The 88,397-nt window shown below is 71.0% G+C and carries 89 protein-coding genes and 1 tRNA gene; 25 read left to right on the top strand and 65 right to left on the bottom strand.

Annotated features, from left to right (window positions below; genetic code table 11):
* Window positions 1-412 precede the first annotated feature (412 nt).
* From rlmN to DEJ25_RS14195, 3 genes are all read right to left on the bottom strand, one after another.
* Window positions 413-1,645 (bottom strand): 23S rRNA (adenine(2503)-C(2))-methyltransferase RlmN, encoded by a 1,233-nt coding sequence (rlmN, locus tag DEJ25_RS14205; protein ID WP_110905192.1) that lies wholly within the window; start codon window positions 1,643-1,645, stop codon window positions 413-415.
* A gap of 110 nt (window positions 1,646-1,755) precedes the next feature.
* Window positions 1,756-2,664, bottom strand: a complete 909-nt coding sequence (locus DEJ25_RS14200; RefSeq protein ID WP_111045096.1) for a C40 family peptidase — start codon at window positions 2,662-2,664, stop codon at window positions 1,756-1,758.
* Window positions 2,665-2,833: 169 nt separating this feature from the next.
* Window positions 2,834-3,550: a pyridoxamine 5'-phosphate oxidase family protein gene (locus tag DEJ25_RS14195; RefSeq protein ID WP_111045095.1), complete on the bottom strand. Its 717-nt coding sequence runs from the start codon at window positions 3,548-3,550 to the stop codon at window positions 2,834-2,836.
* 57 nt (window positions 3,551-3,607) lie between these two features.
* Here DEJ25_RS14195 and DEJ25_RS14190 point away from each other — a divergent pair, with 57 nt between their 5' ends.
* Window positions 3,608-5,101, top strand: a complete 1,494-nt coding sequence (locus DEJ25_RS14190) for a PLP-dependent aminotransferase family protein (protein WP_111045094.1) — start codon at window positions 3,608-3,610, stop codon at window positions 5,099-5,101.
* 74 nt (window positions 5,102-5,175) lie between these two features.
* Here DEJ25_RS14190 and DEJ25_RS16790 read toward each other — a convergent pair whose 3' ends face one another.
* The gene (locus DEJ25_RS16790) at window positions 5,176-5,343 is read right to left on the bottom strand and encodes a hypothetical protein (protein ID WP_181421711.1); all 168 of its coding nucleotides are present in this window, start codon (window positions 5,341-5,343) and stop codon (window positions 5,176-5,178) included.
* A gap of 390 nt (window positions 5,344-5,733) precedes the next feature.
* Between DEJ25_RS16790 and DEJ25_RS14185 the strand changes: the two genes are divergently transcribed.
* Window positions 5,734-6,198 (top strand): MarR family winged helix-turn-helix transcriptional regulator, encoded by a 465-nt coding sequence (locus DEJ25_RS14185; protein WP_111045093.1) that lies wholly within the window; start codon window positions 5,734-5,736, stop codon window positions 6,196-6,198.
* A gap of 62 nt (window positions 6,199-6,260) precedes the next feature.
* Here DEJ25_RS14185 and DEJ25_RS14180 read toward each other — a convergent pair whose 3' ends face one another.
* On the bottom strand, window positions 6,261-6,809 hold the full coding sequence (locus DEJ25_RS14180; protein WP_111045092.1) for a hypothetical protein: 549 nt from the start codon (window positions 6,807-6,809) through the stop codon (window positions 6,261-6,263).
* Window positions 6,810-6,910: 101 nt separating this feature from the next.
* Window positions 6,911-7,660 carry a hypothetical protein gene (locus DEJ25_RS14175; protein ID WP_111045091.1) on the bottom strand — a complete coding sequence of 250 codons (750 nt, stop codon included), beginning with the start codon at window positions 7,658-7,660 and terminating at the stop codon, window positions 6,911-6,913.
* A gap of 150 nt (window positions 7,661-7,810) precedes the next feature.
* Between DEJ25_RS14175 and DEJ25_RS14170 the strand changes: the two genes are divergently transcribed.
* Complete coding sequence (locus DEJ25_RS14170; RefSeq protein ID WP_111045090.1) at window positions 7,811-9,034, top strand: MFS transporter; 1,224 nt, start codon at window positions 7,811-7,813, stop codon at window positions 9,032-9,034.
* Between the two features lie 107 nt (window positions 9,035-9,141).
* On the opposite strand, the gene DEJ25_RS14165 is transcribed toward DEJ25_RS14170, so the two are convergent.
* The 7 genes from DEJ25_RS14165 to DEJ25_RS16785 form a co-directional block, all read right to left on the bottom strand.
* On the bottom strand, window positions 9,142-10,452 hold the full coding sequence (locus DEJ25_RS14165) for a family 1 glycosylhydrolase (protein WP_111045089.1): 1,311 nt from the start codon (window positions 10,450-10,452) through the stop codon (window positions 9,142-9,144).
* Window positions 10,449-11,387 carry a carbohydrate ABC transporter permease gene (locus DEJ25_RS14160; RefSeq protein WP_220033232.1) on the bottom strand — a complete coding sequence of 313 codons (939 nt, stop codon included), beginning with the start codon at window positions 11,385-11,387 and terminating at the stop codon, window positions 10,449-10,451. Before DEJ25_RS14160 ends, DEJ25_RS14165 begins: the two co-directional genes overlap by 4 nt.
* Window positions 11,377-12,336: a carbohydrate ABC transporter permease gene (locus tag DEJ25_RS14155; protein WP_220033231.1), complete on the bottom strand. Its 960-nt coding sequence runs from the start codon at window positions 12,334-12,336 to the stop codon at window positions 11,377-11,379. Before DEJ25_RS14155 ends, DEJ25_RS14160 begins: the two co-directional genes overlap by 11 nt.
* Complete coding sequence (locus tag DEJ25_RS14150; protein WP_111045087.1) at window positions 12,333-13,595, bottom strand: ABC transporter substrate-binding protein; 1,263 nt, start codon at window positions 13,593-13,595, stop codon at window positions 12,333-12,335. Before DEJ25_RS14150 ends, DEJ25_RS14155 begins: the two co-directional genes overlap by 4 nt.
* Before the next feature lie 117 nt (window positions 13,596-13,712).
* Window positions 13,713-14,759, bottom strand: a complete 1,047-nt coding sequence (locus DEJ25_RS14145; RefSeq protein ID WP_111045086.1) for a LacI family DNA-binding transcriptional regulator — start codon at window positions 14,757-14,759, stop codon at window positions 13,713-13,715.
* 194 nt (window positions 14,760-14,953) lie between these two features.
* Window positions 14,954-16,807, bottom strand: a complete 1,854-nt coding sequence (locus DEJ25_RS14140) for an arabinofuranosidase catalytic domain-containing protein (RefSeq protein ID WP_220033230.1) — start codon at window positions 16,805-16,807, stop codon at window positions 14,954-14,956.
* A 136-nt stretch (window positions 16,808-16,943) separates the two neighbouring features.
* Window positions 16,944-17,813, bottom strand: a complete 870-nt coding sequence (locus tag DEJ25_RS16785) for an SMP-30/gluconolactonase/LRE family protein (RefSeq protein ID WP_181427456.1) — start codon at window positions 17,811-17,813, stop codon at window positions 16,944-16,946.
* Between the two features lie 93 nt (window positions 17,814-17,906).
* On the opposite strand from DEJ25_RS16785, the gene DEJ25_RS16780 reads away from it, so the two are divergent.
* A complete protein-coding gene (locus tag DEJ25_RS16780; protein WP_220033229.1) occupies window positions 17,907-18,344 on the top strand; it encodes a MarR family winged helix-turn-helix transcriptional regulator in 438 nt (145 codons plus the stop codon).
* Between the two features lie 133 nt (window positions 18,345-18,477).
* A complete protein-coding gene (locus DEJ25_RS14130) occupies window positions 18,478-19,911 on the top strand; it encodes an MATE family efflux transporter (RefSeq protein ID WP_111045083.1) in 1,434 nt (477 codons plus the stop codon).
* An 80-nt stretch (window positions 19,912-19,991) separates the two neighbouring features.
* Here DEJ25_RS14130 and DEJ25_RS14125 read toward each other — a convergent pair whose 3' ends face one another.
* Together DEJ25_RS14125 and DEJ25_RS14120 are read right to left on the bottom strand one after the other, a co-directional pair.
* Window positions 19,992-20,435 (bottom strand): hypothetical protein, encoded by a 444-nt coding sequence (locus tag DEJ25_RS14125; RefSeq protein WP_111045082.1) that lies wholly within the window; start codon window positions 20,433-20,435, stop codon window positions 19,992-19,994.
* Window positions 20,432-20,626, bottom strand: coding sequence for a hypothetical protein (locus tag DEJ25_RS14120; RefSeq protein ID WP_111045081.1), 195 nt, complete (start codon window positions 20,624-20,626; stop codon window positions 20,432-20,434). Before DEJ25_RS14120 ends, DEJ25_RS14125 begins: the two co-directional genes overlap by 4 nt.
* Before the next feature lie 299 nt (window positions 20,627-20,925).
* Between DEJ25_RS14120 and DEJ25_RS14115 the strand changes: the two genes are divergently transcribed.
* Both DEJ25_RS14115 and DEJ25_RS14110 read left to right on the top strand, forming a co-directional pair.
* On the top strand, window positions 20,926-21,159 hold the full coding sequence (locus DEJ25_RS14115) for a hypothetical protein (RefSeq protein WP_111045080.1): 234 nt from the start codon (window positions 20,926-20,928) through the stop codon (window positions 21,157-21,159).
* A 39-nt stretch (window positions 21,160-21,198) separates the two neighbouring features.
* On the top strand, window positions 21,199-21,756 hold the full coding sequence (locus DEJ25_RS14110; RefSeq protein ID WP_111045079.1) for a MarR family winged helix-turn-helix transcriptional regulator: 558 nt from the start codon (window positions 21,199-21,201) through the stop codon (window positions 21,754-21,756).
* 16 nt (window positions 21,757-21,772) lie between these two features.
* On the opposite strand, the gene DEJ25_RS14105 is transcribed toward DEJ25_RS14110, so the two are convergent.
* The 4 genes from DEJ25_RS14105 to DEJ25_RS14090 form a co-directional block, all read right to left on the bottom strand.
* Entirely contained in the window at window positions 21,773-22,096 is a 324-nt protein-coding gene (locus DEJ25_RS14105) for an ATP-dependent DNA ligase (RefSeq protein WP_111045078.1), read from the bottom strand.
* A gap of 128 nt (window positions 22,097-22,224) precedes the next feature.
* A complete protein-coding gene (locus DEJ25_RS14100) occupies window positions 22,225-22,533 on the bottom strand; it encodes a hypothetical protein (protein WP_110905207.1) in 309 nt (102 codons plus the stop codon).
* A 354-nt stretch (window positions 22,534-22,887) separates the two neighbouring features.
* Window positions 22,888-23,562 (bottom strand): GAF and ANTAR domain-containing protein, encoded by a 675-nt coding sequence (locus tag DEJ25_RS14095; protein ID WP_111045077.1) that lies wholly within the window; start codon window positions 23,560-23,562, stop codon window positions 22,888-22,890.
* A gap of 317 nt (window positions 23,563-23,879) precedes the next feature.
* A complete protein-coding gene (locus tag DEJ25_RS14090; protein ID WP_258366298.1) occupies window positions 23,880-24,974 on the bottom strand; it encodes an acyl-CoA desaturase in 1,095 nt (364 codons plus the stop codon).
* A 448-nt stretch (window positions 24,975-25,422) separates the two neighbouring features.
* Between DEJ25_RS14090 and DEJ25_RS14085 the strand changes: the two genes are divergently transcribed.
* Entirely contained in the window at window positions 25,423-25,896 is a 474-nt protein-coding gene (locus tag DEJ25_RS14085) for a hypothetical protein (protein ID WP_111045076.1), read from the top strand.
* 201 nt (window positions 25,897-26,097) lie between these two features.
* Complete coding sequence (locus DEJ25_RS16775; RefSeq protein WP_181421678.1) at window positions 26,098-26,253, top strand: hypothetical protein; 156 nt, start codon at window positions 26,098-26,100, stop codon at window positions 26,251-26,253.
* Between the two features lie 282 nt (window positions 26,254-26,535).
* On the opposite strand, the gene DEJ25_RS14075 is transcribed toward DEJ25_RS16775, so the two are convergent.
* The 3 genes from DEJ25_RS14075 to DEJ25_RS14065 form a co-directional block, all read right to left on the bottom strand.
* A tRNA-Pro gene (locus tag DEJ25_RS14075) sits at window positions 26,536-26,609 on the bottom strand.
* A 139-nt stretch (window positions 26,610-26,748) separates the two neighbouring features.
* Complete coding sequence (locus tag DEJ25_RS14070) at window positions 26,749-27,351, bottom strand: hypothetical protein (RefSeq protein WP_111045075.1); 603 nt, start codon at window positions 27,349-27,351, stop codon at window positions 26,749-26,751.
* Window positions 27,348-28,184: an endonuclease/exonuclease/phosphatase family protein gene (locus tag DEJ25_RS14065; protein ID WP_110904741.1), complete on the bottom strand. Its 837-nt coding sequence runs from the start codon at window positions 28,182-28,184 to the stop codon at window positions 27,348-27,350. The genes DEJ25_RS14070 and DEJ25_RS14065 overlap by 4 nt, the downstream gene beginning before the upstream one ends.
* 70 nt (window positions 28,185-28,254) lie before the next feature.
* Here DEJ25_RS14065 and DEJ25_RS14060 point away from each other — a divergent pair, with 70 nt between their 5' ends.
* On the top strand, window positions 28,255-29,334 hold the full coding sequence (locus DEJ25_RS14060; RefSeq protein WP_146240697.1) for a hypothetical protein: 1,080 nt from the start codon (window positions 28,255-28,257) through the stop codon (window positions 29,332-29,334).
* A gap of 12 nt (window positions 29,335-29,346) precedes the next feature.
* Entirely contained in the window at window positions 29,347-31,536 is a 2,190-nt protein-coding gene (locus tag DEJ25_RS14055) for an ATP-dependent DNA helicase RecQ (protein WP_258366511.1), read from the top strand.
* 76 nt (window positions 31,537-31,612) lie between these two features.
* On the opposite strand, the gene DEJ25_RS14050 is transcribed toward DEJ25_RS14055, so the two are convergent.
* Window positions 31,613-32,488 (bottom strand): oxidoreductase, encoded by an 876-nt coding sequence (locus tag DEJ25_RS14050; protein WP_111045101.1) that lies wholly within the window; start codon window positions 32,486-32,488, stop codon window positions 31,613-31,615.
* Between the two features lie 104 nt (window positions 32,489-32,592).
* Between DEJ25_RS14050 and DEJ25_RS14045 the strand changes: the two genes are divergently transcribed.
* Complete coding sequence (locus DEJ25_RS14045) at window positions 32,593-33,471, top strand: helix-turn-helix domain-containing protein (protein ID WP_258366510.1); 879 nt, start codon at window positions 32,593-32,595, stop codon at window positions 33,469-33,471.
* On the opposite strand, the gene DEJ25_RS14040 is transcribed toward DEJ25_RS14045, so the two are convergent.
* From DEJ25_RS14040 to DEJ25_RS16895, 6 genes are all read right to left on the bottom strand, one after another.
* Window positions 33,434-33,964 (bottom strand): hypothetical protein, encoded by a 531-nt coding sequence (locus tag DEJ25_RS14040; RefSeq protein ID WP_111045073.1) that lies wholly within the window; start codon window positions 33,962-33,964, stop codon window positions 33,434-33,436. The two genes, DEJ25_RS14045 and DEJ25_RS14040, sit on opposite strands and share 38 nt — an antisense overlap.
* 121 nt (window positions 33,965-34,085) lie before the next feature.
* Window positions 34,086-34,715: a hypothetical protein gene (locus DEJ25_RS14035; protein WP_111045072.1), complete on the bottom strand. Its 630-nt coding sequence runs from the start codon at window positions 34,713-34,715 to the stop codon at window positions 34,086-34,088.
* Window positions 34,716-34,772: 57 nt separating this feature from the next.
* The gene (gene der, locus DEJ25_RS14030) at window positions 34,773-36,293 is read right to left on the bottom strand and encodes a ribosome biogenesis GTPase Der (protein WP_111045071.1); all 1,521 of its coding nucleotides are present in this window, start codon (window positions 36,291-36,293) and stop codon (window positions 34,773-34,775) included.
* A 72-nt stretch (window positions 36,294-36,365) separates the two neighbouring features.
* Window positions 36,366-37,061 carry a (d)CMP kinase gene (cmk, locus tag DEJ25_RS14025; RefSeq protein ID WP_110904788.1) on the bottom strand — a complete coding sequence of 232 codons (696 nt, stop codon included), beginning with the start codon at window positions 37,059-37,061 and terminating at the stop codon, window positions 36,366-36,368.
* Between the two features lie 164 nt (window positions 37,062-37,225).
* A complete protein-coding gene (locus DEJ25_RS14020) occupies window positions 37,226-38,365 on the bottom strand; it encodes a prephenate dehydrogenase (RefSeq protein WP_111045070.1) in 1,140 nt (379 codons plus the stop codon).
* Window positions 38,366-38,472: 107 nt separating this feature from the next.
* A complete protein-coding gene (locus DEJ25_RS16895) occupies window positions 38,473-39,225 on the bottom strand; it encodes a pseudouridine synthase (protein WP_258366512.1) in 753 nt (250 codons plus the stop codon).
* A 207-nt stretch (window positions 39,226-39,432) separates the two neighbouring features.
* On the opposite strand from DEJ25_RS16895, the gene DEJ25_RS16890 reads away from it, so the two are divergent.
* Window positions 39,433-40,998 carry a hypothetical protein gene (locus DEJ25_RS16890; RefSeq protein ID WP_220033228.1) on the top strand — a complete coding sequence of 522 codons (1,566 nt, stop codon included), beginning with the start codon at window positions 39,433-39,435 and terminating at the stop codon, window positions 40,996-40,998.
* Here DEJ25_RS16890 and scpB read toward each other — a convergent pair.
* The 9 genes from scpB to DEJ25_RS13970 form a co-directional block, all read right to left on the bottom strand.
* Window positions 40,925-41,662, bottom strand: coding sequence for an SMC-Scp complex subunit ScpB (gene scpB, locus DEJ25_RS14010; RefSeq protein ID WP_111045068.1), 738 nt, complete (start codon window positions 41,660-41,662; stop codon window positions 40,925-40,927). The genes DEJ25_RS16890 and scpB overlap by 74 nt on opposite strands.
* A complete protein-coding gene (locus DEJ25_RS14005) occupies window positions 41,652-42,545 on the bottom strand; it encodes a ScpA family protein (protein ID WP_181427457.1) in 894 nt (297 codons plus the stop codon). Before DEJ25_RS14005 ends, scpB begins: the two co-directional genes overlap by 11 nt.
* Window positions 42,529-43,407, bottom strand: a complete 879-nt coding sequence (locus DEJ25_RS14000; protein WP_110904750.1) for a ParA family protein — start codon at window positions 43,405-43,407, stop codon at window positions 42,529-42,531. Before DEJ25_RS14000 ends, DEJ25_RS14005 begins: the two co-directional genes overlap by 17 nt.
* A gap of 104 nt (window positions 43,408-43,511) precedes the next feature.
* Window positions 43,512-44,357 (bottom strand): SseB family protein, encoded by an 846-nt coding sequence (locus DEJ25_RS13995; protein WP_111045066.1) that lies wholly within the window; start codon window positions 44,355-44,357, stop codon window positions 43,512-43,514.
* 4 nt (window positions 44,358-44,361) lie between these two features.
* Window positions 44,362-45,108: a bifunctional 1-(5-phosphoribosyl)-5-((5-phosphoribosylamino)methylideneamino)imidazole-4-carboxamide isomerase/phosphoribosylanthranilate isomerase PriA gene (gene priA / locus DEJ25_RS13990; RefSeq protein ID WP_111045065.1), complete on the bottom strand. Its 747-nt coding sequence runs from the start codon at window positions 45,106-45,108 to the stop codon at window positions 44,362-44,364.
* A gap of 20 nt (window positions 45,109-45,128) precedes the next feature.
* Window positions 45,129-45,767, bottom strand: a complete 639-nt coding sequence (gene hisH / locus DEJ25_RS13985; RefSeq protein ID WP_111045064.1) for an imidazole glycerol phosphate synthase subunit HisH — start codon at window positions 45,765-45,767, stop codon at window positions 45,129-45,131.
* The gene (gene hisB / locus DEJ25_RS13980; protein WP_110904754.1) at window positions 45,764-46,366 is read right to left on the bottom strand and encodes an imidazoleglycerol-phosphate dehydratase HisB; all 603 of its coding nucleotides are present in this window, start codon (window positions 46,364-46,366) and stop codon (window positions 45,764-45,766) included. The genes hisH and hisB overlap by 4 nt, the downstream gene beginning before the upstream one ends.
* The gene (locus tag DEJ25_RS13975) at window positions 46,363-47,469 is read right to left on the bottom strand and encodes a histidinol-phosphate transaminase (RefSeq protein WP_111045063.1); all 1,107 of its coding nucleotides are present in this window, start codon (window positions 47,467-47,469) and stop codon (window positions 46,363-46,365) included. The genes hisB and DEJ25_RS13975 overlap by 4 nt, the downstream gene beginning before the upstream one ends.
* Before the next feature lie 98 nt (window positions 47,470-47,567).
* On the bottom strand, window positions 47,568-47,930 hold the full coding sequence (locus DEJ25_RS13970; RefSeq protein WP_111045100.1) for a LysM peptidoglycan-binding domain-containing protein: 363 nt from the start codon (window positions 47,928-47,930) through the stop codon (window positions 47,568-47,570).
* A 255-nt stretch (window positions 47,931-48,185) separates the two neighbouring features.
* On the opposite strand from DEJ25_RS13970, the gene lexA reads away from it, so the two are divergent.
* Window positions 48,186-48,830, top strand: coding sequence for a transcriptional repressor LexA (gene lexA, locus DEJ25_RS13965; RefSeq protein ID WP_110904756.1), 645 nt, complete (start codon window positions 48,186-48,188; stop codon window positions 48,828-48,830).
* A 151-nt stretch (window positions 48,831-48,981) separates the two neighbouring features.
* Here the strand turns inward: lexA and hflX are convergent, their stop codons facing one another.
* Window positions 48,982-50,526, bottom strand: coding sequence for a GTPase HflX (gene hflX / locus DEJ25_RS13960; RefSeq protein ID WP_110904792.1), 1,545 nt, complete (start codon window positions 50,524-50,526; stop codon window positions 48,982-48,984).
* Between the two features lie 61 nt (window positions 50,527-50,587).
* Here hflX and DEJ25_RS13955 point away from each other — a divergent pair, with 61 nt between their 5' ends.
* Window positions 50,588-51,199, top strand: coding sequence for a class I SAM-dependent methyltransferase (locus DEJ25_RS13955; RefSeq protein WP_111045062.1), 612 nt, complete (start codon window positions 50,588-50,590; stop codon window positions 51,197-51,199).
* Between the two features lie 198 nt (window positions 51,200-51,397).
* On the opposite strand, the gene dapF is transcribed toward DEJ25_RS13955, so the two are convergent.
* From dapF to DEJ25_RS13885, 14 genes are all read right to left on the bottom strand, one after another.
* Complete coding sequence (gene dapF, locus DEJ25_RS13950; RefSeq protein ID WP_111045061.1) at window positions 51,398-52,288, bottom strand: diaminopimelate epimerase; 891 nt, start codon at window positions 52,286-52,288, stop codon at window positions 51,398-51,400.
* Window positions 52,285-53,235 (bottom strand): tRNA (adenosine(37)-N6)-dimethylallyltransferase MiaA, encoded by a 951-nt coding sequence (gene miaA / locus DEJ25_RS13945; RefSeq protein ID WP_258366509.1) that lies wholly within the window; start codon window positions 53,233-53,235, stop codon window positions 52,285-52,287. Before miaA ends, dapF begins: the two co-directional genes overlap by 4 nt.
* Complete coding sequence (gene miaB / locus DEJ25_RS13940) at window positions 53,222-54,730, bottom strand: tRNA (N6-isopentenyl adenosine(37)-C2)-methylthiotransferase MiaB (protein ID WP_111045060.1); 1,509 nt, start codon at window positions 54,728-54,730, stop codon at window positions 53,222-53,224. Before miaB ends, miaA begins: the two co-directional genes overlap by 14 nt.
* Before the next feature lie 145 nt (window positions 54,731-54,875).
* Window positions 54,876-55,751, bottom strand: coding sequence for a regulatory protein RecX (locus tag DEJ25_RS13935; protein ID WP_110904760.1), 876 nt, complete (start codon window positions 55,749-55,751; stop codon window positions 54,876-54,878).
* Window positions 55,748-56,800 (bottom strand): recombinase RecA, encoded by a 1,053-nt coding sequence (gene recA, locus DEJ25_RS13930; RefSeq protein ID WP_110904761.1) that lies wholly within the window; start codon window positions 56,798-56,800, stop codon window positions 55,748-55,750. Before recA ends, DEJ25_RS13935 begins: the two co-directional genes overlap by 4 nt.
* Before the next feature lie 266 nt (window positions 56,801-57,066).
* On the bottom strand, window positions 57,067-57,291 hold the full coding sequence (locus tag DEJ25_RS13925; RefSeq protein WP_110904762.1) for a DUF3046 domain-containing protein: 225 nt from the start codon (window positions 57,289-57,291) through the stop codon (window positions 57,067-57,069).
* 70 nt (window positions 57,292-57,361) lie between these two features.
* On the bottom strand, window positions 57,362-57,670 hold the full coding sequence (locus DEJ25_RS13920; RefSeq protein ID WP_110823882.1) for a helix-turn-helix domain-containing protein: 309 nt from the start codon (window positions 57,668-57,670) through the stop codon (window positions 57,362-57,364).
* A gap of 154 nt (window positions 57,671-57,824) precedes the next feature.
* Complete coding sequence (locus tag DEJ25_RS13915) at window positions 57,825-58,316, bottom strand: CinA family protein (protein WP_110904794.1); 492 nt, start codon at window positions 58,314-58,316, stop codon at window positions 57,825-57,827.
* 38 nt (window positions 58,317-58,354) lie between these two features.
* The gene (pgsA, locus tag DEJ25_RS13910; RefSeq protein WP_110904763.1) at window positions 58,355-58,987 is read right to left on the bottom strand and encodes a CDP-diacylglycerol--glycerol-3-phosphate 3-phosphatidyltransferase; all 633 of its coding nucleotides are present in this window, start codon (window positions 58,985-58,987) and stop codon (window positions 58,355-58,357) included.
* A gap of 4 nt (window positions 58,988-58,991) precedes the next feature.
* Complete coding sequence (locus DEJ25_RS13905; protein ID WP_111045059.1) at window positions 58,992-62,030, bottom strand: DNA translocase FtsK; 3,039 nt, start codon at window positions 62,028-62,030, stop codon at window positions 58,992-58,994.
* 99 nt (window positions 62,031-62,129) lie between these two features.
* On the bottom strand, window positions 62,130-63,806 hold the full coding sequence (locus DEJ25_RS13900) for a ribonuclease J (RefSeq protein WP_110904765.1): 1,677 nt from the start codon (window positions 63,804-63,806) through the stop codon (window positions 62,130-62,132).
* 48 nt (window positions 63,807-63,854) lie between these two features.
* Entirely contained in the window at window positions 63,855-64,832 is a 978-nt protein-coding gene (gene dapA, locus DEJ25_RS13895; protein ID WP_110904766.1) for a 4-hydroxy-tetrahydrodipicolinate synthase, read from the bottom strand.
* A 104-nt stretch (window positions 64,833-64,936) separates the two neighbouring features.
* Complete coding sequence (locus tag DEJ25_RS13890; RefSeq protein ID WP_110904767.1) at window positions 64,937-65,437, bottom strand: dihydrofolate reductase; 501 nt, start codon at window positions 65,435-65,437, stop codon at window positions 64,937-64,939.
* The gene (locus DEJ25_RS13885; RefSeq protein WP_111045058.1) at window positions 65,437-66,240 is read right to left on the bottom strand and encodes a thymidylate synthase; all 804 of its coding nucleotides are present in this window, start codon (window positions 66,238-66,240) and stop codon (window positions 65,437-65,439) included. Before DEJ25_RS13885 ends, DEJ25_RS13890 begins: the two co-directional genes overlap by 1 nt.
* Before the next feature lie 62 nt (window positions 66,241-66,302).
* Between DEJ25_RS13885 and DEJ25_RS13880 the strand changes: the two genes are divergently transcribed.
* Complete coding sequence (locus tag DEJ25_RS13880) at window positions 66,303-67,205, top strand: TIGR01777 family oxidoreductase (RefSeq protein WP_111045057.1); 903 nt, start codon at window positions 66,303-66,305, stop codon at window positions 67,203-67,205.
* A 10-nt stretch (window positions 67,206-67,215) separates the two neighbouring features.
* Here the strand turns inward: DEJ25_RS13880 and DEJ25_RS13875 are convergent, their stop codons facing one another.
* Both DEJ25_RS13875 and DEJ25_RS13870 read right to left on the bottom strand, forming a co-directional pair.
* A complete protein-coding gene (locus DEJ25_RS13875) occupies window positions 67,216-67,623 on the bottom strand; it encodes a tetratricopeptide repeat protein (RefSeq protein WP_111045099.1) in 408 nt (135 codons plus the stop codon).
* A 48-nt stretch (window positions 67,624-67,671) separates the two neighbouring features.
* Window positions 67,672-68,418, bottom strand: a complete 747-nt coding sequence (locus DEJ25_RS13870) for a 4-hydroxy-tetrahydrodipicolinate reductase (RefSeq protein WP_111045056.1) — start codon at window positions 68,416-68,418, stop codon at window positions 67,672-67,674.
* A gap of 22 nt (window positions 68,419-68,440) precedes the next feature.
* Between DEJ25_RS13870 and DEJ25_RS13865 the strand changes: the two genes are divergently transcribed.
* Window positions 68,441-68,932 carry a GNAT family N-acetyltransferase gene (locus DEJ25_RS13865; protein WP_110904771.1) on the top strand — a complete coding sequence of 164 codons (492 nt, stop codon included), beginning with the start codon at window positions 68,441-68,443 and terminating at the stop codon, window positions 68,930-68,932.
* 70 nt (window positions 68,933-69,002) lie between these two features.
* Here DEJ25_RS13865 and DEJ25_RS13860 read toward each other — a convergent pair whose 3' ends face one another.
* Entirely contained in the window at window positions 69,003-69,605 is a 603-nt protein-coding gene (locus tag DEJ25_RS13860) for a histidine phosphatase family protein (RefSeq protein WP_111045055.1), read from the bottom strand.
* Window positions 69,606-69,613: 8 nt separating this feature from the next.
* Window positions 69,614-70,948 (bottom strand): pitrilysin family protein, encoded by a 1,335-nt coding sequence (locus DEJ25_RS13855; protein ID WP_110904796.1) that lies wholly within the window; start codon window positions 70,946-70,948, stop codon window positions 69,614-69,616.
* Window positions 70,949-71,196: 248 nt separating this feature from the next.
* Here DEJ25_RS13855 and DEJ25_RS13850 point away from each other — a divergent pair, with 248 nt between their 5' ends.
* Window positions 71,197-71,868 (top strand): TetR/AcrR family transcriptional regulator, encoded by a 672-nt coding sequence (locus tag DEJ25_RS13850; RefSeq protein WP_111045054.1) that lies wholly within the window; start codon window positions 71,197-71,199, stop codon window positions 71,866-71,868.
* Window positions 71,869-71,924: 56 nt separating this feature from the next.
* Window positions 71,925-72,452 (top strand): YbhB/YbcL family Raf kinase inhibitor-like protein, encoded by a 528-nt coding sequence (locus DEJ25_RS13845; RefSeq protein WP_110904774.1) that lies wholly within the window; start codon window positions 71,925-71,927, stop codon window positions 72,450-72,452.
* A gap of 110 nt (window positions 72,453-72,562) precedes the next feature.
* On the opposite strand, the gene DEJ25_RS13840 is transcribed toward DEJ25_RS13845, so the two are convergent.
* Entirely contained in the window at window positions 72,563-74,851 is a 2,289-nt protein-coding gene (locus tag DEJ25_RS13840; protein ID WP_110904775.1) for a polyribonucleotide nucleotidyltransferase, read from the bottom strand.
* Between the two features lie 281 nt (window positions 74,852-75,132).
* Here DEJ25_RS13840 and DEJ25_RS13835 point away from each other — a divergent pair, with 281 nt between their 5' ends.
* Window positions 75,133-76,347, top strand: coding sequence for a lytic transglycosylase domain-containing protein (locus DEJ25_RS13835; protein ID WP_110904776.1), 1,215 nt, complete (start codon window positions 75,133-75,135; stop codon window positions 76,345-76,347).
* A 16-nt stretch (window positions 76,348-76,363) separates the two neighbouring features.
* Here DEJ25_RS13835 and DEJ25_RS13830 read toward each other — a convergent pair whose 3' ends face one another.
* The 3 genes from DEJ25_RS13830 to DEJ25_RS13820 all read right to left on the bottom strand — a co-directional run bounded on the left by DEJ25_RS13830 (window position 76,364) and on the right by DEJ25_RS13820 (window position 78,034).
* Window positions 76,364-76,996 carry a CE1759 family FMN reductase gene (locus DEJ25_RS13830; protein WP_181427455.1) on the bottom strand — a complete coding sequence of 211 codons (633 nt, stop codon included), beginning with the start codon at window positions 76,994-76,996 and terminating at the stop codon, window positions 76,364-76,366.
* A gap of 169 nt (window positions 76,997-77,165) precedes the next feature.
* Complete coding sequence (gene rpsO / locus DEJ25_RS13825) at window positions 77,166-77,435, bottom strand: 30S ribosomal protein S15 (RefSeq protein ID WP_110904777.1); 270 nt, start codon at window positions 77,433-77,435, stop codon at window positions 77,166-77,168.
* A 146-nt stretch (window positions 77,436-77,581) separates the two neighbouring features.
* Window positions 77,582-78,034: a VanZ family protein gene (locus tag DEJ25_RS13820; RefSeq protein ID WP_110904778.1), complete on the bottom strand. Its 453-nt coding sequence runs from the start codon at window positions 78,032-78,034 to the stop codon at window positions 77,582-77,584.
* Window positions 78,035-78,154: 120 nt separating this feature from the next.
* Between DEJ25_RS13820 and DEJ25_RS13815 the strand changes: the two genes are divergently transcribed.
* The 3 genes from DEJ25_RS13815 (at window position 78,155) to DEJ25_RS13805 (ending at window position 80,646) form a co-directional block, all read left to right on the top strand.
* Window positions 78,155-79,177, top strand: a complete 1,023-nt coding sequence (locus DEJ25_RS13815) for a glycoside hydrolase family 6 protein (protein WP_111045053.1) — start codon at window positions 78,155-78,157, stop codon at window positions 79,175-79,177.
* A 67-nt stretch (window positions 79,178-79,244) separates the two neighbouring features.
* Window positions 79,245-80,297, top strand: a complete 1,053-nt coding sequence (locus DEJ25_RS13810; RefSeq protein WP_110904780.1) for a M4 family metallopeptidase — start codon at window positions 79,245-79,247, stop codon at window positions 80,295-80,297.
* 64 nt (window positions 80,298-80,361) lie between these two features.
* Window positions 80,362-80,646: a protealysin inhibitor emfourin gene (locus DEJ25_RS13805; RefSeq protein WP_110904781.1), complete on the top strand. Its 285-nt coding sequence runs from the start codon at window positions 80,362-80,364 to the stop codon at window positions 80,644-80,646.
* A 64-nt stretch (window positions 80,647-80,710) separates the two neighbouring features.
* Here the strand turns inward: DEJ25_RS13805 and DEJ25_RS13800 are convergent, their stop codons facing one another.
* The 3 genes from DEJ25_RS13800 to DEJ25_RS13790 form a co-directional block, all read right to left on the bottom strand.
* Window positions 80,711-82,969, bottom strand: a complete 2,259-nt coding sequence (locus DEJ25_RS13800) for an ATP-binding domain-containing protein (RefSeq protein ID WP_111045052.1) — start codon at window positions 82,967-82,969, stop codon at window positions 80,711-80,713.
* A gap of 90 nt (window positions 82,970-83,059) precedes the next feature.
* On the bottom strand, window positions 83,060-83,902 hold the full coding sequence (locus DEJ25_RS13795) for an aldo/keto reductase (RefSeq protein WP_111045051.1): 843 nt from the start codon (window positions 83,900-83,902) through the stop codon (window positions 83,060-83,062).
* Complete coding sequence (locus tag DEJ25_RS13790; protein ID WP_111045050.1) at window positions 83,902-84,273, bottom strand: FKBP-type peptidyl-prolyl cis-trans isomerase; 372 nt, start codon at window positions 84,271-84,273, stop codon at window positions 83,902-83,904. The genes DEJ25_RS13795 and DEJ25_RS13790 overlap by 1 nt, the downstream gene beginning before the upstream one ends.
* Window positions 84,274-84,360: 87 nt before the next feature.
* Between DEJ25_RS13790 and DEJ25_RS13785 the strand changes: the two genes are divergently transcribed.
* The gene (locus DEJ25_RS13785) at window positions 84,361-85,674 is read left to right on the top strand and encodes an MFS transporter (protein WP_258366508.1); all 1,314 of its coding nucleotides are present in this window, start codon (window positions 84,361-84,363) and stop codon (window positions 85,672-85,674) included.
* 21 nt (window positions 85,675-85,695) lie between these two features.
* The gene (locus DEJ25_RS13780) at window positions 85,696-86,772 is read left to right on the top strand and encodes a YihY/virulence factor BrkB family protein (RefSeq protein ID WP_111045049.1); all 1,077 of its coding nucleotides are present in this window, start codon (window positions 85,696-85,698) and stop codon (window positions 86,770-86,772) included.
* Between the two features lie 42 nt (window positions 86,773-86,814).
* On the opposite strand, the gene DEJ25_RS13775 is transcribed toward DEJ25_RS13780, so the two are convergent.
* Window positions 86,815-88,326: an aspartate ammonia-lyase gene (locus DEJ25_RS13775; protein WP_258366507.1), complete on the bottom strand. Its 1,512-nt coding sequence runs from the start codon at window positions 88,324-88,326 to the stop codon at window positions 86,815-86,817.
* Window positions 88,327-88,397 lie beyond the last annotated feature (71 nt).

Raw genomic sequence — 88,397 nt, 5'->3', positions numbered from 1 at the left:
TCATGACCCGACCAGCCGAAACCGATCGAGCACGAGGTCAATAAAATTGGCATTGACAATGTGCACGCTGTTGAGTTCTCAAGGACCAGACGCACTCCCCACACAACACCATCACGATGTCACGCCAGAGAGGCTGGTTCGTTGCCCGGGGAAGCACGGGGCCGGACTGCGTCTTCCAGGTCAGTGACCCGGTCAGTGTCTCGGCCGTTCCGTTCTCCGCCTCAGCGGCAACGAGTGATTACTTTACGCACGGGTGAACGGCAGCGCCAAGCCAGCCCGACGCCCGGGCGTGTCGCGTTCTACGCGGCGTCGTGGGCACGCGCCCCCAGGAACGCCGGAAGGCGCGGTGCGAACTCGCACCGCGCCTCCTGGCAGACCCGTCGCCATGGCGACCGGCATCGAGAACGGACCGTCAGTCGGCCGCGGCCAACTGCCCGCAGGCGCCGTCGATCTCCTTGCCGCGGGTGTCGCGGAGGGTCGTCGGGATGCCGGCGGCGTTGAGTCGGCGGACGAACTCGTCCTGCACGTGGACCTCGGACGAGGTCCACACGGAGCCGGGCGTGGGGTTCAGCGGGATCGGGTTGACGTGCACCCAGCCCTTGCCACGCTTGTTGAGCTTCTCCGCCAGCAGGTCGGCTCGCCAGGCGTGGTCGTTCATGTCCTTGATGAGCGCGTACTCGATCGACACTCGCCGGCCGGTCTTGACGTAGTAGTTGTGGGCGGCGTCGATCGCCTCGTCCGCCTTCCACTTCGAGTTCACCGGGATGAGCTCGTCGCGGAGTTCGTCGTCGGGTGCGTGCAGCGAGAGCGCGAAGGTCACGGGGATGTCCTCTTCCGCGAGCTTCAGCATCGCCGGCACCAGCCCCACAGTCGAGATCGTGATGCCGCGGGCACTCATGCCCAGGCCGTTCGGCTGCGGAGCGACCATGATCCGCACGGCGTCCATCACGCGCTTGTAGTTCGCGAGCGGCTCCCCCATGCCCATGAACACGATGTTCGTCACGCGCTCGGCGTCGACACGGTCCTGCCCGCCCTTGCGCGGGTCTCCCCCGAGTTCCCCGGCGGCGATGGCGGCGTTCGCGCGGACGATCTGCTCGATGATCTCGGCCGTCGACATGTTCCGGGTGAGGCCGGCCTGTCCGGTCGCGCAGAACGGGCAGTTCATGCCACAGCCGGCCTGGGACGAGACGCAGAGGGTGATGCGACCGGGGTAGCGCATGAGCACCGACTCGACCAGGGCGCCGTCGTGCAGCTTCCAGAGGAACTTGATCGTGTCGCCCTTGTCGGTCTCGAGACGACGGGTCTCGGTCAGCAGGGGCGGCAGCATCCCGGCGACGAGTTCCTCGCGCTGGGCCGCCGGCAGGTCGGTCATCTTCGCCGGGTCGGACGTGTAGTGCGTGAAGTAGTGGGTCGCGAGCTGCTTGGCGCGGAACCCGGGCAGCCCGAGCTCCTTCACCTTGGCTTCGCGCTCCGCCACCGTCAGGTCCGCCAGGTGCACCGGCGGCTTGCCCCGCTTCGGGGACGCGAACTGCAGCAGCGGTCGACCGTCGGTCCCGGTCGCCTGCTGCCATCCTTCGGTGCGCGGGCGCACCTGCGGGCGGGCAGAGCGCTGCTCCTCGAACGGTGTGCGGGTGTCGGTGGCCATCACTCCAGCTTACGGGAGGCCCGCAACCCCTCGAGCGCGCCGGTCCGGCCCGTCAGGTGGTCGCCGCCCCCGGGGTCCGTGTCCTGGTCAGGGGAGGGGGTGGTCGCCGCTCAGGAACCGGCGGGCAGGAGCCGGCTGAAGTGGTGCGCGGCCGGGTACATCGGGACGATGTCGACGACCTCGCCCGGGTGCGGTGCCTGGAGCACGAGCCCCTGGCCGAGGTACAGGCCGACGTGGTCCTCGTCGTCGTAGACCACCATGTCGCCCGGCAGCGCCTCGGACTCGGGCACCATCGTCGCGACGGCGTCCTGTGTCGGGACGTAGTGGGCGAGCTGGATGCCGACGGCCTGGTACGCCACCATCGTCAGCCCGGAGCAGTCGATGCCCGAGTGGCTGGCACCGCCCTCGACGTAGGGGTCCCCGAGGTACTGCAGTGCCGTCTGGAGCACGGTGGCGCGGTCGCCGCCGGCCGAGAGCGCAGCCGACAGTGCCGACTTCGCCTGGGTCTCGGTCACGCCGAAGCGGAGCACCAGGGTCGGGTACGACACGATCGAGGTGGTCGTCACACCGTCCGAGGACACGATCGGCACCTGGACGTCGTGGGCGACCGTGTAGGTCTGCAGGTCCTGCGACGTGGTGGTGGTCGCCGGAGCGGGGACAGCCGTCGCCGCCTCCGCCGGGATCGACAGCGACAGGGTCGAGGTGATCGCGAGCGCCGGGGCGAGGAGCAGCGCGGCACGCTTGGCGTTCGCGGCGCGGCGGACGTGGCGCGGGTCGGCGACGCGCTCGGCACGGAGTGCGGCGTTCCGCGAGACGAACGCGTTCGTCATCGGCTGCACGGCTCGGGCGGGACCGAGCGCGATCACGCGGGCCGGGCGCTGGTGCTCGACGAAGGTGGAGCGGGCGACGGCCGGACCCGCTGCGGAGCGGCGGCCACGGGTGCGCGGTCCGGGTGGGGAGGTCGGGACGGGTGCGGCTCGACGGTCGTCGTCGAGTGCGGGCAGAGCGTGGCGTCCCATGGTTCCTTCCGGGTCCGAGCCGCCCGGTTCGAGCGGCGACTCGGGAAGATAACGTATTGGTCACGAACCTGATCTCGCCTGGGGAACCGGGCCGCGAACCTGCGGTCCGTCACAGGTTCCCCGGACCGACACGTCTCGTCGGCCCGACGCGTCTCGCTGACGGAACTCGTCATGCGGAGGCGAGCCGGGCCTCCCGTCCCTCGGGGAGCGCATCGAGTCGTGCGGCGAGCGCGACCACGGAGGCATCGACCGGGGTTGCCGCGTCCGCGGCGAGCGCGCCGGGCACCGGCGCCCCCGCCCGGAGTGCGACGGGCAGGACGCCGGCCCAGGTGCGGTGGTCCTCGCCGTCGTCGGGTGACTCCCCCACACCGGCGGCGCGGACCTTGACGCTGGCGGCGTCGAGCGGGAGTTGCAGGACCTGGGTCTGGCGGACCTCCTTCGCGGTCATCTCGCGCAGTTCCGCCCGACGACCCGGCATGAGGTGGTCGGACACCTGGCGGAGCGCGTCCGCCCGGAGCTCGGCCGGTACCACGGTCGCCCGTCCGACCACCATCGCGCTGCGGTAGTTCGCCGAGCTGTCGAAGGTCGAGCGGGCGAAGACGATGCCGTCGAGGTGGGTGATCGTCGCCGAGACGGGGACGCCTCCGGTCCCGGCGTCGAGGAAGAGTCCGCCGCCGGTCGAGCCGTGCAGCAGCAGGACCGGTCCGGCACCGAGGTCGCCGACGCCGTAGAGGAAGGGCAGCACGATCGGGAAGCCGTCGCGGACCAGGCCGACGTGGGCGACGAAGCCCTCGGCGAGGACCTGGCGGAGGACCTCGGGGTCGGTCTGCTGGCGGTCGCGGAGGCGTCGGATGGTCAGGGAGGGCAGGGCGTCGTCGGTGGGCACGCCTCGACGCTAGGGTCGGGACTGGATCAGCACGTAGACCAGATCGGGGCAGTTCGAATGGACCAGTCGAGCAAGGTGGCAGCCGTCGTCGCCCGGGTCCGACGGCTGGTCCATGACGGGACGCTCGGCGCCGACGACCCGCTGCCGTCCACTCGTGCCCTGGCGGCCGAACTCGGGGTGGCGCGCGGGACCGTGGTCGCGGCGTACGAGCAGCTCGACGGCGAGGGCTACATCCGGACGCGTCACGGGGCCGCTGCGCGTGTGGTCGGGGGCGCGGCCTTCGGCGCGGGGACGCGGCCGGAGGCGTCCGATGTGGATCCGGTTCCCCGGGTCGGCGGCGGGACGGACGTGCACCGTGCCTCCCGCCCGGGGCCGGCGCTGGACTGCCGGCCGGGGATCCCCGCCGTCACCGCGATCAGCGCGCGCGACTGGCGGGCGGCATGGCGGGCGGCAGCCGAGGCACCGCTGCGCAACGAACTGTCGAACCCGCTGGGCCTCCCCGCCCTGCGGGAGCAGGTCGTCGCGCAGCTCGGTCTGGCGCGCGGCTTCAGCCCGCCGGTGTCCGACGTCGTGGTCGCAGCGGGGACCTCTGAGGCACTCTCGCTGCTCGTCGAGGCACTCCGGTCCCGGCTCGGTCGCGCCCCGCGCATCGCGGTCGAGGACCCCGGCTACCGCTCCGGCCACCGGTCGCTGACGAGTGCAGGCGCGGAACTCGTCGCCGTGCCGGTCGGACCGGACGGCATCGACCTGGCGGTCCTCGCGACGACCTCGGCCGACGCGGTCGTCGTCTCGCCGACGCACCAGTACCCGCTCGGGTCCGTGATGCCGGTCGGTCACCGGCGGGCACTCCTCACGCGGGCCGCCGTGACGGGGACGGTCGTCGTCGAGGACGACTACGACTCCGAGCTCAGACACCGCGGCACACCCGTTCCGGCGCTCGCGGCGCTCGACACCGAGGGGGTGGTCGTGCACCTCGGTGGGTTCTCGAAGACCCTCGACCCGCGGTTGCGGTGCGCCTACGTCGTGCTGCCAGGCAGGGCCGGTTCACTCCGTGATGCGGTCCTCGCCGCGCGGACGGCGCGTGGTCCGGTCGTGGCGGAGCCGGTGCAGGTCGCGATCGCACACCTGCTCCGGACCGGCGCGTACCGGCGGCACCTCGGCCGGGTCCGGCGGGACTACACGCACCGCCGTGAGCGGATCGCGCTCCGGCTGACGGACAGCGGGGTCCCCGGCCTGGAGGCTCGTGCCCTGACCGGTGGGCTGCACGCGGTCCTGACGTGGCCGGCTCCGGAGGCCGGTGCGCCTGCGACCGGCGCTGGTGCGGCCGTTCCGTCCGGCGCGGACGTGGCAGCGCAGGCAGCTGCGGCAGGGGTCCTCGTAACCGACCTCGCGGACTACGAGACCGAGCGGTTCGGCCCCGGGGCGGCGCTCGGCTACGGGATTGCACTCGGCCGCGGAGTGGTGCTCGGGTACGGAGCGGTGACGCTGCCGGAACTCGACCGGGCGCTCGACGTGGTGCTCACGGCGATCCGCGGACCGGTGGCACCCTGACCGAAGTGGCGCAGGCTCCCGGCCGTCACGGATGACGTCGAGGACGCAGGCGGTCGGTCACCGTCGGCGGTCGGTCACCGTCGGCGGACGCGCTCCGTGGTGCCGGTGCGCCAGAGGTCGTCCAAGGACGGGACGGGCAGGTCCGCCGGGATCGCCCAGCCGCGCCGGGCGGCCTTGCGGGCGTATCGGTAGGTGGTGACGCGGAGCGGTTCCACGTCGTGGTTCGATTCGTACTTCGTCATGGCGTGCTCCCTGTTCACGGCGCCCACCCTCCGCTGGCGATGTCCGGCTCCGGAAGACGGGGCCTGCGACCACCCGCGGACTGCGGGACGCGAGACGAACTCTCTTCTTGGGCGGGACGCTACGTGACGTCGGAGGCGGCCGGGTGAACTGCGCCGGAAGTCAGCGCCATGCGGACGACGCCGCTGCGGTGAGACGCCGGCGTCACTGCGAGACGCCCCTGAACGACCGAGAGGCCGCGGACTTCGGCGGCGTCTCGTCATCCCGGCGGCGTTTCGGCCTCCGCGGCGCCCCGGCCTCCGCGCCTCGGGCTGTGCGGCGCCTCGGGCTGTGCGGCGTCTCTGCTCGCCGCGGATGTGCGTCCGGGCAGTCACCGGCGGCAGGATGGTCGCATGTCTGATGCACCTCCCGAGGGGATCGACGAACTGCTCGCAGCTTCGCGAGGGCTCCTCGGAGTCGTCGCACGGTCGCTTGCCCCGGCGCTCGAGGACGTCACGGTCCCGCAGTTCCGCCTGATCGTCCTCGTCACCACCCTCGGCCCGACCCGCTCCGGCGACCTGGCCGAACGCCTGGCGGTCGGGCCGTCCACCCTCACCCGCAACGTCGACCGGCTCGTCGCGGACGGCTGGGTCGAACGACTGCCGAGCGCGGAGAGCCGCCGCGAGGTGCTCGTCGGCGCCACGGATCAGGGTCGCGCGCTCGTCGCCGACGTCATGGAGCGCCGTCGCGTCGAGATCGTCGGGCTGCTCGCGAGCCTCGGGGAGGACGAGCGCGCCACCGTGTTCGCCGGAGCCGCGGTGCTCCGACGGGCCATGCACGAACCGCTGCTCGAGGAGATCTCGGCGTTCGGCGGCTGAGGTCCTCGCGGCAGCACTGACCGTCCGAACTCAGCCCTGTCCGGGTTCAGCCCCGTCCGAGTTCAGCCCCGATCGGCCTTCTCCCGCGTCGCACGCGCACGCGCCTTCTGCCGAGCGGCTTTCTCCCGACGCCGCCGCAGCTTCGGGTCGTGTCGCCGACGGTGCACCACCACCGGCACGCCGACGCCCAGGAAGACCACGCTGCTGATCGCCACTCCCACCGACCGGTGCAGCGCGCGGGTCTTCCGGTCACGCGCAGCGTCCGACGCCGGCACCACGGAGTCCCGATCGCCCGGGTCGACGAGCACCGCGAACCGCTGTCCGCGGTGGAAGGCGTCCTCGTCGCGCGACGAGTACCGCTCGAGCTCGGTGGTGCTGCTCCACCCGTCGACGGTCTGCTGTGTGGTCGGGATCCACTCGTCCCAACTGCTGTGCCGACCGTGGTGGTGTTGCTTCCGGACGCTCACCACCTCGGCGGTGGCGCGCACCCCGATCCGATGGAGTTCCACGTTCTGGTCGTGCGCCGCGACCGCCGGACCGAGTCCGAACGCCGTGACGATCAGGCCCAGCGTGCCGAAGTAACCCAACAGGTTCGGCAGGAGCTGCCACACCCCGGCTCCGAACCGACGCCAGGTGAGCGGCTGGGCCGGTCGGCGAGGACGTCGACGACGAGCGGGCCGCCGCCCGGGCTGCCCGGGTCGAGCAGGTCGGGTCACGCCCCGACCTCCGGACACGCGTCGACGTGTGGGTCCGCGTCGGCCTCCGACACCGCGTGCCGCCGCAGATCCCGCCGGCGGACGACGATCAACGCGACGACGACGGCGAGGACCACCGGGAGCAGGAGGACCGGCGGGAAGGAGTACGGGTTCCCCGCGACGAGGCCGGTCAGCAGGAAGAACGGCCCGGTCGACAGCACCGACGAGACGAGGGCCACCACCACCCAGCCCCACACGACCAGGCGCGTCAGTCGACGATCGCGGGCCGCGAGGTCGTTCGAGGCGTAGTGCGGCGCCGGTCGTCGGAGCGCCCGACGCGCGAGGGCCAGCACGAAGGCCAGGACGATGCCGAACAACACCAGCGCCCCGACGAAGCCGCCGGGGCCGAAGCTCAGTCCGAGCCCGAGGCTCAGGCTGGCACCGATCGACAGCGGGATGCACACGAGGACGACCCCGACGTGCACGAGCCGCCGCGCCGGCCCTGCGACCAGCATGCCGAGTCCGGCGAGGACGGCCGCGACGGGGACACCGCCGAAGACCAGCCCCAGGACCGCCTGGCCGAGGGGTTCCGGCAGTCGCAGGAGCCGCCCGAACGGCAGGCTCAGGAGCGCCGCGTTGACCACGACGACGGCGACCAGGACGATCGTCGCGAACACCCACGAGCCCGCACCCGGCCCCGCCGACGGCTCGGCCGCCCTCGCCCCCGCGTGCTCCTCGTCCGGCCACGGCGCTGCTGGACCCGTCATGTGTTCCCCCTGTCCCCTCCTTCCATCCTGCCCACCTCGGCCGCTGGCGTCCGGGAGGCCCGCCGCAGCCGAGCGCGTCTCGGTCCGGGTACGAACGGGCAGCGACCGTCACACCGGAATGGACGGCGCCGGAGCGCGCTTGTCGCGTCCATGACCTCACCAGCGGATCGACGCGGATGGCTCAGCGTCCTGTCGGTCGCCCTCGGCTCGTTCGTCCTCGTGCTCTCGGAGTTCCTGCCCATCGGGCTCCTGCCCGCCATCGCCGACGACCTGCACGTCGGCATCGGCACGGCTGGCCTCATGGTCGTCTTCACGGGCCTCACCGGCGCGGTCGCCGCCCCGGTCGTGACCGTCGCCACGTCGCGACTGGATCGTCGGACCGTGCTGCTCGGTCTGACGGTCCTGCTCGTGGTCGCGGACGCGCTGGCGGCACTGGCCCCGACGTTCTGGGTCCTCCTCGTCGCACGCATGCTGCTCGGGGTCGGCATCGGCGGGTTCTGGGCGATCGGGGCCGGGATCGCGGGCCGCCTCGTCCCGCCGGCGTCCGTCATCCGAGCCACGTCGCTGATCACGGCCGGGGTCTCGGTCGCGACGGTGGTGAGCCTGCCGCTCGGCGCCTTCGTGTCGTCGCTGGCGAGTTGGCGGCTGGCGTTCGTCATCGGCGGTGCGCTCGGCATCGTGGCACTCGTGCTGCAGCTCGCGATGCTGCCGCGCATCCCGTCCGTCCAGCGGGTGCGCTTCGCGACGCTCGGCGGACTGCTCCGGGTGCAGCGCGCCCGGGTCGGGCTCATCGCGACGGCGTTCCTCTTCGTCGCCCAGTTCGCCGCGTACACCTACGTCGCGCCGTACCTGCAGGAGTCCGTGCGCGTCGGCCCGGACACCGTCACGCTGGCGCTGCTCGTCTTCGGTGTCGCCGGCATCGCGGGGAACTTCGTCGCGGGCGTGACGCTGAGCCGGAACGTCATCGGCACGATCGGGGTGTCGAAGATCGTCCTGGCCGCCGCCGTCGTCCTGCTGCCCCTCGCGGCGCACTCGGTCGTCGGGGTGTTCGTCCTGCTCGTCGTGTGGGGCTTCGTCTGGGGCGCCCTGCCGCTCGGGACCCAGACGTGGATGTCGACCGCGTCCCCCGGTGGTTCGGAGAGCGGTCTGGCCCTGTTCGTCACGACGATCCAGTTGGCGATCGCGGCCGGCTCCGTGGTCGGGGGCGTGGCCGTGACGGGCTTCGGACTCGCCGCCGACTTCTGGTTCGCCGGTGCCGTCGCGGTCATCGGCGCGGTCGTGCTCCTGTCGCTCGGCTCGCGACGGTCGAGCGCCGTGCCCGAGGTCGCCGCCGCACCCGCGACCGCACCGGTCGCGACCGCAGCGGCGGACTGACCGGGTCCCGGCCGGCGCGGTCCCGGACGGCGCGGTGCCGGACGGGAACCAGGAGCCGGACGGGAGGCTCGGAACCGTCGCGTGCCGAGCCTCCCGTCCGCCCCCGGCTAGGGACGGCTGACGCTCGTCGCCGTCGCGACGGCACGGAACGCCGCCGCAGCACGCGTCTCGACGCGCTCGAGCGTGCCGTCCGCCCGCTCCTCGAGCCGGACCAGTCCCATCCGTCGGAGGAACGGCTCCTTCGCTCCCCCGACCAGCTGGCGGGCGGCCAGGACCTCGGGTGCCACCGCGAACTCCTCGACGTTCACCCCGCCCGAGGCGTACGACCAGTCGACGAAGTCGAAGACCGGCCACCACGTCCATCCGCGGATGTCGACCCCGGTGTCGGCGAGCGCCGTGACCGCAGCGGACGAGTCCTGCACCCACCGGGAGCGGAGGTCGTCATCACCCTCGATCGAGGTCTCGGTGACGAGCATCGGCAGCCCGTACCGCTCGGCGAAGCCCGTCAGTGACTCGACGAGTCCAGCTGTCCACCGGTCGTGGGCGTGTTGCACGGTGCCGTCCGGCCCGGACTCGAGCCGTCGCGGTGAGAGGTCCGGGTAGTAGTTCACCCCGAGCAGGTCCAGCGTGACGCCGCCGTCGACCAGCGCGGCGAGGCCGGCCGGGGTGGCTCCGTGCTCGAGCAGCCAGCCGTACGAACGGTGGCCGGGGTGGACGCGGCCGAGCACCAGGTCGGTCGGGACCGTCCCGAGTTCGGTGAGGAGCGCCGCCTCGGCTCCGAGCCCGGGGTCGGCGGCGCTGAACATCGAGGTGGCTTCGACGTGGACGATCGTCGCGTCGGGGTTGGCGGACCGGACTGCAGTGACGCTCTGCTGCATGCCGCGGGCGATGCCGAGGACCACCGCCGTCCAGCCGTCCCAGCCCGTCAGGGCCGGCGGCCACACCCCGCGGAGGCCCGCGAAGGACGCCGTGGTGATCGGCTCGTTGAGGGGTGTGACGTGATCGACGACGCCGGCGTAGCGGGCGGCGAAGGCACCGGCGAAGGACGCGATCGCCCCGGGGTAGGCGGGGTCGGCGAACGAGTCGTCGAGCCACGTCGGGGTGCCGTAGTGCACCAGGTCCGCGATCACGGTGAGCCCGATGTCCGCCGCGTACGCCAGCCGTTCGTCGAGGACGGCCCAGTCGAAGACACCCGGTGCCAGGTGCACACGTGGCCAGTCGACCCCGTACCGCAGGGCGGTCGCGCCGAGGGAGCAGACGAGGTCCAGGTCCGCGCGCCAGGCGGTGTCGTGTCCGGTGAGCTCGTGCTCGTCGAGCGGCGCCATCGCGAAGCGTTCCGGCGGGTGCACGCAGGTGTCCTCGATGCCCGCGATCCAGGTGAACGTCCCGGCACGGAACACCGTGCCCGCGGCACTCACTTCAACCCCGTGGTGGCGACGCCGGCGACGAAGTACTTCTGCGCGAAGAAGAAGCCGAGCGCGATGGGCACGAGCGAGATCACGGCACCGGCGAGCAGGACGGCGTGGTCGGTCACATGTGCTCCGCCGAACAGTGTCAGTCCGGCGGGCAGCGTCAGCATGTCGTTCGACGTGGTGACGACGAGCGGCCAGAGCAGGTCGTTCCAGAGCGCCATGCCGTTGAGGACGGCGACCGTCGCGATGGCGGGCTTCGCCAACGGCAGGATGACCTGCCAGTAGATCCGCCAGTGCCCGGCGCCGTCGATGCGCGCCGCCTCGTCGAGCTCGACGGGGATGTCGATGAAGAACTGTCGGAACAGGAAGATGCCGAACGCACTGGTCGCCCGCGGGATGATGAGCCCCTGGTAGGTGTTCAACCACCCCAGGTGGAACAGCTCTACGAACACCGGGATGAGCGTCACCTGGAACGGCACCATGAGGGTCGCGATGACCAGCACGAACGCCACGTTCCGGCCGACGAACCGCATCCGCGCGAGGGCGTAGGCACACATCGAGTCGAACAGCAGCGTCAACACCGTGGTGACGATGGTGAACACGAACGAGTTCGCCAGCAGGCGCAGGAACGGCAGCTGCTGCCAGACCCCGACGTAGCCGTGCAGCGTGGTGCTGGTCGGGAACAGGCTGGCCGGGTGGCCGAACAGGTCCGCCTCGGAGCGGAACGACCCGCTGACCATCCAGATGAACGGCACGAGGGCGAACACCAGTCCGATGCCGAGGTACACCCACTTCAGGACGGACCCGGTTCGCGCGGTGCCGGTGCGCCGGACCCGGGGTCGGGCTCCGCCACGGCTGGTGGACTGTCGGGCCGGTGTCGGACTGGAGGCACGGGTCGGCTCCGTCACGGACGGCCGCCCCACGGGCGCGTCAGTCGACATCGTCGTACCGGAAGAGCCGGAGCTGCAGGAGGGAGATGAGCATGATGATCACGAAGAGGACCCAGGAGATCGCCGACGCGTAACCGGTCTGGTAGTTGACGAACCCGTCGCGGTAGAGCAGGTTCACGAGCGTGTCGGTGTGGAAGACCGGACCGCCGCCGGTCATCACGTACACGAGGTCGAAGACCTGGAACGACTGGATCGTCAGGATCATCGAGGTGAAGAGCATGGTCGGGCGGATGCTCGGCAGGGTGATCCCCCAGATGGTCTGCCACGTGTTCGCGCCGTCGAGCCGTGCCGCTTCGTAGCGTTCGGCCGGCACGCCCTTGAGCCCGGCGACGAACAGGATCATCGCGAACCCGATGCTCTTCCACACCGACACGAAGACGATCGTGGGCAGAGCGAGCGTCGTCGACTGCAGCCAGGCGACGCTCGGCAGCCCGAGTGCCGCGGTGATGCCACCGACCAGGCCGATGTCGGGGTCGAGCAGGAACTTCCAGACCAGGCCGATCGTCACGAGTGACACGATCGTCGGGAAGAAGAACACCGAGCGGACGATCCGGTTCGCCAGGGTGTCCTGCTGGAGCAGCAGCGCGGCGACGAAGCCGAACACCACCAGGAGCACGACCGAGACGATCGTGAACTCCAGCGTGATCCGCAGTGCGTTCCAGAACTGCCCGTCGTGGAACAGCGTGACGTAGTTGCCGAAGCCGACGAACGGTTGGGTCGCCGCACCGACGGTCCAGTCGAAGAACGAGTAGTACAGCGACCGGAGGATCGGGAAGACCACGAACGCGCCGAGGATGAGCAGCGACGGGGCCATGAAGAGCCAGGCCGGCTGGAACCGGCGCGCTCGGCGGCGGGCGGAGCGGGCCTCCCTCCCATCTGGGGCGGCGGCCCCGCCGCGCGGGGCGCGTGGCGGGGCCGAACCGGTGAGCTGGTCGGTCACTTGCTGCAGCCCGTGAGGCCGTCGATCGCCTGACCGGCACTCTTCGTGGCGTCGGCGACGGACTTGCCGCGGGTGATCTCGCCGATGAGCGGGACGTAGGCGTCGGAGTCGACCTTCGTCGCGTTCGTCACGTGCGGCAGGTACAGGCGGGCGTCCGGCACCTGGCTGGCGAAGACGGACACCGTCGGGTCGGCGGTCAGCTTCGGGTCGTCGGACAGGTCGGTGCGGAGCGGCGGGAACCCGGTCTGCAGCGAGAACTTCTGCTGGGCGGTCTTCGACGTCCAGTACGCCAAGAACTCCTGCGCCTGCTTCGGGTACTTCGTCTTCGCGGAGATGGACAGGGGTGCGATCGAGCCGAGCGTGCTCGACTTGCCGTCCACGCCGACCGGGACCTTCACGATGCCGAGGTCGATGCCGGCGTCCTTGTACCCGGAGGCTGCCCAGGGCCCGTTGATCTCCATCGCTGCCTTGCCGGCGGAGAACAGCGAGTCCGCTTCGGCACCGGTGAGGCCGACGGGGCTGACCTTGTCCTTCGCGACCAGGTCCGCCCAGGTCGACAGGCTCTTCTGCCCGGCTGACGTCTGGACGACGCTGCAGCCCTTGCCGCTGACGATGTCGCCGCCTTCGAGCCACTGCAGAACCGGCCACATCTGGATGGTCTGGTTGTCTGCGAGTGCGATGCCGTACTTGCCGCCGGTGGTGAGCTTCTTCGCGTCCGCCGCCATCTCCTGCACGGTCTTCGGCGGGTCGGTGATGCCGGCGTCCGCGAAGAGCTTCTTGTTGTAGTACAGGCTCAACGTGGCGAAGTTCGCGGGGACGCCGTAGAGCTTGCCGTCGTAGGTGAACTCCTCGACCGTGCCCGGGGCGAACGACCCGGTGTTGATCTTGCCGCTGCCCTCGCCGGTGGCGGTGATGGGCAGGACGGAGCGGGTCTTCACGTACTGAGCGACGGCGTTCGGGTCGGACGACACCGCGGCGACGTCGGGGCCCTGACCGGTGAGCCAGGCCGACGGCAGCTTCTGCTGGATCGTGTCCCAGGGCTGCACGGTCATCTCGACCTTGATGTCCGGGTGCGACTTCTCGAAGTCCTTGACGATGGTGGCGTAGCCCGGACGGTCGCCACCGGTGAACCCGGTCCAGACCTTGAGGGTGGCGGGGCCGTCCTGGGCGGCGTTGCCGCCGGCGGAACAACCGGTGAGGACCAGTGCCAGTGCGGCGGCACCGGAGACGACCGCGAGGGTCGTGCGTGCGTGCTTCATCGGGGAACGCTCCTTTGCGTTACGGGTGCTGTGGGGTGGTGCGGGTGTTCGGGGTGTTCGGGGTGTTGTGCTCGGTGTTCGTGTTCGGTGTCGTTCTGGTCAGTGGGGGTCGGCGGATCAGGAGCCGTCGGGGTCGCAGCCGCACGAGCCGCGGAGGACGATCTCGACGTCGAGTTCGGTGTGGGCGTGGCCACCGGGGCGCCGGTCGACGAGGTCGAAGAGCCGCTCGGTGGCGATCCGCCCCATCTCCTCGGCCGGGACCCGGATCGTGGTGATGCCCGGGGTGGTCACGCGGGCGAAGCCGAAGTCGTCGAACCCGACGACCGCGACGTCCCCCGGCACGTCGATGCCGGCCCGTCGGAGCACGGCGAGGCCGCCGACCGCCATGTCGTCGTTGGCGAACACGATGCCGTCGAACGGGAAGGCGTCGTCGTCGTGTCGTTCGCGCAGCACCTGCTCGACGGCTGCTGCGCCGGACTCCTCCGCCAGGTCGCCCTCGATGACGGCGATCTCGGTCAGGCCGTGCGTCTCGGCTGCCCGGAGGAAGCCGTCGCGCCGGTCGATGCCGGTCTGGTGGTCGAGTGTGCCGGACACGTGCAGCAGTCGACGCCGTCCGTGCTGGGTCACGAGGTGCTCGACGAGCCGCTCGGTCGCCGCGACGTCGTCGATCCCGACACTCACCGCGTCGGCGAGGTGTGGGTAGTTGCCGATGAGGACGACCGGCAGACCGCTCGCGACGAGCCCCTCGACGTGGTGGTCGTCGATCGCGGCGCTGGTGACGATGGCTCCGTCGGCGGTCCGGGAGCGCATGACCCGCTCGTAGGCGACGCCGCCGTTCGAGGTGTCCGCGTTGGTCGAGACGATGACCTGGGCGTCGTGGGCGTTCGCAGCCGTGGACATGCCGGTCAGGACGTGCATGAAGTACAGGTGGCCGAAGACGTGCGCGGAGGAGTTCGGGACGACCAGGGCGACGGCGTCCGCCCGCTGGCTGCGGAGGGCGCGGCCGGCGGAGCTCGGGACGTAGCCCAGGTCCTCGGCGGCCTGCTTGACGGCGGCTCGGGTCTTCTCGCTGATGCGCTCGTGGCCGGAGAGCGCCATGCTCGCGGCGGCCGAGGTGACGCCGACCTTCGCGGCGACGTCCTTCAGGGTGACGGACTTCGGCATGGTGTCGCCTCCTCGTCGTGAGCGCGGCCGAAGCCGGCGCTTTATCGATTAACTCTGCTGCCATCCTGCACCTGCTTAATCGATGAAGCAAGCCCTTCCGCCATTTTCTGCGGAGCCACATGGGCCGAGACGGGAGGCTCGGTGCCGGACCGGCACCGAGCCTCCCGTCCGCGGTCGTCCGCGACCGGTCCCGGTCAGTTCAGCCGGAACACCTGCGGTGCCGCGCCGTTGCAGTCGTAGAGCTGCAGGGCGGTCCCGTTCGCGGTGTTGCCCGACGGTACGTCGAGGCACCGGCCGGACTGCGGGTTGAGCACCGACCCGTTGGCCTGCGGGATCCACTGCTGCCCGCCCACGCCGTTGCACGTGTACAGCTCCAGGTGCGTGCCGTTCGCGGTGGCGTTGCCGTCCAGGTCCAGGCACCGGCCGAGGGTCCGGATGGTGTGGTCACCGGCACTGTAGGCCCACTGCTGGTCGGTCGTCTGCTCGTCCGTCAGGATGGTCTGGCAGTCGAACACCTGCACCTGCTGGCCGTTCTGTTGCAGGTCGTTGCCGGCCACGTCGACGCACTTGCCGCCGATGGTGCCGATCGGCACCGCCGCGACGAACTTCTGCGCGGCGTTCCCGGTGCAGTCGGAGAGCTGCAGTGCGGTGGCGTTCGCGGTGTTGCCCGACGGGACGTCCAGGCAGCGACCGGACTGCGGGTTCTTGATCGACCCGTCCGGCTGCACGATCCACTGCTGGCCGCCGACGCCGTTGCAGTCGTAGAGCTCGACGTGGGTGCCGTTGGCCGTGCCGCTGCCGTTCGCATCGAGGCAGCGCCCGAGCGTGCTCAGGGTGTGAGCACCGTAGACGCTGCCCAACCAGTGCTGGTCCGCGGCGAGCGTCTGGCAGTCGTACAGCTGCACGACGGCTCCGTTGCCACCGACGTCGTCGCCGGCGGCGTCGACACACTTGCCACCGGGCGCGGTGATCGCAGCGCCCGGTCCCCCACCGGTGGAGACGCCCTGGTAGTTCTGCGCGACGATGTTCGCCTGCACGGCGGTGTCGGCCGCGTCGGTCGAGTACCCGGTGGTCATGACGCCCTCGAAGAACGACTGGGTGCCGCGGTTCGAGTTGTCACCGCCGGCACCGAGGACGATCGAGCCCTCGAGCTTCATCGGGGTGTAGCCCTGGCCGTCGCCGTCCCGGTCGGTGGGTAGGGCGCCCTCGTACCACTTGGACAGGGCGCCGGACTGCGCGTTCCCTCCCTTGAGGGCGAAGTTCGCGACGCCGTCGTTCTTGAGCAACGCGGTGACGAACTTCGAGCTGTTGCCCGTGTTCGCCGTGTTGATCGCGGTCTTGCCCTCGTAGACGCCGTTCTCCAGGTCCGCCTGCACCCAGGGCCCGCGGCCGGCACTGCCCTTGCCGTTGAGCATCGACAGGTTCAGGGCGTCCATGTGCCCCTTGCCGGTGTCCTTCGACTGGGTCTCGACGTTGCCGAAGTCGGAGCAGCAGCCGTGATTGACGTTCGTGCCGCTCGCGACCTCGTACATCGACTCGGGGCTGGCCCCTCGCGCCGTGCCCTTCGCCACCGTGCTCGAGATCCGGTAGGCGACCTGCTGCGGCATGAAGACGCCGTACGCCTTGTGCCCGGCGACCGTGATCGGCAGCGCTGCCGCGTCGGCCGCGTGGTTCGCCGGGCCGGCGTCCCCGGCGCCGGCCACGGTGAGGTCGTTGTGGTTCGGCGACTGGTCGTAGATCTTCGGGATGGTGCAGGAGGTGCCCGCGCAGAACGTGTCCTGGGTCGCGGCGTTCGCGTACCCGCCAGCGGCGAGCAGGCCGACGTTCGTCGTGGCCCCGTCGGAGGCGCGCTGCACCTGGTAGAGCGGGCCGTTGTAGGACGCGTACAGCGCTCGCGTCGAGCTGTAGGCGGCGACGCACGACGTGCCCGCGCCGGCGTAGGTGTCGCACGGGCCGTTGGTGGCGGCGGCAGCACTGCCGGCGCCAGCGGTCGCGGCGAAGAGGCTCCCGGTGACGAGAGCGAGCGCTCCGAGGGTGGCGGCGACCATGCGCCGCCTCCTGGAGATGCACCTGATGTGCATGGTGGTTCCTTCCGAGCGTCGTTGTTCGGTGGACGGCCGATCGTTTGTTTAAACGATTAACCAGAGCCATCGTACGCCGGAGCACGTCGTTGGTCGAGGGTGACTAGTGCCCGGGCACCGGAACCCGCACCGCACTGATGCGTCCGGCGTGCGTCCGGGCCGTGGTCGCCGGGTCGTAGCTGTCCGCCGTCGCCAGGTACAGCGTCCGCCCGTCCTCGCCACCGAGGGCGCAGTCGATCGCACACCGACCGGGAGCGTCGATGCGGTCCGTGACCTCGCCCCCCTCGACGACCCGGAGGAACTCCCCCGTGTCGACCGAGCACACCCAGATCGCCCCCTCGGCGTCGACCGTGCTGCCGTCCGGGGTGACACCCTCGGGCAGCGCTGCCCACTCGCGGCGCCCGGTCAGGGACCCGTCGGGCTCGATGTCGAACGCCGTCAGCTTTCCACCCCACGTCTCACTGACCACCAGGGTGCGGGTGCCGGGCAGGACGTTCGCACTGTTCGGGAAGACCAGACCCTCTGCCGCCAGGCGGAACGAACCGTCCTGCTCGATGACGTAGAGCGGGCCCGGGCGGAGTTCCTCGCCGGCGTAGAGGTCGTAGCCGAACGCGCCGATGTAGGTCCGACCGGTCTCGGGGTCGACGACCAGGTCGTTGACGAGCGACGACTCGACCGACGACAGGTCCGCGAAGACGCTCGTCGTGCCGTCACCCTCGACAGCCACGACCGTGCGGGACTCCATCGAACTGACGACCAGGCGGCCGTCCGGCAGCCAGCCGAGGCCGGACGACTGCCCGGCGACCGTGGCCTCGAGACGGGGGGCGGCGTCCGCGCCGCCGTCCGGGTCGATGGAGAAGACCTCGCCGGTGTGCATGTCCGAGTACCAGAGCCGGCCCTCGTGCCAGCGGTTCCCCTCGGGGAAGCGGATGCCGGTGACGACGTCGGTCGCGGAGTCCAGGGTGATGTGCACCAGGCCAGCATGCCAGTCGCCCCACTGCCCGATCGCAGCATGGGCCCGGGCTCCTCGTTGACAGTTAGAGCTCGAACACTTAGAGTTCTCATCATGCAGGCACCGCACTTCGACACGCCCCTCCAGCTCATGCGTTGGATCGGGTGGGCCCAGCGCAAGGCCGCCGACGAGTGGGTGCGTGAGCGTGACCTCTCGCACGAGCAGAGCTTCGTGCTCGGCTACCTGCAGCAGAACCCGGGCGCCATCCAGCGCGACATCGCCGAGATGACCCGGACCAGTGCGGCCAGCGTGTCGAGCCTCCTGCAGGGGCTCGAGAAACGGGGCCTCATCGAACGACGTGCCGACGCCGGGAACGCCCGGACGAAGCTCGTGTACGCCACCCCCACCGGCATCGACCTGATCGCCGGGTTCGAGGACGCGATGCTCGCCCTCGACGACCGCCTGCTCGCCCCGCTCAGTCCGGACGAGCGCGCCACGCTCCGCGACCTCCTGCTCAGGGTGACCGCGGAGTTGCCGGAACCCACCCGGTAACCGCAGCAGAGCCTCCCGGCCGTCCGCCGGAGGCGCGAGCCTGCCCACGCGACGGCACCCGCCGACGCGTCCCATCGCCATGCCGTGACGGCACTGCCGTCGCGCGCTCGGTCCTGCCCGGAAGGGGACAGTCATGAGCAGCACCACACAGCCCACGGACACCGCAGCGGAGAAGAACCGCTGGTACCTCTCCGCCGCCCCGATCCTCCGAGCCCTCGTGCACCTCTGCGTGCCGATGGCGGCGGCGATGGTCGTCAGCGCCCTGTACAACGTCATCAACGCCGGGTTCATCGGCGCCCAGCACGACACCGCCCTGCTCGCCGCCATCACGTTCGGCACCCCGCTGCTCGGATTGGTGATGGCCGTCGGCGGTGTGTTCGGCGTCGGCGGCAGCTCCCTGATGTCGCGGCTGCTCGGCGCGTCCGAACACGACCCGGCGAAGGCCGGCGAGATCAAGCACGTCGCCTCGTTCGCCCTCTGGGGCTCGGTCGTCACCGGCATCGTGCTCGGCGGGCTCGGGCTGCTGTTCCTCAACCCACTCGTCGGCCTGCTCGGAGCGGACGCCGCCGCCGTGCCCGCCACCAGCGCCTACGTCAGCGTGATGCTCGTCTTCGTGCCGGTGCTCGCCGCCGCGTTCTGCCTGGAGCAGATGGTCCGCGCCGAAGGTGCCGCCCGCCAGGCGATGATCGGGCTGGTCCTGTCGACGATCGGCAACCTGGTCTTCGACGTGCTGTTCATCCTGGTGCTGCACTGGGGCGTCGCGGGAGCCGCGCTCGCGGTCGGCCTGGCGAACCTGGTCAGCATCGTCTACTGGGTGCTGTGGCTCGGGAAGCACAGCGAGAACGTCAGCCTCTCGCTCCGCTGGTTCACGCTCCGTCGATCGGTCCTCGGGCCGGTGTTCGGCATCGGCGTCAGTGAGCTGCTGCAGGCCGGGTTCCTCATCGTCACGACCCTGGTGCTCAACAACCTCGCAGCGCAGTACGGCGACGACCCACTCGCCGCTATGGGCGTCGCCGTCCGGATCGCCCAGGTGCCGGAGTTCCTGGTGATGGGCGTCACGATCGGCGTCCTGCCGCTGCTCGCCTACGCGTACGGCAAGGGCGACCGGGAGCGGCTGCGCTCGGCACTCCGGGCGTCGGCCCTGACGGTCGGGGCGATCGTGTTGCTGTTCTCGGGCACGGTGTTCGTGTTCCGGGAGCAGGTATTCACGGTCTTCTCCTCCGACCACTCAGTTCTGGCGATCGGCCTGACGATCCTGGTCGCCCAGCTCGTCGCCACGGTCGTGAACGGCTTCACCGGGCTGTTCACCTCGCTGTTCCAGGCGGCCGGTCTCGCCACCCCGGCGATCGCGATGTCCCTGTCGCAGGGCGTGCTGTTCATCCCGATCGTCCTGCTCGGCAACCTCTGGTTCGGGCTCGCCGGCATCATCTGGGCGCTGACCGTCACCGAGGTCCTGGTGTTCGTCGCCGGGGTCGGGATCTGGCTCGCGTCGCGTGGCCGCATCGATCGCGGGCTGGCCACCGGCAGCGCCGAGCGGGCGGAAGCGGTGCTCGCCGAGGCCGTCTGACGGGAGGTCCGGCCGGACCGAGGCACCCAGGCTCGGTCCGGCTCGTGGTCACCGCCGTCAGCTGGGACGGGCGCGGTCGATCACCACGAGGAAGGGACCGTCAGGCTCCGGTGGGGAACGCTACTTGGACGGCACGGACGCGGAGGAAGTCGAGCTCCTCCGAGTCCGTGCCGGTCTCGCTCGTGGAGTACCGACCGTGATGCCGAGGGGCGAGCGATCGACACGTTCGCCCGCTCGTCCTGCAGGTGGTCACCCAGCACCATCCGGCCGCCGTGCACCCAGACCAGCGACGGCACGACACCGCGTGCCGTTCGGGGGCGGTACAGGCGGATGCGCATCCCCGGTGAGCCAGCGGTCGCGGGCAGGTCGATGTCCTCGACGATCAGGTCGGGAGGCCCGTCGGCCACAGCAGACCGTCCGCGTGGCCGCGTGGCCAGTCGGGCGAGGCGCGGGCCGATGGCGATGGCGATGGCGACGGGCGGGATGAAGCGCCCGAGAGCGAGGCCCAGGTGGAACGTGGTCATGTGGTCGTCGTGCCGGTGAGGGCCGTCCCGATCCTCGAGATCGTCCGCCGCATCGCGTGCTCGTCGTGGTCCTGCTGCTCGTCGAGCATCCAGAGGTGCACCGTCGCCGTGCCGGCCTCCCGCGAGTCCCCTCCCTCGCGGCGAGGGAGATCGCGATCCCCCACCGGTTCGTACTGCCGGGCGGGTGGCATCACTGAACACCTCGAGGCCGGTGACCTCCTGCCCTGTGGCGATCGAGATGCCCGCCCCGCCGGACGGCTGGTTGCCCCTCAGGCTGGAAGGAGCCGCGTGCACAGCCACCTTTTCTCGGCGGCCTCCTCACCCGAAGGCGGCTTGCTGGGTCGATGCGACTCGGCGGGGCAACCAGATCAGAAGCGTTCCTGCCCTCAGCAGTGCCATCCCGTTCATGCGTTCACATGGTTCGGTGCGCAAACGGTACACGTCCCTGAATGTTCAGTTGCGAAAACCGTTCAGGTCGTGAAGGATTCTGGTGTCCGGGCATCGAAGGCCGGGCATCGAGCAGCAGAAGGTGGCGAGGAACATGCACAGCACGTACCAGGGAATGCCCCGGACGACGCACACGGCGGGCGCGCACCGGCGCTACGGCCTGACGGACCCGACGGTCATCGAGACGTACGCGTCCCGCCGGGCGGAGGACCCGTCGCTGCTGAGTGGGAGCACCGGGCCGTCGTACGCGGACTTCTTCGCCGCACCCACCGTCTGACATGGTCGGATCCGCACCCCGTTCCTCGGAGGATTCGTCGTGCCGTTGACCGTCGTCCGCCGTGAGCACATGCACCTCTACGCGCGGGAGCCACGCTCTCGGGCCGCGAAGAACGCGGTCGAAGCGCTGTTGCGCCTCCAGCACGCGGAAGAGCAACAGCTCGAGCAGGCCCGGAAGGAATCCGGCCTGACGAAGAACGAGTTCCACGCGGTCCGGTACATGCTCCAGGCCCACCGCGACGGGCGGATCATGGGGCCGAAGGACCTCGCCGTGATGCTCAACGTGTCGAACGCGTCGGTGACGAAGATCGTCGACGGACTCGTGGCGAAAGGGGACTTCGTCCGCGCGCAGCACCCCACGGACCGGCGGGCGCAGGTGCTGGAGCCGACCGTGCAGGCCGCAGAGAAGATCGACGACGCCTACGCCCGGTACCACCGGGTCGTGGTCGAGATCATCGACCACCTACCGAAGGAGGACAACGACGTCCTCGCCCGGTCGCTGGAACAGGTCACCCAGGCCCTCGACGCAGCGGATCCGTCTCCCGCGTTCGAGGACGAGTACGTCGTCGAGGACGAGGACGAGGACGCCATCGAGTAAGCGTCACGACGACGCGTCATTGCCCGTCAACACTCCCTGATCCGGTCGGTTCAGGGATCATCTGGAGCCCACCGTTGCTGTTGACCGACCGCTTCAGGACGTCGAGCCACGCCTCGTTGACAGCCGGGGCCCTGCTGCCTTCGAACTTGAAACGGAGGCTCACGGTCGGGAAGATCCAGATGGTGCTCCGACCATCACCTTTCGACACGGGTTCCTTCCAGGAGAACGCGAAGCTCTCCTGACGGCGCAGCTTGCTGATGATGACGATCTGGAGGTGCGCGAGGGTGCGGTCGTCCATCTGGATCTCGGCGCTTTGGCCGTCGTAGATCAAGTACCCCATGTGGTTCTTCTCTCCGGTCGTGGTACGCGGTTGCAGTGACGTCTCGGAAGCCAGCCGCCAGGCCTGCGGACCAGCTCGGGCAGCACGGAGACGTCTGGAGCGAAGCCCCGGTGGAGCGAACGGGTTCGCTAGTTGGCGTCGGCCCACTGGGGGCCTTCGTCGAGGTCGGATTCCCTTGCGGCAGGACCGGTCAGCGTCCGTGCGTCGCCTGCCGGGTTGAGTGATCCCGTCGGCCGTGCGGCGTCCAGCAGCCGGACGGCGTCAGCTGAGCTGATGACCCAGGTCATCGTGGCGGTGACCGTTGCGGTCGTGCTGTCACTGAGATCGTCCGCGATGAAGTTCACGGCGACCTGACTGATCTGCTCCGCATGGACGGTGACGTTCTTGACACCGTCCACGATCGCTCGATCGTCGTAGGGAAGGTTGGAGAGAGCCATGCGGATCCGATCGGTTGCAGGTGAGGTGGCGAACGGCCGCGACCGAAAGTCGGGTGCTCGTGGCCGTTCGCGTGGAACAGGCGAAGGGGCACACCCTCGAGTAGCTGCTCAGGCGCTTCAGGCAGGTCCTGAGTTCGAACGAGACCGGCATCTCGATGGAGCGAGCCGCTCAGGGCCCGAGCCAACGGACAGCAGGTTGTCACCTACTTCTGGGAGCCGACACATGTGAGTGTGCGACGCCCGAGAAGAGGCGATGACAGCCAGCAGCCCGCGTGGAGCGTTCAGATCGGCGACGAGGCATGTTGCCCTGGAGATGAACGCGGTACCGACGCGGCGGGTGCGTTTCGGCTGTTGTCAGCCGGTTCGGTGCTGGTCGTCTTCGTCGTGACAGAGGTCAACGCGGCGGTCGAGGATCGCTTCGGCGAGGGTGTGGAGCGGTTGAGCGTTCGCGAACGCACGTGCATGGATGATGAGGAGCGCGTTCTCGACCGACACGTCGAGTTGCGCTGCCACCATCCCGGTTGCTTGTTGGACGTGTCGCCCGGACGGGTGCGTGACGGACGCGGCGGTAGGGGTGGCACGGGTGTCCATGTCGCGGACGGCGCCGGCGAGGATCCGTTGCGCGGTGAGGCCGGCCAGATGTGTCGCGTTGGTGATCTCTGCCGATGAGAGCGGTTTCGTGTCAGCCAGGTACAGGGTGACAGCGCCGATGTCGAGTGAGCTGGTGAAGAGGGGGAAGGACAGCACCCCCGACCAGCCCGTTCGTTGCAACATCACGAGGGCCGTCGGCCAGTCTTCCGCGTTGGCAGTGGCGAAGTCGTACACGGTGACGGGGCTCCGATCCCGGAGCGCTGACCAACCCGGGCCTTCCCCGAGTGCGACCTGCTGTTCGTCGGCGGTTGCAGCGCTCGGGCCGGATGCGGCGACGAGCGCCGTTCCGAAGATCCCCCCGAAGGTGGAGATCGCCGCTGCCGCAACCGGGAGGGAGTTGACGAACGGGCCGGTGAGGTCGTCCGGCGGGTGCTGCATTGCATCATCGGACCTGAGCATGGGCGCTCCCATCGGGATGGGCTGCAGCGCGGGGTCCAGGTACTGAAGCGATTGCGATGAGTGTACGTCTCGAACCTGTCCGCGCCACCCCTGGTGGAGCAATGATCGACGGCACCGGCCTCAGCAGGGTCTCTCTGCACTCCGATCCGACACGCGCAGCACCGCTTGTGCCCTTCGGGGGCGGAGAACTGTGGCGACATCGAGGATCGCGGCCCTCCACCGGTCACCTTCGCGACGAGCGGTCCGCACTCTGGATGGCAGATCCCTCAGCGGGGCTCTGACAACGCCGGCCAACGCTATCGGATGCGGCGTTCTGCGACGAGAGGGCACTCGAACGGGTTCCGGGCCGCGAGCCCGACGCGGTTGAGGTACGCCACCACGATCCGGTACGAATCGATCAACGTGGTCTCGGTGTACGGGACGTCGTGTTCGGCGCAGTAGTCCCGGACCATCTGGCGAGCGGCAGCGAGGTGCGGGCGGGGCATGTTCGGGAACAGGTGGTGCTCGATCTGGTAGTTCAGTCCGCCCATGAAGTGGGCCATGAACCAGCCGCCCCGGATGTTGCGGGAAGTCAGCACCTGACGGCTGAAGAAGTCGACTTTCTGATCGTGCGGGATGAGCGGCATCCCCTTGTGGTTCGGCGCGAACGAAGCACCCATGTAGAGCCCGAACACGGCGAGCTGCACGCCGAGGAACGCGAACGCCATCCCGACGGGCAGGAACCAGAACACCACGCCCAGGTAGATGCAGAAGCGGAGCAGGAACAGAGCCGCCTCGATGCGGCGTCCCCGGATCTCCTTCATGTTGCCGAGGACCCTCGCGGACTGCCAGTGCAGGTTGGCACCTTCGAGGAGCAGCAGCGGGAAGAACGCGTACCCCTGCACCCGGACCAGCAGGCGAAGGAACCCGCGTCGCTTCGCGGCGTCTTCTTCCCGGAACGACAGAGCGTCGAAGGACACGTCCGGGTCCTTTCCGACCGTGTTCGGGTTGCCGTGGTGGCGGGTGTGCTTGTTCATCCACCACGAATAGCTCACCCCGGCAAGGAACGTCCCGGCGTACTGGGCGCTGCGGTCGTTCCACTGGTTGGAGGTGAACACCTGCCGGTGGGCCGCCTCGTGGGACAGGAACGCGAACTGGGTGAACAGCACGCCCAGCACGCCGGCGACGAGTAGCTGCCACCACGACGCGCCGAGGATCACGAACGCCGTCCACGCAAGCCCCAGCACCACGATCAGCACGGCGAAGACGGTCCAGTAGTAGCCGGTGCGGCGCTCCAGCAACCCGCGGGCCTTGACCTGCTTCAGCAGGCCGGAGTACCTCGAGGTGCCGCTGTGTGATCCGGCCGGAGCTGGCCGGGTGCGTGTGTAGCCGATCGGTGTTGTCTCCGTCACGGTCTTGCATCCCTCCCGCGGCGTCCCACTGCACGCCGTCCCTCGTGCTGCACACAGAAGCAGAAGCACGATGAGAACGTGAAGAGGTTGGGCCGGCCGGACAGCGTCCCCGAAGTGCCCCACCACGGGCCTGTGGCTGCGTCGACCCGGAACTTGCGGAAGCCACGAACACCGTGAAGAGGGTCTCCGGCGACTGGACGGCGACGGAGCTCAGCAGTTGGAAAGCCGCAGGGAGCACGGACGGTGGCCCCCCCCTGGACACGTGTCCGGCGCGCGGTTGAACCGATTCCCCACAGCGATCCTCATCCGGTCAGTGGGATTGAGGGGCAGCCATCTACTCGTCGCGATGGACCACCGTCTGTCGGGACGACGGCGCGGTGCGTCGCAAGTGCAACGAGACCTCGTCGGGGGCTCGTGAAGAAGCTGACGGAAGTGCGACGCTGATCCCATGCGCACCAGGACGTTCGTCGTCATCGCCGGGATCGGCATCATCGCTGCCGCCGGCGTCAGCGTCCAAGCGCTTGTCACCCACGCCCACGCCCACAGCCTGGCCGAAGCCGCTGCAGCCTCCGAGGTACCGGCCCCGGATACCTCGGTCGAGGTGATGACCAAGACCTACCTGCGCGCGGCGAAGGACCACGACTGCGCCCTCACCCGACTGCTCACGACTCCGAACACGTTCGCCTGGTGCGGCGCAGCTCCGCACGGATGGTTCGACGGTGATCCGGAATTGCAGTCGTACCGCGATGTCGGGAAGCCGGAACTGGTCACGAAGGGCGTTGCCGGGCACGCTCAGGAGTGCGTGCAGTCCACGATCATGCAGCGGTGGATGAGCGGCGCGGACCCTGGCGAGCTGAGCTGGAGTTGGTGCTGGGTGCACACCGCCGACGGCTGGCGCCTGTGGGATCAGGGACAGGGCTAGACCCGACGAGCAGGAAGAGAGCACACGCGGTTCGGTAGCCGATGGCGGTTCCAAGGGGCCGTTGTAACGGGTGGTTGTGTCGAGTTCGTACTCCCGGAGCAGTCCGGTGGTGTTCTCGTTCGGGCCCGATAGCACCTTGGTGGCTCTCGGACGTACGACATCGATGCGAACGTCGTGTCGAAGGGCGACGACGGAACCGCTGTGATCGAGTACACCGCGACGAACGAGACCACCCTCGGGTCCGCGTTGCGGATCCCCGGGCTCGACTACGACGTGTTGAACCGGGCCGCTGGAGACCACGGCCCGCTCTCGCGGATCACAGAGCGATCCACACGGACGGAGAAGGTGAAGTGGTGAGCAGACGCCGGTTGGGCATCGCGACTCTGATCGCGGTGCTGTCGGTCCCGTTGACAGGCTGTGCCGTCCCGGCACAGCCTCAGGACTCCACCGGTACCCGGCGACTCAAGGGAGAGGACGGCGACCGCGCCGCCGAGTTCTGGTCAGCGCCGGGCGGGAGTACGCCTCCGGTCGCGACGGCCCCCACGTGGAGGCGAGGAACGCGGAGGGGTAGCGGAGGCGTTTCAGATTTCCAAACGACAGAAACCCCGACAGAACTGCGGTTCTATCGGGGTTTGTCGGTCGGGCTGACAGGATTTGAACCTGCGACCCCTTGACCCCCAGTCAAGTGCGCTACCAAGCTGCGCCACAGCCCGCGAGTCCCAGAAGGACCCAGACCCCGCCCCCACGAGGGAGGCTGCGAGCCCCGCCCCACACCCGACCGAGCGTGGAGCAGCCCGTCAAGCATAGCGGAAGCGGGAGCCCCACCGCGCCACGACGACGGACCTGCGCGCGTCACCCCCGCAGGTGCATCGGCTGGACGACCTGGCGCTCCCGCGACAGCCAGGGCAGCGCGAACCCGGCGAGCAACGCCCCGAGTCCGTCCGCCGCCAGGTCGCCGATGGTGTCGTCGTACCCGACGAAGATCGTGTCGTCGACGAGGTTGTGCCCGAGCCACTCGCCGATCTCCCACACCGAGCCGATCGCCATCCCGGCGGCGAGCGCCACGAGGGCGGAGAGCAGCACGCCGGCGCGCGGGGCCGAGACGACGACGCCGGCGTCCGAGGCGATCACGACGAGCAACGCCGCGAGCAGCCCGACCAGGATGACGTGGACGAGCTTGTCCCAGAGGAACACGGTCGTGTACCAGTCGAGCACGCTGCTCCAGGCGGCGACCAGGCAGAGCAGCACGACGGCCGCGTCGAACGTCGGTCGCAGCCCGAGCATGCGCGGAACGACGGTGCCGAGGAGCGCGAGGGTCGTCACGGCGAACGCGACCGCTCCCCAGCCCACGGCGGCGACGGGCACGCTCACCAGGGTGACGATCCGCAGCACGTCTGCGGCCCAGACGGCGCCGTGCGGCCGTCGGAGGAACGTCGGCCCGAAGGTGTCGATCACGCGGTTGCCCCGAAGGACAGCACGGCGTGCACGGCGAGGTGGTCGGACGGCCACACTCCCCCGGGCCGCCGGGTCGAGATCGCGGCGCGGGACACCACGGCGTCCGCGGTGGCGAACACGCCGTCGATGCGCGGCTTGTCGGCGCGCGGCTCCCGGTAGGCGGCGTACGTGCCGAGTTCCGCCGTCTCCAGGCGGGAGGCCCGCCTCCAGGTGTCCGTGATGCCCGCCTCCGCCAGTGCTCGCCACGGTGCCGACCCGGCCGACGCGTTGCAGTCGGCCATCACGACGGCGGGCAGGCCGGACTGGGCGACGATCCGGCCGAGCAGTTGCGCCGAGCGGAGTCGGGCCCAGGGCGATGCGACGTCGAGGTGCGTGGCCAGTGCCAGGAACCGTCGTCCGGTTGCATGGTCGTCGAGGACGGCCCCGACCGCGTGCCGGGGGAAGGCGGTCGCCCATGAGCGGGAGCCGGGGCGCAACGGTGTGCGGGACATCGCCCACGACCGGCGCTCGACGACGGTGCAGCGCTCGGTGTCGACCAGCAGTCCGACGGCCTCCCCGTCGCCGAAACGGTCGCGTCCGAGCAGGACCGCTTCCCAGCGCGACCCGATGCCGGTGGCGAGGTCGACGGCCTGGGGGCGCAGGGCCTCCTGGACGGCGAGGACGGTGGGCTCCTCGGAGGCGACGAGTGCCACCACGGCGTCGCGGCGGTGTTCCCACGAGTCGGGGTGGCCGGTGGGTCGGGGCACGCTGCGGCGCAGGTTGAGGGTCATGCAGTGCAGGTCGGGAGCGGCCACCGGCCCGATGATCGGTCGGTCGTCGGCCTGTCGGTGCATGTTCCCCTTCTACGAGACGGCACGGATGCGGTTCTCAGGGTGACGTCGGCTCGGCTCCTAGGGTGGCCCGATGCGTTCTCGACCCGCCCGGGCCCTGCTCGCGCTCGCTGTGACCGGTCTGGTGCTCGGGGTGACCGCCTGTTCGGCTGCGGCTCCGACCCCCCGTCCAACGCTCGCCCGGGCGTCGTCGGACACCGTGACCGTGGTAGCGGAACGGTCCGCCGCGGACCGTTCGGTCCGGACGAGTCGTGCCCTGTTCCGACCCGCGCCGGGTGCTGTCGTCGCGCCCGCCGGAGACGCCGACGCCGTCCGCGATGCGGCGAGCGCCGCGGTCGGCGCGCACGTGCCGGCCCTGCTCGTCGACTCCGGATCGAAGGAGGCGACCGCTGCCGTGGCCGACGAACTCGAGCGTCTCGGGGCGTCCTGGTACCGGGCGTTCGACGACGTGACCCTCGACACGCAGGTCGAGGAGCGGGACGTGCCGGAGGTGGGCCAGCGGGCGGAGGCGGGCCGGGCCTCCCGGCAGACGGTGCTCGTCGCGGACCGGTCGGACGACGCTGCCGCGGTGGCGTCGGCCCGCGCTGCCGACGCTCAGGTGGTGGTGATGCCTTCGGGCGTGTCGGACCCGGCTGCGTCGGGGGCGGTCGTCCGCGCGATGCACGGTGCGCAGGGGCGGCCGACGCTGTTGCTCGGGGCGTCGTTCGCGGACCTCGGCGATCCGGAGTGGGTGGTCCGCGCCGCGCAGACCGGGTACCGGATCGGCGGGGGTGGGCAGCGTCCGTTCGACGGCCACCGGTACACGGCTCTCTACGGCGCGCCCGGGGCGCCGGTGCTCGGCGTCCTCGGCGAGCAGGACCCGGCCGCGAGTGTCGCGCGGGCCCGGAAGCTGGCGGAGCAGTACCGCGGGCTGTCCGACGTGCCCGTGACGCCCGCGTTCGAGATCGGTACGGTCAGCGCGCGGGAGGTGAACGGCGTGTCGGGATGGCTCGCCGGGGTGGAAGAACTTCTTCGACGAGGACACCCCGACGCTGACGCCGGAGCAGACCATGTCCGAGGTGCAGCCGACGCCCTCGCTGGTCACCTACCAGTGAACGGTCGCGGGTTCTCCACGGACTGGAGGCCCGTGGCCGGGTTCGTCGGTCGGTCCTGACAGCATGGGGGCATGAGTTCAGCTGCTGCCTCCCCCGTCCCGCCTGCTGCGGTGCCGTCTGCCGACGCGGTGCCGACTGCTGACGCGGTGCCCTCTGCTGACATCGTGGCCGAGGCGCAGGAGGCCCTGCAGGCGCTGACGGGTCGGGTCGATGCGGTCTTCCACCCGGGGCAGCTCGAGGCGATCTCCGCGCTGGTCGAGCACCGGCAGCGAGCGCTCGTCGTGCAGCGCACCGGGTGGGGCAAGTCCGCCGTCTACTTCCTCGCCACGCTGCTGCTCCGGCGTCGGGGCGGTGGGCCGACCGTCCTCGTGTCGCCGCTGCTCGCCCTGATGCGTGACCAGGTCGCCGCAGCGGCCCGAGCCGGGGTCCGAGCGGTCTCGATCAACTCCGCGAACGCCCACGAGTGGACGGAGACCCAGGCAGCCCTCGCCCGGGACGAGGTGGACGTGCTGCTGGTCTCCCCGGAACGGCTGAACAACCCGAAGTTCCGTGACGAACAGCTGCCCGCGCTCATCGGGCGGATGGGCATGCTCGTCGTCGACGAAGCGCACTGCATCTCCGACTGGGGTCACGACTTCCGGCCGGACTACCGCCGCCTCGCCGAACTCATCCGGTCCCTGCCGCACGGCGTGCCGGTCCTCGCGACGACGGCGACCGCGAACGAGCGGGTGGTGGAGGACGTCGCCGAACAGCTGACCGCCGGGCCCGAGGACCCGGTGTTCACCATCCGCGGGTCGCTCGCCCGCGCTTCGCTGCGGCTCGGTGTGCTCACCCTGCCGGACGCCCGCGCCCGCCTCGGCTGGCTGCTCGCCCACCTCGGCGACCTGCCCGGCAGCGGCATCATCTACACGCTCACCGTCTCGGCGGCCGAGGACATCGCCCGGCTCCTCCGGGAGTCCGGGTACGCCGTCCGCGCCTACACCGGCCGGACCGACAACGACGAACGCGAGCAGCTCGAAGGGCAGCTGAAGGACAACCAACTCAAGGCCCTGGTCGCCACGAGCGCCCTCGGCATGGGGTTCGACAAGCCCGACCTGGGCTTCGTCGTGCACATCGGGGCGCCGTCCTCCCCCGTGGCGTACTACCAGCAGATCGGTCGTGCCGGCCGCGCCACCGACAACGCCGACGTCCTGCTGCTGCCCGGGCGTGAGGACCAGGAGATCTGGCAGTACTTCGCCAGCGCCTCGATGCCGACCGAGTCCCGGGCCTCGGCGGTGCTCGGCGCGCTCTCCGTCGACACCGCGATGTCGACCGTGGCCCTCGAAGGGCTCGTCGACATCAAGCGATCGACGCTGGAACTGCTCCTCAAGGTGCTCGACGTCGACGGCGCCGTCCGTCGGGTCGGCGGCGGCTGGGTCGCCACCGGTCGGCCGTGGGAGTACGACGCCGCCCGCTACGAGCGGGTCGCGGCCGCCCGTGCCGCCGAGGCCGCGTCGATGCTCACCTACGAGTCCACGAGCGCGTGCCGGATGCAGCTGCTCCAGCAGGACCTCGACGACCCCACCGCGGAACCCTGTGGCCGGTGCGACAACTGCGCCGGCGCCTGGTACCCGACGGACGTCTCGGACGCGGACCGCACGGGTGCCGCGAACGCCCTCGACCAGGTCGGCGTCGAGATCGCCCCGCGTGCGCAGTGGCCCTCGGGCATGTCCTCGCTGGGCGTCGCGGTCAAGGGCAAGATCCCGGTCGGCGAACTCGTCGCTCCGGGTCGGGCCGTCGCCCGGCTCACCGACCTCGGCTGGGGTGGTCCGCTGCGTGCCCTGTTCGCGAACGGGACCCCGGACGCACCGGTGTCCCGCGAACTCGTCGACGGCTGCGTCCGTGCGCTCAAGGACTGGCCGTGGGAGACCCGACCGACCGGTGTCGTCGCGATGTCCTCGCGCTCCCGCCCGCAGCTCGTCGCCTCGCTCGCCCAGGCGCTGTCCTCGATCGGTCGGTTGCAGCACCTCGGCACCCTCGACCGGGAGGGCGGGGTGCCGCGTGGTGACGGTGCGACGAACAGCGCCTACCGGCTGTCCGGCGTGTGGGACACGTTCGTCGTCGGACCGGAGCTCGCGGCGGCGCTGCAGGCGCACGCGGGGCCGGTCCTGCTCGTCGACGACCTGGTCGACAGCCGGTGGACGATGACCGTCGCCGGGCGGGAACTCCGACGGGCCGGGGTGTCGGCCGTGCTGCCGTTCGCGCTCGCCACCGTGGCCTGACAGTTCGCCCGGCCCGGCCCGCTCGGCCGCGCGGGACTGGGCGGGCGGGACCGAGGGCGGGCCGCCCCCGGTCGGACTACCCGGCCGAACCGATCGCGTCGAGCTCGGCGACGGCGTCGCCCGGCAGCACGAAGCCCGCGGACGCCACGTTGTCCCGCAGGTGGTCGACCGACGACGTCCCCGGGATCAGCAGCATGTTCGGCGAGCGCTGGAGCAACCACGACAGCGCGACGGTCAGGCGCGAGACCTCCAGGCGCTCCGCGACCCGGTCGAGTGCCCCGGACTGCAGCGGCGAGAACCCACCGAGCGGGAAGTACGGCACGTAGGCGATGCCCTGCGACGCGGTGAGGTCGACGAGGGCGTCGTCCTCGCGGCGTGCCACGTTGTACATGTTCTGCACGCAGACGATCGGTGCGTAGCTCTGCGCCTCCGCGAGCTGCTCCGCGCTGACGGTCGACAGACCGATGTGGCGGACGAGCCCGTCCGCCTGGAGGCGCGCGAGCGCCTCGACCTGCGGGGCGATCGAGCCCGGTTCCGGAGCATCGAAGCCGCCCATCCGGATGTTCACGACCTCGAGCTGCTCGAGCCCCAGGGTGCGGAGGTTCTCGTGCACCTGCGCCACCAGGTCGTCGGGCTGCCGGGTCGGCACCCAGTTGCCCTCGGCATCCCGCACCGATCCGACCTTCGTCACGATGTGCACGTCGTCCTCGTAGGGCGAGAGCGCTTCACGGATGAGTTCGTTCGTGACGTGCGGGCCGTAGAACTCAGCGGTGTCGATGTGCGTGATGCCGAGCTCGACGGCAGTCCGGAGCACCCGGACGGCCTCGTCGCGGTCGGCCGGAGGACCGAACACGTGCGGTCCGGCGAGCTGCATGGCGCCGTACCCGACGCGGGTGAGTTCGAGGTCGTCGGCGAGGCGGAACGTGCCGCCGGGGAGCGATGTCGTGGTCATGGCCTCCACGATGCTCCCCGTCACCCGTGCTGCCCAGATCCCCGACGATCCTGGGACCACGGGGACCAGGACCGGACCCCGGCACTGCGCCTACGATCGGCACCGTGAGCGACAACCCCCTCGGCGACCACCTGCGCGCCCGCCGCGAGCTGGTGCAGCCGGCGGACGTCGGCATCCGCGTGACGGGCGTCCGACGCACCCCGGGCCTCCGCCGGGAGGAGGTCGCGACGCTCGCCGGTGTCAGCGCCGACTACTACCTGCGCCTGGAGCAGGGGCGGGACCGCAACCCCTCACCGCAGGTCCTGGAGGCGCTCGCCCGGGTCCTGGGGCTCGACACGACCGCCACCGCGTACCTGCTCGGCCTGGCTGGCATCCGCCCGACCGTCCCCGCCAGACGCTCCCGCCCACACCGCCAGGTGGTGCCGGCCGGCACCCGCCAGCTCCTCGACGTGATCGGGCTGCCGGCTTTCGTCGAGAACCGGGCGTTCGACGTCCTCGCCGCGAACAGCCTGGCGACCGAACTCGCCCCGGGCCTCCGAGCAGGCGAGAACCGACTGCGGACGATGTTCCTCGACCACGACGAGGTCGAGCGGTACCCGGAGTGGCCACAGCAGCGGGCGGGGATGGTCGCCGCGTTCCGGACGTCGATCGGAGCGGACGTCGACGACCCGGACGTCGTCCAGCTGGTCGGCGAGCTCTCCCTCGGCAGCGAGGAGTTCCGGCAACTCTGGGCCCGCCACGACGTGCGGCCCCTCGGTGGGGGCGCGGTGCGGATGTGGCATCCGGAGGTCGGCGACCTGGAACTCCGCCGCGAGAAGTTGGCCGTCGGCGGCACCGACGGGCAACTGCTCGTCGTGCACCACGCGGAGCCGGGCTCACCGTCGGCACGCGGGCTCGCGCTGCTCGGTTCGCTCGCCGCGACACGGACGGCGGCAGCGCACTCCGCTACCGAACAGTCCGACGTGCCGGCTTCGGGAACGTGAGTCGCATGTGGTCGCTCGTCAGGACGTCGCCGATCCCGACCATGAGCACCGAGAACAGGATCTGCTCGATGACCATCCAGAACGGGTAGAGGCCCGGGATCGCCGCGATCACCAGCGTCACGATCGGGAAGACCCGGCTGAAGAGCCGCAGCCGCTGGTACGCCCAGTAGTACCCGAGTTGCGCCCGCCACGCGAACACGTAGAGCGTCAGGGTGATGATCAGCACGACCGTCGCGCGGAACCACACCGCCCACGGGACGACCTGCCCGGCACGGGTCAGCAGCACGGCGACGACGATCGCGGTCAGTCCGACGATCGTCTCGGCAACGAGCAGCCACCGGATCCACCGGAACGAGCGGACCGTGTCGGGATGAGCGAGCATGTCCTCGCGGATGACGTAGCCGCCCTGCCGGCCGCCGGCCAGGCGGTCCAAGCGGAGCCGGTTCCACGCCCGGTCAGCGGTCGCTGCCAGGCCGGATGGTCGCTGCGTCACCGTCCCATCGTGCCGTACCCGACGGCTCGCTGCTGCCCCGGGCCGCCGACGCGGCTGAGAGTCCGGCCTGCCGGAGTGCGGTCTGCCGGGAGGCGCGCCCTCCCCCGCCGTGCTCACCCGGTCAGAAGACGGGGAGCAACTCGGCGCCGCCGAGCAGGTCCCCGGTGTCAGCATCGACCAACAGGACGGAGTGCACCACCGGCGGCAGGTCCTGCGGGTCGACGATGACCAGTACGGGGTGTTCGCCGTCCGGTGTGAACGAGCCGAAGTCAGCGGGGACGTCGTCGCCGGTCCACTGCGCTCGTTCGCTCCCCAGGACGTCGCCCGAGGACAGCTGGACCCGCACCGCACCGACGTGCGACCCGGTCGTACCGGACCCTGCCGTCACCTGCACGCCGGTCAGGGTGATCTGGACGACCTGTTCGCCGACGACCTCGAGGCGGACGTTCCCGCGGACCTCGCCACGGATGGGGACGAGGTCGCCGGCGATCGGCAGTGCCCGTCGCCACCACGGACCCGACGCCTGCGCGTCGTCGACGGGGAGCCCGGTCGCGGCATCGATCATCGGAGCCTCGCCGGTGGCGCCCGTGGTCGGCTCGTCCGGGATGAACCCGTGGCCGATCGAGATCCCGGCGTCGTCCGCACTCGGGGACGGGTCAGGAACCGACGCCGACTTCGTTGCACCGTCCGCAGCCGACCACTGCACGACCGCGCCGGCGGCGACCACGACGAGCAGCACCAGCCCGGCCACGAGAGGCCATCGACGTCGAGACGTCGATCGCTCCCCTCGTGGCACGGACATGACGGCTCAGCGCTTCCGGCGCTCGCGCACTCGCATGTTGACGACGATCGGCGTGCCGTCGAAGCCCCAGACCTCGCGCAGACGGCGGGTGATGAACCGGCGGTACTGCGGGTCGAGGAACGCCGAGGTGAACAGCACGAACGTCGGCGGCTGGCTCGACGCCTGCGTGGCGAACAGGATGCGGGGCTGCTTGCCGCCGCGGACGGGGTGCGGGTGCTCCTGGACCAGTTCGGCGACGAAGGCGTTGACCTTGCCGGTGGGGATCCGGGTGTCCCACGACTCGAGCGCGGTCTCGAGGGCCGGCACGAGCTTCTCGAGGTGGCGGCCGGTGCGGGCGGAGATGTTCACGCGCGGGGCCCAGGCGACGTGCGCCAGGTCCTGCTCGATCTCGCGCTCCAGGTAGCGGCGACGCTCGTCGTCCAGCAGGTCCCACTTGTTGTACGCCAGGACCAGGGCACGACCGGACTCGAGGACCAGGTCGATGATGCGGAGGTCCTGCACGGACACCGGCTCGGTCACGTCGAGGACGACGACCGCGACCTCGGCCTTCTCGAGCGCGGCGGTGGTGCGGAGCGAAGCGTAGAAGTCGGCGCCCTGCTGCAGGTGGACGCGCTTCCGGATGCCGGCGGTGTCGACGAAGCGCCAGGTCTTGCCGCCGAGCTCGATCTGCTCGTCGACCGGGTCACGGGTCGTGCCCGCGAGCTCGTTGACGACGACGCGCTCTTCACCGGCGGCCTTGTTGAGCAGGGAGCTCTTGCCGACGTTCGGACGGCCGAGGATGGCGACGCGACGCGGGCCGCCGATCTCCTGCTTGGCGACCGCGGACACGTCGGGCAGCGTCGTGATGATGAGGTCGAGGAGGTCCGCGACGCCACGGCCGTGCAGTGCCGACACGGGGTGGGGCTCACCGAGGCCCAGGTTCCACAGCGCGTACGCCTCGAGGTCACGGCGCTCGTCGTCGGACTTGTTGGCGGCGACGATGACCGGGCGGTCGGTGCCGCGGAGCATCTTGACGACGTGCTCGTCGGTCGCGGTGATGCCGACCGTGACGTCGACGACGAACAGCACCGCGTCGGCGAGGTCGATCGCGACCTCGGCCTGGGCGGCAACCGAGGCGTTGATGCCCTTCGCGTCGGGCTCCCACCCGCCGGTGTCGACGATGGTGAAGCGCTTGTCGTTCCACTCGGCCTTGTAGCTGACGCGGTCGCGGGTGACACCGGGGGTGTCCTGCACGACGGCTTCGCGGCGGCCGAGGATGCGGTTCACGAGCTGCGACTTGCCGACGTTCGGACGGCCGACGATCGCGAGCACCGGCAGTGCCGGCAGGTACGCGACGCCGTCGACACCGAGCTTGCCGGCTTCGAGGAGTGCCAGGTCCTCGTCGTCCAGGTCGTAGTCCTCGAGGCCGGCGCGGAGCGCGCTTGCACGCTGGTCCGCTTCGGCGTCGTCGATGCCGGCGAGCCGCTCTCCGAGCGAGTCGTCGTACTCGGGGAAGTCGTCGTCACTTCGGTCGTCCAGCTGCGCCATGGTGGTTTCCTTGCCGGCGGCCGGTGGGCCGCGTGTTCGTGGTTCAGGTGCGGCCGTGTGGCCGGGTTGTCGTCAGTTCGTGGCCGAGCGGGCCAGGTCGACCACCGCCTGCACGGTCTGGTCGAAGTCGAGGTCGGTGGAGTCGAGGGTGGTGACGCCGTCGGCGGCGTTCATGAAGTCGACGACCTTCGCGTCCGCAGCGTCCCGACGGGCCAGGGCGGCCGAGGTCTCTTCGGCCGACTGCGTCGTGACCTCCGCCGACCGACGTGCCATCCTAACGGATTCGTCGGCGGTCAACAGGATCCGGACTTCGGCGTCCGGAGCGACCACCGTCGTGATGTCGCGTCCTTCGGTGATGATGCCCTGTCCGTCGGCCATCCGCATCACCTGGCGGAAGAGCGACACGAGCTTCGCGCGCACTTCCGGCAGCTTCGCGATGTGCGCCACGGCCGCGGTGACCTCCGGCGTCCGGATGGCGTCGGTGACGTCGACACCGCCGACGCGGACGAAGTAGTCGTCGGGGTCGGTGCCGATCGCGTAGTCGAAGGAGTCGAAGGCCGCGACCACCGCGACGGGGTCGTCCAGGTCGACGCCCTGCTGCAGCGCGTGCCAGGCGAGCGCGCGGTAGGCGGCGCCGGTGTCCTGGTAGCCGAAGCCGAGCGCACGGGCCGCCGCGCGGGAGACGCTGGACTTGCCGCTGCCGGCAGGGCCGTCCACGGCGATGACGAACTTCGCCACGAACGCTCCGGCGGGCAGGCCGGCGGGCATCGGGTCGCGGGTCGAACCGAGCTCGCCCGCACCCTGCCCGTCAGGACCGCCGGTGACGTCGCCGCCGCCGAGGGGCCCGGGCTGGTCCGTCGGGCTCGGCAGTCCGGAGTCGGGGGCGTCCGGGCCGCCGATGACGCCGGACTCGAGCGTGGTGTCGTTGTCGTTCAGGCCCATGCTGCTGCGATCCTCCATCCGCGACCCTCGAGTTCCTCGACGAGTCGCTGTTCGTGCTCCGGGACGACCGACACCTCGACGATGCCGATCTGCGCCCGGGGCGAGTGCTCGAGGCGCAGGTCCTCGAGGTTGATGCCGAGTTCCCCGATGGTGGTGAGGAGTTCGGCGAACTGCCCGGGTCGGTCGTCGATGAGGACGACGACCTGGGCGAACCGTGCGGTGGACCCGTGCTTGCCGGGCAGCCGTTCGACCCCGCGGTTGCCCGAGGCCATGGTCTCGGCGATCGCCCGAGGCGACCCGGCTGCGGCTGGGTCGGCGAGCGCGATGAGCACCCGGTCGAGTTCGTCGCGGAGGTCGGCGAGCACCGGCCGGATGTGCTCGGCGTTGGCTCCGATGATCTGCACCCACAGCCCGGGGTCGCTCGCGGCGATGCGCGTGACGTCTCGGACGCCGCCGCCCGCCAGACCGAGCGCTTCGCCGGGGGCGTCCCGCAGACGTGAGGCCATCAGCGTCGCCACCAGCTGGGGCGCGTGCGACACCACGGCGACGGCCCGGTCGTGCGACTCGGGGTCCATCGGGACGACGGTCGCGCCGAGGTCGAGTGCCAGGTGCTCGACCACGGCTGCGCGCTGGTGGCTGATGTCGTCGTGTCCGGCGATGACCCAGGGGCGACCGATGAACAGGTCGGCGCGGGCGGCGGTCGGACCGCTGCGTTCGCGGCCCGCCATCGGGTGCGAGCCGATGTACCGGGAGACGTCCGCTCCGGCGGCGCGGAGTCGGTCGAGCGGCCCGGACTTGACGCTCGCGACGTCGGTGACGACGGCGTCCGGGTGCGCGCGGAGTTCGCGTTCCACGACGGTCGCGGTGACGTCCGGCGGCACGGCGACCACGATGAGTTCGGGGTCGTCACCCGGTGCCGGGAGTCGTCCGGCGCCGTAGTCGACGGCGAGCGCCAGCGCGGCCGGGGAGACGTCGTCGAGGACGACGTCCACGCCCTTGTCGCGCAGCGCAAGTCCGATGGAGGCGCCGAGCAGTCCGGCCCCGACGATCCGCACCGGCCCGCGGACGCGCCGGTCGGTCTCGGCGCGCGACAGGCGGCTGTCGGTCGCGGTCGTGCTGGCGTCGGTCACCGGGCAAGCCTATCGAGCGCGGGTGCCGGGCAGCAGGACGGCGCCGGGCCTGTGGAGAAGTCCCCACCGGTCCCGGCGCCGTCCGTGTCGCTGTCGGTCCGCGACGGTCAGTCCGTGCTCTCCGCGTCGTCGTCCCCGGTGCGGGTGTCCGCGGTCCGGGCGATGCCGAGCAGCTTGCCGAGTTCGACCGTGGTCAGCTCACGCACCTCACCCGGCGCCAGGCTGCCGAGCTGCAGCGGTCCGAACGACCGGCGGACGAGCTCGACCACCGGGTGTCCGACGGCTTCGAGCATGCGGCGGACGATGCGGTTGCGGCCGGAGTGCAGCGTGATCTCGACGAGCGACTCCCCGCGCGAGGACTCGAGCAGCCGTGCCTTGTCGGCGGCGATCTGGCCGTCCTCCAGCTCGATGCCGTCGAGCAGCAGCTGCAGCGTGGAGGGGACCATGTTGCCGTCGACCTTCGCGACGTAGGTCTTCGTCACGCCGAAGGACGGGTGTGCCAGGACGTGGGCGAGCCCGCCGTCGTTGGTCAGGATGAGCAGCCCGGCGGTGTCGAAGTCGAGGCGGCCGACGTTGAACAGCCGCTCCTCGAACTGGTCGACGAACTGTGACAGGTCGGGACGGTCGTGCTCGTCCTGCATGCTCGACACCACACCGGTCGGCTTGTTGAGCACGACGTACCGCCGAGAGGTGTCGGTCTGCACCGGCACACCGTCGACCGCGACCTCGTCGGTGTCCGGGTCGACGCGGCGTCCGAGCATGTCGGCGACCTCGCCGTTCACCGTGACGCGGCCCTCCGAGATCAGGTTCTCGGCGACCCGTCGGCTCGCCACACCCGCAGCGGCGATCACCTTCTGCAGGCGCTCACCGCCTTCCTGGAGGTCCGGCTCGCCCCCGTCGGTCGCCGTCCCGTCCGCCGGGTCCCAGTCGGGGATGATCGGGCGTTCGGGCGTGCCCTCGGCGGGGCGACCGGCGTCGTCGCGCTCCCCGGCCGGGAGCGGCGTGGTCCTCTTGCGTGCCGGGTCGTTGCGGGGGCTCGTCGTGCCACCGACGTAGCGGCGGCCGTTGTGCCACACGCTGCTCGGGGCGCCGTCCGGGCTCCGGCGGTCCTCGCGGCGGGGGTCGCTGCCACGCTCGGCTCCACGGTCGTCCGGGCGGCGGGAGGCCCCGCGGTCGTCACGCCCGCGGTACCCGCCGCGCTGCTCGTCACGGCCACCCCGGTCGTCACGGCCACCGCGCGAGTCGCGTCCCTGGTACCCACCGCGCTGCTCGTCCCGGCCACCACGGTCGTCACGGCCGCCACGGGAGTCGCGTCCCTGGTACCCACCACGCTCGTCCCGTCCGGCGGTGCGGCGGTCGCCGGAGTCGTCGCGGCGCACGAAGCGGCCGCGATCGTCGTCACGGCTCACGAAGCCGCCACGGTCGTCGCTGCGTCGGTCGGCACCGCGCGTGTCACGGTCCGGACGTCCGCGGTACCCACCGCTGGTGCGGTCGTCGCCACCGCGGTACCCGCCGGAGGGACGGTCGTCCCGCCCGCGGTACCCACCGCTGGTGCGGTCGTCACCACCGCGGTACCCACCACGGTCACCCGTGCTGCGCTCGTCGCGGCCACGGTAGCCACCGGTCGGCCGATCTGCGCCACGTTCGTCGCGGCCGCGGAACCCGCCGGTCGGGCGGTCCCCACCACGCTCGTCACGTCCACGGAACCCGCCGGAGGAACGGTCGTCACGACCGCGGTACCCGCCACTGCTCCGGTCGTCGCCGCCACGGAACCCTCCGGTCGGACGGTCCCCACCACGCTCGTCCCGCCCACGGAAGCCGCCGGTCGGACGGTCCCCACCACGTTCGTCGCGGCCGCGGAAGCCGCCGGTCGGGCGGTCCCCACCACGCTCGTCACGTCCACGGAACCCGCCGGAGGAACGGTCGTCACGACCGCGGTACCCGCCACTGCTCCGGTCGTCGCCGCCACGGAACCCTCCGGTCGGACGGTCCCCACCACGCTCGTCCCGCCCACGGAAGCCGCCGGTCGGACGGTCCCCACCACGTTCGTCGCGGCCGCGGAAGCCGCCGGTCGGGCGGTCCCCACCACGCTCGTCACGTCCACGGAACCCGCCGGAGGAACGGTCGTCACGACCGCGGTACCCGCCACTGCTCCGGTCGTCGCCGCCACGGAACCCTCCGGTCGGACGGTCCCCACCACGCTCGTCACGCCCGCGGAACCCACCCGTCGGACGGTCCCCACCACGCTCGTCACGCCCGCGGAACCCACCCGTCGGACGGTCCCCACCACGCTCGTCACGCCCGCGGAACCCCCCACGGTCGCCGCCGCCGGCCCGGTCATCGCGCCCGCGGTACCCCCCGGAGGAACGGTCGTCCCCGCCGCGGTACCCGCCACGGTCGCCGCCCGCGGCCCGGTCGTCGCGTCCGCGGTACCCGCCGGAGCCGGCCCCGTCGCGTCCGCGGGGTGCGTCGTCACGGCGACCCGAGCCTCCCGGCCGGTCACCGCCCGGGCGACCCCCGCCGCGGCGGTCGTCGTCTCGTCGTGCACGGTCGTTCTGGTCAAACCCGGCCATCGGGGATCCCTTCGGTCTGCCCGAAACCGTCCGCGCCGTCCTCCAGGAGGGGCGAGATGAGCGGAAGCTCGTCGAGCGAGTTGATGCCGAGCTGCTGGAGCAGCAGCTCGGAGGTGACGTAGTTGATGGCGCCGGTCTCGGAGTCGGTGAACGACTCCTCGATGAGGCCGCGCGCGACGAGCGTCCGGACCACGCCGTCGACGTTGACGGCCCGGATCGCGGCGATCTGGGAGCGGGTGATCGGCTGCTTGTAGGCGACCACGGCGAGGGTCTCGAGCGCCGCCTGGGACAACCGGGCGGGGCGCTCGGCCTCGACGAACTGCTCGACGACGGCGTCGAGTTCGGCGCGGACGTAGAACCGCCAACCACCGCCGACCTCGCGGAGCTCGAAGCCGCGGCGGACCGTCCCCTCGACGCCGTCGAAGTCCGCGACGAGGCGGTCGACAGCCTGTCGGACGACGGGCACCGGCGCGCCGACGGCGGCGGCGAGCGCGACGAGGGACTGCGGCTGGTCGGCGATCATCAGGATGGCTTCGAGCTGCCGGTCGACCGGCGCCGCGACGGGCGGCACGTCGACGGGCGAGGTGTCAGGTGAGCGCTCCGCGGCCGCGGCACGGATTTCCGACTCGAGGGCGCGGGCGTCCTCGATCTCGTCCGCACCGCCCGGCTCGGCTGATCCTCCGGCGCGCGACCGAGCGCCGTGCGCGTGCACGTCATCCGTCATAGTCGGCTCCCAGGTTCGCGAGGCTCTCGTCCGTCCAGTCGAGCGCGGTCCACCGGAGGACGAGTTCCCCGAGCGGTTCGAGTTGTTCGAACGAGATGGAGGCGTTCCGGTACAGCTCCAGGATCGCGAGGAAACGAGCCACCACGATACCCGCCTGGTCGACCCCGGCGATGAGTTCGCGGAACGTGACGTCCGGCGACCCCTCGTCGGCGCGGGTGCGGAGGACCGACACCACGATGGCGGCCTGCTCCCGGATGCTCACCGCGGGGGCGTGCAGGTGGTCGAGGCCGACGGTCGGGATCTCGCGCGGTGCGAAGGCCAGCGCCGCCATCGCCGCGAAGTCCTGCACGGACAGGGTCCACACCAGCTCGGGCGTCCGAGCACGGAACCGTTCCTCGAGCCGGACGCTCCGCACGTGTCGTCGCGACTCAGCGCCCCAGCGGTCACCGAACCACTCCGCGGCCTGCTTGAACGCCCGGTACTGCAGCAGTCGGGCGAACAGCAGGTCGCGGGCTTCGAGCAGGGCCACGTCCTCGGCGTCGACGAGTTCGCCCTGCGGCAGCAGCCCGACGATCTTCAGGTCGAGCAGCGTCGCGGCGACGACCAGGAACTCGCTCGCCTCGTCGAGTTCGTCGCTCGACTCGGCCTGCCGGACGTACGCGATGAACTCGCCCGTGACGGCACTCAGGGCGACCTCGGTGATGTCGAGCTCGTGCTTCGTGATGAGCGACAGCAGCAGGTCGAACGGCCCGTCGAAGTTGCTGAGGCGCACCCGGAACCCGGGTGCGGTCGTGGTGCCGACCGGCGCGTCGGTCGCGCTCTCGGCGTGTCCGGCTGCGTCGGACGGGAGGCTCGTGGCCGGGTCCTCAGGCGACGGCGCCACGCTGGACGAGCTCTCGGGCCAGCTGCCGGTAGGCATGGGCCGCAGCGTGGTCCGGAGCCGTCTGCGTGATCGGTCGCGCCGAGACGGTCGCGTCCGGGAACTTCACGGTGCGCCCGATGACGGTGTCGAGGACGCTGTCGCCGAACGTCTCGACGACACGCTCCATGACCTCGCGCGAGTGCAGCGTCCGCGAGTCGTACATCGTCGGGAGGATGCCGTCGAGCACCAGCGCCGGGTTCAGCCGGTCGCGCACCTTGTCGATCGTCTCGATGAGCAGCGCGACACCGCGCAGCGCGAAGAACTCGCACTCGAGCGGGATGAGCACGCCGTGCGCCGCGGTGAGCGCGTTCACGGTGAGCAGCCCGAGGGACGGCTGGCAATCGATGAGGATGACGTCGTAGTCGTTCGACACCTTCCGCAGGACGCTCGCCAGGATCTGCTCGCGGGCGACCTCGTTGACCAGGTGCACCTCGGCCGCGGACAGGTCGATGTTCGCCGGGATGACGTCGAGCAGCGGCACGTTCGTCGGCTGGATGACCTGGTTCGGGTCCTTCACGGCACCCATCAGCAGGTCGTAGACCGTCGGGATGTCGTGCGTCCGGACACCGAGACCGGCGGACAGGGCGCCCTGCGGGTCGAAGTCGACCGCCAGGACACGGCGGCCGTACTCGGCGAGCGCGGCACCGAGGTTGATGGCGGTGGTGGTCTTGCCGACCCCGCCCTTCTGGTTGCACAGGGAGATGATGCGGGCGGGACCGTGGCCGTCCAGCTCTTCCGGCACGGGGAACGACCGCACGGGCCGACCGGTCGGACCCGTGACGATGTCGCCGGTACCGGAGGCTGTCGTCGGGATGCTGCTCACCGGGCCATCGTACCGGCGCAGTCGCGCCGGACCGGGCCGCACCGCCGGGCGGTGGCCGACGAGGCGGACGGGCCACGGGCCTCCCGGCCGTCGGAGAGCCGGCATCAGGCGGCGCGGAGGGCGACGCGCATGCTGTCGACGCGTTCCGCGATGACCGGATCGGTGGCCCACCGCTGCTGCAGGCGCCCGACGAGGTCGGTGATCTGTTCGCGGTCGAGGCCGGCGATGAGTCGGAGGCCGACCGTCAACTCGGGCCCGGCGAACCGCGACAGCGGGTCCCCCGGCGACAGCTCGACGCGGACCACGGCCGGCTCGGTCTCGATCGTGCCGGCGAAGGCCTGCGCGACCTCCGGGTCCTCGGAGCACGGCGTCCACGGGAGGTCCTGTCCGAGCGCCCACACCGCGGGGCGGCGGAGCACGAACTCCGTCGCTGCCGTCGGGTCGAGCACGACGAGCTGCGTGTCCTCGCTCGCGGCGGCCATCGCGACCCGGCGCGACTCGACCGGTATGGGTCGGGCGTCCACGTCCCAGGCGCGCATCGCCTCGACCGAGGTGAACGCCGGCATCACCGCACGACCGTCGGGGCCCGCGACCGTGACGATCGAGAGCTCCTGGGTCTTGTCGACGATGCGGCCGTCCGGCGTCTCGCCGACGTCACCGGCCTCGGCGACGAGCGGGATGAGCAGCCGTGCGGTGCGGAGGGCGTCGACGACCGCGCCGTGCGGGCCTCCGGACGCGACCGCGGTGATCGCGGCGACGACGGCGGGATCGGCCAGGCCGTCGTCCTCGGTGAAGGTCGTGTCGTGCGCGTCGAACGTGCGGCCGGCCCACGGGTTGCCGGCGGAGTCGCCAGCGTGGTCGTGCGCCGCCTGCTGGTCTGCTGCCTGCCGGTCTGCTGCCTGCTCGTCTGGGTCAGGGCCGGCACCCCGACCGTTCGAGATGCCCGCCACGGGACTACTCCGACGCGATGTCGAGTGCGGCCGGCAGCGTGAACGCGCCCGTGTACAGGGCCTTGCCGATGATCGCGCCCTCGAGCCCGTGCGGCACGAGCGTACGAAGCGCGCGGAGGTCGTCGAGCGTCGAGATGCCACCCGAGGCCACCACGGGCTGGTCGGTGCGGTCGCAGACCTGGCGGAGCAGGTCGACGTTCGGACCCTGCAGGGTGCCGTCCTTCGTCACGTCGGTGACCACGTACCGGGCACATCCGGCGTCCTCGAGCCGGTCGAGCACCTCCCAGAGGTCCCCGCCGTCCTCGGTCCACCCGCGGGCGGCCAGGGTGGTCCCGCGGACGTCGAGCCCGACGGCGATCTGCTCGCCGTACTGCCCGATCACACGGGCCGCCCAGTCCGGGTTCTCCAGCGCGGCGGTACCGAGGTTGACCCGGGCCGCACCGGTCGCCAGAGCGGCCTCGAGCGACGCGTCGTCGCGGATGCCGCCGGAGAGCTCGACGGACACGCCCTCGACCTCCCGGATGGCGTGGGCGATGACCCGTCGGTTGTCACCCCGGCCGAACGCGGCGTCGAGGTCCACGAGGTGGATCCACTCGGCACCCTGGTCCCGCCAGGTGCGCGCGGCAGCGACCGGGTCGCCGTACCCCGTCTCGCTGCCGGCTTCGCCCTGGGTGAGGCGCACCGCCTGGCCGTCGACGACGTCGACCGCGGGCAGGAGGACGAGGGGCTGGGTGGTGGAGAGCTCGGTCATGGTCCCGTCGGGATCGGGGGTCACAGCGACGAGACCCAGTTGCGGAGGAGGCGGATGCCCGGCTCGCCGGACTTCTCCGGGTGGAACTGCGTGGCGCTCAACGGGCCGTTCTCGACGGCGGCGACGAAGCGCTCCCCGTGCTCGGCCCACGTCAGCTTCGGGGCGCGGAACGGACCGTAGGCGTCGAGCGGGAAGTCGGTGACCCCGTAGGAGTGCACGAAGTAGAACCGCTCGTCGCGGAGGCCGTCGAAGAGCACCGAGTCCTCGGGCGCCTGGACCGTGTTCCATCCCATGTGCGGCAGGACGTCGGCCTTGATCGGCTCGACGACACCCGGCCACTGTCCGAGGCCCTCGACGTCGGCACCACGCTCCACGCCGCGGGCGAAGAGCACCTGCATGCCCACGCAGATGCCGAGCACAGGACGGCCACCGGCCAGACGGTGGTCGACGATCTCGCCGCCGCGGACCCCTTCGAGCTGGTCGACGACCGCGGCGAACGCGCCGACCCCGGGAACGAGCAGACCGTCGGCCGCCAGGGCCGTCTGCTTGTCGTTCGACAGGGTGACGTCGGCCCCGGCACGTTCGAGTGCCTTCGCCGCCGAGTGGACGTTGCCGGAGCCGTAGTCGAGGACGACGACGTTCGGGCGGGTGGTGCTCACAGCGTGCCCTTCGTGGACGGGATGCCGTCGACGCGCGGGTCGAGTTCGACGGCGCGGCGCATCGCGCGGGCGAAGGCCTTGAACTCGGCCTCCGCGATGTGGTGGGGGTCGCGGCCGTCGAGGACGCGGACGTGGACCGTGATACCGGCGTTCATCGTGATCGCCTCGAACACGTGCCGGACCATGGACCCGGTGAAGTGTCCGCCGATCCGGTGGAACTCGAAGCCGGCGGGCTCTCCGGTGTGCACGAGGTACGGACGACCGGAGACGTCGACGACCGCCTGGGCCAGTGCCTCGTCGAGCGGCACGAGGGCGTCGCCGTAGCGACCGATGCCCGCGCGGTCACCGAGGGCCTGACGGAGCGCCTGGCCCAGGACGATGCCGGTGTCCTCCACCGTGTGGTGCACGTCGATGTCGGTGTCGCCCGAACTCTGCACGCGCAGGTCGATCAGCGAGTGCTTGCTGAAGGCGGTGAGCATGTGGTCGAAGAACGGCACGCTCGTCGAGATCTCGGAGGTGCCGGTGCCATCGAGGTCGAGCGACAGGGAGACGGTCGACTCACTCGTCGAGCGGGTGATCTCGGCGGTGCGCGCGGTCATGCTCCAACCCTAACGGGCGGCTGCTCGGCGGCGACCTCGCGCATCGCGTCGAGGAACGCGGTCGTCTCTTCCGCCTTGCCGGCGCTGACACGCAGGTGGTTCGAGATGCCGAGGTCACGCACGATCACGTCCCGCTCCAGCAGGGACTCGAACGCAGCACGCGGGTCGGCGACGCCCCCGAACAGGACGAAGTTCGACCACGTCTCGTGCGGCTGGTACCCCATGGCCCGCAGCTCCGTCACCATCCGATCGCGCTGCCCGCGGATGTCGTCGACCATGCGGAGCATCTCCGGGGCGTGACGGAGGGCGGCGACCGCGGCGGCCTGCGTCAGCGCGGACAGGTGGTACGGCAGGCGGACCAGGCGCAGGGCGTCGATCACGGCCGGGTCGGCGGCGAGGTAGCCGACCCGGGCGCCCGCGAACGCGAAGGCCTTGCTCATCGTCCGCGAGACGACCAGGCGCGGGCGTCCGGGCAGCAGTGTGAGGGCCGTCGGCTGGCCGGCGGGCATGAACTCGGCGTAGGCTTCGTCGACCATCACGATGCCGTCGGTGGCCTCGTAGACGGCCTCGATGGTCGCGAGGTCGAGGGGCGTGCCCGTCGGGTTGTTCGGCCCGCAGAGGAACACGAGGTCGGGCTGGTGCGCACGCACCGCGGCGACCGCGGTCTCGGGAGAGATGCGGAACTCGGCGTCCCGCTCGGCCGCGATCCAGCGGCTGCCCGTGCTCGACGCGATGATCGAGTGCATCGAGTAGGTGGGCGGGAACCCGAGCACGCTGCGCCCCGGACCGCCGAACGCCTGGAGCAGCTGTTGGATGACCTCGTTCGACCCGTTCGCTGCCCAGATCGACTCGGCACCCAGACCGTGTCCGAGGTACCCGGCGAGGGACTCCCGCAACTCGGTGAACTCGCGGTCCGGGTAGCGGTTGACGGTTGCCAGCGCCTGACGGATCGAGGCGACGATGTCGTCGGCCACGTCCTGCGGCACTGGATGCGTGTTCTCGTTGACGTTGAGTTGCACGCGGACGTGCTTCTGCGGGGCGCCGTAGGGGCTCTGCCCGCGGAGGTCGTCTCGGATGGGGAGGTCTTCGAGCGTGATTGCCACCGATCCATCGTAGGCCGCGCTGCCCGCATGCCCACCGGCCGTCCGGACGGTCACGCCACGGGCGAACGTCTGCGGAATGCCCGACTCTCAGTGCCGCGTCAGTGCTCGTACTGCGTGGGGATCGAGATCTCTTGCCCGGCCTGCACCGCGGACCCGTTCAGGGCATTGAGGCTCACGACGTCCTGGATGAAGTCACGGGGGTCGGAGTTCGGCGCGGTGTCCTCGGCGACCTGCCACAGCGTCTCGCCCGGCTGGATCGTCACGGTGTCGAAGTGCACGTTCGCCGCACGGTCACCGGCCGAGGCCTGGCCGCCGTTCAACATCGCGATGCCCACGCAGAGCAGGACGGGGACAGCCGCGAGGGTGGTGAAGACCACTCGCCCGCGACGGGTGAGACGGAGGCGCGTGCGCGCGACGGGTGCTGCGGTGTGCTGCATGTCCGCGATGGCGTTGGTACTCATGTCGTTGCCTTCCTGCTTGCCTTGGTGTCGGTCGACCGTCGTGGCCGTCCGAAGCCGTGTACCGAACATACGTTCGACTCGGAGGTTGCACAACCCCTCGTGTGGGATTCGTGGGGGTTTTTCTTGCGACACGCTCGAACAGGTGTTTGTCCGACATGTCACGGTCGGATACTGTTTCGATCGACTGGAGCAAGTCTTGCCGGGACCACTGACATTCCCGCGGGGCACGGTTCCACTCCGGACGAAGGGCGAGACGTGGCGGACGAACTGCGCGGACAGAAACCGTTGACGGCGAAGCAGCAGTCGATCCTCGACGCGATCCGAGCGTCGATCGCGAGCCGGGGCTACCCGCCGAGCATGCGCGAGATCGGCGACGCAGCCGGCCTGTCCTCACTGTCCAGCGTGTCCCACCAGCTCGGGCAGCTCGAGCTCGGCGGCTGGATCCGCCGAGACCCCAACCGTCCCCGCGCGCTCGAGGTCCTGGTCGACGAGCCGACCCCCGACTCCGACGGCCCCGACGTCGACGCCACGACCCTCGTCCCCCTGGTCGGACGCATCGCCGCGGGTGTCCCGATCACCGCTGAGCAGCACGTCGACGAGATCATCCCGCTTCCCCGTCAGCTGGTCGGTACGGGCGACCTCTTCATGCTCAAGGTCGTCGGCGAGTCGATGATCGACGCCGCGATCTGCGACGGCGACTGGGTCGTGGTCCGGTCGCAGCAGACGGCCGAGAACGGCGACGTCGTCGCCGCGATGCTCGACGAGGAAGCCACGGTCAAGGTCTTCCGGCAGCGCGACGGCCACACCTGGCTGCTCCCCCGCAACACCGCGTTCGAACCGATCCTCGGCGACGCGGCGACGGTCCTCGGCAAGGTGGTGGCGGTCCTCCGCTCCCTCTGACCCCGCAACACGCAACGAGGGCGGCTCCTCGCAACGGGATCACGTTGCGGGGAGCCGCCCTCGTTGCGTTCTGCGGATCGCGTCCGGCCGGCAGCGCGAACGACGGGAGGCGCGGTGCCAGCCGGCACCGCGCCTCCCGTCGGACCAGCCGTCAGGCGGACGGGGTGGGCGCGACCACGTACGGGTCGAGCTCGGCGACCTCGCGCTGGAAGACCCGCACCCGCAGGCGTGTGCCTTCCTCGACGTAGTCGAGCGACTCGACCGCGCCGGAGTCGTGCAGCTGCGACACCAGGTCTCCGCGCGAGAACGGCAGGACCACGGTCAGTTCGACGTCGGGTTCCGGCAGCCGTTCCTCGATGGCGTCGAGGAGCTCCGGGATGCCCTCGCCCGTGCGGGCGGAGACGAACACGGCGTCCGGCGCGAGCCCGAGGAGCAGCATCCGCTGCGTGTCGTCGACCAGGTCGGACTTGTTGAAGACGACGACCTCGGGGACGTCGCGGGCGCCGACGTCGCCGATGACCTCGCGGACCGTGGCCAGCTGTGCCGCCGGGTCCGGGTGCGAGCCGTCGACCACGTGCACGATGACGTCGGCGTCGCCGACCTCTTCGAGGGTGGAGCGGAACGCTTCGACCAGCTGGTGCGGCAGGTTGCGGACGAACCCGACGGTGTCGGTGAACGTGAACTCGCGACCCTTCGCGGTGCTCGTTCTGCGGACCGTCGAGTCCAGCGTCGCGAACAGCTGGTTCTGCACCAGCACTCCAGCGCTCGTCAGGCGGTTGAGCAGCGACGACTTGCCGGCGTTCGTGTAGCCGGCGATCGCGACGCTGGGGACCTCGTTGCGGTTCCGCTCGGCACGCTTGGCCTCGCGGGCGGGGGTGAAGCCGGCGATCTGCCGACGGAGCTTCGCCATCCGGGTGTGGATCTTGCGGCGGTCGAGCTCCATCTTCGTCTCACCCGGGCCACGGGAACCCATGCCCGCACCGCCGGAGACCTGACCACCAGCCTGTCGGGACATCGACTCACCCCAACCACGCAGACGCGGCAGCAGGTACTGGAGCTGCGCGAGCTCGACCTGCGCCTTGCCCTCCCGCGTGGAGGCGTGCTGGCTGAAGATGTCGAGGATCACGGCCGTGCGGTCGATGACCTTGACCTTGACGACGTCCTCGAGTGCACGGCGCTGTGAGGGCGCGAGCTCGGTGTCGGCGATCACCGTGTCCGCCCCGGTGGCCTTGACGACCATCGCCAGCTCCTGGGCCTTGCCCTTGCCGAGGTAGGTCGCGGGGTCCGGGTTCGGACGGCGCTGCAGGAGCCCGTCGAGCACCACGGCGCCGGCGGTCTCGGCGAGGGCCGACAGCTCGCGGAGGGAGTTCTCGGCGTCCGAGGCGTCGCCCTGCGCGTACACGCCGATCAGGACGACCCGCTCGAGTCGGAGCTGCCGGTACTCGACCTCGGTGACGTCCTCGAGCTCGGTGGAGAGACCGCCGACCCGGCGGAGCGCCGCGCGGTCGTCACGGTCGTACTGTTCGCCGTCGCCGTCCCAGCCCTGCTCGTCGACCGAGCGGGTCTGGATCGCCTGTGCCGGCGCGAAGATGGAGGAGGCGGCGCGCTTGTCGGCGTTGCGCAGCACTCGCTCGACGACACCGTCTGCGCTGTCGTCGTGGATGGTCTGTTCGTCCTGCTGATGGGTATCCGTCATGCTGTCCACAGGCTACCTCCGGACGCCTCAGGACACACGGGGTTCCCGGTACGGTTCTTCCATGGCGAACGACCACTACTTCTCGGCCACCCCGGAGAGCGCGGCGCGACCGCGGCAGATCCGGGTGACCCTCGCCGGTCGGACGCTCGAGCTCACCACCGCGGCGGGTGTCTTCAGCCCCGGCGGCGTCGATCGCGGCACGAGCGTGCTGCTGCAGAACGTCCCCGCTCCCGCGCCGGACGGGAACCTGCTCGACGTCGGCTGCGGCTGGGGGCCGCTGGCGATCACGATGGCGCTGCAGTCCCCGGACGCCCACGTGTGGGGCGTCGACGTCAACGAGCGCGTGCTCGACCTGGCCCGGACCAACGCGGCCGCCGCCGGTGCGGAGAACGTCACGGTCGGACTGCCCGCGGAGATCCCCGCTGACACGACGTTCGCCACGATCTGGTCCAACCCACCGATCCGGGTCGGCAAGGACGAACTGCACGACATCCTCCGCACCTGGATCCCGCGGCTCGCGGTCGGCGGCGACGCCTGGCTGGTCGTCTCGAAGGACCTCGGGGGCGACTCCCTGCAACGCTGGTTGCAGCAGATGCTGGGGGACGGCTTCACCGTCGTGCGGGCGACGACCGACAAGGGCTTCCGCGTCATCCGGGTGCACCGCACAGCCTGACGAGCGCGCTCGCGCGGTCATCCGGGAAGCGCGGTCAGGCTGGAGTGCGCGGTCATGGCATGGAGACGCGGGCTGCTCAGCCTGGAGGCACGGATCGCCGCACCGACGTCCGCCCGGTGATCCGGGCCTCCCGTCCGACGGCACCGTCACCCTCACCCTCACCCTCACCCTCACCCTCACCGGGAGCGGCGCACCCGCTCAGACCGTCAGGTCTCCGGAGAACACGAGCTCGGCCGGACCGGCGAGCGAGACGTGTTCGCCGTCCTCGGTCGCCGTCATGCGCACGGTGAGCACGCCACCCGGCACGCGGACGCGCCAGGTGTTCGGTGCCGAGGCTCCAGCCCAGTGCCGGGTGGCGAGGGCGGCGGCCACCGCGCCGGTGCCGCAGGACAGTGTCTCGCCACTGCCCCGCTCGTGCACGCGCATCGTGATCTCGCCGACGCCGTCGGTGACGAGCGGGTCACCGGGCAGGACGAACTCGACGTTGGCACCGGTGGCCGGTGCCGGGTCGAGGACCGGGATGTAGGTGAGGTCGATGCCCGCGAGCTCCGCTTCGCTGGCCACCGCGACGACGACGTGCGGGTTGCCGACGTCGATGCCCAGACCGGGACGCGCGTTGTCCAGGTCCTTCGCCCGGACGAGGACGTCGTCCGCTCCCCCGCCGTCGATGCCGAGTCCCCAGCGCCCGAGGTCCGCGGCGAACCCGTTCGTGGAGCGCCGGATGTCGACGACGCCCTTCCGGCTGCCGACCGTCAGCGTCCGCCCGGGCTCGAGGTCGACGAGCCCCGCCTCGGTCAGGTACCGGGCGAAGACGCGGATGCCGTTGCCGCACATCTCCGCGACCGAGCCGTCGGCGTTGTGGTAGTCCATGAACCAGGTCGCGTCGGGGTCCTCGTCGAGGATGGCCCGTCCTTCCGGGATCGCGTCGGAGCGCACGGCACGGATGACGCCGTCGGCGCCGACCCCGAACCGACGGTCGGCGATCGCGCGGATCCGGTCGGGGGTCAGGTCGACCGTGGCGTCGGGGTCGGCGAACAGGATGAAGTCGTTGCCGGTCCCGTGGCCCTTGGTGAAGTGCAGCTCGGTCACGGGACGATCCTACGGGCCAGGTCGGACAGCTCCGCCGTGCCGGCCCCGGTGACGTCGAGCGTGCTGACGTGCGTCGTGTCACCGTCGGTGTAGCGCTTGAACCAGGAGACCTGCCGACGGGCGTACTTGCGCGTGGCGATGCTCGTGGCCTCGACGGCCTCCTCGGTGCTCGCCTCGCCGCGGAGGACCTGCAGCGCCTGCGCGTAGCCGATCGCGGCACGGGCCGTCGGGCCCTGCTCGAGCCCCTCGTCGCGGAGGCGCGCGACCTCGTCGACGAGCCCGTCGGCGAACATCCGCTCGGCCCGCACGCGCAGGGCGTCGACGAGCTGCTCACGGTCGCGACGCAGGTGCAGGACCTGCGCGGGTCGCCAGGACCGCGGGGCGGACGGGAGGCTCGGCGTGACACGGTCTGACCGGCTCGCGATCTCGACGGCGCGGATCAGACGACGCGGGTTCCGCGCGTCGATGACGGCGGCGGCCTCGGGGTCGAGCGCGCGGAGCCGCTCGAGCAGGACGTTCGGGCCGAGTTCGCGGTGCTCGCGCTCCAGTTGCTCGCGGAGGACCGGGTCGGTGCCCGGGAACGCGAGGTCGAACAGCACCGCCGAGACGTACAGCCCGCTGCCGCCGACGAGGACCGCGACCCCGCCGTCCGCCGTGATGTCCGCGATGACGGCTCGGGCGTCGCGCTGGTACGCGGCGACGCTCGCCTCGTCGGTCACTCGGAGGACGTCGAACAGGTGGTGCGGGATGCCACGCCGTTCGGACTCCGGGACCTTCGCCGTCCCGATGTCCATGCCGCGGTAGAGCTGCATGGCGTCCGCGTTGACGATCTCCGCCCGTCGGCCCTGCGCCCGGTGCCGCTCGGCGATGTCGAGGGCGAGTTCGGACTTGCCGGTGCCGGTCGCCCCGACGACGGCGACGACGGCGATCAGGTCAGCGGCCGACACGGAGCGTGGGGAGGCCGAGCGACACCGGGCGGGCGCCCTCGCCGGGCACGGTCGGGGTCGGGACGCCGCAGGACTCGGCCTGCGCGGTGTCCCAGGCGTCGCCGGCCCGGGTGCGACGGATGCGCAACGGAGCGTCGGAATCCGCGAGGAGGAAGTGGGGTGCCGACCTGGTGATGTCCACCGAGACCACGTCGCCGGGCCGCGGGACCTCGGAGCCGGTCGGGACGGCGAAGTGCACCAGGCGGGAGTCCTCCGCGCGGCCGGAGAGCCGGCGCGTGGCGTCGTCCTTCTTGCCTTCACCCGTGGCGACCAGGACCTCGACCGTGCGACCCACCTGCGCGGCGTTCTCCTCGGCGGTGATGCGCTCCTGCAGCGCGATGAGTCGCTCGTACCGTTCCTGCACGACCTGCTTCGGCAGTTGCTCGTCCATCGTCGCGGCCGGGGTGCCAGGACGGATCGAGTACTGGAACGTGAACGCCGTCGCGAAGCGGGCCTGTTCGACGACCCGGAGTGTGTCCTGGAAGTCGGCTTCGGTCTCGCCGGGGAAGCCGACGATGACGTCCGTGGAGATCGCCGCGTGCGGGATGGCGGCACGCACCCGGTCGAGGATCCCGAGGAACCGCTCGCTGCGGTAGCTGCGACGCATGGCCTTGAGCACCCGGTCGGACCCGGACTGCAGCGGCATGTGCAGCTGCGGCATCACGTTCGGCGTCTCGGCCATCGCGGCGATGACGTCGTCCGTGAACGCGGCGGGGTGCGGGCTCGTGAAGCGGACGCGTTCCAGACCGGCGATCTGCCCGGTGGCGCGGAGGAGCTTGCCGAATGCCTGGCGGTCGCCGAACTCGACGCCGTAGGAGTTCACGTTCTGGCCGAGCAGGGTGACCTCGATCGCCCCGTCGTCGACGAGCGCCTGGATCTCGGCGAGGACGTCGCCGGGACGGCGGTCCTTCTCCTTGCCGCGCAGGGAGGGCACGATGCAGAACGTGCAAGTGTTGTTGCAGCCGACGGAGATCGACACCCAGCCGCTGGAGGTCGACTCCCGCTTGGTGGGGAGCGTCGACGGGAAGACCTCGAGCGACTCGAGGATCTCGAGCTGTGCCTCGCCGTTGTGCCGCGCTCGTTCGAGCAGGGTCGGCAACGACCCCATGTTGTGCGTACCGAAGACGACGTCCACCCAGGGTGCCTTCTCGAGGATGACGTCCTTGTCCTTCTGCGCCAGGCAGCCGCCGACCGCGATCTGCATGCCCGGGTGGTCGCGCTTGATCGACGCGAGGCGCCCGAGGTTGCCGTAGAGACGCTTGTCGGCGTTCTCGCGGACCGCGCAGGTGTTGATGACGACGACGTCAGCCTGCTCGTCCTCGGACCCGAGGGATCCGGCGGCGACGTACCCGGCGGCGCGGAGCGAACCGCTGAGCCGCTCGGAGTCGTGCACGTTCATCTGGCACCCGTACGTGCGGACTTCGTAGGTACGCGGGCGCGAGGCGACGGTGTCCATGATCGTCCAGTGTAGGTCCGGACTCGGGGACCCCGGCGGCGGCGCCGGGACGTCCGCGCGGAGGCACCGGGAGCGCGAGAACGGGCCGGAGCGCGTCCGCTCCGGCCCGTTCCTGACACGTCACGCGGCAGGCATCACTCGTCCGTCACTCGAAGCGGACGGTCCCGCCCCCGGTCGTCGGACGTCGCGGTCCGTCCAGGGCACGCTCGACGGCGACGCGCACGACACCACCGTTGTAGCCCTTGCGCATCAGGAACCCGGACAGCCGGCGTTCTGCGGTCGCCCGGTCGAGGCCGCGCATCTGTCCGGCACGCTTCGCAGCCAGCTCGAGGGCCCGGACGAACTCGTCGTCCTCGTCGTCGGCGGCCGCTTCGAGGGCGGCGTCGATGGCGGCCTGGTCGATACCCCGACGACGGAGGTCGGCGACGATCGCCTGCCGCCCGAGCCCCTTCCGCGAGTGCATCCGGTCGACCAGGTCGGTGGCCAACGCGACGTCGTCGAGCAGCCCGACCCGCGTCAGCCGCTCGATCTCGTGCTCGATGACGTCCGGGTCGAACTCGTCCTGCTTGACGAGCATCGTCCGGAGTTCGGAGGTGCTGACGCCACGACGGCTCAGCGCTCGCATGCTGATGCGCTCGGCGTCAGCACGCTGCTCGTCGAGCGGCCGCGGTGCGTCGGCGGGATCGATCTCCCCGCCGGTGATCGAGAAGACCGACGCGGTCGGGGCATCGGCTTCCTCCCCGTCGTACCCGCTCTGCTCGGCACGAGTCGTGCGTCCGGAGCCGTCCCCCACCACGGGCGACAGCCACTCGGACTGCACGCCGCGGATCGGCAGCGGCACCGGGGTGTCTGCGTCGGGACGGTCGGCGCCGGCGCTGCTGTCAGCCTCGGGGGCGTCCTCGGGGCCAGCCGACTGTGGAGGAGCCGTCCGCGGCGCCGCAGCGGACGAGCCCCGACGGGACCGCGCACCGAACAGGTCGGTGACGGGTGCGAGGTCCGCGTCGTCCTCTCCGGCCGTCACGCGCCCTTCGCGACCTTCGGCGCGATCGACTCGACCGGTGCCGCTTCCTTGGCCCCACCGACACCGAGCTTGGCGAGGATCTTGCCCTCGATCTCGGCCGCGATCTCGGGGTTCTGGATCAGGAAGGCACGGGAGTTCTCCTTGCCCTGGCCGAGCTGGTCACCGTCGTACGTGTACCAAGCACCGGACTTCTTGACGATGTTGTGGTCGACACCGAAATCGAGCAGCGAGCCTTCGCGGGAGATGCCGACGCCGTACAGGATGTCGAATTCGGCCTGCTTGAAGGGCGGCGCCATCTTGTTCTTCACGACCTTGACGCGGGTGCGGTTGCCGACTGCTTCGGTACCGGTCTTCAGTGTCTCGATGCGGCGGATGTCGAGGCGGACGGAGGCGTAGAACTTCAGCGCCTTACCGCCGGACGTGGTCTCCGGCGAACCGAAGAACACGCCGATCTTCTCGCGCAGCTGGTTGATGAAGATCATCGTGGTCTGCGTCTGGTTCAGGCCACCGGCCAGCTTGCGGAGGGCCTGCGACATGAGGCGTGCCTGCAGACCGACGTGCGAGTCACCCATCTCACCTTCGATCTCGGCACGCGGCACGAGGGCTGCGACGGAGTCGATGACGATGAGGTCGATGGAGCCCGAACGGACGAGCATGTCCGCGATCTCGAGGGCCTGCTCAGCCGTGTCGGGCTGCGACACCAGGAGCGCGTCGATGTCGACACCGAGCTTCTTGGCGTACTCGGGGTCGAGCGCGTGCTCCGCGTCGATGAACGCGGCGATGCCGCCGTTCCGCTGGGCGTTGGCGATGGCGTGGATCGTCAAGGTCGTCTTGCCGGAGGACTCCGGACCGTAGATCTCGATGATGCGGCCACGGGGAAGTCCACCGATGCCGAGCGCGACGTCCAGCGCGACGGAGCCGGTGGGGATGACGGCGACCGGAGCACGCTCGTCGGTCCCGAGGCGCATCACGGCACCCTTGCCGAACTGACGGTCGATCTGGGCGAGTGCGGTCTCGAGGGCCTTCTCGCGGTCTACTGCTGATGGCATGGGATGCTCCTTCGTGCTGGTGACGGCCGCCTGTAGGCTGTCGCGTCCGGACCGGCCGATGGTGCAAGGCCACTCGTTCTGCGACAAGGCTTCGGACGTGTTCCGATGTCCATGAACCTACGGCCGCCCACCGACATCACTGGCCGGGCGAGCGTGGGTTGTGGATGGAGCATCCGGTCAACGTCGCTGTGCAGGAACGTAGCACCGACCGAACACGTGTTCGAGCGACACGCCGAACACACGTTCGCCTCGCGCGCGGGAGCCCGTCAGCTCCGCGGCTCCTGCAGGCCACGCCCGTGCCGACGCTCCTCGGGGACGTCCTGCGAGTCGCACAGCGCCTCCCAGACCGTCCGTGCGTCGATCCCGGCATCGAGAGCGTCCGCCGCCGAGCGCCCTCCGAGTTGCTCGAGCACGACGTCCCGCGCGACGACCGCCCCGTACGCATCCCCGAACACCTGGTCGACGGCTCGCCAGAACTCACTCACGCGCATCGGACCACCCTAACAACGGCGAACGCCCCCGCCGGCGGACCGGCGAGGGCGTTCGTTCGTGCGATACGTGTCAGCGCACCGCGAGGTCGTTGTCGAACTCGGCGACGAGTTCATCGGGAAGCGTGTCCGGGACCCGGGTGAGTCCTTCGACCACCGCGAGACGGTCACCCACTTCGCGCATGATCGTCGAGATGGGAGTGTCGAGAGCATCCGCAACCGAAGCGAGGATCTCCGAGCTGGCCTCTTTCTGACCACGCTCGACCTCGCTGAGGTACCCGAGGGCAACGCTGGCCTTGGACGCGACCTGACGGAGGGTCCGGCCCTTCTGCAAGCGGAAGTCCCGCAGCACATCGCCGATTTCCTGACGAACGAGAACCATGAGAACTCCTCCTTCCTGTCATCTCCGCGCCCGCTCGGTCGGGATGACCGAGCTCGGGTTCAGCAACCGTGACGTTGCCGGTTGCAGCATGGTAGCCAGTACGGCTGCCGTCCTGCTGGAGATTGCGTGAGATGTAACCTGACGGTCACGCCACCTATTCCACGCCCCGGACTCTGGATCGCAGTCGTGTCAGGAGTTCGGAGACGACGGCCCGTCGGATCGTCCCGCGCTCCCCGTCCAGGTGCAGTTCGACCGCTTCCGCGCCGGAACCGCCCGCGATGCCGATGAACACGGTACCGACCGGCTTGCCGTCCTGTGGGTCCGGACCGGCGACACCCGTCGTGCTGATCCCCCAGGTCGCCGGGACGTCGTCGACTGCCAGCGCGATCCGGACACCAGCGGCCATCTGGCGCGCGACCTCCGGGTCGACCGCACCGCGCTCGGCGAGCAGGTCGGCGTCGACGCCGAGCACCGTCGCCTTCACCGGGGTCGCGTAGGCCACGACTCCCCCGCGCACGACGGCGCTGGCCCCCGGGACGCCGACGAGTTCCGCGACGACGAGCCCGCCGGTCAGCGACTCCGCCACCGCGACCGTCTCGCCTCGCGCGGTGAGCTCCGCGACGAGCGCCCGAGCGACGTCAGCCACGTCGGTGCCGTCTGCGGGACCTCCGTCGACCGGGAGGCTCACGCTACGGTCCGGTTGTGCTTCCAGGCCTGCACGAGGTAGTCCACCCCGCTGGCGACCGTCGCGACGAACGCCGCGGTCATGAGGATGCCGTTCACCCAGTGCGCGAGGTCGCCGACGAGGTTCCACCACGGGAACAGCGCGAGCGTGATCGCGACGGCCTGCAGCACGGTCTTGATCTTCCCGCCGCGGCTGGCCGGGATCACCCGGTCGGACAGCACCGCGAAGCGGAAGACCGTGATCCCGATCTCGCGGATCATGATCAGCACGGTCACGTACCAGGGCAACTCGCCGAGGATCGACAGGGCGACGAGCGCGCCGCCGATCAGGACCTTGTCGGCGATCGGGTCGACGAGCTTGCCGAAGTCGGTGACCAGGTTCTGCCGGCGGGCGATGATGCCGTCGGCGCTGTCCGTGACGATCGCCACGACGAAGAGCACGGCGGCCCAGATGCGGACCGGTCCGTCGGAGCCGGCGTCGGCGAGGAGCAGGACGAAGAACAGGGGCGCCATGAGGATGCGCACCACGGTGATGATGTTGGCGACGTTCGCGGTCGACGCGGGGCCGGGACCCTTGCGCAGGATCCGGCCGCGCCACGGGAACCGGTTCGTCGTGCCGTCGGAGGCGGTCATGGTCTCACTCCCTGCCCGTCAGGCCCCAGGCGTCCTCGTCGGTGTCGCCTTCCTCTTCATCGTACCCGCGCGTCATGCCGGCGACCGGGTCGTTGCCATACCGGTCGTCCGACCCGACTGCCGCGCCAGCGGGGGCGGACGGAGCACCGGCCGGCGCAGCGGGTGTCGAAGCGACGGTTGTCGAAGCGACGGGGGCCGGCGCAGCGGGGGGTTCTTCGCCCCGGAGCTTCGCGAGCACCGAGGGCAGCTGGTCCCCGGTGACGAGGACGTCGCGCGCCTTCGACCCCTCGGACGGTCCGACGATGTCGCGGGACTCCATGAGGTCCATGAGGCGCCCGGCCTTCGCGAAGCCGACGCGGAGCTTGCGCTGCAGCATCGACGTCGAGCCGAACTGCGTCGAGACGACCTGCTCCACCGCCGCGAGCAGCAGTTCGAGGTCGTCGCCGATGTCGGCGTCGATCTCCTTGCGCTCGACCACGGCAGCGACGTCCTGGCGGTACTCGGGCTGGGCCTGCCGGGTGACGTGCTGGACGACCTCGGCGACCTCGCCCTCCTGCACCCAGGCGCCCTGCACGCGGACGGCCTTCGAGGACCCCATCGGCAGGAAGAGCCCGTCGCCCTGGCCGATGAGCTTGTCCGCCCCGGGCTGGTCGAGGATGACGCGGGAGTCGGTGACGCTGGTCACGGCGAACGCGATCCGGGAGGGCACGTTCGCCTTGATGAGCCCGGTGATGACGTCCACCGACGGGCGCTGCGTGGCGAGCACCAGGTGGATGCCGGCGGCACGGGCGAGCTGGGTGATGCGGACGATGGACTCCTCGACGTCGCGCGGGGCGACGAGCATGAGGTCCGCGAGCTCGTCGACGACGACGAGCAGGTACGGGTACGGCTTGAGCTTCCGCTCACTGCCGGCCGGCAGCACGATCTCCTCGTTCTGGACGGCCTTGTTGAAGTCGTCGACGTGGCGGAACCCGAAGGACGCCAGGTCGTCGTACCGCATGTCCATCTCCTTCACGACCCACTGCAGCGCTTCGGCCGCCTTCTTCGGGTTCGTGATGATCGGGGTGATCAGGTGCGGGACCCCCGCGTAGATGGACAGCTCGACGCGCTTCGGGTCGACGAGGACCATCCGCACCTCCGACGGCTTCGCCCGCATGAGCAGCGAGGTGATCATCGAGTTGATGAACACCGACTTGCCCGAGCCGGTGGAGCCCGCGACCAACAGGTGCGGCATCTTCGCGAGGTTCGCGACGACGAAGCCGCCCTCGACGTCCTTGCCGACGCCGATCGTCATCGGGTGCTTCGACTTGGTGGCGGCACTCGAGCGCAGCACGTCGCCGAGGGACACGATCTCGCGGTCGCTGTTCGGGATCTCGACACCGATCGCGCTCTTGCCGGGGATCGGCGAGAGGATGCGGACCTCGTTCGAGGCCACCGCGTACGACAGGTTCTTCGACAGCGCGGTGACTCGCTCGACCTTCACGCCTGGGCCGAGCTCGATCTCGTAGCGCGTGACCGTCGGTCCGCGCGAGAACCCGGTGACCTTCGCATCGACCTTGAACTCGGTGAGGACACCCGTGATGGCTGCCACGATCTCGTCGTTCGCCTGGCTGCGGGCGACCGACGGCGTGCCGGCGCTCAGCGTGGTCGCGGCCGGCAGGCGGTACGGCTGCGCCGGGTCCTCGGCACCGGCGACGGGCGACAGTCCCTCGGGCTCGTCCTCGACACCGACCTCGCCGAGGTCGGACTCACCGGAGACCACGGGCACGGACACCACGGGCACGGAGACGACGGGCACTGGCGCGACGGCGGGTGCGGCCACGGCTGCACCGCCGGACGGGAGGCCCGTGGCCACGGCCGCCGCGACGTCACGGTCCGGACGGAACGCCTCGGTCGGCGCTGCCGGCGCTGGTGAGCCGAAGTCGCGGAGCGCCTGCTCGGCCCGGTCGAGGTCGTCGGCGACGTCCTGCTCGATCGAGTCGTTGAGGTTGACCGACTCGGGCTCGGCCGGCGTCAGATCGCGCAGCCCGGCGGTACCGGCAGCACGGGAGCCGGCACCGACCGCGGCAGCACCGGCCGGCGGGATGACCGGGCTGTCGTACGCCGGGTCCTCTTCACGCCCGGACTTGTTTCGCCGCCACCAGGGCAGGTGCTCGTCGGCCCCCGGCTCGACGGGGGCACCGTCCTCGTCGAACCCGAGGTCCTCGAACAGCGGGAAGTCCTGCGACTGACCCTTCCCACCGCGCTTCCGGGTCGGCTTCGTGGCGACAGCGGCCGCGTCGACGTCGTCCTCGGTCATCTCGGCTGCGGGGCCGGGCGCGCCGAACAGGTAGGCGTACAGCTCGTGCAGACGGCGACCGAGCTTGTTCGGCGGCGTCTTGGTGATGATGAAGAGGGACAGTGCGAGCAGCACGATCGCGACCGGCACGGCCACCCAGGCGGTGGCGACCGCGACGAGCCACCCGATGACGACCCAGCCGAGCACGCCACCGGCGGCAGCGAGGGCGGGCATGCCGTCCACTGCGCTCGGCTGGCCGCCGAAGACGTGGCAGAGCGATGCGATCGAGACGAGCAGCAACCCGAGACCGATGCCGATCCGGGTGTTGTCGTGCACGGACGCCGGGTGCCGGAAGAGCCAACCGGCGAAGACGACCATGATCACCGGGAGTGCGAACGCCAGTCGACCGAACAGGCCGCCGAACGTGTACGCGTCGAGTGCGATGGAGACCGCGTTGGTCGGGTTGAGCCACTCCACCACGGCACCGGCGATCGCCAGGACGAACAGCAGGAACGGGAAGCCGTCGCGGCGCTGGTCCTTCTCGAGCGACTCCTTGCCGAGCAGTCGGAAGCCGGCACCGACGCCGTGCGCCATGCCCAGCCACGCGGTCACGAGCGGGTTCTGCTCGCGGAACACCGGCGACGGTGCCGCCTGCGGCAGTTTCTTCGTCGTGGCCTGGGTACGCGACGTCCCGCGCGGCCCGCCTCCACGGGTCGACGATGACGACGCGCGCGTGCGCGTGGTCGACTTGGTGCCTCCGGCCATGGGGTCGACCCTAACGCCACCCGACGACGATGGACGCAAGGCCCGCCGCAGCGTCCGTGGCGGACGTGACGGCGGGCCTCCAGGACGAGACGACGGCGCCTACGCCTCGATGACCACCGGCACGATCATCGGACGACGTCGGTGCTTCGTGTTCACCCAGCGGCCGACGGTACGGCGGACGACCTGGCTGAACGCGTGGGTGTCCCGGGTGCCGTTGGCGGCGGCCTCGGCCAGGGCCTTCGCGATCTGTGGGCGGACCTCGTCGAAGACGGAGTCGTCCTCGGCGAACCCGCGCGACTGGATCTCCGGCCCGATCACGCACTGGCCCGTCGTGAAGTCGACCGCGCAGAAGACGGTGATGAAGCCCTCTTCGGCCAGGACGCGGCGGTCCTTGAGGTCGGCGTCCGTGATCTCGCCGACCGTGGAGCCGTCGACGTAGACGTACGCGATGTCGAGCTGGCCGGCGACGGTGACCTGGCCGTCCTTGAGGTCGACGACCGTACCGTCCTCGCCCAGGATCACGTTGCGCGGCGGGACACCCGTCTGGATCGCCAGGTCGGCGTTCGCGAACAGGTGGCGGTGCTCGCCGTGCACGGGCATCACGTTGCGCGGACGCAGGATGTTGTAGCAGTAGAGCAGCTCGCCGGCGGAAGCGTGCCCGGAGACGTGCACCTTGGCGTTGCCCTTGTGCACGACCTTGGCGCCGAGCTTCGTCAGCCCGTCGATGACCCGGTAGACGGCGTTCTCGTTGCCCGGGATGAGCGACGAGGCGAGGATGACGGTGTCGCCCTCGCCGATCTCGATCTGGTGCTCGAGGTTCGCCATCCGCGCCAGGACCGCCATCGGCTCGCCCTGGGACCCGGTCGACATGTAGACGATCTGGTCGTCGGGGACGTTCTTCGCCTTCTTGGTGTCGATGAGCACGTTCTCCGGCACGCGGAGGTACCCGAGCTCGGCGGCGATCGTCATGTTGCGGATCATCGACCGGCCCATGAACGCGACCTTGCGGTTCGCGGCAGCGGCGGCGTCGAGGACCTGCTGGACGCGGTGCACGTGCGACGAGAAGCTCGCCACGACGACCTTCTTGCGGGCGCGCGTGATGATGTTCTCGAGCACCGGGCCGATGTCGCGCTCGGGGGCGGTGAAGCCCGGCACGTCCGCGTTCGTCGAGTCCGGCAGGAACAGGTCGACGCCGAGCTCGCCCAGACGGGCGAAGGCTCGGAGGTCGGTGATCCGGTCGTCCAGCGGCAGCTGGTCCATCTTGAAGTCACCCGTGTGCAGGACGCGGCCGGCCGGCGTGGTGATGGCGACGGCGAGGGCGTCCGGGATCGAGTGGTTCACCGCGACGAACTCGAGGTGGAACGGACCGATCTGCTCGGTCTGGTCCTCGGCCACGTTCAGTGTGTACGGCTTGATCCGGTGTTCCTTGAGCTTCGCCTCGACGAGCGCGAGGGTCAGCGTGGAACCGATCAGCGGGATGTCGCCGCGGAGCTTCAACAGGTACGGGACGGCGCCGATGTGGTCCTCGTGGCCGTGCGTGAGCACGACACCGAGGACGTCGTCGAGCCGGTCTCGGATTGGCGTGAAGTCCGGCAGGATGAGGTCGACACCCGGCTGGTGCTCCTCGGGGAAGAGGACGCCGGCGTCGACGATGAGGATCTTGCCCTCGAACTCGTAGACGGTCATGTTGCGACCGATCTCGCCGAGTCCCCCGACGGGGATGACTCGGAGGGTTCCGGGTTCGAGCGGCTGCGGTGCGGAGATCTGTGTGGGCATTCGGTCCTACGGATTCGGGCGACGCACGTCGTGCGCCGCGGTGTTCGTCTAGCGGGTGGTGCCTGGCACCTTCGGTAGCGCACCGCCGGCCGCTGCGTTGCGGTCGGGGCGGAAGTTGGAGAAGTCGGCGCCCGGGACGTCGTGGACCGCTTCGAGCGAGGTCTCGATGGCGTACGCCTCGGAGTCCTCGGGGCCGACGAGGGGCAGCCGGACGCGCGGGCTGCCGATGCGGCCGAGTCCGTGCAGCACGTACTTCGCCGCCACGGTGCCCGGCACGTGGGTCATGATCGCGCGGACGAGCGGCTCGAGGCGCTTGTGCTCGGCGGTCGCGGTCGCCAGGTCGCCGCGGTTCACGGCGTCGACGATGGCGCGGTACGGCGCGCTCGTGATGTTCGCGGTGACGCCGATGAGTCCAGTCGCGCCGATCGACAGGTGCGGGAGCACGTTCGTGTCGTCGCCGGAGAAGTACATGAGGTCGGTGTTGTTGAGGACCCGGGACACCTCGGCGAAGTCGCCCTTGGCGTCCTTCACCGCGAGGATGTTCGGGTGCTTCGACGCCCGGAGGATCGTGTCGTACGTGATCGGGATGCCGGTGCGGCCCGGGATGTCGTACAGGATGACCGGCAGGTCGGTCGCGTCGGCGATCATCCGGAAGTGCGTCAGGACACCGGCCTGGGTCGGCTTGTTGTAGTACGGCGTGACGATCATGACGCCGTCGGCGCCGGCGCGCTCGCTCTGCTTGTACAGGTGGATCGCGTGGGCGGTCTCGTTCGAGCCACCGCCGGTGATGATCTTCGCGCGGCCCGCGGCGACGGACTTGCCGACCTCGACCAGGCGGAGCTTCTCCGGGTCGGTGAGGGTGGACGTCTCGCCGGTGGTGCCGGTGACGACGATGCCGTCGGCCCCCGCGGTGATGCAGTCGTCGATGTGCTGCTCGACGCCCGGCCAGTCCACTTCGCCGTCGGCGGTGAACGGGGTCACGAGCGCGACGAGGACCTGGCCGAAGGGATTCTCACGCGTGGACACGGGGTCCAGCGTACCGGGGATGCGCGCGGGCACCGCCGTCCGCCCGGACGGTGGGCGGCCGGGAGGCTCGGATCACCTCCGGCGGGCGGCGCGGGAGCGTGGGTTCAGGCGCCGCGCCGCCACTCGAGGAAGCGGTAGCGGGTGCCGTCGACGCGGGACTCCTGCCACGGTCCCTCGTCGACGAGGGTCCAGTCGTCGCCGAGGGTCGGCGCGACCGTGTCCCCGTCGACCTCGACGTCGACGACGGTCTCGGAGACGCGGTCGGCGAAGGCCACGGCGTCGGCGTAGACCGCACCGCCACCGATCACCCAGACGGGCTCGTCGGTGTCGAGTGCGGTCTCGAGGTCGTGGACGACCTCGGCACCGGCCGCGGACCAGGTGTCGTCACGGGTCAGCACCACGTTCCGCCGGCCCGGCAGCGGCCGGAACCGTTCGGGCAGCGAGTCCCACGTGCGACGGCCCATCACCACGACGCCGTCACCCGTGACCTGCCGGAAGTGCGCGAGGTCCTCGGGCACGTGCCAGGGGATGCTCCCGTCCGCACCGATCACTCCCGATGCCGTGCGGGCCCACACCATGCCGACACCGGTGCCGTGGGACGCCATCAGACCGCGACCTTGCCGGAGATCGCCGGGTGGTGCTCGTAGCCGACGACGGTGATGTCCTCGTACTCGTAGTCGTCGATCGAGTCGCGCGGGGCGAGCTCGAGCGTCGGCAGCGGGAACGCCGTGCGGGACAGCTGCTCCTGCACCTGCTCGACGTGGTTGTCGTAGACGTGGCAGTCACCGCCGGTCCAGATGAAGTCACCGACCTCGAGCCCGGTCTGCGCCGCGACCATGTGGGTCAGCAGCGCGTACGAGGCGATGTTGAACGGGACGCCGAGGAACATGTCCGCGCTCCGCTGGTACAGCTGGCACGAGAGCTTGCCGTCGTTGACGTAGAACTGGAAGAAGGCGTGGCAGGGGGCGAGCGCCATGCTGGGGATGTCCGCCACGTTCCAGGCCGACACGATGAGTCGGCGGGAGTCCGGGTTGCTCCGGATCTGCTCGATCACCTGGGCGATCTGGTCGACGTGCTCCCCCGACGGGGTCGGCCAGGAACGCCACTGCACGCCGTAGACCGGTCCGAGGTCGCCGTCCTCGCCCGCCCACTCGTTCCAGATCCGCACGCCGTGCTCCTGCAGCCACCCCACGTTCGAGTCGCCGCGGAGGAACCAGAGCAGCTCGTACGCGATCGACTTCATGTGCACGCGCTTCGTCGTGATGAGCGGGAAGCCCTGTGACAGGTCGTAGCGCAGCTGGGCGCCGAACAGACTGCGGGTCCCGGTGCCGGTCCGGTCGCCCTTCGGGGAGCCTTCCTCGAGCACTCGGCGCAGCAGGTCTTCGTACGGCGTGGGGTTCTCGGTCACGACGTCGAGCCTAAGCGACACCGCGCCGGGCCCGCGGTCAGCTGACTGGGTACCGTGGCGGCATGACGCAACAGCCGCTCTCGATCCTGGTCGCCGGCGCATCCGGCTTCATCGGGACGCCCCTGGTCCGTGCCTTCCGTGACGCCGGCCACCACGTCTCGACGCTGGTCCGGAGGGAACCGCGCACCCCGACCGAGTTCCGCTGGTCGCCCGGCGAACGGCCGCTCGACCCGGCGGTCCTGGACGGTGCGGACGTCGTCGTCAACCTCGCGGGCGCGAGCCTCGGCAAGATCCCGTGGACGGCGTCGTACCGTCGTGCGATCCGGTCCTCCCGGATCGACTCGACGACGACACTCGTCGAGGCGATGCGTGCCGCGGACACCCCGCCGAAGGTGTTCCTCTCCGGCTCCGCCTCCGGCGTGTACGGCGACCGGCCGGTGGACGTGCTCGGCGACGACGCGGCCGTCGGCACCGGGTTCCTCGCCGACGTGTGTCGTGCCTGGGAAGCCGCGGCCGAGCGGGCACCCGAGGGGGTCCGCGTCGTCCTGCTGCGCACCGGCATCGTCGTCGGTCAGGGCGGCGGTGCGCTCGCGCCGCTGGTCCCCCTGACGAAGGCCGGCGTCGGCAGCCGGCTCGGCACCGGTGGGCAGTACTGGCCGTGGATCGCGCTCGAGGACGAGGTCGGCGCGATCGTGCACCTCGCCACGGCCGACGACGTCTCCGGCCCGGTGAACCTCGCCGGTCCCGAGCCGGCCGTCGCCGAACGCATCACCAAGCGCGTCGCCGAGGACCTGCACCGGCCGTACCTGTTCCGCGTGCCGGCGTTCGCGCTCCGTGCGGTGCTCAAGGACGCGGCGGACGAGATGCTCCTGTCGAACCAGCGGATGGCACCGACGAAGCTGCTCGAGTCCGGCTACGCGTTCCGGTACACCCGGGCCGAGGACGCGGTCGACGCCGCGTTCTGAGCGACGACGGTCAGCGTGCGTGCGTGAGCGCCGTCCGCATCGCGGCCCGGGCCCGCTTCCGGTCGCCGGCCGCGTCGTAGACCACACCGAGCCGGTACCAGGCGCGCCAGTCGTCCGGTGCCGCCTCGACCGCGGCACGGTAGCGCGGGAACAGCTCATCCGCAGCCGCTCGGGCTGGCCGTCCCGATGGCCGCACGTCGACGAGGTCCTCCGGGGCACCACCCTCGCGCTCGAGCCGGGCTCCGAGTCGGGTGATGCCCAGCCCGAAGCGGAGTTCCAGCACGAGGAGCAGCGCACCGACCAGGGCGATCACGACGAGGGCGATCCCGATGCCGATGCCGACCGGGATCCCCATCGACAGGAACGCGACCGCACGCTGCCCGACGAGCACGATGTACACGACGAGCAGGACGGTCATCAGCAGCACGCCCCAGAGCGGTGACCGGAGGCCTCGCACGGCCGGCCCCTACCCGATGCCGAGGACGGAGCCGAGCCCGACCGTCAGCCCGCGCATCGACCCGACCGCCTGCAGCGCCGCACGGATGCCAGGCAGGTAGGCGGTGTCGTCGCCGGTGTCGTGGCGGATGGTCAGGGTCTCGCCGGGGCCGCTCAGCACGACGTCCTGCACGGCCTTCACGCCGGGGAGCCGCAGCGAGTGGATCGGGACGCTGGCCACCTGCTGCCCGCGGGCGCGCTGGTCCACGTGCGGGGCCTCCACCGGGCCGACGTCACGACGGGCGTCGGCGATGAGCTCCGCGGTGCGCACCGCGGTGCCGGACGGGGAGTCGATCTTGCCGGCGTGGTGGCTCTCGACGATCTCGACCGAGGGGAACCAGGGCGCCGCGATCGTGGCCAGGTGCGTGCCGACCACGGAGCCGACCGAGAAGTTCGGGACGACGAAGGCACCCTGATCGGGCCGCCCCTCCAGCGACGCGCGGAGCTTCCCGAGCCGCTCCCCCGACCAGCCGGAGGTACCGACCAGGACGTTCGCGCCGGTGCTCAGGGCGTTCTCGACGATCACCGGGCTGAGCGCGGGGACGGTGACGTCGACGACGATCCGCGCCCCGGCGAACACCGAACCGTCGGCCTCGTGCGCGCGGTCCCGCGACGACAGTCGGGCGACGAGTTCGAAGTCGGGCAGTTCCTCGACGACGGCGGCCACGAGGGCACCGAGCCGACCGGGGGCGCCGACGACGGCGACGGGAGTGACCATGCCCCCATCCTAGGATCGGGGCATGCCCGAGGATCGCAGCCAGGTCACCGTCCGCACCGTCCCCGCCGACGCCCCGGAGGTCGACGCCCTGCTCGACCGGTACCTCGACGAGCGTGCGGCGACCTTCCCGAGCGCGCAGGGCTCGTACACCCGGAAGCGCACGCCGACCGTCGAGCTCACGCCCCCGAACGGCACCTTCGTGGTCGCGTACGACGGTGACACGGCAGTCGGCTGTGGCGGGCTCCGCCGCATCGCGGACGACGGCGACGAGGTCCGGTTCGAGGTCAAGCACGTCTTCGTCCTGCCCGAGGGCCGTGGGCACGGTGTCGCGACCGCCGTGATGGACGTCCTCGAGCAGGCCGCGGCGGCGTTCGGCGCGACGAGCATCGTCCTCGACACGAACGACGCGCTGGTCGCCGCGGGTGCGATGTACCGCAGCCGTGGCTACGACCGCGTGCCGGCCTTCAACGACAACCCGAACGCGACCGCCTGGTACCGCAAGCCGGTCCGCTGACGCATCACGGGCCTCCCGGGAGGCACGGTGCCGGTCCACCGCGCCGGTCGCGCCGACGGACGGGCTCCGTCTAGAGCGGCTGCGGCACCGGCAGGCCGGTGCGGAGTTCGACCGGCAGGTGCGCCAGGTCGTTGAGCGTGACGAGCTCGGCGGGCTTCGCCGACCGGATCCGGATGATCGTCAGCGAGCTGTGGGCGACGTTCGTGCCCATCCAGCGCCACTCGGGGGCCTGGAAGACCTCGCGCACGAACCAGCCGATGACGGCGTTGTGGGTGATGAGGAGGTCGTGCCGGTCCTCCATCGCGGGCGTGAACCACTCCGCGACGGCGTCCTCCATCTGTGCCTGCCCGGCGGCGATCTCCTCTTCCGTCACGCCGCCGTACCAGCCCTTGTAGGCGTGCGGCATGTCGGGCGTCGGGCCGGAGGGGATGCAGTCGAACAGCAACGTGGACGGCTCGGGCTGGATGGCCGGGAGGCGCTGCTGCAGGAAGGACGCGGTCTCGCTCGGGGCGTCGAGCGGGGAGTGCCAGACGCCGTCGAAGGGCACGCCCCCCAGTCGGTCGGCGATGAGCATGGCCTGTCGCTTGCCGCGTTCCGAGAGCTTGCCGTCGCGCAGACCGTGCTCGGCGTCCTGGTGTTCGCCGTGCCGGACGAGGTAGAGGTAGTGCGACATCGTGGAGGTCAACCGTCGATCCCGAGCGCCACTGCCAGGCGCTCGCGCTGGACGTCCCCGACCACGGCCGTCACGGTCGGTCGGGTGAGGAGGTCGCGGGACAGGTCGAGCACGTCGGCGGCGGTCACGCGGTCCACACGCTCGAGGGCGGTGGCGAGGTCGGTGAACTCCCCCGTGCCGAGCTCGGCCCGGCCGAGGCGGGTCATCCGGGCGTCGGAGTCCTCGAGCGAGAGCGTCAGCGCGCCCTCGATCTGGCCCTTCGCACGGCGCAGCTCCTCGTCCGTGATGCCGTCGTCGGCCATCCGGCGGAACTCCCCGTCGATGATGTCGATCACACCGGCGACGTTGTCGGGCGCGCAGCCCGCGTAGACCCCGAAGGCGCCGTTGTCGAGGTACGCCGGAGCGAAGGACGACACCGCGTACGCCAGACCGCGGCGCTCGCGCACCTCTTGGAAGAGTCGGGAGCTCATGCCGCCGCCGAGTACGGCGTTGAGCACGCTGAGCACCGGCCGACGGTCGTCCCGCAGGTCGAGCCCCTGCGAGCCACGGAGCATGCTGACCTGCTCGGTGGGGCGGTGCACGACCCGGAGCGACGACTCCACCGGGTCGGCGGCGGGCTGCGCTTCGCGTCGGGCGAGCGGGCCGGCCGCGGTCGCGTCGGAGAAGACGGCCTCGACCAGGGCGCAGAAGTGGTCGTGGTCGACGGCACCGGCGGCGGTGACGACGATGCCGTTCGGCTCGTAGTGCTCAGCGTAGTGCGCCATCACCTCGTCACGCTGGACCTCACGGATGCTCTCCGGGGTGCCACCGATCGGGCGTCCCAGGGCATGCCCGTCGAAGGTGGCGGCGAAGAAGGCCTCGCCCGCGACGTCGGCCGGGTCGTCCGCGGCCATCGCGAGTTCTTCGAGGATGACCCCGCGCTCGATGTCGAACGCCGAGGACTCGAGTGTGGAGTTCGAGACCATGTCGCCGATGACGCCCACGGCCATCGGGACGTCGGTGTCCCGCACCCGGGCGTAGTAGCAGGTGTACTCCTTGGCCGTCGCGGCGTTGTGCTCGCCACCGACGGAGTCGAACGCGACGGCGATGTCCAGCGCGCTGCGCTCGGTCGTGCCCTTGAAGAGCAGGTGTTCGAGGAAGTGCGTCGAACCGAACTGTCCGGCCCGTTCGTCTCGGGAGCCGACACCGACCCAGTACCCGATGCTCGTGGAGTGGACGGACGGAACGGATTCGGTGAGCACACGGACGCCCGAGGCGAGAACGGTGCGCCGAACGAGGGCTCCACCGGACGTCACGAAGGACGTTTCCGGAGCCTCGAGCGGCAGCGGCACTGGGCGGTTCATCGTCATGACTCTACTGAAGTGCGGACACCCGTCGCCCAGTTTGACAACCCGGCGGGGCACGTCACTCATTATGGGGGACAAGAAATGTGGACAGACCGACTCGTCTGTCTGTCCTCCTTGTGCTACTGTGGTGTCACCGGATCGAGAGCCCCCCTAGATCCCGATCCGGTGGCTCGGGACATCAGTCCTGCGCGGCAACGAGTCCCCCCACTCCGCCGCGGAGCCGATGACCCAAGGAGAGCCACGCTGTGACGGTCGATTCCCCCCAACCGACCGTCCAGCGTCTCCTGGGTCAGCGTCTGCAAGGACCGGCCCTGAGCACACAGAACCTTCCGTCGCCGGACGGGTCGAGCGTCCCCCCGGCTCCCCGTTCCGGCGGCGCGAAGGTCCGCATCCTCGAGACGGCCCTCCGACTGTTCTACGAAGAGGGCATCCGCGGCGTCGGCGTCGACCGGCTCATCTCCGAGGCGAGCGTCACGAAGGCGACGTTCTACAAGCACTACGGCTCGAAGGACAACCTGATCCTCGCCTACATGCACGAGCAGCACGCCCGTGAGCAGGCCGTGATGGACCGCATCGTCGCCGGTGCGGACGCGCCCTCGTCCGCCGTCCGCGCCTGGGTCGACGCCCTCGCGACCGAGGTCAACCAGGCCGAGTTCCGTGGCTGCGCGTTCCTCAACGCCGCAGCCGAGTACCACGACCCCCGCGACCCGGTCCGTCAGGTCGTCGCCATGCACCGCGACTGGTACACCGAGCGACTGGGTGACCTGTTGCAGGACGCCGGTCACCCGCTTCCCGGCGACGGCGCCGACGAACTCATGCTCGCGCGCGACGGCGCGATGAGCGGTGCCTACGCCGGCGACGCGATCGCCGCGACGGCCGCCCTCGGTCGCGTGGCCGAACGCGTGCTCGCCGCCTGAGCAGTCCGACCGGACGTTCCCCGGTTCCGTCGGGTCAGCGGGTGTTGGCTCGGAGCATGACCAACGACCCCAACTGGAACCTGCCGGACGTCCCCACTTTCGAGCTGACCAGCCCCGAGTTCACCGACGGCGGCGCCCTGCCGCAGGAGGCCCGCGGCGGCGACGCCGGCGGTGCCGACCGCTCCCCCGAGCTGGCCTGGTCCGGCGCACCGGAGGGCACCCGGAGCTTCGTCCTCACCGTGTACGACCCGGACGCACCGACCGGCTCCGGCTTCTGGCACTGGGCCCTGTCGGACATCCCCGCCTCGGTCACCTCGCTGCCGCAGGGCGCCGGCACCGATGACGCACTGCTGCCCGAGGGTGCCACGCGTCGCCGGAACGAGTTCGGCACGGACACCTTCCTCGGTGCGGCTCCGCCCGCTGGCCACGGCCCACACCGCTACTTCTTCACGCTCAGCGCGCTCGACGTCCCGACGCTCGAGGTGCCCGCCGAGGCGACCCCCGCCGTCGTCGGCTTCATGTTCCGCGAGCACCTGCTCGGCCGCGCGCAACTCGTGGGCGTCCAGGAGACCCCCGCGTCCTGACCCGAGCGAGTCCGGTCCGGCCGGCACTGCCGGGAGACCCGCCCCACCACACGACGACGGCCGCCGTCCAGCAGGACGGCGGCCGTTGTGGCGCTCGAGCTGATCAGGGATCAGCCTTCGGCGGGGACCTCGGTGTGGGTACCGTGGTCGTCGCGACCCTCGGTGTCGACCTCGTCGGCCACGACCGGGGCGAGCGAGAGCTTGCCGCGGTCGTCCACCTTGGTGACCTCGACCAGGATCTTCTGGCCGACGCCCAGGACGTCCTCGACGTTCTCGACGCGCTTGCCACCGGCGAGCTTGCGGACCTCGGAGACGTGCAGCAGACCGTCGCGGCCCGGCATCAGCGACACGAAGGCACCGAACGTCGCGATCTTGACGACCGTGCCGAGGAACTGGTCCCCGATCTCCGGGTTCGTCGGGTTCGCGATCGCGTTGACCTGCGCACGCGCGGCCTCGGCGGACGGACCGTCGACGGCACCGATGTAGACCGTGCCGTCGTCCTCGATCGAGATGTCGGCGCCCGTGGTGTCCTGGATGCCGTTGATCGTCTTGCCCTTCGGGCCGATCAGCTCGCCGATCTTGTCGACCGGGATGTTGACCGAGATCACGCGCGGGGCGGTGTCGGCCATCTCGTCCGGGCCGTCGATGGCCTCGTTGAGCACACCGAGGATGGCCGAGCGGGCCTCCTTGGCCTGCTTCAGCGCGGCGTCGAGCACCGACGACGGGATGCCGTCGAGCTTGGTGTCGAGCTGGATGGCGGTCACGAACTCGGAGGTACCGGCGACCTTGAAGTCCATGTCACCGAGTGCGTCCTCGGCACCGAGGATGTCGGTCAGCGCCGCGTAGCGGGTCTGACCGTCGACGGTGTCGGAGACCAGGCCCATCGCGATGCCCGCGACGGGGGCCTTGAGGGGCACACCGGCGTTGAGCAGCGACAGGGTCGAGGCGCAGACGGATCCCATCGAGGTGGAACCGTTGGAGCTGAGCGCCTCGGAGACCTGACGGATCGCGTAGGGGAACTCCTCGCGCGACGGCAGCACCGGCACGAGGGCGCGCTCGGCGAGGAAGCCGTGCCCGATCTCGCGACGCTTCGGCGAACCGACACGGCCGGTCTCACCGGTCGAGTACGGCGGGAAGTTGTAGTGGTGCAGGTAGCGCTTCTTCGTGATGGGCGACAGCGAGTCGATCTGCTGCTCCATCTTGAGCATGTTCAGCGTGGTGACGCCGAGGATCTGCGTCTCGCCGCGCTGGAACACCGCGGAACCGTGGACCCGCGGGATCACGGCGACCTCGGCGTCGAGCGGACGGATGTCGGCGAGCCCACGACCGTCCATGCGGACCTGCTCGGTCAGGATGCGGCCGCGGACGACCTTCTTCGTGACCGACTTGTACGCGGCGCTGACCTGGCTGTTCGCGACCTCGGGCAGCGTGCCCGCGGAGACCTGCTCGGCGATGGCGGCCTTGACACGCGACTTGAGCGCGTCGTCGGCGTCCTGGCGCTCGGTCTTGCCGGCGATCTTGTAGACGTCACCGAGCTCGGAGAGCGCGAGGGACTCGACGGCCGCGTAGACCTCGTCGGCGTACGGCGGGAAGACCGGGTAGTCCTGGATCTCCTTGGCCGACTGCGCGGCGAGCTTCGCCTGCGCCTCGACGAGGGCCTTGAGGAACGGCTTGGCCGCTTCGAGGCCCTGCGCGACGACGGACTCGTCGGGCTTGGTGGCGCCGCCCTGGATGAGGTCCCAGCTGTGCTCGGTGGCCTCGGCCTCGACCATCATGATCGCGACGTCTTCGTTGCCGGCTTCGTCGGTGACGACGCGGCCCGCGACGGTGAGGTCGAAGACGGCCTCGGCCAGCTGCGAGGCCTTCGGGAACGCGACCCACTGGTCGGTGCCGTTCGCGCCCGGGATCAGCGCGAGCCGCACACCGGCGATCGGGCCGGAGAACGGCAGACCGGAGATCTGCGTCGACGCGGATGCGGCGTTGATGGCCAGCGCGTCGTAGAACTCGTCCGGCGCGATGCTCAGGACGGTGATGACGATCTGGACCTCGTTGCGGAGGCCGTCGACGAACGACGGGCGCAGCGGCCGGTCGATGAGGCGGCAGACGAGGATCGCCTCGGTGCTGGGACGGCCTTCGCGGCGGAAGAACGAGCCGGGGATCTTGCCGGCGGCGTACGAGCGCTCTTCGACGTCGACCGTCAGCGGGAAGAAGTCGAAGCCCTCACGCGGGTGCTTGCCGGCGCTGGTGGCCGAGAGCAGCATGGTCTCTTCGTCGAGGTACGCGGCGACGGCACCCTGTGCCTGCTGCGCGAGACGACCGGTCTCGAACCGGACCGTCCTGGTGCCGAAGCGACCGTTGTCGATGGTCGCTTCCGCGAACTTGATCTCGGGACCCTCCATAGAGGATGCCTCCTTGCGTGTGTGGTGCAGCAGACCAGGCCTCGGGCACACTCGTGCACGTGCGCTCCACGACGCGGAACGCATGTCTGGCCAGCAGTAGAAGCACACGGGACGAGGACCGGCCCGGACGCCACCACCGATGACCAGCTTCGTGCCGGTCTGCGTGCGATGTCGTGATTCGTCTCGGGGAACGGTCCCCAGACCAGGCGACCTTAGCATTCCGCGATGGACGAGCGGCGGTGCTCCAGGCGAACGGGCGTGTCCTCGCCTAGCCTGCAGGGATGCGTCGGAACCCTGCCCTCGTCCGTCGGCCGCACGGGCGGCACGTCCTCCTCGCCGTGACCGTGCTCGTAGGGGCCCTGGTCGTCCCGGTGGTCACTTCCGCACCGGCGTCCGCCACCGACTACCCGACGTGGCAGGACGTGCAGCGCGCGGAGGGGAACGAGCAGGCCAAGCAAGCCGAGGTCGCGAAGGTCCAGGCGGCCCTGGAGTCGGTGCAGGCAGAGGCGGCCGCGAAGTCGCAGGTCGCCCTCGACCGGTCCGCGGAGGCGACGCAGGCCGAGGCGGACCTGGCCGAGGCCACCCGGACGGCCACGAGCCTCCAGGCCCACGCCCGCCAGGCCGCAGCGACCGCCGAGCGCGCGCAGACACGGGCGGGACGGCTGGCCGCGGACCTGTACCGCGACGGGTCGACCGATCAGATGACCACCCGGATCGCGACGACGGGGAACCCGGACGCCCTGCTCTACCAGCTGGGCGCGCTCGACCAGCTGTCCACGACCTGGGCCGGCGTGCTGGACGACGCCGCCGTCTCGGCGAAGACGGCGTCCTCGCTGCACGACCAGGCGGCCCGGGCCGAGGACGAGCGCGCCTCGCTCGCCGCGGACGCCGAGGCGAAGGCCGCGACGGCGAAGGCGGCGCAGCAGCGCGCGGACGCGGCGGTCGCGTCGACCGAATCGCACAGTGACGAGCTCTACGCGCAGCTCGCGACACTCCGGGACTCGACGGCCGAGACGCAGCGTCGCTACGAGGTCGGACAGGCGGTCGCCGCACAGGCGGCAGCACAAGCCGCGGCAGCGAGGGCCGCCGCTCGGGCAGCAGCGGCAGCCGCGGCGGCACCCACCTCGACCGGGGGTTCGGCATCGGCCGGCAACGCCTACCCGAGCACCGAGGGGGTCACGGTCGACCCGGCCGGCGCGCAGGCCTACGCGCGGAGCGTGCTCGGCAGCTACGGCTGGGGCGACGACCAGTTCGGCTGCCTGGTGTCACTGTGGACGCAGGAGTCCGGCTGGCGCGCGAACGCCCTGAACTCGTCGAGTGGTGCCTACGGGATCCCGCAGGCACTCCCCGCGTCGAAGCTCGCCGCCGCCGGTGCGGACTGGCGGACGAACGCGCAGACCCAGGTCAACTGGGGCCTCGCGTACATCAAGAGCAGCTACGGCACGCCGTGCGGTGCCTGGGGTCACGAGATGAGCGTCGACCCGCACTGGTACTGACCCCGACGCAGTGCGGCTACTGCTGGCGCTGCATCCCGCCGAGCAGCGACGCGAAGTCCACGACCTCGGGCAGGGCGTCCGCCTGCTGCGGCTGACGACGGGAGGCCCGCATCATCCACGCCAGGTCGGCTCCGGCCCGGCGGATGCGCGCGTCGAGCGTGCCCGCGTCGTCGCTCCCCCAGTCGTCCGTCGCCGCGAAGACCCCGGTGGGCACGACCGCGGCACGGAGGTAGGCGAAGACCGGGCGGATGCCGTGTTCGAGGGCGAGCGAGTGGCGAGCGGTGCCGCCGGTCGCCCCGAGCAGCACCGGCATGTCGGTGAGCGCGTCCTTGTCGAGGACGTCGAGGAAGGACTTCGCCAGGCCGCTCATGCCGGCGGTGAAGACCGGGGTGACGAAGACGACCGCATCCGCCTCGACGACCGTCGCCATCGCGGTGGCCAGGGCGGGGGCGGCGAAGCGCATGAGCATGGCATCGGTGATCTCGTGCGCGAGCGGTCGGAGGTCGACGTTCCGCAGCTCGACCGGCTCGCCGGTGGAGCGGCCGGCGGTCGACAGCGCTTCGACGGTCGCGGCGCCGAGGCGGTCGGCGAGCAGGCGGGTCGAGCTGGGCTCGGAGAGACCGGCGGAGACGACGGCGATGGTGGTCATGGAGATTCCCGACTTTCGATGCGTTTGCATGAACAGTAGCAGGAACCCGAGGAGGCCGACGCGCATTCCCGTGGTGCTCGCACGCGGAACGACAGAAGCCCCGTCCCTCACGGAGAGGAACGGGGCTTCCGATCAGCAGGGCTGCACGACGGCAGCGCTCCTGGTACGACTAGCGGCGCAGGCCGAGACGCTCGATGAGCGTGCGGTAGCGGGCGATGTCGACGTCGGAGAGGTACCCGAGGAGACGGCGGCGCTGACCGACCATGAGGAGCAGGCCACGACGCGAGTGGTGGTCGTGCTTGTGCTCCTTGAGGTGCTCGTTCAGGTCGTTGATACGACGCGTCAGAACGGCGACCTGGACCTCGGGGGATCCGGTGTCGCCCGGGTGGGTCGCGTACTCTTCGATGATCTCCTGCTTGATCTTGGCGTCAAGTGCCATGGAGGATCCCCTTTCCTGCTCCGCGTGAGAGCTCTGTCCGTTGCGCGGTGCCCACACCTGATGCGTGAGCGCTCTTGATCCGCGGCCGTTCGACGGCAACCGCACGAGCATACCAGAGCAGGAACGCGTCGACGGGACCCGGTCGCTCAGACGGTCCGCGCCCGCAGAGGCCGGCGGCGCCGACGACGCTCCGGGAGCAGACTCCGCACGAACCCGACGAGCGTCGCCCCGAGCAGGCCGCCCATGCCGTTCGACAGCACGTCGCGGGGATCGGCCACGCGGTACGGCAGGTACTCGGCCTGTGCGAACTCGATCCCGACCGACAGCCCGACGGCGATCAGCGCGCCGAGGATCCACCAGCGACGGGGCAGCCACAGCGCGGCGATGAGCCCGACCGGCACGAACATCGCGACGTTCGCCAGGAACTCGGTGCGGTCGTACGTGAACCAGGCACCGTGCGGCAGGTGCTGCACCCAGGCGACGGCGTGCAGGACGAGGGAGTTCTCGGCCGAGGTGAACACGTGCGGGGTCAGCGTCATCCGCCAGATCACCCAGGCGTAGCCGCCCGTCAGGGCCAGGAGGAGGAGTTTCCGCAACATCCGGTCAGTCTGGGGCACGACTGCTGGGCAGCACCCTGGCATCACATGACGATGGGATGGGAACATGACGGCAGCAGCGGATGCGGGTCGGGGGCGACGCGCGACAGGGAGGAACGGCCGATGCCGAGACCGCAACGGACCTCGTCCACGCGCCAGTGGCTCTGGATCGGGGTCGTCGGCGCGCTCGTCGTCGCCGTCGTCGTGGCGGTGAGCGTGGTGCTGCCACACGCCGGAGACCGTCCGGTCGCGCACCGCCGGAGCGTCGCCGAGGCGTGGCCCGGCGGCCTCGCCCGCCAGCCCTCGACCGCGAACCAGGCACGCTGGCACGAGACGGCCGCACGGAAGGCGGGTCGGGCCTCCACCGCGGACCGTCTCGCCGTGATCGCCGACCAGCCGATCGCCACCTGGTTGACGAGCTCGTCCGTCCCCGAGACGGTCGCGACCGTGCGGAGCGTCCTGGCGTCGGCGCGCGAGCAGCGGAAGACCCCGGTCTTCGTGCTCTACGCGATCCCGGGCCGCGACTGCGGGCACTGGTCGCGGGGCGGCACCGCTGAGGACGCCTACCTGCCGTGGGTCCGTGCCGTCGTCCGGGCACTCGCGGGCTCGCATGCGGTCGTACTGGTCGAACCGGACTCGATCGCGCAGATCGCGGTCTGCGAGCGGCTGCGGGACACGCGGCTGCCGCTCCTCCGCAAGGCGGTGGCGGCGCTCACCGGCCACGGGTTGACCGTGTACCTGGACGGCGGCAACGAGAACCGGGTGCCGGTCGCGACGATGGCCGACTGGCTGCGGCGCGCGGGCGTCGACCGTGTACAGGGCTTCGCGACGAACGTGTCGAACTTCTACCGGGTCGACCAGGAGCGCGCCTACGCAGACGAGCTCGCCGACGCGATCGGCGGGGACCCGCACTTCGTCATCGACGTCTCGCGGAACGGCCGGGGTTGGCGGGGCGACTGGTGCAACCCCGGGGGCGCCGGCCTCGGGCAGCTCCCCCACGTCACCCTCGGCACGACCCGGCTCGACGCGCTGCTCTGGGTGAAGACACCCGGGTTGAGCGACGGCAGCTGCAACGGCGGACCGGCCGCGGGGCAGTGGTGGGAGTCGTACGCGCTCGCCCTGGTCGCGAACCGCAAGCGCGGCTGACGCGCGGACGACGGCCGGGAGGCCCGACACCGGTCCGGCTGTCGGCCGCCGGTGGTTGCATGTCGCCATGACCAGCCGCCACCTGCGTTCCGTCGTCCCGCCGTACCTCCTGCGCGCCGTCGCGGCCGCGCCGGCGGACCGCTTCCCACGCGCCGCCTCGGCGGCACGGACCGCGCTCGCCTCGATGGACCGCGTCCAGGAGCCGAAGCAGGTCACCGGCCTCCGCGCGCCCCGGACCGCCGGCACGCCCGACGCCTCGCCGCAGCGGACGATCTCCACCGCCGCCGGCACGACCACCCTGCCGGGCACGGTCGTCCGACGCGAGGGCGAGGGCGACACCGGGGACGCCGCCACCGACGAGGCGTACGCGGGGCTCGGTGCGACGCACGCGTTCTGGCTCGACGTCTTCGGACGGGTCTCCATCGACGGTGCCGGGCTGCCCCTCGAGGCCACCGTGCACTACGGCCAGGAGTACGACAACGCCTACTGGGACGGGCAGCGGATGGTCTTCGGGGACGGGGACGGCGAGGTCTTCCGACGCTTCACCGTCGCGGTCGACGTGATCGGCCACGAGCTCGCCCACGGTGTCACGCAGTACACCGCCGACCTGGTCTACCAGGGGCAGTCCGGGGCGCTCAACGAGTCGATGAGCGACGTCTTCGGCTCCCTCGTCGCCCAGTACGCGGCCGGGCAGACCGCCGAGCAGGCGACCTGGTTGATCGGGGAGGGGCTCTTCACCGACGCCGTGCACGGTGTCGCCCTGCGCTCGATGCGTGCGCCGGGGACCGCCTACGACGACCCGGTGCTCGGCAAGGACCCGCAGCCAGCGACCATGACCGACTACGTCGAGACCACCGAGGACCAGGGCGGCGTGCACCTGAACTCGGGCATCCCGAACCACGCCTTCTTCCTCGCAGCGACCACGATCGGCGGCCCGGCCTGGGTCGGCGCCGGGCAGGTGTGGTGGGACGCCCTGACGTCGGCCGAGGTGTCGGCGTCCATCGACTTCGCCGGGTTCGCGGCCGTCACGGTACGGGCCGCGGCGACCCGCTTCGGGGCGGACTCGCGCGAACGCGCCGCGGTCACAGACGCCTGGCGCTCGGTGGGCGTCCTGTCCTGACGCGGGGCGGCACACGCTGCGGCGGGGGTGCGGGTGCGGGCACGGAGGGCGTACGTTGCGGGGCATGCAGATCGTCGTGCGCCGCAGCGGAGGGTTCGCCGGCATGACCCGGGCCTGGCGGCTCGACACCGATGACCGGCCGGACGCCGACCGGTGGGCCGAGCTCGTCGGCGCGCTCCCCCGCGACCAGGCACCGGCGACGGACCCGGCTGCGGGTGACGCCGTCCGGGACGACTTCGTCTGGACGGTCACCGTCGCCCGGACCACGGTCACCATCCCGGGTCGTCGACTGGACGGGCCCTGGGCGACGCTCGTGGCGCAGGTGCGGGACCAGGGCGAGCCGGCCTGACGGACGCAGGCCGGGCCTCCCGGCCACGTCGCCCGTCGTGCTCCTCAGGTGACGTCGATGACCGTCAGGCGACGTCGATGACCGTCAGGCGGCGGGTGGGGCGGGTCATCGCGACGTAGACCGCCGCAGCCGCACGGGCGGCGTCGGACCCGACGCGGTCCGGGTCGACGAGCAGCACGCCGTCGAACTCCAGGCCCTTCGCATCGGCACCGGTGAGCACCGTCACCGAGCCCGGGCGCGGAGAACCGAGCCCGCGGACGTCGGCCTCCGTGCGGGCCAACCGCGCGCGCACGGCGGCGACGTCGGCCTCCGGCACGATCACGCCGATCGTCCCCGAACCGATCAGGTCACGCTCGCTGTCGACCCGGCGGGCGACGGTGTCGAGCAGGTCCGCTCGGTCGACGTGCAGCCGCTCGACCGGGTCACCGTCGCGGACCGCCTCGTTCGCGGTCACCGTCAGCCCGGCCGAGGCGGCGAACGCCCCGGCGGCCTCGACGATGGAGCGCGGCGTGCGGTAGTTGACGGTGAGCTCCTCGAGCCGGGAGTCCAGCGGCACCTGCGGCGCACGACCCCGGCGACGGCGGGAGAGCGCGCCGCGGACGTCGTCCCACGTCCGGGCGGCTCCCGGCGAGGAGCCCTGCGCCATGTCGCCGACGATCGTGAAGGAGCGCAGCGGGTTCCGTCGGGCGAGGATCCGCCACTGCATCGGCGAGAGCTCCTGCGCCTCGTCGACCACGATGTGCCCGTAGGTCCACTCGCGGTCCTCGGCGGCGCGCTCGGCGGTGGAGCGGGGGTCGCCGCCCTCCGCGAAGGCCCCGGCGACCTGCTCGGCGCTGACGATGCCCTCGACGCCCATGTTCTCGATCGCCTGGCGGGCGTTCTCGATGTCGCGGTTCCGGCTCGCCTTGGCCTGGCGCTTCGCCGCGCCGCCGGTCGGGTCGAACTCGCCGAGGAGCTCGGCCGCCTCGTCGAGGAGCGGGACGTCCTCCACCGTGAAGGCGGCACCACGCTCGCGTCGGAGCAGTTCCCGGCGCTCCGGGGACCAGTTGGGGGTCAGCGACGCCAGCCAGTTCGGACGGGCGAAGAGGTCCTCGACGAGCTTCTCGGCCGGCAGCGGCAGCCACGCGGTGTTGAGCAGGACGCGGGCGTCGTACGAGCTGCGGATGTCCTCGCGGAGGACCTTCTCGTCGGCCTCGTCCACCGTCGTACCGCGCTGCCGGAGCTGCTCGGCGAGCAGGCGGGTCATGGCATCGAGCGCGTTCTTGTTGAACGACACCCGGGCGACGTTGTGCGGCTTGCCGCGGTCCTGGGCGCGACGCATCGCCTCGGCGACGAGCTGCGGCGGGACGACGAGTCGTTCGCCCTCGACGTCGAGCGTGACGGACTCGGTCGGGACGACCTGGCGCGAACGCACGGCCCGGCGCAGCAGGTCGGCCATCTCGCCCGAGCCCTTCACGGCGGCGACGTCGCGCCTGTCGTGCACGGTGGTGTGCAGCCCCGGGTAGAGCGAACCGAGGGAGGCCATCACCACGCCGGTCTCGCCGAGGGACGGCAGGACCTGCTCGATGTAGGTGAGGAACGCCGGGGACGGGCCGACCACGAGCACCCCGGAGCCCCGGAGCCGCTCACGGTACGAGTAGAGCAGGTAGGCCGCGCGGTGCAGCGCCACCGCGGTCTTCCCGGTCCCGGGCCCACCCTGGACGATGAGCACGCCCTCGAGCGGGGAGCGGATGATGCGGTCCTGCTCGCCCTGGATGGTGGCGACGATGTCGGTCATCCGACCGGTGCGCTCGGCGGTGACCGCGGCGAGCAGCGCCCCCTCGCCCTGCAGGTGGGTGCGCTCGTCGTCGTACAGGGTGGCGTCGAACACCTCGTCCTCGACGCCGACGACCGTTCGGCCCTCGAGCGTCAGGTGCCGGCGGGCGCGCATGCCCATCGGATGGGCCGCGGTGGCCTGGTAGAACGCACTGGCACCGGGCACCCGCCAGTCGAGCAGCAGCGGACGGTGGTCGGCGTCACGGAGACCCACGCGACCGATGTAGCGGAAGGCGTCCTCGTCGGCCGGCGGGTCCTGGACCTCGAGGCGGCCGAAGACGAGCCGGTCGCCGACGCGTTCGAGCGTCGCGACGGTGTCCTCGTAGAGCCGGGCGAACGCGTCCCGCTCGCTGCGGCTCTGGTGGTTGCCGCCGACGGTCTGTCGACGGGTCTCGGCGAGTCGCTGGGCGGCCTCCGCCGTCAGCTCGTCGAGTCGGTGGAACAGACCGTCGACGTAACCGCGTTCACGGTCGATCTCGGTGGGTTCGGAAACACGCGCTTCGGACACTCGCAACCCTTCGGGACAGGGGGACCAATCGTATCCCCCCGCCCTGGTCGGCTTCGACTCGATCGCAGCCGCGACCGCGACCGCCCGCGACTACATCTCTTCGTGCGTGTCCGGGTCGCCGTCCCAGAGCCGACCGCGCTCGAGCGCGGAGATGGCCTGGACCTCGTCGTCGCTCAGCGTGAAGCCGAACACGTCGAGGTTCTCGCGCTGCCGGTCCGGGTCGCCCGACTTCGGCACCGGGACGGCACCGAGCTGGACGTGCCAGCGGAGCACGACCTGGCCGGCCGACACCCCGTGCGCGCCGGCCGCGGCGGTGACCGGTGGCTCGGTGAGGAGCTCGGACTGCTTCGCGAGCGGGCTCCAGCTCTCGGTGACGATGCCCAGCCGCTGGTGCACGGCTCGGAGCTCCGCCTGCGGGAAGTACGGGTGCAGCTCGACCTGGTTGACGGCCGGTGCGACCCCGGTGGCGTCGATGATGCGGTCGAGGTGCTCCGGCGTGAAGTTCGAGACACCGATCGAGCGGACCTTGCCGCTGTCCCGCAGGTCGACGAACGCCTTCCAGGTCTCGACGAACTTGCCCACCGACGGGTTCGGCCAGTGGATCAGGTACAGGTCCAGGTGGTCGAGCCCCAGGTTCGCCAGGGTCTCGTCCACCGATCGGTGCGCCTCGTCGTAGCCGTGGTGGCGTCCCGGCAGCTTCGACGTCACCACGAACTCGTCGCGCGGGACCTCGGCGCGGCGGACCGCTGCACCGACGGCGTCCTCGTTGCCGTAGTTCAGCGCGGTGTCGAGCAGGCGGTACCCGCTCGTGATCGCCGCACCGACCGCGGCGATCCCCTCGTCGCCGTCGAGCGAGTACGTGCCGAGGCCGAGCGCCGGGATGCGGTGCCCGTCGTTCAGCTCGAGGGTCGGGACCTCCGGGACGCCCGCCATCAGCGGACGCCGAGCAGGTCGATGACGAAGATCAGGGTCTTGCCGGACAGGAAGTGTCCGCCGCCGGCCGGGCCGTAGGCGAGCTCCGGCGGGACGACGAGCTTGCGACGGCCGCCGACCTTCATGCCGGGGATGCCCTCCTGCCAGCCGCGGACGAGCGCCGCGAGGGGGAAGTCGATCGGTTCGCCACGGCCCCAGGAGCTGTCGAACTCCTCGCCGGACTCGTACTCGACGCCCGCGTAGTGGACCTTGACGGTCGAGCCGGACTCGGCGACGGCGCCGTCGCCCTCGACGATGTCGGTGATGACGAGGTCGGTGGGCGCCGGGCCCTCGGGGGCGTCGAACTCGGGCTTGCTGTTCAGGTCAGTCATGCTCGTCAGTCAACCAGAGAACGAAACCCGGCCCCGCAGGCGGCCTCCAGGCCACAGAATGGTTCCACCGTGACACCAGAAGCCCCCGTGGACGCCCCCACGAAGCCCCACCGTTCCCTGTTCGCCGACCTCACCCCCCTCCGCCGCTCCCCCGCGTTCGCGCGCCTGTGGATCGGCAGTTCGATCGCCGGCATCGGCACCATGATGACCAGCGTCACCGTGGGCCTCGAGGTGTACGAGATCACCCGCTCCACCTTCATGGTGTCGCTCGTCGGCGTGATCTCCCTGGTGCCGATGATCCTGGCCGGTCTCTACGGCGGGATGCTCGCCGACGCGTTCGACCGCCGCACGGTGGCCCTCGTCTCGGCCGTCCTGGCGTGGGTGTCCACCGCGATGATCGCCGCTCACGCCTGGCTCGGACTCGACAGCGTCGTGCTGCTGTACGTCCTGGTCACCGTGAACGCCGTCGCCGGGACCGTGATCGGGGCCTCCCGCGCGGCGATCGTGCCGCGCCTGGTCGGCATCGAGCTCCTGCCGGCGGCGAGCGCCCTGAACAGCATCAGCGCCGGGTTCTCGGTGACCGTCGGACCGGCGGTCGGCGGCGTGCTGGTCGCCGCGTTCGGCTTCGCGCCGACCTACACGGTCGACGTCGTGCTGTTCAGTGCGGCGTTCCTCGGGGTCATCACCCTGCCGCGGATGGCTCCCGAGCACGACGCGCTGCGCCCCGGGCTGTCGTCGCTGATCGAGGGGGCGAAGTTCCTCCGACGCTCCCGCAACATCACGATGACGTTCGTGCTCGACATCATCGCCATGACGTTCGGGCAGCCCCGCGTGCTGTTCCCCGCCATCGGCGCCCTCGTGGTCGGCGGCGGGTCCATCACCGTCGGTGCGCTCACCGCGGCGTACGCGATCGGTGCGCTGCTCTCCGGCATCTTCTCCGGTCCGCTCGGCCACGTCCGACGGCAGGGCGAGGCGGTCGGCTGGGCGATCACCGTCTACGGCGGGGCGATCGCCGCGTTCGGTGTCGTCGTCGCCTGCGCGCACCTCCTGGGTGGGCGGCCGTCCGAGACCTTCTCGACCGGCATCCTGCCGGCGCTGGTGCTGTGCGCGCTGTTCCTCGCGGTGGCCGGCGGTGCGGACAACGTGAGCAGCGTGTTCCGCGGGACGATCCTCCAGGCCGCGGCGCCCGACGGCATGCGTGGACGACTGCAGGGGATCTTCATCGTCGTCGTCACGGGAGGCCCGCGCGTCGGCGACCTGTACGCCGGCCTCGTCGTCGCGGCCGGGTTCGCCTACCCGCCGGTCATCGGCGGCGTCCTCATCATCGCGCTGGTCGCCCTGCTGCTCCGGTTGGTGCCGTCGTTCCGGCGGTACGACGCCCTGCACCCGAACGCGAACTGACGGAGCCGGTACCGTCGACTCATGCCGGCGAGCCGAGAACGCGACCTGCGCCGCTCGGGGGTCCGGGCGGTGGTGCGTCGGACGTACCACTCGGTCATCCGGCACCGGGTCGTCGACTCCGCCGCGTCGCTGACGTTCTTCGCCCTGCTCACCGTGTTCCCGACGGCGCTGACCGTGGTCTCGCTCCTCGCGGTCGTCGACCAGGGCGGCGACAGCGTGGCGGACATCGTCGGCGTCCTCGGTGTCCTGGTGCGACCGGAGACCGCCGAGCACCTCGAGACCCCGCTCCGGCAGCTGCTGACGCTCGACAACCCGTGGCTCGGCGCGACCGTCGGACTCGTCCTGACGCTGTGGTCACTGTCGGGGTACGCGACCGCGTTCGGCCGGGCGATGAACACCGCCTACGAGGTCGAGGAGGGCCGGCGGATCTGGAAGTTCCGCGGCATGATGCTCCTCGTCACGCTGCTGGTCATGGTCGGCGGTGCCGTCGCGCTCGTGATCCTGCTCGGCACCCCGATGATCTCCGCCGCCGTCGTGCGACAGGTCGGCTGGCCGTCCTGGGCCGACGACGTCTGGAACGTGGTGAAGTGGCCGGTGCTCGCCGCTGACCTGGTCGTCATGGTCGCCGTGCTCTACACCGCCACGCCCAACGTCAAGACGCCGCAGCTGCGGTGGGTGTCCGCCGGTGCCGGCTTCGCGATCGGCACCTGGACGCTCGCCACGGTCGGCTTCGCGCTGTACGTGGAGACGATCGGCGGCGGCAACCGGGCGTACGGCTGGCTCGGCGGTGCGCTGCTGCTGCTCGTCTACCTGTACATCTCGAACTTCGTGCTCGTCGTCGGCGGGGAACTCGACTCCGAGGTGATCCGGATGCGCCAGCTGCTCGCCGGCATCGAGGCCGACGAGACCATCCGCCTGCCGCTCCGCGACGTCACCCGGAACTTCACACTCGCCCGGTGGCGGGACCAGGACATCGCGGCGGCGGCGCAGGTGCGGGCCGCGGCGGCCGAACTCCCCGACGACGAGGGTTCCCCGCGGGACGAGGAGCTCCGGCGGGTGGCAGGGCAGGTGCGCGCGGGCGAGCGGCCGATGCCGTGAGCTGCGCGTCGGCGGGAGCAGCCCGTCCGGTGAGTCCCGCCGTCAGACCTGCGGCGGACGCGGTGCGACGTCGCGGGCGTGCTGCTCGAGCATCGCCTCGGTGATCACCGGCATCGCGCCCGTCGCGAGCTCGATGCCGGACAGCCGCGCCGGGCTGAGGACCCGGTGCACCTGGTGCTCGTCCATCAGGCCCGCCGCGATCACCAGCGTCGAGATCGGGGTCGAGGTCGTCAGCGCCGTGTGCGCGATCGACGCCGCCGCCGCGTAGCCGATGTACGGCGTCAGCGCCGTGACGACGCCGACGTTCGTGTCGACCTGTGCGGCGAGCTTGGCCTCGTTCGCCTGGATGCCGGTGACGCAGTGCTCGCGGAGGGTCGCGCACCCGCGGGCCATCCACTGCAGCGACTGCAGGATCGAGTGGGCGATGATCGGCTCGAACGCGTTGAGTTGGAGCTGCCCACCCTCCGCCGCCATCGTCACCGTGGTGTCCGCGCCGGCGACGGCGAACGCGATCTGGTTCACGACCTCCGGGATCACCGGGTTCACCTTGCCCGGCATGATCGAGGACCCGGCCTGGCGGGGTGGCAGGGTGATCTCGCCGAGGCCCGCCTGCGGACCCGACGCCAGCAGTCGCAGGTCGTTGCAGATCTTCGACAGCTTCATCGCACTGCGCTTCACGGTGCCGGACAGCGTCATGAACGAGCCGGCGTCACTCGTCGCCTCGATGAGGTCCGGTGCGGTGACGACGTCGACGCCGGACGCGTCGGCGAGCTGCCTGCGGACCTCGTCGCGGTAGAGCGGGTCCGCCGTGATGCCCGTGCCGATCGCGGTCGCGCCGAGGTTCATCTCGCAGAGGAGCGGCACCACCCGGCGGAGCTGGACGACGTCCTCCTGGATGGTGTGCGCGAAACCCGTGAACTCCTGGCCGAGGGTCATCGGCACGGCGTCCTGCAGCTGCGTTCGACCGACCTTGAGGACGTCCGCGAAGGCGTTCCCCCGCTCGGCGAACGCGGCCGAGAGCTGCTCGAGCTGGTCGGCCAGGCGGCGCACCCCGTAGATCATCGCGATCTTGATGCTCGTCGGGTACGTGTCGTTCGTCGACTGGCTGCGGTTCACGTGGTCGATCGGGTGCAGGTACGCGTAGTCGCCCTTCTCGCGGCCCAGCAGCTCCAGCGCCCGGTTCGCCAGGACCTCGTTCGTGTTCATGTTCGTGCTCGTGCCCGCGCCACCCTGCACCACGTCGACCACGAACTGGTCGCGAAGGGCGCCGTCGCGGACCTCCTGCGCAGCACGGTCGATGGCGTCGGTGCGCTCGTCGTCGAGGACCCCGATCGCCCGGTTCGCGCGCGCCGCCGCCTGCTTCACCGTCACCAGCGCTGCGACGAGGTCCGGGTACACCGCGATCGGCACGGAGGCGATCGGGAAGTTCTCCATCGCCCGGAGGGTGTTGATGCCCCAGTACGAGTCGACGGGCACCTCCCTCGAGCCCAGGGAATCGGTCTCGGTGCGGGTGGCAGCGCTCGTCACGTTGTGTTCCTCTCCGTCGCGGGTCACCTTCCGAGGGTAGCCCGCGACCGTCCGGCCGGTGCGGAACGGGGCGGGTGCGGGGTGTGGCTTGCGTGGGG

This window comes from Curtobacterium sp. MCPF17_011, assembly GCF_003234145.1.
In the GTDB taxonomy this organism is placed as follows: Bacteria; Actinomycetota; Actinomycetes; order Actinomycetales; family Microbacteriaceae; genus Curtobacterium.
Note: the sequence above shows the minus strand (reverse complement) of the source record. Positions and strands in the feature narration are given on the sequence as shown.

Excerpts from the sequence above, each read along its gene's own strand:
- DEJ25_RS13865 (WP_110904771.1), top strand. The coding sequence starts at position 68,441 with ATGCCCGAGGATCGCAGCCAGGTCACCGTCCGCACCGTCCCCGCCGAC.
- DEJ25_RS14095 (WP_111045077.1), bottom strand. The coding sequence starts at position 23,562 with ATGCAGCACCCGCCGGACGACCTCACCGGCCCGTTCGTCAACTCCCTC.
- DEJ25_RS14150 (WP_111045087.1), bottom strand. The coding sequence starts at position 13,595 with ATGAAGCACGCACGCACGACCCTCGCGGTCGTCTCCGGTGCCGCCGCA.
- DEJ25_RS16790 (WP_181421711.1), bottom strand. The coding sequence starts at position 5,343 with ATGACGAAGTACGAATCGAACCACGACGTGGAACCGCTCCGCGTCACC.
- DEJ25_RS14170 (WP_111045090.1), top strand. The coding sequence starts at position 7,811 with ATGACCTCACCAGCGGATCGACGCGGATGGCTCAGCGTCCTGTCGGTC.
- DEJ25_RS14085 (WP_111045076.1), top strand. The coding sequence starts at position 25,423 with ATGCGCACCAGGACGTTCGTCGTCATCGCCGGGATCGGCATCATCGCT.
- pgsA (WP_110904763.1), bottom strand. The coding sequence starts at position 58,987 with ATGACCGCCTCCGACGGCACGACGAACCGGTTCCCGTGGCGCGGCCGG.
- DEJ25_RS13905 (WP_111045059.1), bottom strand. The coding sequence starts at position 62,030 with ATGGCCGGAGGCACCAAGTCGACCACGCGCACGCGCGCGTCGTCATCG.
- DEJ25_RS14100 (WP_110905207.1), bottom strand. The coding sequence starts at position 22,533 with ATGGCTCTCTCCAACCTTCCCTACGACGATCGAGCGATCGTGGACGGT.
- DEJ25_RS13810 (WP_110904780.1), top strand. The coding sequence starts at position 79,245 with ATGACCAGCCGCCACCTGCGTTCCGTCGTCCCGCCGTACCTCCTGCGC.
- DEJ25_RS14145 (WP_111045086.1), bottom strand. The coding sequence starts at position 14,759 with ATGCCGAAGTCCGTCACCCTGAAGGACGTCGCCGCGAAGGTCGGCGTC.
- rlmN (WP_110905192.1), bottom strand. The coding sequence starts at position 1,645 with ATGGCCACCGACACCCGCACACCGTTCGAGGAGCAGCGCTCTGCCCGC.
- DEJ25_RS14130 (WP_111045083.1), top strand. The coding sequence starts at position 18,478 with ATGAGCAGCACCACACAGCCCACGGACACCGCAGCGGAGAAGAACCGC.
- rpsO (WP_110904777.1), bottom strand. The coding sequence starts at position 77,435 with ATGGCACTTGACGCCAAGATCAAGCAGGAGATCATCGAAGAGTACGCG.
- DEJ25_RS14200 (WP_111045096.1), bottom strand. The coding sequence starts at position 2,664 with ATGGGACGCCACGCTCTGCCCGCACTCGACGACGACCGTCGAGCCGCA.
- DEJ25_RS13880 (WP_111045057.1), top strand. The coding sequence starts at position 66,303 with ATGACGCAACAGCCGCTCTCGATCCTGGTCGCCGGCGCATCCGGCTTC.
- DEJ25_RS14160 (WP_220033232.1), bottom strand. The coding sequence starts at position 11,387 with ATGTCGACTGACGCGCCCGTGGGGCGGCCGTCCGTGACGGAGCCGACC.
- DEJ25_RS13830 (WP_181427455.1), bottom strand. The coding sequence starts at position 76,996 with ATGACCACCATCGCCGTCGTCTCCGCCGGTCTCTCCGAGCCCAGCTCG.
- priA (WP_111045065.1), bottom strand. The coding sequence starts at position 45,108 with ATGACCGAGCTCTCCACCACCCAGCCCCTCGTCCTCCTGCCCGCGGTC.
- DEJ25_RS13900 (WP_110904765.1), bottom strand. The coding sequence starts at position 63,806 with ATGCCCACACAGATCTCCGCACCGCAGCCGCTCGAACCCGGAACCCTC.
- hflX (WP_110904792.1), bottom strand. The coding sequence starts at position 50,526 with ATGACGGATACCCATCAGCAGGACGAACAGACCATCCACGACGACAGC.
- DEJ25_RS14120 (WP_111045081.1), bottom strand. The coding sequence starts at position 20,626 with ATGCCACCCGCCCGGCAGTACGAACCGGTGGGGGATCGCGATCTCCCT.
- DEJ25_RS13805 (WP_110904781.1), top strand. The coding sequence starts at position 80,362 with ATGCAGATCGTCGTGCGCCGCAGCGGAGGGTTCGCCGGCATGACCCGG.
- scpB (WP_111045068.1), bottom strand. The coding sequence starts at position 41,662 with ATGACGGATGACGTGCACGCGCACGGCGCTCGGTCGCGCGCCGGAGGA.
- DEJ25_RS13845 (WP_110904774.1), top strand. The coding sequence starts at position 71,925 with ATGACCAACGACCCCAACTGGAACCTGCCGGACGTCCCCACTTTCGAG.
- DEJ25_RS13890 (WP_110904767.1), bottom strand. The coding sequence starts at position 65,437 with ATGGCGTCCCACGGCACCGGTGTCGGCATGGTGTGGGCCCGCACGGCA.
- DEJ25_RS13970 (WP_111045100.1), bottom strand. The coding sequence starts at position 47,930 with ATGAGTACCAACGCCATCGCGGACATGCAGCACACCGCAGCACCCGTC.
- DEJ25_RS14105 (WP_111045078.1), bottom strand. The coding sequence starts at position 22,096 with ATGGGGTACTTGATCTACGACGGCCAAAGCGCCGAGATCCAGATGGAC.
- DEJ25_RS13855 (WP_110904796.1), bottom strand. The coding sequence starts at position 70,948 with ATGAACCGCCCAGTGCCGCTGCCGCTCGAGGCTCCGGAAACGTCCTTC.
- hisB (WP_110904754.1), bottom strand. The coding sequence starts at position 46,366 with ATGACCGCGCGCACCGCCGAGATCACCCGCTCGACGAGTGAGTCGACC.
- cmk (WP_110904788.1), bottom strand. The coding sequence starts at position 37,061 with ATGCCCGCCGGCCTGCCCGCCGGAGCGTTCGTGGCGAAGTTCGTCATC.
- DEJ25_RS14065 (WP_110904741.1), bottom strand. The coding sequence starts at position 28,184 with ATGCACCGACAGGCCGACGACCGACCGATCATCGGGCCGGTGGCCGCT.
- DEJ25_RS13840 (WP_110904775.1), bottom strand. The coding sequence starts at position 74,851 with ATGGAGGGTCCCGAGATCAAGTTCGCGGAAGCGACCATCGACAACGGT.
- DEJ25_RS13925 (WP_110904762.1), bottom strand. The coding sequence starts at position 57,291 with ATGCGCGTGAGTGAGTTCTGGCGAGCCGTCGACCAGGTGTTCGGGGAT.
- DEJ25_RS14055 (WP_258366511.1), top strand. The coding sequence starts at position 29,347 with ATGAGTTCAGCTGCTGCCTCCCCCGTCCCGCCTGCTGCGGTGCCGTCT.
- DEJ25_RS13835 (WP_110904776.1), top strand. The coding sequence starts at position 75,133 with ATGCGTCGGAACCCTGCCCTCGTCCGTCGGCCGCACGGGCGGCACGTC.
- DEJ25_RS13875 (WP_111045099.1), bottom strand. The coding sequence starts at position 67,623 with ATGACCGTCCTGCTCGTCGTGTACATCGTGCTCGTCGGGCAGCGTGCG.
- DEJ25_RS13860 (WP_111045055.1), bottom strand. The coding sequence starts at position 69,605 with ATGTCGCACTACCTCTACCTCGTCCGGCACGGCGAACACCAGGACGCC.
- DEJ25_RS13790 (WP_111045050.1), bottom strand. The coding sequence starts at position 84,273 with ATGACTGACCTGAACAGCAAGCCCGAGTTCGACGCCCCCGAGGGCCCG.
- DEJ25_RS14050 (WP_111045101.1), bottom strand. The coding sequence starts at position 32,488 with ATGACCACGACATCGCTCCCCGGCGGCACGTTCCGCCTCGCCGACGAC.
- der (WP_111045071.1), bottom strand. The coding sequence starts at position 36,293 with ATGGCGCAGCTGGACGACCGAAGTGACGACGACTTCCCCGAGTACGAC.
- DEJ25_RS14125 (WP_111045082.1), bottom strand. The coding sequence starts at position 20,435 with ATGACCACGTTCCACCTGGGCCTCGCTCTCGGGCGCTTCATCCCGCCC.
- DEJ25_RS13780 (WP_111045049.1), top strand. The coding sequence starts at position 85,696 with ATGCCGGCGAGCCGAGAACGCGACCTGCGCCGCTCGGGGGTCCGGGCG.
- DEJ25_RS14140 (WP_220033230.1), bottom strand. The coding sequence starts at position 16,807 with ATGGTCGCCGCCACCCTCGGAGCGCTCGCTCTCGTCACCGGGAGCCTC.
- DEJ25_RS14060 (WP_146240697.1), top strand. The coding sequence starts at position 28,255 with ATGCGTTCTCGACCCGCCCGGGCCCTGCTCGCGCTCGCTGTGACCGGT.
- DEJ25_RS13870 (WP_111045056.1), bottom strand. The coding sequence starts at position 68,418 with ATGGTCACTCCCGTCGCCGTCGTCGGCGCCCCCGGTCGGCTCGGTGCC.
- DEJ25_RS13795 (WP_111045051.1), bottom strand. The coding sequence starts at position 83,902 with ATGGCGGGCGTCCCGGAGGTCCCGACCCTCGAGCTGAACGACGGGCAC.
- DEJ25_RS14185 (WP_111045093.1), top strand. The coding sequence starts at position 5,734 with ATGTCTGATGCACCTCCCGAGGGGATCGACGAACTGCTCGCAGCTTCG.
- recA (WP_110904761.1), bottom strand. The coding sequence starts at position 56,800 with ATGCCATCAGCAGTAGACCGCGAGAAGGCCCTCGAGACCGCACTCGCC.
- DEJ25_RS13920 (WP_110823882.1), bottom strand. The coding sequence starts at position 57,670 with ATGGTTCTCGTTCGTCAGGAAATCGGCGATGTGCTGCGGGACTTCCGC.
- DEJ25_RS13815 (WP_111045053.1), top strand. The coding sequence starts at position 78,155 with ATGCCGAGACCGCAACGGACCTCGTCCACGCGCCAGTGGCTCTGGATC.
- DEJ25_RS14175 (WP_111045091.1), bottom strand. The coding sequence starts at position 7,660 with ATGACGGGTCCAGCAGCGCCGTGGCCGGACGAGGAGCACGCGGGGGCG.
- DEJ25_RS13955 (WP_111045062.1), top strand. The coding sequence starts at position 50,588 with ATGGCGAACGACCACTACTTCTCGGCCACCCCGGAGAGCGCGGCGCGA.
- DEJ25_RS16780 (WP_220033229.1), top strand. The coding sequence starts at position 17,907 with ATGCAGGCACCGCACTTCGACACGCCCCTCCAGCTCATGCGTTGGATC.
- miaB (WP_111045060.1), bottom strand. The coding sequence starts at position 54,730 with ATGGACACCGTCGCCTCGCGCCCGCGTACCTACGAAGTCCGCACGTAC.
- DEJ25_RS14190 (WP_111045094.1), top strand. The coding sequence starts at position 3,608 with ATGGACCAGTCGAGCAAGGTGGCAGCCGTCGTCGCCCGGGTCCGACGG.
- DEJ25_RS13820 (WP_110904778.1), bottom strand. The coding sequence starts at position 78,034 with ATGTTGCGGAAACTCCTCCTCCTGGCCCTGACGGGCGGCTACGCCTGG.